Raw genomic sequence first — 115,343 nt, forward strand, 5'->3', positions numbered from 1 at the left:
AAGTGAACTCCTCCTTCTCTTTATAAGAGTCATAAGGATGATTTAGCCTGTCCTTCTTCAGCTAATCCTTATCAGCTAGTCTTTAAATAAGACTATACTCTATATTTCTATGTTACCCGTAAAAAGTCCTGCTAAAACCTTTTTAACGTAATTAAGAAAATAAATAAGGTTGCAATTCATAGTCTATCATTCGGTGCCAAGCTGCAAACAAAGGGAAAAATTGCTCACGTAATATTTCTTGTTTTTCTGGCGCGTTACCGATGGTTTGCTCCAGTCGATCAGCTTGTTCCTGCACCTTTTCAAACACATGCATAATATGAACCATTTCACTGTTTTCCTTAAACAAATGCAGTAATTGCTCGTTCACTGCTTTGATTTGTGGAAAAGAATCAATAACCTCAAAAAGAAGCGCATCACCATCGTCTTTATCTAAATCTGTGAAGCTATCTACAATATAGGTAAAGCTTTCTTCTAGTGTATTTAACACAGAACAATACTCTCTTAGGAGAATATACTGCTCCTCCTTCAACTTCATCACCTAATTTCGTTTATCATAAAAAACACCGTCGCTCATCCCAACAGCTTCATACGGATTCGCATATTGCTTACTCTTTACTTTCTGCACCTTCAATCTTTTGATATCATCCTTAATGATTTGCTGGTGCTGATCTAATAATTGTTTAATGGCGCGATCCTGCTTCAATAGCACGTCTTTCATCTTCTGAGCTTCTGTTGACTGAAAATCAACTTGTCTCATTAAAATAAATCGTTGATCAAGCAAATCATCCGTCTTCTTTATGTAAGCTTCTCGTTCATGTTCAGGTAAGCCTTGGTTTAAATGAAGCAATAACTCACGCGTACAAACGATCAAATCAGTTGTCGCTGTCATGATTGTTCACTGCTAACCATTTGGGGTTTTTTCTGCGCTAACATCATTTCTTTCCATGTATTACGAAGATCCATAATCATTGATTCCGCTTCTTTTAAGGCTGTTAGATCATTGCGTGTATTGGCTTCAACTAAGGTTCTCAACACATAATCATAGATTCGTAGCAGATCACTAGATATTTCAACCTCTTGATTGAGTGTCACCATAAATTCTTGTATGATGTTTTGCGCCTTCTGCATATTTTCATTGCGCTTTGCAACTTCACCTTGCTCCATTGCTTGCTTGGCAATGCTAATAAACTTCAAACAACCGTTGTAAAGCATCATCGTTAGTTCTGCCGGTGTGGCTGTATTAATAGAAGTTTGTTGATATTTTTGGTACGGGTTGGTTGTCATCTTTTCACTCCTTATTGCGAGCTATAACCGAATTGTGTGAGCATATAATTCATTTGCTCATTCATTTTTTGCATTTGGGTCTCCATCGCTGCAAATTGTGACCAATACCTTTGCTCTTTATCTGCTAATTTCGATTCTAGTTCAGTTATACGATTATTGATATCATCTAAATTTTTTCCAATAGTAAATTGACTATTTGTCTTCATGCCATTACCCGCTTTTAAGGTAAGCGCATCGATTGATTGTGTAACGGTATCTCGCAATCGTCTAGAAATCCCTTGTTCACCAAGTGTATCCCCATCTGCTGCAAACAAATTAAATACACCTTCTGCATCATTTTCCAATGCTTCCTTCAGCTTATCTTCATTGATTTCAAGCTTACCACCTTCTAAATAATTTTTCGTTGTGGTAATACCAATAGCTGACAGCTGGTTATATTCACTCGTAGCACCTTCTAGCGGTGTATAAAAGTTCATCCGCATATTACTTAGTAAACTACTTAATTGTTGATCTGAACGAAGTAAACCGCTTTTCGCTTTTTCTTCCCAAAGCTCAATATCCTTCTCAGACATCGCCTCACGTTGCTCACTTGTTAACGGTGCATAATCACGATATTTTTCTTCAGATAACTGTCCTTGTATATTATCTATTAATTCATTGTATTTTTCTACGAATTCTTTGATTTTTTCTACGGCTTGATCGGTGTCGTTATTGATTGAGATTGTAACAGGCGAATCGCCATTAACAGCATCAAATGTATCCTTCAAAGTAAAAGAAACACCGTTTACTGTAAACGTATTAGAGGTTCTCTCCGTTTCTAAACCATTTAAAGTAAACTTCGCATTTTCTCCACCTTTTTCATTATTGCTATCAAGTTTTAGAACATTATTTAAAAACGGACTACCATTAAAAGAAATCTCTTTCCCATCGCCACTTTGATTAAAATCACCTGTTGACGTTCGGGCAATCGTTACTTTATCAGAATGTTGGTCATAAAACATATTGACACCTAAGGACGATTTATTCACTTTATCGATCACTGTCGTTAAAGAATCACGGGCATCGAAAGTAAATGTTTGGCTCACTTCACCTGTTTCATTGTATGTAGACATACTGAATTCAAAGTATTGGTGGTCATAACTCACTTCCGCTTTTGCACCTGCTTGTAGGTCAGAGCCGAAAGTGATTTTGCCTGTTTCTTTATCTAAATAAAATTGATCTTCTGCTAGATTATTCATATCCGTACCAGCAGTAAATGTTTTCGTTTCTTTTATTGGGTCACCATTCGTGTCTTTAATGATGTTACCAGCTGCATCTTTTTTGTCCCATGTAAAAGTAATGCTATCCTCAAATTCTGTGATCCCTATTTGTGAAAGTTGCACTTCTTTTGTTGCAGAGCCAACAGAAATTGTATCTTTTTGAACCATACTGTATTCCACTTCAATTTTACTGTCGGCGGGAATTTGTTGGCTGAAAGTCATTTTGCCTGTTTTCTCATCTACAAACACTTGCTTTTGACTAGCATCTAAGTCATCTAGGCTCGTCACCACTTGGTAGTTGTCTGTACCAACTGTAACACTATCCATTTGTTCTATATTATGCTTACCAAGCTTTTGTAATGAAAATTCGGTTCCTGCTTTCTTTACTGTGATTTCTTCGTTTATACTTTGTTCGGTACTCTTCCAATCAAATGAACTATTTTCAAAAATGTCCTTTTGGCTATATAGACTTTTCGTTGTATCTAGTTTTTCACCTGTACTAGTTATTCTTCCCGCACTCGCATTCGTAGCAGAAGTCGCCAATCTACTCACGGCAGACAGTGTATAAGATCCGTTCCCTGCTGTCGAATCTGCCGTTGCTGTGACTTTGTTGCTATTAGAAGAAGTCGTAATTTTTGATAAAAATGAAGATTGCAAGCGCATATTTAAAGTCATATCGCGGAATGATGCTAGTTTTAAGTTAATATCTCTATATGAATCGCGCTGCCATTCGAGCGTTTGTTTCTTTTGTGACAATTTATCAATCGGCACTCTCTGTACTCTCATTAAATCATTAATTAAGGATTCTGTATCTAAACCAGATGCTAAACCACCTATTCGAAAATTCGCCATGACCATCCGTCCCCTTTTCTCTCTATCTATTTATTATATCGACTATAGTCCTATCGTTTACAGTAAAAATATGACTAATTGCCACTGTTCACGAATAAAAAGCCACTAGCATCAGCCAGTAGCTTCTAGACTTTTTGATCCACCATAAGCCCTTGAAATTCTGTCATTTCTGCAATCATATCAAGGAAATCCTTCGGTGGTATTTCACGAACGACTTCTTTAGTATCCGCATCAACAACTTCTACATAATAGCGATCGAGCTTTTCATGTAATTGGAACTGTACCGAAGTATAATGCGTCTGCAAATGACTATTTGCCTGCTCCACCTTTGATTGCAAGAAGTCTTTTTGTACGTCATGAGCAGACACCTTTGCTTTATCTTTTATTGTAAAATTTCTTTCAGGTTGACTTTTTTCTTTCTGCTGAATAACAAAAGGCGAGTCCACCATCATTCTCATATTCGACTCTACTCTCATCCCTATTCGCCCCTTACCGAAATCACCTATTTTCTCTTTATATCGGAAACAACCATAAGGCTCTCTATCAATCTAAAGTTCGGTTTTTATTAGAGAAAAAACAGCGACCTTTTTCTTATACACAAGGTCTTTTTACCTAAAAAGACAAAAAGAAGCCCCAGACAAAGCTGAGACTTCTTAGATGAAAATACCAATAAGCGACGAATTAACCTAATAATTGAAGAACCGCTTGTGGTTTTTGATTTGCTTGCGCAAGCATCGCTTGAGAAGCTTGAGAAAGAATGTTCGTACGAGTCATCTCCATTACTTCTTGCGCCATATCAACGTCACGGATACGTGATTCAGCTGCTTGAAGGTTTTCAGATGAGTTGTTTAAGTTAGAGATTGTGTGCTCTAGGCGGTTTTGACTAGCACCTAGTTTAGAACGCTCTGCAGATACTTTATCAATTGCTTCTTGGAATTTAGTAACCGCTGCAGCTGCATCTTCGTGAGTTAATACACTTAGTGCAGATTCTTGAATTGTTGAGCTTGTCCCGTCAGTTACACCTAATTTAGAATCAGTTGTATCAGCAGTAGTGATTCCTAAAGCAGATGCTCTCATATCAGAAATATTGATGCTCATGCTTTGGTTTTCGTTTGCACCAATTTGGAAAGTAATGCTAGAACCTGCTCCAGCAGCTTTTCCTTCTGCTCCAGCTGTATTAACAACATCAGTGCCACCAACTACAGTTGCTGCTGTTGCAGACTCTTGGCCAGCATTTTGTGTTAATAATATTTTTGTATTATCATCAGGATCAATTGCAGCAGTATATTTTGCGCTTAATTCTGCATCTCCATTAATTTTACCTACAATTGCAGCTAAATCATCAGCAGCCTCAATAGTAACGTCAGTACCATCAATCGTTAGAGTGGAGTCAGCACCAGTAGCTGCAACAAATGATGTTGTTCCAGCAACAGCTGCTACTGCTTCTGAACCATCTTTCCCACCATCGATTAATTTTTGTGTATTGAATTCTGTTGTATTACCGATACGGTTGATTTCTGAAGTTAATTGGTTGATTTCTTTTTGGATTTCTTCACGGTCAGATCCAACGTTTGAGTCATTGGCTGCTTGTGTAGCAAGCTCACGCATACGTTGAAGAATGTTTTGTGATTCTTGTAGCGCTCCTTCAGCAGTTTGGATCATTGAGATACCATCTTGAGAGTTACGGCTAGCTTGGTCTAAACCGCGGATTTGTGCGCGCATTTTTTCAGAGATTGCAAGACCTGCTGCGTCATCTCCTGCACGGTTAATACGAAGACCTGAAGATAATTTCTCCATCGCTTTAGCGTTTGCATTGTTGTTTACGCCTAATTGACGATACGTATTTAATGCTGAAATATTATTGTTGATAATCATTTGAATTCCTCCATGAGTTATATTTTTCCACATCCTTGTGGATTGAAGTAAAGCTTGTCGCTTTATTCTTATTTATTATCGGAGTGCTATAAAGTTTGTTTAATACTTTTTTATAAAAAATTAATAATTAAAAAAATACTTGTCTCTATTGCCTTCTCATTACTCCAACATGAATTCTTGTTTCCTTTGTTTATCTTCAGACAAATATAAAAAAAATAAACCGATATCTCCAACCGGTTTATTTCTCAGTATTATGTTTCAATAGTGCCATTAAATCAACAGGGTTTTGCGCGGCTTCGTTGTTTTCTGTCTGAATTTGTAGGTAAACTTCTTTTCTGTAGATGTCGATGTCTTTTGGTGCTTGGATGCCAAGTTTGATTTGGTCTCCTTCGACAGCGACGATCGTGATTTCGATGTTTTCATTAATGATAATCGATTCGTTTTTGCGACGGGTTAGTACGAGCATGAGGCATCCTCCTCCTTCAGCTGGAATAACGGATGCTTTGTCTTGTAGCGCGCATCATTTAAGACAAGCTGTTTCCCCATTCGTTTTTTCATATTAATCACCAATGGACCTTGCAAATTCGCCGTTGATGACTTAAACGGTTCCTTCAATGTGAGAATAACAAAAGTAGCTACGTCTTCCGGTTGTTCAATTTGCAGCGCATGTTGCGATGCTTCATTGAGCTGAAATTCGTAATCAGCAAAAAAGGCATACGGGTCGACAACGACAAACGCTAACTCTGCCGTATTGATTGATTGTAAAATAAAATAAGGGAGTTCTTCTAAAAAGGGAAGAAGCACATATTGCTGTTCTTCTGGAAACCCTGGCAAGCCTACCGGAAAATGAAGGTGTTGCTCTGCTGACACTTCCACTGTCCCTTGATATTTTGTCTCAATTTTCATCGTAACACTTCCTTAAATAAGCTGATCCACTTGAAAATCTCTTAGTTCAAAGTTAATCGCTTCTTTTTGCTGCAAATAAATTTGTGCTTGCCAGTTTTCATGAACGATTTGTGGTCGATTGATACTTACATCAATGGCTGGCGTTTGCGGGGTTACGTTCACATCGACGCTCCCTGGATCATAATCGATTTGTACCCAGAAATGGTTTTTCGGTAAATAGCCGATCCCTGGTGTCTTTTGGTTGGGCTCACTATTTTGTTTCGCAATTTGTGGAATGGCACCTGCTCCGTTTTCAATTTTCATCATCGCATCACCTTCACGAACCCGCCTAGAGATCCCTGTAATTGCCGTCATCTTTGCCTGTTCAGCCGCTTCTGCGACTCGCCTGCCTGCCCCTTTATTATCCAGATCAGCTCGCGCCTCTGATTGATCAATAAAAAGCCGGGATGCTTCATGACTAATTGTAAGCTTTGCTGGTGGCTGATGCATCGAAACGTCTGCTTGCGACTGTTTGATTTTCATCACAGGTTGATAATAATTGATACCAAGTTGCGCCTGTTTTGTCGTTATTTCTAAATAAGGTGTATGCATAGATTCACCGCTCTTTACATGACGAGCGGCCCATCTCTAGAGATGAACCGTCGTCAGCGTTTTTTATCGTAAAAAGTCCATTAATGTTGGTTGAATAATGCTTGCTCCTACTGCTAAAGAAGCACGGTGGAGGGCTTCTTGGGATGTTAATTCAATAATGACCTTCTCTGCATCGATATCTTCATTATTAGACATCATGGTTTTGGCAAGTATCTCTTGATTCCCTAAACGACTTTCAACCATCTCTACTCGATTAGATTTAGCACCGATATCTGCCATTTCAGAGATTACATTATTATGGTGATGATCAATCATATCCAGCTCCCCAGATAAATCATCCGCTGTTGTATCAGGTGAATTCAACTTATCAATTAAGTTGCCAATATCTTTAAATAAATCTAATGAAAAGACATTTTGCGGCTTACTATTCACATCGAGATGAATGCCTGCAGAAACTTCAATTTTTACGCCTTCAGCATTGCTAGCAACCGCCCCTTTTTCTTTCGCTACAAAAGAATCTGGTAACGGGAATCCGATTTCAGTACCATCTTGAGCTTTAAATGCATTCGAAGCTTCATTCCAAACAAGCTGACTACCCTTCTCATCGAAAAGTACATAATTCTTGGCATTATTCGCATCAATTGTGCTAATATCAACATTTTGATCAATTTTCTTTAAATCCACTGGCTTATTCGTTGTATCTGAGCCGTTAAAAATATACTTATTATTCACTTTAGTATTGGCAATCGTTTCCAATTGATTTCGTAGCTGTTCAATTTCACTAGCCACGTTCTTACGTTGACCTGCATCATATGAATCACTGGAAGCCTGTACCGTAAGATCACGGATACGTTGGATAATTTTATTCGTTTCATCCAGTGCCGATTCCGTATTATCCATCCAGTTATATACTTCACCTAAATTGCGTTGATATTGGGATACAGCCGTTACTTGGGAACGGTAATTGACCCCTTTCATCGCTGCTACAGGATCATCAGACGGGCGATTCACTTTTTTGCCGGTATATAACTGCTCTTCTAACTTACCAAGCTTTTGATAGTTGTTTTGAATATGTTTTAGTGAATTTTGTGAAAGCATGGATTGTGTTACGCGCATCAGTCATTACCTCCTTATCTTCCAACTCTGCCCATACCATTAATGATGGTATCAAGCATTTCGTCTATTGCAGTGATTTGTCTAGCCGCTGCACTATAAGCATGTTGAAACATGATCATATTGGACATTTCTTCATCAAGAGAGACCGAACTTACAGAAGAACGGTTAAATTGGACCGTGTCGGCTAGCGTAGCAGCATTTTCCGTCATTCGATTTGCCTCTTGTGTAGTTACTCCTAACTCACCAATCATCCCTTGGTAGAAGCTCATCATATTTGTATCTGATCCATTAAAATCGAGCATCATGTCTTTTACATTTGCCAGAGCAACTGCATTAGAACCGTCGCCAACAAAACTTTCACTCGAAGGATTTTGTCCAATACCTGTTAACTCAAATGACCAAGTAGAACCAGATTGTAAATTAGAGATTGTACTAGTATCGATTTTAAGGCCAAAGAGATTCATATTTTCTTTCACTGCTTGATTTTGATGGTCAGCTATTGGGTTGCCGTCTAAATCATAAGCGGAGTACTTCCATGAACCATTATCATAAGTCAACTCAATTTTTGCCTCACTAATCGTGATCGGCGGGGTATCATATGTTTGAATACCACTGAACGCACCCAGAATCGTTGGGTTACCAGTCGATGGGTTGTCCGCATGTTTCGTAATAGAACCCGTAAATAACTCACTACTTGAGGAAGCGGCAATATGATTTAAATTATTCATGATTGAATCAGACACTTTTATACTGGCTGCTGCCCCTGCTACATTATCGCCAATTTCAAAGAAGTCCACACCGTTCTTAACGCCGCTCTCAATTTCAGATAAACTCCAGCCACTTTGATGGACAGCATTAAAGGCCGTGGCAAAGCGGAAAGCCATTAAGTCCAGATTCGCAAGCATATCAGAATAAACACCTGTTTCCTTCCCAGTGGCATCTATTTTGCCGTACATATCTATATTCGCAAGTAAGCTCCCTTTCGAAGTAAAATCTGATGCAGCCATCGATTTATTACCGATTTGCAGACTAGCAACAGCTTGTGTTTCAGGGTCTTTTTTGACACTCAATGATTGGACGATATCATTTTTCCCATCGAGTAAAGTACCGACACTTTTACCATTCCCATCGACTAATTCAATCGAATATTTCCCGGCAGCTTGACTACTTGCATTCCCACCACTTGATGTAGCACTCACTTTAATGTTGACTAAGCCTGAGAGTTGATCAACAAGTACATCCCTTTTATCATATAAATCATTCGGCAAATAGCCATGTGGTTCTACGCTGGCAATTTGCTCATTGATCTGGTTAATTTGTGTGAGGATTGAATTAATTGTTTTCACATTCATATCAATTTGCTCACCGACATCTGCTTTCTGAGCGCTCAGTTGTCCTGCCAAATAATTAAAAGTGTCACTCACGGCAATCCCACGCTGACGAACAACCGAACGAGCACCTGAATCTTCAGGGTTAGTTGATAAGTCTTGCAAAGCATTCCAAAATTGATCTAATGTATTCGCAAGGCCAGTATCTGACGGCTCATTCATGACACTTTCAATTCGGGAAAGCTCACTGCTTCTCGTATTCCAATAACCGAATTTATTGTGCTCATTACGGTACTGTACATCCAAATAGTCTTCGCGTATGCGTTGAACCGATCCTGCCTGAACACCCGTTCCAATTTGTCCTGGCATGTATGGCGCATTCATTCCAACAGACGGAAAAGCATTTGTTTGTGTAAAGTTCACCCTTTGTCTCGTATATCCTACAGTATTCGCATTGGCAATATTATGCCCGGTTGTATAGAGTGCACTTTGTTGTGTATGTATGGCTCTCTTCGCCGTTTCTAACCCCATAAAAGTAGATTTCATAACGTTTCCTCTCTTTTCTCTATCCTACACTTTAGACTGGAACATTCCTGTTGCAGCTTGAGATTTCGCTTTTTGCGGATGAATATAATTCATATTTTGCGCAGCTGCTTTCGGATTGACGAGATTCATAGATAAATTCACATATTGTAAGGAGTGATAAATCAGTTGTTGATTCAATTGATTTTTCTCTTTTAATTTGTCAATAACGGATGATAACTGATCTCTTTTTTCAAGTAAAGCTTGTTGTTCATGTTGTTCCAGTACTAATATACAGTCTGCTATTGTTGGCTTATCGATACTAGGTACAAGACTTGCTGCAATCTGGATACGCGCTTGTTCAAGCTTCTTTATTGTTGCGACATGGGTTTGTTCATCTTTTAGCATCTGATCTAATGCAGCCATATCACCCTTTTTAATCATATCTGTCTTCTGGCCTGCAAGCTCATAAAGGCTTTGATGATAAGATATTAAGCGTTCCATCGCAGTGAGAAGTGCTTCTGCAGACATACCACACCCTCCTTAAGAGCGTTTTTGTTGAAAATGTTGAACTAGGCTTTTCGCCAATTCATTCGCATCAACATGATACGTACCATTTTCCACTTGCATTTTTAATTGCTCCACCTTCGCTTGGCGAGCAGGATCTGATTGTGATGTTTTTTGCATTTCTAATGCTTTTGAAGAAATTTCGAGTTTATCTGCTTGATTCGTTTTCGCTTGTTCTACTTGCTTTGTCATATTCGCTTGGCGTTGGTAGGGATTGACCTGGTTTGCCGCGTTAAAATGATTAACCTTCATTATAAATCCCCCGCTTTCTTCGTCCCTTTTATTACTCCTATTATCGGTATAAATAGAATGAGTTTAAAGTGATATTACACTTTTAGTAAATTTTACATACATACTATCGTTCCGAAAGTAAACATTAGTTCTTTAGACTTCCTTCTTTAAGACTGTTTACCTCTATAAGAATAGTAGGTTCTCTCTCTTTCTTTTATCCGATCCTGCTCTCGTTCAAATTGCTCTAATTCTTTTTGTAATGCTTTGCGACAAGACTCACAAATTCTTCCTTCTTGAATTAATGTACCACACTGATCGCAAGGATAGCCTAGCTGGGGAAATTGCGCCACCTTTAATCGACCTGATCGAACAAACTTCTGCAGGAGCCACTCCTCTACTCCTGTTGCTTCTGTTATTCTTTGCATAGTAGCAGCACGATTTTCTCTTTTCCTTAGAAAGGCATATACGACTTCGTATGCTTCTTCTTCTTTTTTAAAACACGCTTGGCAAATGGTGCTGACTTGATTTTTCATAAATAAGGCATTACATCTAGGGCAGTTTGCGATCTCCGCCATTCTTTTCACCTCTACTGATAGCTTCTATTCTATATATCGTCAGCATCGGCTAACTTTTTTAACTTCTTGCAATCGTCAATGATCGAACCTCACTTGCTCCTGCCTCTTTTAGCAATTTAGCTGCATGATAAAGAGTCGTACCTGTTGTATAAATATCGTCGACGATTAACACTTTCTTCCCGCTTATTTCTTGTTGTCCCGTGAATCGAAAAACTTGTGGTGTCTCTAATCTTTCCTTTCTTGTTTTCTTCGATTGTTTTTCTGTATGCATACGGGTGAGGAGAATGGTGGGCTTTTTGCCTAATGCGGTGATCAGTGCTTCTGATTGATTGAACCCTCTTTCATAGCGTCTTTCTTCACTCAGCGGAATCGGTGTAATAAGATCAAAGCTTATTTGTTTTAATTTGGATTTTAGCAAATCAGCAATTGCAACTGCGAGGATATAATCGCCACGATACTTATATTGAGCGAGCACTTGCTGACAAAAAGGGTTGTATGCTAATACAGAAATATTCTCGTCCAGACAACCGCTATATATTGGATCCGCCTGCCACTTCTTACAGTCGAGACAGATTTCAGCCGTTTCCATCCACCGGTGGCAAGTTGGGCAAGTGGGACCTTTGATAAATGTCCATTTTGCTATACAGTCTTCACAACAAAATGACTGCGCAGCTTTTTGAAACAATGCTTGAAATCCACCAGGAAGTTGCATTTCCTTTTGACAATAGAGACAGCTATTCATGAAGTAAGCCCCTTTGTTTTGCTTCTTTATTCATTTGCAGTATTTGCTTTTTAGCCCGTACCATTGCAGTTGTTTTACCATAATGAAAAAAAACAACATCTCCTGTTGGTGCCTCAACACTTCTCCCAACCCTTCCAGCTATTTGAACAAGCGCACTTTCTGTGAAAATACGCTCTTCTGCTCCTAATACAGCAACATCTATATGAGGAAAAGTCACTCCTCTTTCTAAAATCGTCGTTGTGAGTAAAATAAGCGTCTCTTGCTTTCTCATTTTCTGGACTTTTTCTTTTCGTAAAGGATCTTCCGCATGCACTGCCTCCACTTTAGGATGAAGTTTTTGTATGAGAGGTAGCATATCATCTATTAGCTTAATTTTAGGAATAAACAGCAAAACCTGTTTCTCTTTTTCAATGCGTTGCTGTAACCATTTTTTTAACACAAAAGGGAGACGGGCGTTTTTTAGGGGGATTGTCCATTGTCCAATCCATTTAAATTGAGGAATCGGTAAAGGAAAGCGATGGAAACGAGCAGGGATGGTCATATATGCTCTTTTATTTTGCCGACATTCTTTTTGCCACTTCCTTGAAGGAGTAGCTGTTAAATAAATCGTGGCAGCTGCAGACTTTTTCGCTTGCTGAACAGCATACTGGAGTGTGGCATCCATTGTGTAAGGAAAGGCATCCACTTCATCAACAATGACTGTATCAAAAGCACGATAAAAGCGGAATAACTGATGTGTTGTACTGATGACTAGATTGGCAAAAAGGTGCCGGTCTTCACTTCCACCATACAGTGCGGCAACCGTGGTGTGGGGAAACACTTTTTTCAGACGGGGTGCGAGTTCTAAGACGACATCTGTTCTTGGAGTAGCAAGGCACACGCGCTGACCTTGCTTTAGTGCATGAGCGATTCCTGCAAAAAGCACTTCGGTTTTACCTGCGCCACATACCGCCCAAACCAGGTACTCTTTTTTGTTATCAATGGCTGCGACAACTGCCGTGGATGCTTGTTGCTGTCCTGTAGAAAGCGTCCCATCCCATTTTAACGGTTGGTCGACTATTAGGGTGCTCGGGCTTGGTCCATTCCAACTAAAAAGTGGAGTACAAGCCGACACTCTCCCCATCATCAAGCAATTGCGACAATAATGGCATTGCTCATTTCCACAACGAGCACATGGATATGTCGCTAAATGATGACTACTGCCACAGCGAGCACATTTGATTTTTCTACCTTCTTTTATGAAGGGTCGACGAAGCGTGATATAACCTTCGTTCACATGGGTGAATAATTCCTCTACAGGGTGAGAAATTTCATCTAGCAGTAATTGTTTACCAAATAGGAATGTCTGAATTTGTGGATTGAAGCGGTATGTAGGGTTGTGATTATGGTGAGGGATGTTCGGAAGTTCTGTAATAGTGTAAGAAGCTGAGTCGTGGTGAAATACGGGGATGAGTAGGTGATCTTTCATGAGTATTCGCATATAGACTCCTTTCGTGGCTAAAAAAAAGGAGTTATTTCAGCAGTGGTTCGTTTTGTCTGCGATAATAACTCCTTAGTAGATGTATTATTTTTTTACCCAGCCAAGACCCATTGAGCCTTCGCCAAGATGTGTACCAATAACTGCACCAAAATAGCTTATACCAAAAGTGACATTCGGTAATTGTGCTTCTAGCTCTTCCTTCCATTTCTGCGCTTCCTCTAAACGGTTTGCATGAATAATAGAGGCTTCATAAGCTTCTCCACTCGCTGCATCTTCCGCTAACAAATCAACGATTCGTTTCATTGCTTTTTTACGCGTACGGATTTTTTCGAATGGCACGATGAGCTTATTTTCAAAATGAAGCAATGGTTTCACTTGGAGAAGACTTCCTAAGATTGCTTGCGCACTTGATAAGCGGCCACCTCTTTGTAGATGTGACAGATCATCAACCATAAAATAAGCACGAATGGATTGTTTCATTTCATTCAGTTTGTCCATAATTTCTGCTGGCGACTTCCCGTCAGCTGCCATTTCGGCTGCTTTGACGACATAGAAACCTTGTACACGTGCGCTAATTTCTGAGTCAAAAGGATAGACGGTAATGCCTTCAACCATATTACCGGCAGAGACTGCCCCTTGATAGGTGCCACTAATCCCGCTTGATAAGTGGATGGAGATGATGGCATCATAGTCTTGCTTCAACGTTTCAAACAATGTGACAAAATCACCTACGGATGGCTGTGATGTTTTCGGCAAATCCTTATGTTTGACTTCCTCATAAAAACTTTCTGCAGTGATTTCTATTTCTTCTTTATATGATTCATTGCCAAATATCACACTCAGCGGGATCATGTGAATATTTAGCTTTTCTCTCAATTCTTGTGTGATATAAGATGTACTATCCGTTACTACGGCCGTTTTCATAAATAGAGTGACTCCTTCACTTTTTTCTCTACTATATGTTCTGTTACCATTCTATATGAAAGTTAATAAAAATGCATTAAGTTTAGAGAGGTTTAAGGGGAAATCTTTTACTTTTTGATGGGCTTTTGGGGTGGTTGGTTTGATTCATACTCGAAGTCTGGGGTTTTAACTTTTGCGGTGATGTAAGAGCGCAGGCTTTGATTGTATATTGTATGGTAGCTCCTTCTCCGGTCATGAGTCAACTCTTCCTCCATGATCCAGTTATGAAACACCTAGAGTAAATTAGGATTTAGACATTTTATTTGATAATCCCCCTTTTATGTGTGTCGCAACTCTCAGCTCAGGTTCCTTTTCTTGGGGACTTGGCGATATTTATATCGAATATCTTAGACTCGAGAGGGATCGGAGAAATTAATGCGGTTCCTTCTTTTAAGTTACTTATCTTCTCCTTTCTTCTTTTATTAGTCGGGATTCTCGCTTTTACGCTACTTATCTTTCACTCTCTTTTTTATTAGTCGCGATTCTCATCTTTGCGCTACTTATCTTCTACTCTCTTCTTTTTTTAGTCGCGATTCTCACTTTTTCCCTACTTATCTTTCACTTTCTTCTTTTTTTAGTCGCGATTCTTGCCTTTGCCCTACTTATCTTTCACTTTCTTCTTTTATTAGTCGCGATTCTCGCCTTTACCCTACTTATCTTCTCCTCTCTTCTTTTTTTAGTCGCGATTCTCACTTTTTCCCTACTTATCTTTCACTTTCTTCTTTTTTTAGTCGCGATTCTTGCCTTTGCCCTACTTATCTTCTCCTCTCTTCTTTTTTTAGTCGCGATTCTCACTTTTTCCCTACTTATCTTTCACTCCTTTCTTTTTTTAGTCGCGATTCTTGCCTTTGCCCTACTTATCTTCTCCTCTCTTCTTTTTTCAGTCGCGATTCTTGCCTTTGCCCTACTTATCTTTCACTTTCTTCTTTTATTAGTCGCAATTCTCATCTTTGCCCTACTTATCTTCTCCTCTCTTCTTTTTTTAGTCGCGATTCTCACTTTTTCCCTACTTATCTTTCACTTTCTTCTTTTATTAGTCGCGATTCTTGCCTTTGCCCTACTTATCTTTCACTCTTTTCTTTTATTAGTGGCGATTCTCACTTTTTCCCTACTTATCTCTCACTCTCTTCTTTTACTAGTCGCGAACCTTTTGCGCTCTCGTCCTCATTTTTCTTAGTCGCAATTCCTTCTTTCACACTACTCATATGTTCTACTCCTCCCCTATTATCTACGAAACTTCTACATTGCTCATTTTTCTTATAATTATGTCTCTCCCTTCATGAAATGTACTTCTTCCCTTCCCTTGACCCACCGTTCTATCTTCGAACCGATCCGCACTTTCAACAAAAAAACACCCCAATGCGGAGTGTTTCTTCATATGTATGAAAGGCTGGGATTAGCGAACTTCTACCCAACCGTTTTTGATGGCTACGACAACCGCTTGTGTACGGTCATTGACGTTCATTTTTTGCAGGATGTTACTTACATGGTTTTTGACTGTTTTTTCACTAATATATAATGCTTCACCGATGCCGCGGTTACTTTTTCCGTCTGCAAGAAGTTGGAGCACTTCACACTCGCGTCGAGTAAGTAAATGTAGCGGACGACGGATTTCGATTTGTCCATAAGCGCCTGTTGTGCCAGTTCCTTCTGAAGCAAGGCGACGGTATTCATTGACAAGATTGTGCGTTACTTTCGGATGAAGGTAAGAACCACCCTCTGCAACTACTTTTACTGCCTCAACTAATGCATCTGCATCCATTTCTTTAAGTAGGTAACCACTTGCTCCGGTTTTTAAAGCGTGCGTTACATAGTTTTCATCATCATGGATTGAAAGAATGATTACTTTAGAATCTGGATATTTCTCTACTAATTGACGCGTTGCTTCCACGCCATTAATATTCGGCATGTTAATATCCATGATAACTACGTCTGGTTGATTTTCTTCAACGAGTCTGATCGCTTCGTCGCCATCGTCACCTTCTGCTACCACGTTAAATGTTTTTTCAAAATCAAGAATACGTTTTACGCCCTCTCGGAAAAGTTGATGGTCGTCAATAATTACTATTTTAGTATTCAAGTTCTTCCCCTCCCAATCTTCAACTGTTTTATATCTATCATGATGTTTGACCAGTTTCAACATCAATTAAATATTATTTCATATAAGGTACTTGAATAATAATAATTGTGCCTTTACCAATATTGGAATCTATCGAAAGCTGGCCCTCCAGAAGTTCAACTCTTTCTCTCATGCCGATAATACCAAAGGATTGTGCTTTTTTCTTATTAATATCAAACCCTTTACCATTATCTCTAATTACGACTGCTATTCTTTCATTATTAATTTCAGTTTTAACAATAATCTCTTCTGCATCAGCATGCTTCATCGCATTCTGCACAGCTTCTTGAATGAGTCGGAATAGCGCCACTTCATATTGACTTGGTAAACGAACTTCTTTACCAACATTCATGAAAGTGATTTTGGTCGAATTATGATATTCTTCGATTGTTTGTAGATACTTCTTTAATGTAGGAACAAGACCTAAGTCATCTAAAGCCATTGGTCTCAGGTCATAAATAATTCTACGGACCTCATATAAAGCACTTCTGACCATTTTCTTTAAATTCCTTATTTCCTCCATGGCTTCATCTGTGCCACGCTCTTTATAAACACGTTCAATCAAATCAGAGCGCATCATCACATTCGCCATCATTTGCGCCGGGCCGTCATGTATTTCACGTGAGAGCCTTTTACGCTCCTCTTCTTGCGCCTCAATAATTTGTAGGCCAAACTCTTGTTTCATCTTCGCATCTTCAAGCATCTCACCCATTTGTTTGATGTCACTCATCAAGTAGTTCATGACAACAGTAATTTGGGAAATTAAATGCTCGGCACGCTCAATCGTATCACTAACGCCCACTAATCTTCTTTCAATGTCGTCTCTCCGGTCACGTAGCTGCTTTTCCATTTGCCGATTCATCGATAGATCCATTTGTAATTGATGGGCTTTTTCATATGCATCACGTACTTGCGCTTCAGTATAATCTTTGAAATGCATACTGACTTCAGATAATCGTTTACGCGCAAAACGTGTTTGACTTTCTAAACGGTCGCCTTCATCAATGACTTTAATAACCATTACCTTTACATCTTTCAGTTCTTCGGTTAAGGTCTCATAATCTTTTCGACATTGCTCACCAATCCGGAAAATTTCATTCTTACTCGTACCGACCGTTTCTATCATTTTTTCTAAAATTAAATCGAGCGACTTCGTATCAAATTTTTTTATACTCATTCGCGATTCCTCCAAGGGTATACCCTGTTGTTGCTATTCCTTATTTTACCTTGAAAAGCGGTATTCGACCATGTGTAGCGGCAGAAAATAATACCATTTGACACAAAATTCGATAAATAGTCGCACGCTTGAAAATTTTTTATATGTCATATATCCTAATTTTATGTTAAAAAAAGAGGATTATTGGCAATATCTATAGTTATCCTCAGATATAAACTTATTATATCACTTCAACGATTCGACAATATTAAAGTTTGTTTACAATCTATTAATATTTATGTTTTCCGAAGATTGTCGAATTATAATAGGAAGAGACTTGCAGGAAGGAGCGATATTTTTGCTTCCACAATATCATACCGTTAAAGGGTACGGGGAACATGAAATTATTATACAAAAATCTAGATTTATTGCATATATTGACCGAGCAGAAACAGAAGAAGAAGCGCAAGAATTTATTCAGAAAATAAAGAAGCAAAACTGGAATGCCACTCATAATTGTTCTGCCTATTTAATTGGTGAGCATGATTTAATTCAGAAAGCTAACGATGATGGTGAACCGAGTGGTACAGCTGGTGTACCGATGCTTGAAGTGTTAAAAAAGAGACAATTAAAGGATACTGTTGTGGTAGTCACCCGCTATTTTGGTGGCATTAAACTTGGTGCCGGCGGTTTAATTCGCGCTTACGGTAAAGCTACATCCGAAGGTTTACTTGCTACAGGTATAGTTGAAAGAAAGCTAATGCGCATCATGCATACAAAAGTTGATTATACCTTTCTTGGAAAACTAGAAAATGAATTACGCGCTTCCATTTATCCAATAAAAGAAATCCATTATGCCGATCTTGTTGAAATTGAAACTTATGTAAAAGATGAAGAAACAGCTAACTTCAATGCCTGGATGATCGAATTAACAAATGGACAAGCAGAAATAACTGAAGGTGACGTGTTATATTTAGAATCGACAATTTCTGAGTAAATATTTTACGTATATGCAAATCCATTGTAAAATAAACATTAACTATGTAAAGAATCGATTAAATTTTTACTAATAAAGGAGCAATCATATGTCTTATGATGGTCGTAATGCCCAAAAGGTGAGGAGACGTAAAGTGAAGCGCAGAAGACGTGTTTTCGCATTTATCCTTCTTCCTCTACTAGTCCTTGCCCTAAGTGCCACTGCCTACGGTGCCTATCTCTATAATAAAGCAGAGACAGCGATGAACAGCACATATAATCCACTAGAAAGAGAAACCAAGCGAGATGTAGCTGTACAACCTGATGTTGATAACTTTTCACTACTCATTATCGGAGTTGATGATAGTAGTAAACGGGGCTTTAGTAATTCAGCGCGTTCAGATGCATTAATGGTCGCAACATTTAATAAGGAATCAAAATCTATTAAACTATTAAGCATCCCTCGTGATTCTTATGTTCAGATTCCTAAGCTTGGTTATCAAGACAAAATCACCCATGCTCACGCTCACGGCGGACCACTCACTTCTATTGAAACGGTTGAGCAGCTACTCGATATTCCCATTGATTTTTACTTAAAGTTAAATTTTGATGCATTCATTGAGATTATTGATGCTCTAGGTGGAGTAGAAGTAGAAGTACCTTATGCCTTATCTGAGCAAGACTCAAATGACAACGCAGGGGCTATTCAATTAGAAGAAGGCTTGCAAACATTAAATGGGGAAGAAGCATTAGCGCTAGCACGTACGAGAAAGCAAGATAATGATATTATGCGCGGGCAAAGACAACAAGAAATCGTTAAAGCGATGATGAAAAAAGCCGTATCAGTAGATGCTATTTCGAAATACGGGGATGTCATCGAAGCAGTCGGAAACAATATGGAAACAGACCTTTCCTTCGACCAAATGAAATCACTTATTAGTTATGCGACTTCTAGTGGCATGACTCCAGATATTGAAATGCTCAATCTCAAAGGTCAAGATATGTACTTACCAAACTCTAATGGTAATCGTGTGTATTATTATCAAATAGATGATACTGGATTACAGGAAGTTATTTCAGAACTACAAAGCCATCTTGATTTAGGGACTACGAACCTCGGACAAAATGAATCTACTGATCCGACAAATGGCGAGAGTTCAACAGACGGCGAAATTTCTACAGAATCAAGTGAAGCTGGTTACAATAGCGGATATTAATAGAATTATGCTTTATAAGAACCCCCAAACAAAAAACTGTTTGGGGGTTTTTATTCAGACACACCTTACTCATACTGTTCTGTTGTACGTGTATGTTCTCTTTTGGGTGGGCTCATTCTCTCTTATTTTCTAGCTAGTGGTATGGGCATATCTCGTTTGTCCAGACTTCTTTCTATTTTTTTCTCTTCAATTAAAGGGGCACCTTATAAAGCTATTGATAGCCTTTTTATAAGAATGTACGGGAATTTATACATGCATTCCGTTTCTTGTTACTTTACACTTATACATGGCTTTCCCGCACTTCTCAGCCTTCTCCTTTTGGCTTTTGCACTTATACACGGCTTGTGCGCAGTTCCCTGGCTTTTCTCTCTCTGTTTTGCGCATATACTCGGCTTCCGCGCAATTCCGTGATCTTTCTCTCTTACTTTTGCGCGTATATGCCATTTGCGCGCAGTTCTCCGGCTTTTCCCTCTCATTTTTGCGCGTATACACCGCTTGCGCGCAATTCTGTGATCTTTCTCTCTTACTTTTGCGCGTATATGCCATTTGCGCGCAGTTCCCCGGCTTTTCCCTCTTGCTTTTGCGCGTATACACGGCTTGCGCGCAATTCCGTGATTTTTCTCCCTTGCTTCTGCGCGTATATGCCATTTGCGCGCAGTTCCCTGGCTTCTTCCTCTCATTTTTGCGCGTATACACCGCTTGCGCGCAATTCCGTGATCTTTCTCGCTTACTTTTGCGCGTATATGCCATTTGTGCGCAGTTCCCTGGCTTTTCCCTCTCATTTTTGCGCGTATACACCGCTTGCGCGCAATTCTGTGATCTTTCTCTCTTACTTTTGCGCGTATATGCCATTTGCGCGCAGTTCTCCGACTTTTCCCTCTTGCTTTTGCGCGTATACACGGCTTGCGCGCAATTCCGTGATCTTTCTCCCTTACTTTTGCGCGTATATGCCATTTGTGCGCAGTTCCCTGGCTTTTTCCTCTCATTTTTGCGCGTATACACGGCTTGCGCGCAATTCCGTGATTTTTCTCCCTTACTTTTGCGCGTATATGCCATTTGCGCGCAGTTCTCCGACTTTTCCCTCTTGCTTTTGCGCGTATACACCGCTTGCGCGCAATTCTGTGATTTTTCTCCCTTACTTTTGCGCGTATATGCCATTTGTGCGCAGTTCCCTGGCTTTTTCCTCTCATTTTTGCGCGTATACTCGGCTTGCGCGCAATTCCGTGATTTTTCTCCCTTACTTTTGCGCGTATATGCCATTTGTGCGCAGTTCCCTGGCTTTTTCCTCTCATTTTTGCGCGTATACACGGTTTGCGCGCAATTCCGTGATTTTTCTCCCTTACTTTTGCGCGTATATGCCATTTGTGCGCAGTTCCCTGGCTTTTTCCTCTCATTTTTGCGCGTATACACCGCTTGCGCGCAATTCCGTAATCTTTCTCTCATACTTTTGCGCGTATACTCGATTTACGCGCAGTACTCAGGCTCTTCCTTCTTCTTTTTGCGCGCATATACTATTTACGCGCAGTTCTCTCCTATTCTCTTTCACTTTTACACAAATAGGATCCACGGCTTGTGCGCAGTTCCCATTCTACCTTCTATTCGGCATCATCCTTCTAACAGCTCTCGCCACTTTTGTAGTTAACCAATGGCTCTAGATAAAGCATTACTCTACCAATTTTCCCTTATCAACCTTATCAACCTCTTAATCTACAAAAAAAGCTAACCAAATTGGTTAGCTTTTGTATCAGTTGCCTTTTCCTTTGAGTCTTTTCAATAAGGGCTGGTAGTCTTTGCCGAGTAGACCGATTAGTTCGGCAAATAATTCGAGCATGACAAGGACAACGGCTATTAGTAAGATGGCTCCCCATACTTTTGCTTGAGAGAAGATAATGGCAATCATGCCAAAAGTAGCTGCCATCGCATAAATTAATAAGACTGTTTGGCGATGGGTAAAGCCTGCATTCAATAAGCAATGATGGAGATGTGATTTATCTGGTGCTGATATCGGTTGTTTGTTTAAAATCCTTCTAAATATCGCAAAAATCGTATCTGATAATGGGACACCTAAAATTAAAATAGGGATAATAAACGAAATCACTGTTACATTTTTAAAGCCGAGCAATGACAAGACAGCAATCATATATCCTAAAAAGAGAGCACCTGTATCACCCATAAATATTTTCGCTGGATGAAAGTTAAAGACAAGAAACCCGAGTGTAGCTACCATTAACAAAGAAGCCATGGCAATTACATACGTATTCCCCATGAATACAGCCATCCCAGCAATCGTAAATAGCGCAATCGATGATACTCCAGCTGCTAATCCGTCAAGACCATCAATTAGGTTAATTGCATTCGTCACACCAACAATCCATAAGATTGTAATAGGGATGGCAAAATAACCAAAGTCGATTCGATTATCGCCAAAGAATGGGTTGTTAATAAATTCAACTTCCACATTTCCCCAAAAAACTACGATTAATGCAGCAGCAATTTGCCCTAGCAATTTATATTTAGCAGGTAATTGATATTTATCATCTAACATACCGATTACAACGATGATAAATGCACCGACCATGATTGGGATATGCACTTCTTTATTTGGTGAGAAGATTAGCACACCGAGCATGAAGCTTAAATAAATTGCTAAACCACCTAAACGAGGCATCACTTTTTCATGGACTTTTCGATTATTTGGTTTGTCTGTTGCTCCTATCTTAAAGGCCAGTCGTTTTACCAGCGGTGTTAAAAGAACGGAGCATATAAAACATAATATTAAGGTCAAATAAATCATAAAGACCCTCCTTATGGATAGCATGCCCCTCTTTCACACTTGGAACCAGGCATAATTTACAAATTCGTACAAATGTATATCGAACCTATTATATCATAGTTGTACCATTTAAAAAGGTACTTTTTTTGACAAAATCCGCAAGATTTATGTCCAATTTTTGTAGGCGTCCATCACATTTTCCCGAAAATGCTCCACGCTAAACCACCTTGATGCATGTTTATAGAGATTTTCACCGATTTTTTTTAAGGACCCTACATAATGGGCATTTATCGCCTCTTCAATTGCCAGAGCTAATGCGTCCACATCTTTCACTGGAACAAGCCAGCCATAATCTTTCGATGGAATCAATTCACAGACTCCACCAACATCGGTTGAAATCACCGGCTTTTTCGCTCTTGCTGCCTCTAATAAGACAATTGGAAAATTCTCACTTAATGATGATAATAGATGAAGATCTGAAATTTGTAATAAGGCATCAATATCCTGTCTATATCCTAGAAATTTTATTTGTTTAGCTAATCCTTTGTTGTTCACAAAAGCTTTTAATTCTTGTTCTAAAAAGCCATCTCCTATTAAAAGGAGTTTGACCTGAGGTGCTTTAGCCATGACACGTCTGATGGCTTCTAAGGCAATCCGATGGCCCTTTACAGGTGTAAGTCTCGCCACCATAGCAATCACAAAATCATTCGCCTCAAGCCCTAACCCTTTGCGTTCAAGCGTACAAGACTGCATCTGTCTATTAAAATCTATGCCATTGAAAATAGTCTTCACTTTACTCCCATCCACACCATGTGAGAGCAAGAGCTCTTTAGAACGATTAGAAATGGCGAAATAATAATCAGGGTGCTTCAAAAGCCATAAATGCAACTTAGTAAAGGCTTTTCCTTTCAAGCCCCGATTAAGAAAATCATCATAGGGATTGCTATGTAATGTTGTCACCCATTTACATTCTCGGTAGGTTTTTTTTAGCAAATAACCGTAAAGATTTGCTCGCGCACCATGTGTATGAATCATGGTCATTTGTTCTGCTTCAATATATTTCTTTAAACGCTGAATGACTGATAGATCATATCTTTTTTTCGTAGCGAAAAGCTTTACGCGAATCCCTCGCTCTAGTGCCTTCTGATAAATCGGCCCAGGTTCAAAAATCCCTAGCGTAAAAACAGTAGGGTCACTATTCTCTAATAAATCAAGAATATGTGTCATGCCCCCACCTATATCATTCCCTGCATTTAAATGGAGTACTTTCATCGTTGATATTCCATCCTTCTTCATAGTATCAGACGGAACAGCTTAGAAAATAGTTGCAGATTCTAGGGATTTTACATCAATCTCGCTTTCTGGATTGCCGTACTTGCTTCACAAATTGAGGTAAAACGAGCACCCTTCTCCAACGAGAGGGCTGCTTCAATAGGCGGTAAAACCACTCTAACTTAAGGTTTTGCCAAAATTCAGGCGCTCGTTTCATTTCACCAGATATAATGTCAATCGTGCCACCGACCCCCATGAATAACCCTTTAGAGAAGCGATGATAATTAGTGGTAATCCATTCTTCCTGACGTGGAAAGCCTAAAGCAACCAAGACGATATCTGGCGCTTTAGCTGCTACTTCTTCAGCCACTTGCCCATCTTCCCAATCAAAATAACCATTATGTCTACCGACAAGGTTAATTCCCGGATAATCTTTTTCTATATTTTCAGCTGCTCTTTTATTTACTTGTTCCCTTCCTCCGAGAAGATATACATGCCAGCCTTTTTTATTTCCTTCTTCTAATAAGGACATTGTTAAATCAAAGCCTGTTACACGCTCTTTTATCGGCTTTTGAAGCATATTAGCAGCAAGTAGAATCCCATTACCATCAGGCACCACGTAATGAGCAGACTGAATGATCTTTTGATAATCTTTATTCTCTTTGGCATACATAACGATTTCCGGGTTCGCTGTCACAACAAATGTTTTTTCTTGTTTATCTATATGGTTGGTTAAAATGGATTCCATTTCTGCAAAGCTTGTATTAATAAAGGGAACCCCAAGTATATTTACGTAATCATGACTCATTTTATAACCTCAATCTTTATCTTAATAGTCGGTGTTTTAGTTTATACCGTTCTGATTATACTAATAATAAAAAGCACTTTTCCTTAAAGGAGATTCATGATGAAAAAACAGCTTATCCAAGCTGCGGGACTCATAACAGGTATTGCAATCATTAGTAAGGTTCTGGGTTTTGTAAGAGAATTGCTTATGGCCTCTTATTTCGGTACTTCAACAGTGGCTGATGCTTACTTTGTAGCATCCATTATCCCTGTTTTATTATTCTCAGCAGTTGGCATGTCCATTACAACAGGTATCATCCCTCTATATGCTGAATTAAAAAAACAGCATTCACTAGAAGCACGAAACGTAGTAGGGGTACTTACGACTTTATTCCTCATTCTTGCATTAGCGATTACTGTCATCGCAATTCTATTCACCCCTATCATTACCCAATGGATGGCACCAGGGTTTACCGAAGAACAGTGGTATGTAACAAATGTATTAACGATTATCATGCTACCAAGCTTCTGCTTCTACGTTTTATCTGCCGTTTCAACTGGCATTTTAGAATACGAAAAGGAATTCGCACCACCAGCAATGGGAGCCATCCCGCAAAATATCCTGATTATCATTAGTATTGTCGTACTCTCACAGTTCTATGGGATATACGGTGTAGCCATTGCCACTTTGTTAGGAGCCATTAGTCAATTTCTTGTACAATACCCATTTATAAAGAAGTATAAAGTAATTCGACTTAATTTTCATTTTAAAACCTATTCTCTATTCATTAAAAGAACCTTTTTTTCTTTTATGCCATTAATTATTACGTCCATTGCTTTTCAGTTTAATACAGTCATTGATCGCTTTTTTGCATCTGGATTGATAGATGGTAGTGTTTCAGCGTTAAACTATGCAAACAAGCTGATGTTTCTGCCATTAAGTATCATTCTCCTATCCTTTATCACCGTGTTGTTTCCATCCATTATTGATACGGCGGCAGAGAATAAGAAAGAGCTTATACCACTGATCATTAGCGGTATGACGATTATTAGCTTAGTAGGCATACCTATTAGTGCGGTCATGTTAATAGAAAGCCGGACATTAATTGAAGTAGCTTATGAGAGAGGCGCATTCAATACGAACGCTACTACTATAACGAGCATTGCCTTTTTCTTTTATTCCATCGGTATGATCGCAATCGCATTAAAGGAATTTTTAAATCGTTCATTTATTGCCTTACAAAATGAGAAAATGACCATGATAGCTGCAATCGTCTCTATTATCGTCAATATCATTTTTAGTTTGATTTTAACACCTTTAATGGGCATTGGTGGTGTAGCCTTGGCTACTTCTATCAGCATGGTCTCACAGACGGCTGTTTTGCTATATTTTTTACGGAAGGAATTAGACATACCGAGAAAAGAGATGAAGGATTTATTATTTTCTCAAGGGAAAGTACTCACGATGTTCTTACTCGTAACTGGCGTTCTTTTCGGCTTACATAAGCTCTATCATTCCTACTTACCAGCACTGCTGTCGATATCAGTGACAACCTTCATCGCCGTCATTTTCACTATACTAGTCGCTACATTATTGAGAATATCCGAAATGGAAAAGTTGACTGAATGGGCAAGGACACTCAAGAGAAAATTCTAACATAATCAATCAAACGTTTGTTTAAAAATTGCGTTCATTCGAAATGTGCAGCTTGAGAATTCTTAGTTCATAGAATTCTCAAGCTGCACGTATTGGATTCCACAGGCTAGCCAAGCCATTAGTACAGCTAAATAAATACTCACACCAGGCGCTGTTAATACATGACCAGCGATAAAAGCGATACCAAGACCTAGAGCTATTCCAGTGAGTACTAAAATGACCTCTAAGTCCATCATTCGTTTCATATTTTGAAATGCTTTTTTAATCAATTGCCAAAGCATATAGACAAAGGGCAGCAAATATAAGCTAAACCCTATCATTCCTAATGAATAGAATAAATCTAAAAAATCCATCTCAATCGTTTTAGCTTCATCCGTAAAGTTGCCACCATAACCCATGCCAAAAAGCTTTTGCATCCAAGGCGCCTCTTGAAAATAAGCTTGATACTCTTCCCAGTAAGTTTCCCTGCCGCTATAGACAATGTTATCCTTTTGTTCACTTGTTATCACTTGTGTTTTCCCTTCTTCTTTTGAAACACCAAGCCAATCAAGCTGTAGCTCCATGTTATGGGCAACTGGAGTATATGGTGTCATAAGAATAAAAACAACAAACAAAATGCCAAGTGTAACTAATTTAGTTCTTTGTATGTATTCTCTTTTTACCAAACGAAGAACAATAGAGGTACCAATGCTGATAAGCAATGTAATCAAAATCGCCCCATAACCCACTTTCGTCCCTAAAGCCAGCAACCCATACATAACCGTGAGTAATCCTACCATTAACCACCACGAACGTTTTAAAGCAAAATATAGTACAACCGGTAACCCCATAGCCAAAATGGCGCCAATCTCATTGCCAGCATAAAACCAGCCAACATGACCACTCTTCCAATAATCATAACTAGGAAACGCAGTATCAGAAAGCCCCGCCACCGTCATCATCGCCCCAGTCAAAATCACAGCTATCATCAAATAATAGAGCGGAGAAATCCTAAACCCTCTGCGAAAAACCACTAGAAAGAATAGAAAACAGACAACAAAATAAACATTTTTCAATAACCATTTCAGCTCAGTTCCCCACATAAAAACAGGTTTCATCGTAAACTGAACCCCAATCGAAATCACAATAAACAAGCCAAATAACAACAGATAGCCTAAAATCACGGGTTTTCTTACATATGATGTAAATAATAAGTAAACACATATAAATAATAAGAAACAAAAACGCATCGCTAAACCAAGCGTAAATGCCTGATCATTCAAACGAATAGACAAAGATGTAAGCACATCAATAATTGGCTGTAATAACAAAAAAAGCATACTCAGCCACAACACCTTATTTCTCTTTTCAGTCTTCAGCATAAATAAACAACCTCACTGGTGGAATTTGTATGGTTTTAGTATGTGAGGAAATTGGGAATTTACTATAAGAGGTGCAAAATATGTTCATTAGATTTTCCCGTACTATTTTAGAAAAGAGAAACATGTAAACACAAAAAACCGAGGGTATTCCCCTCGGTATAGTCATTATTTAAATTGCTGTAGTAAATCATAAGAAGAAGTATAAACTTTTGCTTGTTTTGCATTTGTAAAGGTTAAATAGTCACCGTAAATCCAACCTTGTTTACCATTAACTGAAATGCGATACCAAGTTGTATCATATGGATAACTGCCATTAGTTTTTACATCCGTGTTATATCCTAATACAATCACTTCAGTTGAAACTTTTAATGTGCCAATGACATTACTATTATTATTCACATAAGGGAACGATCTCCAATTCGCATTGGTGTTGATTGTTGCCTTCGTACCAGCCGGCATGTTTTTAACAACATCTGATGGATATGGCTTGCCTGCTGGAATATCCCTACTCCAATTACCTGATGGTGCAGGACCATTGCTCGTTACAACATTTGTAGACGAGTAGTACTTAGCATCATACGGCTGTAAATCTTCCATTAATCGAGCAATTTTATTTTGCCAATCTTTATCCGTTGCATATTTTACATTCATGCCAATTAAGTCTGGTCCATTGTACCATTTACCATTAGGAGTTAAATAATCGGATTTCACTTGGTACGCTACATTACTAATACTATCTTCTACACTATCAAAATAGTAACCGCAAGTGAATGGACAAACATCATACGCCCCGTATCCATATAAGTTATTTTTATAATCGAACAAGTTGGATTGCTTTCCCCAACCAGTCTCTAAAATTGTATGCGCTACTAAGTAAGTTGCGTTTACCCCATATTTATTTTGAACATTAATAAATTCTTGGGCATAATCCTTTAACTTACTATCCCCATGACCTTTGCGATCAAATAAAGCTTTGATTTCCTGTACAGTCAGCTTTGCAGGTTTTCTTAAGTCAAGATTGAGATAACCTGGTTTTTCTGTACTGAGGTCATCTTTGTGGATGTAGCCTGTTACCCAATTTCCGTTTACAGAAACAGTAGCCCTGTACCATTCTGAAGTAAATGGATAAACTTTTAGTAAATCACCTTGTTTGTATTTTTTAATTGCACTAGAAGATTTTGACGCAATGTTATATACGTTCAAAGTGTCTGGCACTGCATATAATCGTACATCCTTCGAGGATTGCGAAGCATTTTCTACATGACTAGCTGCAATATAACCTGTTTGTTTTTTCCCATTCACATAGACTGTTGCCTTATACCAACCACTAATAAAGGATTCATATTTCAATATGCTACCGATCTTATATGATTTCCATGTACCGGAAGTTACATTCGCCATTTTATAAATAGGAGTAGATGATTTCAATGCCACCCCTTGATAAGTAGCAGGGTTTTTTACAGGGATTTCCACATCAGAGGCATGGATATATCCTGTTTGTGGCTTGCCACCAATATAAACAGTAGCCTTATACCACCCTGTAATAAATGTCTCAAATTTTAATAATGTTCCTTTAGCATATGACTTATGGGAACCAGAGCTTCTAGAAGCACTTTTATACACATTAACAGAATCTTTCGATGCTACGCCATGTAATGTTTCTGGATTAGTTGTAGGTAAGGAAACATCTGAAGACTTTATGTACCCAGTGGTTGCTTTACCATTAATATAGACCGTGGCAGAATACCATCCAGAAATAAAACTTTGGAACTTCAAGATACTACCTTGTGAATAGGTTTTTAAAGTTTTAGAACTTGTAGTTACTTGTTGATAAACTTTTGTTGGTGATTGTAAACCTACACCCTGATAAGTATTTGGCTGAGAAGTAATATTTTCTACATCACCTTTGTATATATAACCCGTTTGCCATTTTCCATTTACAGAAACGGTAGCCTCATACCAACTTGAAGTTAGGGTAGTATACTTCAAGACGCTTCCAGTATTATATGATCTTAGTACACTTGCATTTTTTGATGCCTTAGAATAAACCTTTGTAGTTGTAGTTGCTACTCCTCGAAGTGTTTTCTTATCTTGAATGTTCTCTACGTCTGTCTTTTTAATGAAACCGTCGCGCCACTTTCCATTTACTGATACAACCGCTTTATACCAATCGTTATTATAAGCTTCATATTTCAGGATTGACCCTTGAGCATAATTTTTTAAAGGCTTGGCACTTTGATTAGCGCTATCATAAATTACAGTCGGGCTTTTAAGTGCAGCACCATAGAGTGTTTGACTGACAGTTGCAGCAAATGTAGACATTCTTGCTTTAGGCTCTACAACCTCTTCTTTTTCTTCTTGGCTAACTTCCAATTCTCCATCGAGATCTTCACTTGGTGTACTTTCTTCCATCTCAATAGAATCAGTTTCTTCTAAAGAGGAAGCGTTGTCCTCAGGTTCCTCTACTGTTAAATCCTCACTTTTATCTAAGTTTTCTTGTGAGTTGTTTTGAGGAACCTCATGGTCTTCAGCCACATCGATTTCTTCCGTTTCGCCCGGCTCATTCTTTGCCTCTTCATCATGATTGTTTAAATCAAATAGCCTTGCTTCGCGGAATTCATTCGCTTCCGCTTTTTCTACAATTCTACTATTCTCTATATAACCTTGTTTTGTTTCTGTTTCATCCTCAAAAGAATATTCTACAAAGGAAAAATATTGTCCCCAGTTTAATACCAATACTTCAGAATCATCTTTTATAGTAAATAAAACTTCTGATTCACTATTTTCTTCTTCGTAGACAGAAATATCACCATCAATTTCTTCAGCAAATACCATTGCCTCATATGTTTCAGGTAGAGATTCCGCTTTAACAAACGAAATATTCTGTGGTATACTCTGTAAAATTAATAGCAAGACTAAAAAACTAACAAATATTTTTTTCACTACTTTTCCCCCATGTAAATCTATACTTTATCTTAGGGATACATGTAGCGGTCCTTACATAACTATCAGATTTACACTTGAAGCAAATATTTAATTTTTCAAAAAACCGGTAGCTATCATAAGAGATTTCCTCTACACGCCCACCTAATACTAAATAAAACTCTACACCTCCTAAACTCACAAAATTCACTTTACCAAAGCCATTGACTAGTAACCAGCATTACTTTTAATATCGACAATTTGTCTTATATTTTTACAATTTTTTATAGATTGCAGTTCTTTTAACCTGGTCATACAGTGTTTGAATATGAAATAATAGGGAAATAAATTATAATATGGTTAAAATCACAGTGCTAAGGAGTACAAATAAAATGACAAGTATAAATAGAGCACATGCAAGAGAACTTCTAAACAGTAATAAAATTAGCATCGTTAACTATTCTAATAAACTAATGAGCAAATTCTTTAAAAAACAAGAAAAACTAATTACAGTTATTACTGCTGCATATAATGCAGAAAAATCACTAGAAAAAACGATACTTTCTGTTGTAAATCAATCTTTAGATTCAAAACATATAGAATATATAATAGTAGATGATTGTTCTACAGATAATACAAGAAATATTGCCCTGAGCTATGCTGAAAAACATAAAAATATAACTGTCGTAACACTATCAACTAATACTGGATCACCAGGAACACCCAGAAATATAGGACTTGAATTATCTAATAGTAAATATGTAACATTCTTAGATTCTGATGATTGGTTTGATACAAACGGATTAGAAAATTTATTAAACATTTTAGAAGAAACGAATGATGATTATGTTGTAGGTAAAACGATAAAGGTGAAAGATAAGTCTCTAAGTATTATTGGAGAATACGCATCTGTGAAGGAGAGAAGGTCAATATCTCCATTCGATATACCTCACTTTTTCTATCATATGGGCCCAACTGCTAGAATGATGAAATTGAGTATTATTAATCAAAATGATATTGGATTCCCGGATGGAAAGTTTGGGGAAGATAAACAATTTTTCTTTGATTTTTTAACAGAATGTAATAATGTATCAACAACTACAAGGCCAATTTATTATGTAAATAGAATGGAAGAAAATAATCAATCTCTTACTAAAACTACTGAAATTCTTGATAAAAGAAAAGCCGATTTAAATGTAATCGAATTCCTTAAGCAAAAGAAATTACCATTAGAATACGAAAAAATTGCCCTAAATCGGATTTATGAGTATGACTTTATGAGAATATTCGAAAGCACTGAATTTCTTAAAGCAAAAGATAAGACACCATTTATTAATATTCTAAAAGATATGTATGAAACTACTTTTAACCTAGAGTATAACTTCATAGATAACTTTGAAAATCCTCTATTCAAAACCGCATTCAAATTATATACGGATAATAGAATAGGAGAATTCATTCAACTTTTTGAATGGAATAAGAGAGATACAAATAAAAAATACCTAATTAAAGATGGACTCCCTTACTATGAAGTACCGTTCTTAGAAGAACCATTTAATCTCATTAGAATACCTATGTTTTCCCGGGCCCTTGATTCATATATTGTTAACAATAAATATCACCAAACCTTTGAAATATACGGCGACAATTTAAAAAATGTTCAATCGATATTAATAAGAGACAGAAGTAATGTAGAAAATGATTTGATTGTATCAATAGAATGGATTGATAACAATATTGGGAAGTTCATTGTACCATTAGAAGATTTGAAAAAAATGGATAACTCACTATTTACAGTCTTTATCAGATATAATGATTATCAGATTATTAATATTAAAAGAATTTTACACAACCAAGTAACATATCAAGATAAAACAATTAAATTTTATTCTACTATTGCTAATAATCTTGGACTTTCAATAAAGGCAAAATAATATATCCTTATTTAAACAAAAAAAGCTGAAAAAATTCAGCTTTTTTTGAATACCTTTTCTACTACTTTGCGACTTGATTCACCATTTTCTAAATAACAAAACCTTTGATAAAAAGAGTTATATTGTATATTACTATCCACTTGATTGAAATGCTGAATTTGCTTTATTACTTCTTCTGTTGTTTTTACTAATGGACCAGGTGCTTCTCTTTCAAAATCAAAATAGAATCCTCTTAAGTTATCCCTATAACTATCAATATCATACACATAAAAAAGCATCGGACGCTTTAAATTAGCATAGTCAAAAAATACTGAGGAGTAATCAGTGATTAATATATCAGAAATTAAATATAATTCTCTAATGTCCTCATGCTTAGACACATCTCGAGCAAACCCTTCGTATGCGCTTATATCCATGCTCTCAGCTACTAGATAGTGCATTCGCATAAGAATAATATATTCATCCCCTAATATTTCTTTCATCTTCTGCAAATCCAGTTTAAGATTGAACTTATACTTTCCAACTTCGTAATACTCATTATCTCTCCATGTAGGTGCATATAGTATTACCTTTTTGTCTTGAGGAATATTTAATTGCAATTTTAAATGTTGGATGGTTGATTCGTTATTATGTGTATATAAATAATCATTTCTTGGATATCCAGTTTCCAGCATTTGTTTACTAAAATCAAAAGCACGTTCAAATATTTCTGAAGAATACTGGTTAGGCGAGACTAAAAAGTCCCACCTCTTTGACTCATTTAAAAAATTTCTTTTATATTTTTCTGTTGTCGTACCTGGCATATGCACTTCATCCATATCTGCTGCTAATTTCTTTAATGGTGTCCCATGCCATGTTTGTAAATAGACAGTATGTTTCGGTTTTGGAATCCATCCTGGCGTTCTACTATTGAAGACCCAGTACTTGGCCCTTGCCATTGCAATTAGCCACTTGATTGAAAACCGATTCAATGTTTTTAAACCTTTTTCTGAAAATGCTGTATGATATCTCGGATCTACACTCCAATACATATCATAATCTGGATAATTCTTTTGTAAATACTCAAATATCGCTCTTGGGTTACAACTGTATTGTTTTCCAAGGTAACTTTCAAATATAATTAACTTCTTTTTGGCTGGTAACAGACCTATTAATTGAAAAATCACTTTATATAGTAGCTTAATATAACGTGATCTTTTTACCCTCGTTAAAAACCTTTTGATCATTTTATTAAACCTTTCATTTTACGAAGAATTTATTCACTATCCGATTAGCAGCATTACCATCTTCTAGACCACAAAACTTCTCTCTAAATAATTGATACTTTTGAGCATAATTTTCTTCAATTGCTGGTAACTTGTGTAACACCTGTATTATATCATCTGTATTAAATACAAATGGGCCTGGTGCTTCATTTTCGAAATCCATATAAAAGCCTCTAATATCATTTTTATATTCTTCCAAATCATACGTGAAAAACAATAAAGGTTTTCCTGTGTTAGCAAAATCAAACATAACAGAGGAATAATCTGTCATTAGTACATCACTAATTAGATATAAATCACTAATATCAGAATAGTTGGATACATTATAAACAAAATCGCTTAACTCATCATCTATAACCAAACGGTTACTGATGACAACATGCATTCTTACTAGGAGAATAAATTCATCTCCTAATTCCTCTTTCATCCTCTGTAAATCCATCTTAAGGTTAAACTGAAATTTATTCTTTCCTTTAGTATCATTATCTCGAAAGGTCGGCGCATACAAAATAATTTTTTTACCTTCAGGTAGATTTAATTTCTTTTTTACTTCAGGGATGATTTCAAATTGCTCTGGCTTATAAAAAATATCATTTCTTGGATAACCAACCTCTAATACTTCACCTTTATATCTAAATGCACTTCGAAACGCTTCTGTAGCATACTTACTAGGTGAAACAAGATAATCCCAATTTTTAGTAGCATGATGTACACGCTCGAGATATGTTTCATCCCTACCTTGTATGTTTTCTATATCAAATAACATTTTCTTTAAAGGTGTACCATGCCATGTTTGAATATATGTCGTACGTTTACTTTTTTCAATATAAGTTGGGAAATTTTGGTTGTTAATCCAATAACCAGCTCTCGCTAAATAATAATAATATCTAGGACTAAGTCTTTTTACTTTCCTAGTTGTTTTATCTTTGAAACGTATATTGTTATTTATAATCCATACTTTTTTATAATCTAACTGACGTTCTACAATTTCTTCATATATATTTCTTGGGCTATCTGCAAACTGCTTACCTACTCCACTTTCAAAAACAATAAGTTTTTTATCTTTCGGAATGATGACTCTAGCCATTTTATAAAATAGCTTCATTGCCGGAAAGTAGTATCGACTTTTTCTAAATCTATTTCCTAATCCCATTACTAGATCATTTTCTATTAATTGCATATAAAAACTCTTACCTGGATAAGAAGAAATCGCTTGATAAATCCTTTGACTGGATTGTCTATCTCTAAATGTCATAAATTTATTAGCTTTTTTGATATTTTCCTCGGAAGATTTAAATCCATTTTCAATATAAAATCCAATTCTCGATAATACACCATCAACATCTGAAAAAATGTCTCCAGGCAAGTCATTATCTAGGTCTAGATGAGAAGGGCGTTTGCCAATAAACCTCTCTCGGTCAAATTGATAATAGACAATTGGTTTATGCAAAAAGCTAAAGTCAAAGCCCACACTCGAATAATCAGTAACCATAAGTGCACTTTCTTTTAATAAATGTTGTACATCAACTTCACCTTGACTAATAACTTTCACAGGAGAATCTGAGAAATAGTTCGTAAATTTTTGCATATTAGGATGCAAACAAAATATTAATTCAACATTACCCTGTTCAGCTAGCTTGTGTAAGTGAGGATGATTGACCAATTCCTTGTACCGGGCAAAGTACTCACTCTCGATAAAACTTTCATCATTCGTAATCCAGTCTCTCCATGTAGGAATAATTAAGATTTGTTCTTTTTTCAAAACATCATCACTCAAAAGGCTATCGAATCTGGATAATCCAGTAACAAAAACATCCTTGGGATTATATCCAAAATCATTAACAATCATTTCTTTTTCAAACTCAGAACTAACAATGAACATATCCGTTTCGAAACCTTGTGATGATTTACCATAGTTAGCAATCATATTTTTTGTTCCCATAACCCCGTGTTGAAGAAAAACTTTAATCCCTTTTGCAGCATTTTTAAATCTTTTAGAGCGAATAGGGAATAAATAATCAGGATGATGTGAACCAATAATCCTTCTAGCAGTTAAAGCCTTAATTATATGATCTTTAGATTTAAAATCAATAATATTTCCTAGCTGTTCAATATTTTTTCTTTCAGGAGAATCTGATTCAATAACATAATAAACATTTTTTTCAGGATGATTCTCTCTCATATATTTAAAGAAATGATATCCTGTATCTTGCGCTTTGTACGGCCTTTCACCCACTAACCATATATCCTTTTGCCTATTTAATAATCGATGGAGCCAGGCAAACTTTAATTTCTTCTGTAAGAACTTAAAAGTATCAAAGTCGAAACTAAAGACCTCTAAAGATAAATTTGATCCTTTAAATGTATAGTAAGGTGTTACAATGGCTACTTCTTGTCCATTTATACCGTAACTTTCCTTGACAAAATGTCTAGCTCTAAAAGTTGGTCTACCTATGCGAATGTATTTTTCCTCAAGTTGATCGCTTAATTGTATAACCAAATAAAAGTCATAAATATCTTCTTCAAGTATCGAACCTTTATTAACTGTATTTAGGTTTATTTTAGAGGAATAGTAATAACGATTTAGACCGTATTTTTCTGATGTTTGGTCTTTGTTGAAAGAAAGGTTTATTCCTAATTCAATTTCATCACTTGTATTCCTTGATTTTAAGACGATTTTCGATGTAATGATTTTAGAACCCTTTGTGAATATCTTTCCTTCGATATTAAAAGAATTCTCACCTGTTTTCATTCGATCTATTTGTGATTTAACTTTGACAAGTGGGGGTTTATTCAACAAGAAAGACAAGTTTCCTTTATCCGTTAAATAACAAACTCCACTATTCTGATTATGATATACGTATTGAAATCCATGATTTTCTGTGTAAGCAAATCTTCCGAGGCGGATCGGATAAACAGCGTATAATTTCCCATCCTCTTCTACGAATTCTGCTTTTAATTCTAATTTTTGGACTTGGTTCTCAGTTAAGTCTTCTGTAGAAACCATAACTTTTAAGAACCAATCAAAATTTTCATCTATACTATTAGATAAATCTTTGACCAATTTAGCTAGGCCAACTTCAAATGAAAAAGAACCATCGTTGGTTTCATCGTTAGTAAACGCCCACTCTTCTTCGGATAGACGAGCTTTTAATAGCAAACTAACTACTCTATACTTAGAATGTAATAACTTACCTTTAATTGACAATTCCTCTTCAGTTTGCATCATTATTAAACGTTCTTTTAATTTTGGCTTTTGCTTCTTTTTTCGTTTGTTAAATAAGAACATGTGTAATCACCCAGACATTCATAATCAATGTTAATATTTTATCATAATAAAGCTTTTTTTATTATTTGTACATCTAATCCATTATACTTCCCTTAACCATATTATCGTATCACTTATATATGTGAAATAATTAAATAAACTCTTAACATATATGTAACTTTTCTTACAATTTCTAGAATGGCGTTTAAAGTAAGTATATTTAGTGGTAATATAATTAAGATTATTAAGATTTTTGAGGAAGAAAAATATGCTATTTCAACCATTGATCTTACTTGAAATCAGACCATAACTACCTTAATATATATATTATGACTATTATTGACTGACTTTTGGACGATATTAAAATAGATATACTAAGACGTTTTAGCTTCAGAGGAGGTTTTTCGTATGAAAAAGGTATTAACATATGGCACTTTTGATTTATTGCACTGGGGCCATATTAATCTATTAAAAAGAGCAAAGGACCTTGGAGATCATTTAACAGTTGCTATTTCTTCTGACGAATTTAACAAAATTAAAGGTAAAGAAGCTTACCACAGTTTTGAAAACAGAAAAATGATTCTAGAATCTATTCGTTATGTAGATAAGGTCATTGCTGAAGATAACTGGGATCAAAAAGTTCAAGATGTAATTAATAACGATATTGATGTTTTTGTTATGGGCGATGATTGGGAAGGAAAATTTGATTTCTTGGAAGAATATTGTGAAGTAGTATACTTGCCTCGAACAGTAGGTATTTCTACATCTAAAATTAAAAACGATCTTTTCGAAGTACAAAATGGCTAGAGAAATTGCTATAAATATCTACTTATTCTTTTTTGGAATGGTCTTTAAATTTTTTAATATTCTTTTTCCAACTAAGGATAAAGTTGTTCATGTAGTTTCTTTTTCTGAGAATAGCATAAATATATATAAAGAATGGAAGCGACAAGAGCAATCTTGTCGCACTATTTTTTTATTGACGAAAAGTTCATTAACATCTGAATTCAATGCTATTAAACAAGATGATGATCAAATTTTACAATTCACCCCATCATCACCCATCGCCTTTTTAGAAGGCTTGTTTCATCTGGCAACGACAAAAATTGTTTTAGTCGATAATTACTATGGTTTTTTAGCAAATATTCGATTTAAAACAGAGGTGAAGTGTTACCAACTTTGGCATGCGAATGGAGCGATTAAACGTTTCGGATTGAAGGATCCTTCAAATAAAAAAAGAAGTAAACAAGCATTAATACGTTTTCAAAAAGTATATAAACAATTCCACCAAGTCATTGTTGGATCGGATAAAATGAAGGAAATTTTTAAAGAAGCGTTTAACCTAAACGAAAATCACTTCCTACCTATTGGGATACCAAGAACAGATGTGTTTTTTCACGAAGAAAGTATTTATAAGAAAAAAGAGCGATTACTGCAACAATATCCTGAACTGCGTACCAAGAAATTAATACTATATGCCCCTACATTTAGGGATGAGAACTTAGAGACTTATGAGCTCAAAATTGACTTAGAACTATTGTACCAAGATTTAAGAGATTCCGATTACCTCATACTTTTAAAGCTTCATCCAGCAATCAGAAATACAGTAACTGTCGATGATAGTATGAAAGATTTTGTTTATGATTTCTCTCACTTTGCTAACACCAATGAATTACTTTTCTTAACAGATATTTTAGTAACAGATTATTCTTCTATTCCTTTTGAATTTTCATTATTGAATAAACCTATGATTTTTTATCCATATGATTTAAATCATTATAAAGAAAGTAGAGGTTTTTGGACCGAATATAAAGAACTTGTACCCGGTCCCGTTGTTTATTCCACTAATGAGCTAATTGAAGTCATTCGTCAGCAATGTTTTGATTACCATTTAATAAATACATTTAATCATGAGTGGAATACTAATAATGACGGTAAAGCGAGTTATCGATTCGTGAAATATTTACAAGCAGACTTACATTCTGAACATAAAAAAGTAGAGCGTAACCAATAGTTACGCTCTTCCTTTATACTTATTTTAATTAAAGTATTGATTCAAACCGTTATAAATTCCTTTAGCTGCTTTTTTCTGATAAGCTGCTTTCGTAACAACATCATATTCTTCAGGGTTTGAAAGAAATCCTAACTCTACTAAGACTGCCACATTTTGATTCTCACGAATGACATGGAAGTTCCCATTATTTTTAACCCCACGATCTCGTAACCCTGTTTCAGCGACAACGCCATCTTGAATCAATTGGGCTAGCTCTCGTTCATTCTCATTAGAAGGTAAATAATAGGTTTCAATTCCATTAGGACTAGGGTCTGGATTTGAATTATAGTGAATGCTAATGAAAGCATCTGCACTATATTGATGGCTAATTTCTACACGTTCAGCTAATGTTAAATATACATCAGTAGACCGAGTCATGATTACCTCAGCTCCTGCGGCATTTAAATAAGAACGCAGATAATTAGCGGTGTTAAGATTCAAGTCCTTTTCTATGCCCATTGCCCCTGGGTCATGACCACCATGTCCAGGATCAAGCACAATAACTTTTCCTTGTAATCCTTTTTCCATCGTATTCGTTTTAATATAACCAGTATGTGCTTTTCCATTTACAATCACAGTCACTTCATACCAATTCGATGTAAAGGTTTTATATTTAATTTTGGAACCTTTACTATAAGTTTTCAAGACACTAGACGTATTAGAGGCCTTTGTATAAACTGTCACTTTTGATTGTGCTGTACCTGTTAATGTTTGTTGTGGGTTTTTACTATTTTCAACATCTTTTTTATTGATATAACCTGTTGTTGCTTTTCCATTTACATAAACAGTTGCTTCGTACCAGTTGTCAGTATACGAACGATACTTAAGGATGGACCCAGAGCCATAGCTTTTCAGCACATTAGCTGAAGTTGATTCGTCTGCATATACCTTTGTTGGCGAGGCCAAAGCCACTCCTCTATAATCAGTTCTAGCTGCATCCTCGTCAATAGTTGCACTTTTTTGAATATAGCCTGTTGTTGCTTTTCCATTTACATAGACAGTTGCTTCATACCAATTCTTCGTGAAGGTTTTATATTTAAGGGTACTACCTTCATTATAGCTTTTTAGGATACTTGAGCTTGTTGAAGTACTGCTATATACATTGACACGTTTTTTAGCAATGCCACTGAGTGTCTCTTGCTTCGCATCACTATTGATTACATCACTTTTATGAATATAACCCGTAGTCGCTTTTCCATTCACATAGACAGTCGCTTCATACCAATTCTCAGTATGTGTTCTGTATTTTACACTTGTACCTTCATTATAGCTTTTCAACACATTAGATGATTTTGATAATCCGCTATACACATTGAGTTTTTCATTTTTCACCACACCATTTAACGTAGATTGTGGTGTGTTTTCTGGAATCACATCATCTTCATGAATGAAGCCATATTGCCATTTACCATTTACATAAACTCTCGCTTCATTCCATTGAGCAGAATATGTTTGGTACACAACCGTATGCCCTTCCTTATAACTCTTTAAGACATTCGAGTTTTTAGACGGTGTAGCATAAACATGTAGATTCTCGTTATAAACGATTCCTCTCGAACTCTCTTGCTTTTCAACAAGTAAGTCAACATCATCACTATTGATGTAACCAGCTACTGCCTTACCATTAACATAAACAGTTGCTTGTAACCATTGATTATTTGACTTTTCAAATTTAAGAATTTTACCTTGAGAGTAGCTCTTTAACACTGTAGAATTTCGACTGGATTCTGTGTAAACATTTGTGGGGTTTTTAAGTGCGACACCTTGTACAGTAACTAAAGCTTTACTCATAAGCATTCTTGATTTTACAGGTTGCTCATCACTTACTTCCTGTTCATCTGGTACCGCTTGTTGTTCTTCTTCTTTTAATTCATCTGTTTGACTTTCTTCTTCAGTGAGTTCATCCTCTTCAGTAAGATTTTCTTGTCCTTCTGTTGAGTCGATAGAAGTATTCTCCTCACTTACCGCCTCTTCCTCATTAGGAGCATTCTCTTGCGGTTCTTCTGTCAAAGGGGTCTCAATCGTTTCTTCCTGTTTCTCATCACTTAGCTCTTCTTCATCAGGTTTATCTTGAACAATCGCATATTGATCGATTTCTTCATTAAGGACGTAACCAAGTACTTCATTATCTTCTTCGTCCTTTGTTTGAATATAAGAGTACTCGTCCCCTAATTCTACGATATCAAATACTGAATCTTTAATTAAATGAAATAAAATCTCGCTTTCTTGTGAATCTTCAAGATATACAGCAACTTGTTGTTCTTCATTTACAACATATGTAATTGGTTCTTGTTCAACACTTTTATTATTTATCTCATTCGCATATCCTATATTCGAAGTTAAACCGAATACTAATAAAGCAATAAGAAACATGGAAATATGTTTCTTTAGTTTAGTCATTTTCTCCTCCTCTTCTAAAGTTATGATACTTTATAACTAATTTTCCAGTAGTGCTAAATTCTACATACCCCACCATTCATATTAACATATTAAAATATGACAGTATTTATTATTTTTTTTACATTCACTTTACGAATGAGAAGAACTTTTGTCTAATACTGTCTATTTTACATTTATTTTATATCCACCGAACTAATAATTTGGTATTCTATAACATATATCGATTAAATTAACATTTATATGGAGGAAAAGAAATGCGTAGCCAACCTAAGAAAAAGAAGCCGTTATGGTTAAAAATAACTGGTTCTATTGTTCTGTTAATAGTCATTGCAGTTGGCATCTATGGGTTTATGGTCTATCGTTCTGTTTCAGGGGCTGTAGAAACGATGCATCAACCAATCAAGTATAAAACAGAGAAAAGAGAGCAGGAGCTTACACTGACTGAGAAAGAGCCATTTTCTGTTTTAATGCTCGGAGTAGATGAAAGAAGCGGAGACAAAGGGCGTTCAGATACAATCATTGTTATCACTGTTAATCCAAATGACCAATCAATGAAAATGTTAAGCATCCCAAGAGATACACGTACAGAAATTGTCGGTAAGGGCTTTGATGATAAGATTAATCATGCTTATGCATTCGGCAATGAGGAAATGGCGATGGCCACGGTGGAAAACTTCCTTGATATCCCAATTGATTATTATATTAAGGTAAATATGGAAGGGTTTAAAGATATTGTTGATGCGGTTGGAGGCATTACAGTTAACAGTTCCCTCGCATTTGCACAAGGGAATTCTTCCTTTACAGAAGGGACAAACACCTTAAATGGCGACGAAGCATTATCCTATGTCAGGATGAGAAAAGAAGATCCAAACGGTGACTTCGGTCGTCAAGACCGTCAGCGTCAAGTGATTCAAGGAGTCATTAAAAAAGGGATGAGCATTAACACACTCACAAACTATGATGACATCTTAGATGCGTTAGGAAAAAATGTTAGAACGAACTTGTCTTTCAACGAAATGCGTGATATCCAAAAAAATTATAAAAATGCAGTCGGAAAAATTGACCAACTAACCATATCCGGAAATGGTCAGCGTATCAATGATATTTGGTATTTAATCGTTTCGAATGAAGAGCAATTAAAAGTACAAGAAGAATTGAAATCACACTTAGATATATAAGAAAAAAAGGTCTTATTCTATCAACCTATTCGGTTAAGAATAAGACCTTTTTTTAACTTCTTTTAATCAACTGAAGTGAGCTTATTGTTCCATCTTCTACTCCTTGAAATAAGTAATCAAATTCTTCTCCATGATATAAGAAAGATTTCGTCTCTTCTAACTCCATATCTGGTTCTCCTAATTGATTAAATAAGGTATCTGTAGATGGACCATTCATATCAATAATCACACTATTGATTACTTCATCTTTGTAAATAAATTCTGTATGTTCAAGAGGTTCCTCCATCACTTGCCCTTTCCCTAAAGTATTCATAACAGTTTCTAGAGGGATATCAGGACCGACAATGCCATTTAATTTGTTCTCAATCTCTTGGTCAACAACTGTATTATTTAATCTTGCCAAAACCGTTGTACTAACCCAGCCTTCCTCATTATCATTTAGTTGGATTTTAGCCCATCCGTCTTCTTCTTCTAATACTTCATATGGAAAACCAAAAACAGCAAAGTCTATAGCTTCACTCTCCATTGTTGGTTCTTGTCTTATATTAGCACTTGAGACCGTTACATACCTAATATCTAATGATTCATCCTTTAAACCTTCTTCTATAACTTTGGGTTCTTCTGATCCTGCAGATGATTCAGTTTGGTTGTTCTTCACAGTCGGAGTCGCTGAGTGATAATTATTTATTAAAACTAGCGTGCTAACGGATAATAATATTAAGAGTGCACTTAATCCTAAAACAAATTTCCATTTTTTACGACTAGGTTTTGTACGTTTTTTTACTCTTGAACTTCGCTGAATATCACTAGAACCAATGTTAGCATTATCGGGTTCAATGTTGTCAGTATAATTATTCAACTGACTACGCCTATCTAAAATATCCTGTCTAAATTTCTTCTGTTCCTCTTTGGTTAGTGATTTAAAATCCTTTAGGAACTTTTCATACTTTGGAATAATTTCATCGATAGTCCCGTAATCTCTCACTTCTCCCGCCTCTAGCCATAATGCTTTATCACAGAATTTCTTTACCTGTGCAATACTATGACTAATAAAGAAGATGGTTTTACCTTTTTGTTTAAATTCATTCATCTTATCTAAACATTTATCAGTAAAGGTTTGGTCACCAACCGAGAGGGCTTCATCAATGACAATAATATCAGGATCAATATTTACAGAAATGGCAAAGCCTAATCGTGACTTCATACCACTAGAATAGTTTTTAACTGGTTGGTCGATAAACTTACCAATATCAGCAAAGTCAATAATCTCAGGCATCAGCTGCTTAATTTCTCTCTTATTAAACCCTAACATGAGACATTTTAATTCAATATTCTCTCGACCTGTTAATTGATTGTTAAGCCCTGATGCAATAGCAATAAGCGATGCACTACCATTAATCGTTATATTACCAGTGGTAGGAGGTACTACTCCTGTAATAAGATTGGACAGTGTAGATTTTCCAGCACCATTAATACCAATCACACCAATGACATCACCTTGGTAAGCAGTGAAGTTGATATGTTGCAATCCGTAGAAATCTTCACCGTATCCTTTAGGTACGAATATATCTAATAGTTTTTCTTTATTGTTTTGATACATTTTAAAACGCTTCGTTACATTTTCAAAATGAACTGATTCAATGGCCATATCTTTTTCCCCATTATTTATTAAATTAGTCCTTTTTACTATACCAAATTTTGCAAAGAAAAAAAGGCTAAAAATCAATTTAGCCTCACACTTCATAAACATTTATTTAATTTGTAACAAGTCCTGCTTGCTTCTTCATTGCCTTTTCTTTAAAGGCACGCTTCTCGGAAGCATTCATCGCTTTATATTCCTTTAAGAAAGCCTGATATTTTGGCATGACTTCTTTAATCGGACCAAACTCTCTCACTTCACCATACTCCAGCCAAAGTGCTTTCTCACAGAAACGATTCATTTGACCAATCGAGTGACTAATAAAGAAAATTGTTTTTCCTTTTGCTTTAAACTCATTCATCTTATCTAAGCATTTATCGGCAAATGTCTGATCACCGACTGAAAGTGCTTCATCAATCACTAATATATCCGGATCAATATTTACAGAAATAGCAAAGCCTAAACGTGATTTCATCCCACTGGAATAGCTTTTGACCGGTTGATCAATAAATTTACCTATATCAGCAAAATCAATAATTTCCGGCTCTAACTCTTTAATCTGCGCTTTACTAAAACCGAGCATCAGACATTTTAATTCAATATTTTCGCGCCCAGTCAATTGATTATTCAAACCTGAATTGACAGCAATTAATGCCGTCTTCCCATTGATGGTTACCTCCCCTGTAGTAGGTGGGATAATGCCGGCAAGGATATTGGACAGCGTAGATTTACCAGAACCATTCACTCCAATAAATCCAACAACGTCACCTTTTTCAGCTGTAAAACTAACATTTTGCAACGCGTAAAAATCTTCACCATAACTTTTCGGTAATAAAATATCTAATAACTTTTCCTTATTACCATCATACATTTTATATTTTTTTGTAATATTGTTTAAAACAACTGAATGTTCCATAATTCACATCCATCTTATAGAAAGTCTACGAAGCGATCTCTAAATTTCACATGTAAAATCGAACCAACGACAAATAATAGTATAGTAATTCCCCAGAAATAAAGGCTATATTCCCAATTCACAAATGGATACCAATTTAGACCTAAGATTGTCGCACGATATCCTTCTGCTAAGTAATAAATCGGGTTCAGCTGCATTAATGTTGGCACAATCTCAGGCTCAAGTTCATATGGTGGCCATAAAAATGGTGATACATAGATGAGAATCCTCACTACTGATTGAATAGCCATTTGAAAATCACGTACGATTGTTGAAATAGTAGAGGTGATTAGTGATAGCGCAACCAAGAATATTAAGGTCGCTAACATCATATATGGTAATTGTATATAATATACAGAAATTGGATAACCCATAAATTGGAACATAATGAGTACAATAACTAGTAACATTAAATGTTGATAAAGCTTTGCAAAAATCACATAGGTAGGTATGACACTCATTGGGAAACTCATTTTGGATACCATCTTAATTCTCGAATAAACCGATTTCGAGCCCATTGTGATCGATTGATTAATAAAGAACCAAACGACTATGCCTGATAACATCCATGAAAAATAAGGAATAGCTCCTCCATCACCCATTTGTACATCAGGTCTACCAACTGCTTTAAATATCCCATAGCCAAACACAAACCAATAAATCGCAATTTGAATCATAGGGTTTATAATTTCCCATAGAATCCCTAAATAGTTGTTTCTGTTCGCACTTTTCATTTCATAAACAGAAAGGCGTCTAACTAAATAAAAACTTTTTATTTGTTCTTTTAAAACTGTCACTACAGAACGCATGCGTTTTTCCTTTCCGTGCCTTTAATTTTCTTTTAACAATGAATTACTCTCCCCGAGAAAATATTTTATCATTGAATGATGAAATTGTCATTTTCTGTTGCGACAGAGCAAAAATAAAAAGGGAATTAAAAGATGAATAATTCCCTTACATTGCCGATAATAATATTATAATGATTTCCCTAGTACTTTACCATAAAATTGGTTTAATGCTTCTTGATTATACTGTTCGTCATGAAATGTATTTCTCTCAGGTAAACATTTTTGTCGGTAACGCTCAACAAATTGAATTAACTTTTCAGCCAATGCTTCTTGATTGTTCTCTACTAACTCACCATAGCCTTCTTTAAGGACACTTCTAACACCTGTTACATCTGTTGCTATAATCGGTTTACCTATAATCAATGTTTCGAGTAGCACGAGTCCTTGACCCTCATAATTTGAAGAAAGAACAAAACAATCACACTGATTAATAAGAACAAAGGGATTAGATAATTGTCCCACCAATATAATGCGATCATTCATTTTTAGCTTCTTAATAAGAGATTGCAATGATTCTTTTAGTGGTCCTTCCCCAACGATATAAAGCTTAATATGCTGATCATATTGGTATAAAGCCCAAAATGCATGAATTAATTTTTCGTGACCCTTTTCAGGTGAAAGTCTACCAACAGTGACAAAGTTTACATCTACCTCTTCAGGAGCTATGACTCCTTGAATAGTTAACTTAACAGACTCTGCTAATTGGTCCGTAACAAGATAATTATTCCCGTTCACTTCGATATAATCATACTGATTCATCAGTGTCTTCACACGGTTACTATCAACAAGATTATTAACATATGTCATTTTTTTGTGACTATCTGGTACTAACTGCTCTAAGTTTTTCATATTCGTTTCGTGTGTCGATTCTGCTACTGAGATGATTCTATCATAATATTTATAAATAGAAAAAATCACTTTTAGATTCTTTTTATGTTTAAATTTGCCTTTGATTTTCTTATTAAATTCTTCCATCATATCATTATGAAGATAAATAGATTTATTCTTTATTCGCGAAAAGGCAAATAGGAGACTCCAAAAATCATTATAACCACCAAAATTTATTGCATGATCAAATTTCACGTCTCCAACTAACCGGCGAAACTCATTATAATATAAATGTGCCGGTAGTACCTTTTCTACAATTTGTCCACTGACACCACGATTCAGGATCCATTGATGTTTATAGCTATCAAGAACTGTTCTACCGAGAACCCCCGGTCGGTAAATAAAATGAACATTAGGATTAGCTCTTTTAATATTTACCCATTTTTCTTCAGAACCTTTCGGATTCTCTATGACAACCACTTCGTATTTATCATAATCAATCGCATCTAATAAGGTTAAAGCAGACATCGTTATACCATTATTATAGAAAGCTCCGCAATACATAATAATTTTCTCTTTTTTTGTATCCGTTTTGATTAAATGCTTTTGTTCATTGTCTACTAAGATTGATAACAGTCTTGAAGCAGCCTGGCCATCATCATTATAACAAAACTGTTCTTGATATTCTTTGTACTTCTCATTATATTTCTCTTGCTCTAAGTCGATATTTTTAATATGCACAATCACTTCTTCTAGCTTTTGAGTGAGTAGTCCAGGTAATTGATCAATCGGGAGGTAGAATCCTCTTTCATGACTATATTGTTCAATATCATCTCCATAGAAAATGACTGAACGCCCTGTCGGTAAGAAGTCAAAAAAGATGCTAGAATAATCAGTTATTAAAATATCGACTGCTGAAAGCAATAAATTTGTGTCCATGCCATTTGGTACACATAGCTCTTGTTTTTGGTTTTCCTCAAAGTACTTAAAGGTAAAATAATGAGACTTCAATAATACAGTATAGTCACTGCCTAATTCCCTCTTTAAATGGAGGACATCCTGAAGTAGTTGCTCACTCATATCTGCCTCATTTCCTACCGTCCCCCGCCACGTTGGGGCATATAAGATCACCTTAGTTCCACTCGTTACCCCTAACTGAGATAATATATCCTTACTTGAAGCAGCTAACGTTCGATCGACACGAGGATAACCAATATCAGCAACCCATCCTGGAAAAATTTCGTAAATATCATGTGAAGACAATAGTTTTTCATATGTAAATTGATTAGGACTAACCAATATATCCGTTTGTAATAAATTCCGCTGGATATTCATATGATCAGTCATGCCCGCTTGTTTAATATCTCTTCCTAACGTCTTAAGGGGTGTCCCATGCCATGTATTCACATATACCTGACCTTCTCGTTTAATGAAATAATAAGGAAAGGACGTATTATTAATTAGATATTTAGCAGTAGCTAAGTATCTTAAATAAAGATCATCATCTACTGCTACAAATTTTATATTTTTTCTTTTTGGTAATGTGTCTACAAAAGAATCGTTTTCATTCACAACTATAATATGAAGAAACTGATCGAAATCAGTTCTTTTTTCAAACGCTAAAAAAATAGCTAATGGATTACACGTAAAACTTTTACCATGATATGCCTCATACAAAATCACTCGATCTTCCACTTTTAAATGATTCACATAATAATTATACTTCGCGCGAATCTTAAACCGTTCATTCTTAATATAATCACGTATAGGTTGTTTAATAAAAGGAACTTTGCGACTGAAGTATTTAATGACACTCTTGGCCAAGTATAGTGCTCCTCTCGGTTTTAAAGTACAAACTTTAATGTAAAAATATTCTAATTCTATAATAACATTAATTCTTTTCCAAAAGTAACATTTATAGTCTCAGATAATAACATATTCAGGAGAGTTAGTTGTTCTGGCACACAATTTCTTGATACTTCATTATGATGGGTTATTTTCTCGTCTTTCAAAATAACCTTTTCTACCTTATCGTTTAATTCCATGATTTTCTTATAGTTAAACTTAACATTTTCATTTCCTATTACAAATTTAGTTTGTTTACTTTCTAATAGAAAACTATTTATATCTTCAATTAGGTCTACTTTTCTTAATCCTACTAAAAAATGCTCATCATTATTATCATTATATTCCTCTAAGCTAATTATAGGGTCAACAGCAACCACTTTATAATCGTTTTTACTACCATGATAAAGTGCTCCTGTCCCCCCTTTAGAGACGCCATATAATAAGATATCTTCTTTCTCTATATTATATTGAGATGACACTATTTCTATTGCAGCCTTCACGTCATCTTCCATATTTGGATAGTTATATGTATTAATGTAATGAGATCCGTGTGATAGATTAAGATCCATTATTCTCATAATAATTACGTCCTTAACTAAACTTCTAGCTATGGATTTAAAAAACGGTGTAAAGCACCTATCTGCTGTTAAGCTACTATCATAATCCTCAGGTCTGGGCATACAGGAAAAAATGACTAATAATTTTTTTCTTTGCAAAATGGTTTCCTTATTCTCTATCTGTTCATCAATCGAATAAAAAAGCTCTCCCTGTTTTATTAGATCTTTTCTTACCCATAATTTTTCAAATAATCCCCTTTTACAAAACCTAGAATTATTTTTATCATGATAGTACAAAATATAATCTTTAGATATTATCTCTTTATACATTTTATAAGCATTTTCATATTCTCTTGCAAGATTTAAAAGGCTCTTATTCTGAAATGTATTTATAAATAGCTTATCCTTTGTGTAATCGGGTTTAAAATCTAAAATATTTGTTTCAGAAACGGTAAACTCATGTCCCATAACTTAACCTCTTCTTTAATTTAATAAGACCTTCCCTCTATGATAAATTATAGTAGAATCTTTATAATTTATACTAAAGGTATTCGATTCATCTGAAATTGGGACTTTTCTTTCATTGAAGTTTGAAATCCACAAATTCAAGATAACACTATATTCTCCTTCTCCGGATTTTATACACTTCAACAAACTTTCTAAATTAATCCTTATAGTAAAATATGAGTTTAGTAATAACACACTTGATTTTTCTACATTAAGAATATCATTTTGGTTTGAAATAATCTCGAAATTTACAGGTTCTTCTGATATGGTGAAAATATCCATCTCTTCGGATTGTAGCTCACCTTCTAACAATAAGTCCTTGTCATTATTAGAAACTCTTAAGATGTTTGCCTTTACCTGATCAACTTTAATAAGTATTGATAAACTATTAAATTTACTAGTAATATATGGTTTGCTTTTAAGTAGATAACCGTCTTGGAAATAACTAAAATAATTAAAATTATAATTGTCTTTAAGTATCAATAAATCCTGTTCTATAGAAAAACCCTCTTTATCTATTACTTCTGCAAAAACATCCCAAATATTTTCACCGTCTTTTGATATTGGCAATTTACTTATGTTAATAAAAAAAGTATTGGTTGTGTTGTCAATACTTACAAACTCAATTGCGGATTCATATCTAAAATCATTATGATTTTTTCTTTTTTTCACAATTATTTTTATGTTATATTCATCGACATTCTTGTTAAAATCAACAATTAGTAAATTTTCATCAAAAGATATATAGTTTACATCGTTTAATATTTTGTTTCCTATCATATTTACTCCTTCACAATTATTAGAACGTCTTAGTAGTTTCACTAATTCTAAGATTATGCTCCTCATTCTCAGAAAAGATTTCATCAATCAACTTTTCCCATAATTGTCCAATATTCTCGATTTCATACCTTTTTACATTTTTCATTGCCTTGACTGAAAATGCTCTTCTTTTTTCTTTATTTTCTATCAACTCAATCATACCGTTTGCCAACTTCTCTGTATTTCCATTTTCGATTAGTAATCCATCAACATTATGAGATATTATCTCACTAGGGCCTTTAGGACAATCAAAGCTTACAACAGGCACACCGCATTGCATTGCTTCAATTATAACCATACCAAACCCTTCAAAACGTGAACTTAATGCATAAATAGATGAATTAGCCAATTCTATCTCAATATTTTGTGTTGGTCCCATTAAGAAGACGTGATTATATAGTTTTTTTTCAGTTATTAAATCTTCGAGCTTTTGTTTATCCCTTCCACTACCAAATATTTTTAACTGCCAATCAGGGTGAATCTGATTAACAACACTAAAAGACTCTATTAATAAGTCAAATCCCTTTTGTTCTACAAGCCTACCAGCTGCAATTATAACCTTTGATTCAACATTCGATGTTACTCCTTGCAAAGCAGGGATAGAATTTGTTAACTTCTCAACCTTGACTTTTCCCTTTTTCAATAGCTTTTTATAATCATCTGTATCTTCATCCGTTAATGTAGCTAAAAAATCTAAGTGTATATAATTTTTTAAAAGTGATTTTTTCATTCTTGGTGGATATATTGAAAAATTCAAATGTTCTTGACCAATTATCTTAACACCTTTATTGGCATACTTTGCTGTAAAAATATTAAAGCTAGGACGTGTTGATACAATAATACCTTCTTGTATCGTTTTAATATAATTAAACATTTTAATATCCGTTAACAAAGAAAAAAAGTGGTAACCCTCATCATCCGAATGTATTAACCTACTTTTTCGATTCATCAAGTAATTAGAAACCTTATTTTTAAATCCTTTTTGATTTTTATCCCGATTAACCACATCATGTAATACGGTTACTTTAATTCGAGGGTCAATATCGAAAAAAGCCTTCTGTCTATGCCTAAAAACACTTATAATTTCAACATCATACCCTGTCTTTGCTAAATAATTTGTTACATTAAGCACAGTCCTGACTGTACCTCCCATTCCATACACATCAAAAATCAAAAAATTTATTTTCACTTTTCCTCACCCACTCTTAAATACAGTATTAATTACTCTTTTAGATGCCTCACCATCATCTAAATGACAGAATTTTTCCTGAAATCTCTTGTACCTGCTTGCATATCTATTTTTCACCTGATCTATATTTCGTATTTCTTGAAATAATCGAGCCTCACTAGTAATAATTGGTCCAGGCGCTTCTTCTTTAAAATTCAAATAAAATCCCCTAAGCTCTGAACTATACCTCTTATAATCATAGGCATAAAATAAAATTGGTCTATTTAAATTAGCATAGTCAAACATTACTGATGAATAATCCGTTATTAAAATATCGCTAATAAGATATAATTCTTGTATATCGTCATAATTCGATACATTCAAAACAACATTATTATTAACATTTATTTTAAGCCTATTAGCATCTCTATAATGGAGCCTTAAAAGAAGTACGTAATCTTCTCCGAACTCCGATTTAAATCTCTCAATATCAAATTTAACATTAAAGTTTTCTTCTGGCCTTCCATTATGAAATTCATAATCACGCCATGTTGGTGCATATAAAATAACCTTCTTTGATATAGGTATACCTAACCTATTCTTTAATTCAGTAATAACATCTTCCTTATAATTGTAGAAGATATCATTTCTCGGATAACCTATATCTAACATTTTACCTTCGTATTTAAAAGCCCTTTTTAATATCTCAGATGTGTAATCGTTAGGACCAATTAGATAATCCCATCGCTTATTCCTTCTCATAAGAGCTGGTGACGTATTCTCTTTATAGGAAGGCGATGATATATCTATATCAAACCCTAATTTTTTCAGAGGTGTACCATGCCAAGTTTGTATATGAACAGCACCTTTCCGTTTATTATAAAAATCAGGAAAGTTACCATTGTTTACAAAATATTTTGCTCTTGCCATATAATAATAATATTTTAAAGATTTAGGTTTGACTATTTGTGGATTTCCTTCTATTTTCTTATACTGATTATTTAAGACCCAAACAAAATTCATGTCTATATCATGTTCTTTCATATATTTATATATGGCTTTTGGATTACATGAATATGATTTGCCATGAAAACTTTGAAAGATAATAGTATTTTCCTTAATTGGCAATAACTTATTAAACATTCTATAGCTATTTTCAATAAGTTTAGTCTCTAACTTTTTTAAAAAGAGAGGCTTTTCTGACTTATCATCTTTATATTTATATATTTTAAGAGGGTCTACAACCATTTGGAATGTCGAGTGATGATTACAGAATAAGACCTTACATTCAATAGCATTCGTAGTAATTACTTCAATAGTATTATCTGGGCTAATAAAACTATCATTAAATTTCATTTCGGTTTTAAACGCAAATTCTAAAGGTGTCTTTTCAGTCTTCTCAAAAGTCCATTCAACAGGGCATTCAAAAACTCTTCCGAAATCACCTTTAAACTTCAACTGGCCTTGACATATATCACTAACATCTTTGTTTGGTGGTTGAATATTTAATTTACCTTCAAATCTAATACCATCTTTTAAAATACTTACACTATCTATTTTCTTAAGGTGAATTACATCTCTTATGAGTATTGAGAACTCATTATTAATTGTATAATAGGGCTTGATTGCCATTAAATTACCTGAATTGTTTGGTTGTAAGATTTGAGGAAGGTTGATTATTTTTTGTTTATTTACAATACCATCAGACCTATTAGTTAACCTGTACTTTATTCCTGATAAGATAAGATAAACATCGAAAATACCGTATAAATCTTCCTCAAAGTTTAGGTTTATATCATCTACATCTAACACAAAATGAAAAGTATGATTATTATTAATTAAAACTGGGTATTGAATAAAACACGCAGGCTTTTCTCTTTTCACAAAAAATATTTGGGGGTTTTTCATCATGTGAATAAGTTCACTTGATGTATTCAACAATTTACCTTTTAATTCTATTTGGTTTCCAATTGGATAAATTTCACTAACTTCTACCTGAATATCATCATTTAATACTTCCATATTTATACCAAAATCAGGACTTTTGGCCTTTAAACTAATCTCCTGAATTTTGTTCTCTAAATAAAATGAAGCTTTTTCATTAAAGATTTCATGATGTTTTATAGGGATGTACCTAATTGTTTCATCATCAGAAACTTTAAGATACATGGGAATTGGTATTCCTTTTTTTACATTATTGACTACTCTTTTTAGATCGAACTTAAATGAAGTTTTTTTAAATGAAGTACTTGTGAGTACCCCATCTTCCTTATCTAATAACAATTCTCCTAATACTTCAAAATTTAATCCATCCTTCATAAAGATATCTTTCGAAATATTTAGATTTTCTAATTTTATATATGATAAAGAGAAGGTACCTTCAATAAACGCAGTTCCATTTTTACTAAGAATAATATTATTCACAAGAAACTCAGGGTTACTTTCCTCAATCTTAATAGACAAATTACCTTTTACGGTAGAGTAAAAAATGGTTTCTCTATTAATATCGCTATTATATATAGGATATTTATTATACTCGTTATTAATATTTTTAATTCTAACATTAGTAATTTTTTTGTTTGTTTTTTTTAGATAATATGCATCCCAAACTTCGTTAAATGTAGCAAATAAACTTTGTATTTCATCGAGTGACAACTTGACAAAAAAAACATTAACATTTCCTACCATTTTATGTTTTAATGTGAATTCTTTTCTTTCCTTTGTATATCGGTTGACTAGCAATAAACAACTATTACTTTTCACACTTTCTTCAAAACCCTCTTCTTTTAATAAGACTTCCACTTCATTATTAGAATAAGATATATCGTACAAATTACATTTTTCTCTTTGCCTTTCTTTCCATAACAAACTTAATAAATTCAACGTTAATCCCCCGATCAAACAAAAAAGTTACTATATTTTACAATTTTATTCCCATACATGAGAAGACCCCTCTTCATGGATTGAAGATGGGGTAACCTATCTTTTATATAATATGTATAACAATTATAATAGTAAAACTTCCTTAAAAGTTTATAAACCGTATTTATCATTTCATTTTAAGAAAGCCCCAGCTAGTATAGATGATACGAATACAATAACGATCAGTTCCGATATTATATCAATTTACAATCTTCTTATTAATTATTAATTGTTCCATATACTCCATTATATCTTTCCTTAAATTTTCTTCCTTTAACGCAAAATTGATTGTTGTTTTGATAAAGCCTAATTTCTCACCAACATCATACCTCGTCCCATCGAAATCGTAGGCATATACACTCTGAAACTCGTTTAATTTTTGAATAGCATCTGTTAATTGCACTTCTCCGCCAGAACCTTTTTCTTGTCTCTCTAGTAATTCAAAAATATCAGGTGTTAAAATATATCGACCCATAATTGCTAAATTAGACGGGGCTAGGCCTTTAACTGGTTTTTCTATAAAATTATTCACTTTATACCTTCTACCTTCACGATTTAAAGGGTCTATTATACCGTACCTATCTGTTTCATTTTCAGGTACCTGTTGAACTCCGATCACTGAGCTTTGTAAAATTTCATATTGATAAATTAACTGTTTAATGCAAGGTGTTTCACTTTCAACAATATCATCACCTAATAAAACTGCAAAAGGCTCCTCACCGATAAAATTACGTGCACACCAAACAGCATGACCCAAACCTTTTGGTTCTTTTTGCCTAATATAATGTATATTTGCAAGGTTTGATGCATATTGCACTTTATTCAGTAAATCTATCTTCCCTTTTTCCAACAAATTAGACTCTAGTTCTGGAGCATGGTCAAAATGATCTTCGATAGCCCTTTTCCCTTTGCCGGTTATGATTAAGATATCCTCTATTCCCGCAGCTACTGCTTCTTCAATTATGTATTGAATTGTTGGTTTGTCAACAATTGGAAGCATCTCCTTAGGCATAGCCTTTGTAGCAGGTAAAAAACGTGTTCCAAGTCCGGCAGCAGGAATGATGGCTTTTCTTACTTTTTTCATATAAACACATCCTCCCATAACATTATTTCGAAATAATTATAAATACCTATATAAAAATACAATCAAATTACATTATAACATTTATTTTACATTTTTCTACCTAATTTTTCATACTGATAATAATGTCTTATAATATCATAAAATATAAGGTTTTCAAATAATATTTACTAAATTTTCTGTTACATATATAGAAGTGTTAAACAAAGAAGATGGCTAAATTTATTTAGCCATCTTTTGTAAAATTTTTTTACTTATTTTCTTTGTATCTGCTTTATCAGGCTCTAAGGATAAGGAGTATTCTATTAATTTCTTCGCCCAATTTAACTTATTTCTCCTTAAACAATGTGAAGCTAACTCATTAATATATATATATGAGTGTAAGTTCTTTTTTCTATCAATTATAGGAATTGGTTCTCCATCGAATACACTTTGTACTGTTTTCTTTAATAATCCAATTGATAACAAATAAGGTGCTGTCGAGTGACCAGAATAAGGTGTTTTTATGAATTGTCCATTAGGAAAGGATTTTTTTACATTAGTCTCTATATATTTATTATCTAACTGGTCCTTTGGATCATAAATAATTATTGGCTTAATCGACTCATTTCTAGGTAAAAAAGATTGATGGGTGAAAACTGTCTTTTTTCTAGGCTTTCCATTATAATTTGGATGCACCGATAATCTAGGAGACAAGGATAAAATGCTAGCATTTAGTTCTGATGCATAATATAGTGCAGCATAAGCACCTAAACTAAATCCATATGCAAATGTTTTATCATACCCTTTCAAAATATCCCTTACAGCAAGATGATACTTTTCTATCTGTAAATCTTGATAATAGTTATCTTTTGTTCTCCTTCTTAAAGCAATAATATCTAAATCAAATTTTTGTATAAAATTAAAGGAAAATGGATTTCTATCCCAAGTTATATTTATAGAATCGAATGTTAAACAAATTTCTTTAGTTTGTTTTGTCATCTTATAATATTCAATTCTGCTTTCTCCATTATCTAACAAATTAACTTTTAGATAGGGTTTATCATATTTATAAATGGACTCTCCTTCATTTGCTGTTAGAAAATCTTTCATTATACTCTCAGCTTGTTTACTATCTCCCAATATTTGGTTTGTAACGCTACCTATTAATAAAACTTCATTATAAAGATTTATTTTCTTTTTTACTTCTTCGAACCTATTAATAGTTTCTTTCCAGTTCATTTTTAAAAATGATGTTTTTACGAAGTATAATGCAATTTTTTCATTGCTCGGATAATATTCATATGCCTGATTAGCCATCTTATATGCAGTATCTATATTATCGTCTATTGCAATATCGAGATAGTTAACATAATCTTCTTCTATTAACTTGACATTGTTTGCTATTAATTTTTGATAGCAATTCATACTCCACTCTTTCTCGTTTAATAAATAACCAAGCTTCGCCTCTAATGTAAGTATTTCATCTGAAGGGTTCGTAGCATTCTTACTAATTATTATCTTAGCCTCATTATATTTTTTTAATTCTATTAGACTGTTAATATACCATATAAGGATATTACTTAATTTTAGTTTAACTTTACTTATTTGCACCTTTGTTCTCAAATATATACTTGGCTGTAAAAAATATTTTTTTAAACTAAGTACCTTAAATTGTTTATTACTTTTAAACTTATATAAACCTAACTGAAGAAATATCTCATTATCTTTTGATTCTATTTTCTTAAGTTCGTCTAGCAATTGTTCTTCCTTCATTAAAAATGCATCTATTCGATCACTCAATATATTATAGACATTTTGCCATTCTTCCATCTCCACATATTTTGACACATTCTGATAAAAACTCTCGAGCTGTAATTGTTTCAAAAACTTATCCTCCAAAATGATTATATTCAATACATGATTATATCAAACAAACTTAGCAATGAGACTTAAATCGAAAAAGTGAGAAAATTATTACAGGTATCTTGTTTTTAAAAAAAAAACGGTCAATTTTCGGTTTTTTTATGTCAAATTTATTGGAATCACTGATGTTTCCCATACTTTTTTTGTTTTGCTCATTTCCTATCCCATATCTTAAACTACCTCTACCTAGGAAAAAACCGGTAAGCGCGCTTCCTTTAAGGATGATAGAGAGTGCAGGAGTTTGAGGTTGTGCTTAAGTCGTATGAGCCAATGATTTTTAAGATTATGAGGAGTTTGGGGATTTATCGGGAGAAAGAGGAATATTATCAGGTAGGTGTGATTGCTTTGTGGGAGGCTTGGGAGCGATATGATGAAGGGTTGGGAAAGCCTTTTATTAGTTATGCTTATGCTTGTGTGAGGGGGAAATTGTTGAATGAGTTGAAGCGGTCGATTAACTACGCAGAGCGGTGGGTAGTGGCTGAGGAAGAGTTTTGGTTATTGGTGGTTGGTGATGAAACGAGTGATGATTCTACTGTAGAGCTTGAGTTTTTGCGGGTTTGTCGAGGATGTTTGACGGAGAAGCAGTTTAAGTGGGTATGGTATACACTCATGTATGATCACTCGATTCGAGAGATTGCCATTAAAGAGGGGGTGTCTATTTCTGCTGTGAAGCAGTGGCGGGAAGGGGCACGGAAATCCTTAAGGAAGAAGATGGGGCGAGAAGGAACGCGCCATTAAGTGTGAACGGGAGCATTCCTTTCTTCATTAATTAATTGGATTGTCTCTTCTAGAGTGATAGGTTCTTTGGTATTCGGGTTCATATATTTGGGATAAAGTAAATAGGCGGCAGCGAATACTTCTACAAGTGTGCGTTGCCTTCTTCTTCTGGCTACCATTTGACGATCATCTGTTAAGCCCCAGTTGGAGTAAAAAGGGGCTCCGACTGTTGTAACGGGAATGCCTCGCATGAGTGCTTCGAAACCGGATAAAGAAGTAATGGTATAAACATGGTCAACGGTTTTAAGTGAATCATGCAAGCTAATTGGTTCGCTGACAATCTGTGCTAGATGCGTGACGTCTTTTGGATTGGATTGCAGCGGTCTTTTACCAGATAATACGTCAGGATGCGGCTTATATATAATTTGCGCATGAGGATTTTCCTCCCTAGCTAAGCGGACCAAGTCATTGTTCGTCCAACGTGTAGCTGCTCCCATCATAATCGAAGCGTCATCTTCTACTTGTCCAATGACTAATATCCGCTTGTTCGCTTTCCTGCCGTAGACTACATTCACATCTTTAGTTGAAAGATGGTTATATTTACTTAAGCCGTTTTCTTTTATTTCTTCTATGATGCGCGCTGCACGATCTAAGATATCTTGGTCAAAATGATGATGATTCAGTAAATGCTCTAAGTCACTTGGTTGTGTACTATCATAATAAATACCTGTCTTGTCTATGCATAAGGAGTATGGCAATGTATGCAGCGCCCCTAAACCAACAGAGCGGACAAAGCCGTCCTCCACACGATATATGGGAACTTGATAGGCTTCGGCTATATCTTCTAGCTGTACATGTTGTTTAGATCCCCATATTAAGAACACTTTTTCCCTTTTTACACGGAGCAACCTGTGTAAAAAAACAGTAGTAAAAGTATGGGGGATAAAAATAATCTCATATTCACGAAAAAATTCCTTCACACACTCTTGTTTCCAATGGGAAAAGTAAAATGCTAATGCGATCGGTTTTGTTCCACTATTCCTTTTCACTTGGCGAACGCTTTGTGTATATTTTCGTAGCTCTTTTACTTTCCTAACACCTTTCTTTGCTAATACTCGCCATTTGTTCACTGTAGGACACCTTCTACGATGTAGGATTTAAGCATATCCTTGTCTTTACTGTTGCCTGAGTATAGGATTTGTTCCTCGGCTATTTTTTCTCCTGTTTGTTGAACGATCCAGAAGAGTAATAATTCACGATCGCTTGGTTTTCTGCCGAGTTGATTGACTAACTCACGATACAAACCTTGTGGGTAAGATTCTAGCTTCACACCTCGTTCTATCAATGTACGCATATAATCTGAGCCATGGGGATAGCGATGAATAAGGCCCGGCTCATTACATAATAATAATTCCACCTGTGATAAGTTCACCTGCTCATGCAATTCGGGATGAATGGCACTAAACATAACGAATGAACGGTTCCGATCAACCAATGAAAAGGTTGGTTTTGTGACAAAGATGAGGGTATCAAATTTTTGGCAGAAATGATGCACCGCCTCTTGTGATGTCGCTTCTAGTATAATACCTATCTTTTTTGGAGTGGTCAGCAGTTGTTGAAACTGGCCTTCTGATTGAATCAATTGATTGACAACCACTTTTTCACTATAAGTAGAGGCGTTTAGTTGATCGAAATCAAAATTGACTGCCAAAGAAAGATAAGGCACCTCTATTGGTTCTATTTGTTTCTCCCGTAAAAGCCGTTTCGCCTTATAGGGGTGACCGCAATGATTAAGGATAGCTGCAAACTGCATGATATCTTCTTTAGAAAAATCTACATCCAACATTTTTAATGTCTCTTCTGTTGCTTGTAATAACCTATCTGATGGGCCTTCAATCTTCCATAGTAATCTGATTAAAGCAAGCATTTGTCGCTTAGATTTTTTTTCTACTTTTAATAAGGAGATAAGTGCTCCTTCATAATTCCCAAGACCGGCATGAGCAATGCCTTTTTCGCAATATAGAGAGTCAGGTAAGCTGTTCTGTCGCTGCTTTTCTTCTATTAGCCGCAGGGATTTTTCGTATTGTCTCGCATCATTTAGGAGTTCAATATACACTTGCTCTCTTCTAGGTTGATAAACTAAACTTAATGCTTGTTTATATAATTGTTCAGCTTCAGAAAAGGCAAGTGCTTGTCTTTTCTTATCACCCTCTAGCTCCATACTCTCTGCACGTTGTCTAATTAAGATTTTCATTGCTTCTTCAAGTTGAATATGTTCACCGGTATCTGGGTTCATATACCGCGGATACACAAGATAGCTAATCGCAAATAACTCGTCAATCGTACGCTTCCGTTGCCTTCTAGCGTTTGGCTGCCTATCTGTTGTTAAGCCCCAGCCTGCATAAAATGGCGATCCGTAACAAGTAACTGGTATACCGCGAATAAGGGCCTCGAAGCCAACGAGAGAAGTCATCGTGTATACATGATCAATCGTCTGGAGCGCATCAACGATACCAAGCGGTTCAGTTACAACTTTCGCCACATCGGTCACATCCATTGGATTAGAAAATGCTTTGCGATATCCGCCAAGAACATCGGGATGTGGCTTATAAATGATTTCACATTCTGGATGCTCTTTTGCAGCTGCACGAACGAGATCATTATTGGTCATTTTCGCTTCTAGTCCATATTGGATGGATGCGTCATCTTCTACTTGCCCTATAACTAAAATTCTCTTTGACTTTTTCTCACCATAAATCTTATTGATATCAGTTTGCGCCGTATGGTTATATTTTGATACGCCCTGTTGAATAAGCTGTAGCCGACATTCTCTTGCACGCTGCAACATTTCTCCTGATACCTCGTAAGTATTTAATAATTCTTCTAAATCTGATGGTTGCCGAGCATTGAAATAAAGGGTCTTTGAATCAACAGCAATGGATAGAGGAAACGTATGGGCTGCACCTAAGCCTACTGAGCGGACAAAACCATCTTCCACACGAAGGACTTTAATACCTTTTTTAGCTGCATAAGCAGTTAGCCCTTCAGGTTCTTTGAATCCCCAGACGATAAATACTACCTGAGAAGCCTTTTTGATGAAAGGTTGCAATCTTTTTAAATCCCCTTGGCCAAAAACAAACGCGGTGCGATATTCTGAGAAAAATTTGCTGCTATGTTCCCTTTTCCAAGGATTAAAGCCGAACATAAAGGCGACAGGCACTGCCTCAGTTTTGCTCCAATTCTCTCCCATTTCAATAAATGGCTTTTGTTCGTTCCCTTTTTTCAGTGAAAGTTGTTTTAAACCTTTTTTTATTGTCTTTTTCCAACCCATACGTACAATACCTCCTTCCTTTATACATGTACGAAATGTGTTTTCAATCCTTTGACCCAATCCATTTCCTTTAGAGATACGGATGGGACTCCTCCAATGACCTCAGAAATAAATGGCAGCCCCCGCTTAGCACTACCTTCTAGTCGTGGGATAAGATGAAAATGAAGATGCCGTACAAGCTCATTCATTGAAGTCATATATAAACGTTCACTGCCAATTATTTCTTTCAATGCGCTTTCAACCACTTTGACGATATGAAAAAAATCATGCTGTTCTGCCTCGTTTAAATCGTGCCACTGTTCAATATGTCTCTTCGTTTCCAAGTGTAAATAGCCTAATGCAGTCCTTGATTCAACCGCAACAAGCATCCACCGATCATTACTGTAAATTACTTCACGCTTATGAGTGAACTGTTTTTCACAAATTTCACAGCTATTCAAGAGAAACACTCCTTACTGTCTGACCGCCTGTTGGTTAAGAAAATCCTTTACAAGTGCCGCGTAATCAAAACTTTGACGAAGAATGGATTCAATAATCTCCCGCACTGCGCCATTACCGCCCATCCGTTCCGCAACGATTTCCGCTTCTTGCTTCACTTCCTCCATCGCGTTTGCTGGACATGCAGCTAACCCGACCATATTCATTGCTTCTATATCATTCAGATCATCACCGATATAACACATTTGATTCACATCAATATCTAATTCACCCGCTAATTGTAAAAGGGCGGATACTTTATCTTTCACACCTTGCTGCACATGGTTGATGTTCAGTTCCGCAGCTCGTTTCTCAACTGCCGCAGATCGTCTGCCTGTTATAATCGCGACCTCTATCCCAACAAACTTCGCTAGGCTAATTCCCATGCCATCATGTACATGAAATGCCTTTACTTCTTCACCACTGCTTGATAACAAGAGTTTGCCATCGGTTAACACACCATCAACATCTAACACGATTAAGCGAATATTTTTCATCAGTGTGCCTCCTACAACCCAAGATGCATAAGGTCATGAATATGAATCATACCAGTGGGTTCATGTTTGTCATTGACAATCGGCAGCACATTTACTTTATGCTGCTCCATTAATGTCTTCGCTTCAGAAGCAAGGTGATTTTCTGATAGAAAATAGGGTTGTGGATTACAATATTGAAGGACTTGTTCTTCAAGTATTGTATTCGTCATCGCAAATGCTCTTCGAATATCACCATCTGTTAAAATACCGAATAATTCATTTTTCTCTGTGACTACACTGATCGCGCCCATTCCTTGTAAAGTCATAGAGAATAGTGCCTCTTGAACGGTTGCATGTGTAGCAATAATCGGGTTTTTGCGGGTATTAGCGACCACATCAGCTGTTTTAAGTAATAATCTTCTACCTAATGAGCCTGCCGGATGAAAGACTGCAAAATCTTCTGGCTGAAAGTTTCTTGCTTCTAGTAAGGCAATGGCTAAGGCATCTCCTAAAGCTAAAGTAACCGTCGTGCTTGTTGTAGGAGCTAAACCATGTGGGCAGGCTTCTTCTACATTGCCTATACAAAGGACGATCTCTGACTTTCTAGCCAATGTTGATAATGGGTTTTTCACAATACTAATCAATTTCGCACCGATTCTTTTTATGGATGGAATGAGCTGTAATACTTCTTCCGATTCCCCACTATTTGATATCGCTATCACTACATCCTTTGCCGTAACCATCCCTAAATCTCCATGTAAGCCTTCCGATGGATGAAGGAAAATAGAAGGTGTACCTGTACTCGCCATGGTAGCATTGATTTTTCTGGCAATTATGCCTGATTTGCCTATGCCTGTAATAACCACTCTTCCTTCACATTGGAGAATCATGGCAATCGCCTCATTGATATGTGGACCGACTTGATCTTTTAACTGCATAATAGCTGTTGCTTCTTTTTCCAATACAGAAATCACGTGATTAGTATAATCCAGCTGGTTCGTTTTCATATTCAGCATGCTCATTCCCTCCTGCATAGGATGATGCTTTTAATAAACAATCCATGGCTACAATCGGTTTTAATATTTGTTCTACATCACTTAATTTCACCATATTCGGTCCATCAGATAACGCTTTTTCAGGGTTAGGGTGAACCTCCATAAAAATAGCGTCGACGCCAACTGCTGCTGCGGCACGAGATAAGTAAGGAACAAATTCACGCTTCCCTCCTGTACTTGTACCATTGCCTCCTGGGATTTGCACACTATGTGTGGCATCAAATACAACTGGTGCCATTTCTCTCATCATTGGTAATGAACGCATATCAACAACTAAATTGTTATAGCCAAATGTTGAGCCTCTTTCTGTAAGTAATATTCGCTCATTCCCTGCTTCCTTTAACTTTGTCACAACATTGTTCATGTCAGTAGGAGAGAGGAATTGACCCTTTTTCACATTGATGACTTTTCCTGTTTTCGCTGCAGCAGTAAGCAAGTCTGTTTGTCTACAAAGAAAGGCTGGGATTTGGATAATATCCAGTACTTGACTAGCCAAAGCCGCTTGGCTAGGCTCATGAATATCTGATAACACAGGAATGCGGAAGGCATCCTTCACATTTGCTAGCATGTTTAATCCCGCTTGAAGTCCAGGCCCTCTTTCGGAAAATATAGATGATCGATTCGCTTTATCAAATGACCCTTTGAAGATAAATGGAATGCCTAAATGAGAGGTAATTTCTTTTAATCTTGCCGCTGTCTCCATCACTACTTCTTTGCTTTCTAACATGCATGGTCCGGCAATCAATACAAAAGGACGCTCACCGCCAAATACGATTTCATCATTTAATCTGACTGTTTTAGACATACTGTTTTCCCCCTAGAATCTCTTCTATTTTTTGAATATCTTCCTTTGTGTCTACACCGTGGAACGGGTCATCTGTTGCAATCATTTTAATCAGGATATTATTTTCTATCAGTCTTAGTTGCTCAAGCATTTCTGCTTGTTCAAGCGGTGTTTGTGGGAGCATAACGAATCTCATTAATATTTCACGTGGATAACCATAGACACCAATATGTTTAAAATAATCGGTTTTCTCGCCTCTTTGAAAAGGAATCGGTGCTCTCGAAAAGTAGAGTGCCTCATTTTGCTCATTTGTAACAACTTTTACCACATTTGGGTCCGTGATATCTTCAGGGCGATTAATTTTTTTCATAGCGGTGATTACAGCCCTATTTTGCTGTTTTCGAGAGGTACGAACCATCTCATTAATTAGTGTAGGCTGGATGAGGGGCTCATCTCCTTGAATATTAATGAAAAAGTCACCTTCTATATTGGATGCTACTTCAGCCATACGGTCAGAGCCCGTTTCATGGGCGGCGCTTGTTAATATCGCCTCACCCCCGATTGATTCTACTACTCTCTTAATTTCTTCATGATCAGTAGCGACAATGACGCGTTCTAATTCTTCCGATTGGCACACTTGGCGATATACCCGTTCAATCATTGGTACACCAGCAATAAGTGCAAGTGGTTTACCTGGGAATCTAGTCGATGCGTACCTTGCGGGAATGATTCCAATCGCTTTCATCCAATACACCTCTCTCATAATCTTCTAATCTATTCGCTAAATTCTTTGCTGTTTGTTTATTAGGTCGATTGAGCACACCTTCCGTTTGGTAATGAAATCGTAAATAATAGAGAAATTTTTCAATTTTATCTATAGATAAAGGCGTCGATAATGACTTTTGCAAACTTTGATATAAAAGATCTGGATGCGGACATCTTTCCACTAGTGGGTCAATATTGTATAAGGCATCTCCTAATGTAATCACCTTTTTGTAATGAGCAAGCGCTTCTATTCCGACTGTTGAATTGACCGTCACCACAGCTAAGCTAGCCTTCAAAAGCTTGTCCATCCGATATTTTTGCACAAATTGTACATTTGTATATTTGTTTTTTAATGATTGATAGTTTTGTCTTGATAAGTCTTCAGGATGTTCCTTTACAATGACTTTGATTTGCCTATGATACGTCTGGTTATATTGTTCCACCGCTTTTAAAGTAATTTCTAGTAATTGCTCCATTGATTGAATATGTGGTGAATGATAAAAAATTTGCGTATCACGAGACACTTGAAACGGGAGAAAGATATATTCACCCCGCAAGTCAACCTCATCTTCCTTTCTTCGGCTATACCATTTCTTATGAACGAAATATTTGAGTCCTTGCCAGAAATTAATATGAGCAAAATAGTTTGGGTGGATACACAAAAGTGACCCTGCCATTGATAATAGTTTTGCTGAAGCAACCTTCACTAGATTTTCCCTTTTTAGTTGCTTCAGTGATTCTTCCTCCGGGCGAAACATAAATTTCATCAGACGCGGACGGTCGACCTCCATATCCTGATAGAAGGAGAAGTCTCTCGGGACGCTTGAACAGGCATTAATCCCATTCGGGTCACACGTAATCGTATACGGCCTGAACAACCCATCTTCAAAGAAATACGTCCGCAAACCCTTCTTCTTTGCTAAATAACGGCATATTTGGTCAATCCAGTGATAGCCATTAAACAAGCAAATTACTTCGATGTTGTACTTATCAAGCAGGTGATCTAGTGCTGCCATGTACCGCTTATACATCCTAAGCTCACTTAGCGGAATTTCCTTTTGCAGTACCCTTTTTGTAAAAGTAATATTATATATCTGTAGATCCATTAACTCCTTGTCACTAATCGGGTATTCCTCTTTCGCCACATGATTAGGTAAAAAAACGGTCGGAATGGTCGTTTTCATTAGTAACTCATTTAATTCAAGCTGGATTAAATGAACTTGATGACCTTTTCGCTCCAACTCAGCCCCAATATCATGAAAAAGCCTCTTATTGCGGTTGCCTCGAATAAACATGAAATGAGCCATTAGCACCCTCCAAATTCATCGGCTGTATTTAACGCTTTATTTGCCTAGAGTGTATCATGACAATCGCCGAAAAATGATGGATTTACCGATTATTTACAAACCATTTAATATATATTTACATTTGTTAGAAAATTTTCATAATAGTTAATGGAGGGTTTACAATTTAGGGGAAGTCTTTTCAATAGAGGAGCTAGCTTTAGATTTTCTTTTACAATAATCTCCGCTTCGATGATACGTTATTGAATACTTAGTTTAGTTAAACAAATTGTTTTAAGTGTAAACCTCAAACTAATGGTGTAGATTTTGATATTTCCTACTCTAAGAAAGCAATCATTCTTGGTGTATATTCTATAGATAAACACAAACTTCATCTGTGTTTTTTGTAACTTGTGTAGTTAGGAAGAATGTACTCCTTCTTATAGTTGTAATCTCGATTCGCTCACACCACTCGCCGGTTTTTTCTCTTCTTATGTTCGTATTCCCAGTTTGCCAACACCACTTGCCGATTGTTCCTCTTCTTATGTTCGATTTTCGGTTTGCTAACACTTCTATGGATTTTCACACTTCATGTATCTGAATATTATTTTTTCCCCTTCTTCGTTACTTCTAAGTGTAATCAACTTGCACACAATTCTTTGCTACGTTCTTGGATTTCCCCCACACCATCTACTTCCCTTAAATCTGATTGACCTACTATTAAACATCCTTCCAATTTAGCAACCCCCTCTCCTCATAAAGTTAATAGCACTCACACAGTTTTACTCATGCAACTATTTTCACCCGAAACCCTTCAGATATCGGAGTCATTCAGCAAAAAAAGGCATTCAATCAAACGTTTGATTGAATGCCTTTTTCATTTATTCAGCTTTCTTCCATTCTCCTATTCTACGAGGATCTGCAGCTCCATCTAATGTACGGTCATTTAGTTGTAGGGATAAGGCATTGACACTGCCGAAGTAAGTGGCGTTGTCATTGATTTTCACTTTATAGCCTTTACTTTGTAGTTCGTTATAGGTTTCCCGTTTGAAGCCTGGTTCAATTTCAATTTTATCGTCTTCTAAATAGAAGCGTGGTCGCTCCACAGCTTGTTGTAAACTATAACCATACACAAGATGATAGAGAATGGATTCGGTGACCACTGAAGGAATTCTTCTTCCTCCAGGTGAGCCTATGCCGATAACTTCTTTATCATTTGCTAGAATCGTTGGCGAGATAAAGCTTCTTGGCCGTTTACCTGGTTCAAACACATTCGGACTTTTTTCATTTTCACTGTAATTCGTGAGTGCGTTATTCAGGAAGAACCCTTCCTCCATATACTCTCCTGTTCCAAAGAAGTTCCCTAATGAATTCGTTGTTGATACCATCATACCGTTATCATCTACGACAACAAAATGAGTGGTATGCCCATAATCTTTACGCTCTGCCTCTGAATCATTTAATCGGGCACTTTTGAAAATATCCTTATGCTCCTCCACCAACTCATCAGTAAACTCTTTACTCATTGATTTTTCCAAATCAAGATCGGTATAATCCATATCCCCTATTTGTGATAATCTCTGCTCGTAGGCAATTTTACTAATTTCTCCGAAAGAGGCGACAAATGAAGGTTCATCTTCCCATTCTTGTTCTTCTAATACTTTCTCTGCCATCTGCAATGATTGAATGACGGTCAGCCCTGAGTATGGGGGGGCAGATGAAAAAACATCATAGCCCATAAACTCTCCCTGCACTGCTTTCATTTTTTGTGAAGTATACTTACTAAAATCACTGCGGTCAAAAGAGTCATGTTGCTCAGCGAATGATTCTGCCATCTCACCTCGGTAAAATGCTGCCGCACCGCCATCACGGATGTTTTTAAGCGTCTGAGCAAGAGCTGGTTGTACGAGACGATCACCTGGTTCTATCGGCTCCCCATCAATAATAAAAGGTGAATCTTCATCCTCGTCTATCCGATTTTTTAGCGCTACCTTAAAGCGATACGATAAATCCTCATCTACCTCGAAGCCGTCTGCAGCTAGTGGGATCACTTTATCCATAATCTTCTTAAACGACATACTTCCTTCAGCCTCATGAATATCTTCCATTCCCTTTACAAATCCAGGAATGCCTGAATCTGATTCTACTTCCTCCGAAGAGAGCGGAGCCATTTCTCTATATTGCTGAACGAATGGCTTTGCGCCTTCTTGATATACAAGTGTCTCCCCGCCACCGCCAAGGCCTGAGCCATATGGTTCGACAACGGCTAATGCATAAGACACAGCAACAGCTGCATCAACTGCATTACCCCCTTCGTTTAATACTTCCATTCCTACCTTTACAGCTAACGGGTGGCTTGCACTTACCCCGTATTCACCGCTCTCTGTTCCTATCATCGGGAGGCTCACCTCTTCTTCACCCTTTCCATCAAATACCCGCAGAAGAACAATCACAATGAGAATAACGACCAGCAATCCTAGCAGTATAAGTTTTTTCTTCATTGTTCCTCCTTCTTTAATCTTGGTTTTCTTGCACCTTCACCTTCAATAACTCGATTTGTATTTCTTGTTCCTCTTTTTCTGTTAGCGTATCTGTTTGACTGAAGCCAACGATAAAAAGGAATAAACTGGCTACAAATAAATAAGGCAATAAACGTGTGAAGAACTTCTTCATTCTTCTCCCTCCCTTTGTTTAACCGTAAACGTTAATTTATCATCAACTGTCGCGTGATCCACATCCAAGTCTCTCGTTAATTGTCGGATAATTGACTGCTGTGAGAGCTTGTCCCAGTTTGATAGAGGGGCCGGTGTAGCTTCTCGTATTTTCATAGGGGTAATTTCGAAATTCGTTTCCCCTGTAGGCATGAGATGAAATTGTACGAGTGCTGTTTCTCTCGTTCTTGACCAGCCTTGGTCGAAAATAAAGTTACCCAAGCTATAAAAAATAACTGTGTCATCATAGACCTCAATCGACTCTAATACATGGGGGTGGTGTCCAATAACTAAATCGGCTCCAGCATCTGCTAACGCTCTTCCCAACTCTTTTTGTCGATCACTCGCTCGACTATTATATTCACGTCCCCAATGGGCATGGACAATCACGTAATCTGCTTTTTTCTTTGCCTCTGCGGTTAATGGGATAAAAGTGGCTGGATCAAAATCTAATATGCCGGCTTGTTTTTCTCCTGCCTTCGTTTCTTCAGAACTTATGTCGGAAAAACTAAGTGTGGCAATCGTTAATCCATTGATTTCCTGATAAGAAATACGATTACTAGCATCGGTACTATTTGTCCCAGCGCCAACGGCATCGATTCCTTGTTCATGAAAGGTATCAAGGGTATCAATCATTCCCTGTTCTCCGTAATCCATCATATGGTTATTCGCCATGGCCATCGTTTTAAATCCAGCATCCTTCATCGCCGCAACCGATTCACGATTGGCTTGCAATGTAATCTCTTTGTTTTCCATCGGTTCGAGCTCTCTGTCGCTTGCTACATTTTCAAAATTCCCTGTCGCATAATCCGCTTGATTAAACAAAGGCTGAACATAACGGAATAAATAGTCATAGCCATAACGGTTTGTTACTTCTTCCACATGTCTCCCTACCATCACATCTCCAACAGCCACGCCCGTTACTTGCGCATTCTCTTCTGGCTCAGCATCTGCATCCGTACGAATATCAAAACTATAGATAATAGCAAATGCGACTATTAACACCGGAAAAAGAATCATGATATGCACAGGAATACGCCTTTTCTGCTTCTTTAAGAAACGAAGAAGTTGTTCATGAAAATTAAGCTTCCTAGGTTTCTTTTTATGTTCCATTGTGGTCTTCTCTCTCCTTTAAAATAGGTAATACACGTACATAATGCCAAATGTGGCAGCGGATAAAAGCAGTGTGCTACCTAATGTAATGGTAACTCCTTGTTTTTGAATCGTATTTGCAATCAATCCTGGTACAATAACCCCCAGCCCTCTAAATTCATTAATCTCAAACGGTAATATCGGGTAAAAATAATCTAATATCAATTTGAGACATATCCCGGTAATCAGCATCGCAGCAAACTTGCGACGTCCGTATAAAATAACGACCTTTGATACACCGTATTTTACAATCACATAAGTTAATAAACTGACGAGCAAAATAATTAAAACAAAGATTGGCTGGTCTAATACAAGAGCCAGATAACCTGGCACGACTAACCCAGCAGGCATAATCCCAAATTTCTCAGCAAATAAGAGACTGAGTAGGACGCCTAGAATAAGAGATATGTATAAATCATCACCAAACATGGAAAACGCTCCTTAACTGACTAATTGTTTTATTTTCAAATGTTGAATTTCTTCTATTAACGGTTCTGCAGCACCATGTATATTGCCGACTCCATAAATGGTAGAACCTTTCATTTCTCCTTTTAAATGCTCGAGAATTTCTCCCGTATCCGACCCTTCTAAGTTTTCTAATGAATGGGCAGGTATAAGTCCTAGTTCGTATGCTTTCACAATCGGTTCCGCCGATTCCCCAATCACAACAAGTGTTTTCATTGGGATAAATGGTAAAACATCTCTTGCAAATTGTTCCGTACGATCAACGCGGTCTGCACGGCAATTCATGATAACAATGGGTTCCTTTGTCGGATATCCAACTTCTTCTACGCGCTTCCAAATATTCAAAGTTGAAGACGCATCATTTGCCGCAAAACCATTAACAAAATAGGATGGTTCTTTCGAATGTCCAATTGGCGAAATTCTCATCGCTCCTGGATCTGGTGGCGCATTGAGCATCCCTTGTCTTGCCGTTTTTTCATCAATACCAATCGCTTCTGCTACAGCCAGTGCTAAAGAGGCATTATCAGGGAAAACCATGTAATCGAACTGTTTTAGAAATGTTTCTGAAATCTTACTATTATCTGCAACAATCACGGTCGTGTTACGTTCCGCAGCTACTTTTTCATAATAATCACGATATGCATCATCGGTAATAATTAGATAACCATTATGTGGGATAGTCGCTGTAAAAGCCTCCGCAACTTCATCTAATGTTGGTCCCATGACATCCATATGATCCTCTAATACATTAACGATAACGCCGATGTTCGCTTGTAGTAATTCTTCTTGGAAAGTGATTTGGTAATCGGGGTTAACCGCCATACATTCACTGACCAATGCTTCCGCCCCACGCTCAACCGTCTCTTTAATCACTTCCTTCTGTTCACCAATGTTAGGCCCTTGAGGCTTTCTTACGATTGGTTTCTCTTCTGGATCATTCCAATAAATCATCCTCGCATCCGTTCCGGTTGTTTTTCCTACTGTCTTATAACCAGCTTCGAATAATATCCCGGTAATAAGCCTTGTGACTGTTGATTTCCCGCGGATTCCATTAATATTTACTCGTATCTTTAACGCATCTAGCCTCTTACGATGTTTTCTCTTCTCCATAATTCCTGCCGTTAATAAAATGAGACAGCAAACAACAATAATCCACATATGCCCGCCTCCTCTTTTCCTTTTTTTTCATTGTCAAATTGGCACGATTAATATATTAATATATAAATATTTCATAACCATCACATGGAAATAAACTTTTTTTACCGATAGATGACAACCAGATTTGACTTAAAACAACAATTTCGGAGGGATAAATCACTATTAATAAACAATTTTTTCTAGTTGTTCAAACCGTTTTTCTTATAAAACATTTTTTATGTCCGTAGGTAGGTATTTCATTTATAAAAATTAGATGACAGGTGAAATCAATGCTGACATAAGATAGAAAAAAACTTCTCAAAGAGGAAATATCCAGAAGGGTGTCGAAAAAAAGTTGAACAAGGATGTGAAATGTATGAATGAAAAATTATGGGAACAAATCGAAATGGATACACTAACTTCACGCCTTCTTGCTATTGGAAACCTACAAAATAATCCAATGGGCGTATCCATTCAATCATTCGGACAAACGATGGCTTACACTGTTAAAAGTATTCCGGGGCCAGCTTTTAATGTGATCAAAGGGCTTTGTGGAGAAGACGAGTTATTGCTTGATGAAATAATTGATTTTTATGATGAAAAACATATTCCTGCTCGCTTCGAAATTGCACCGAGTCATCATTCCCAATCATTATTAAAGGCATTGCATAAACGTGGTTTTTATCAGATAGACTTTCATACCACTTTATATAAGCAGTTACCAGATACCATAAAACCTGTTAATAACGCAATAGAAATTCGCGCCTTACATCAAGATGAATTCCAAACTTTTGCTGACATATACACACAAGGCTTTCAAATGCCTTCTTTCTTACTTGAAGGCGTAGCACAAAACAATGCTGTCCTTTATTCGTTACCAGAATGGACTTTTTACTTAGCGTTAGTGGATCATGAACCGGCTGGTGTCGGCGTACTTTTTTGTAATGAAAAAGGGGGGAACCTCGCCGCTGCCTCTACCTTACCTACTTTTCGTCAAAAAGGTGTGCAGTCTGCACTTATTCAACAAAGATTTCAACATGCGCAGGAAATCGGCTGCAAATGGATAGTTGGGCAGGCCTCCTATGGTTCAGGTAGTCAGAGGAATATGGAGCGAGCAGGAATGAGGGTTGCCTATACAAAGGCGATATGGGTGAGGGATGAATCGTTATGAGGAGTAAAAAAATAGAGCCCCTTTTAAAAAGAGCTCTAATAATTGTACCTTATCTAGATGTATATCCAGCGTCCGCATGAATAGTGGTACCTGTAATATAAGATGATGCATCTGATGCTAACCATAGACTTGCTTGAGCAATCTCTCTTGGTTGACCAAAGCGATTCAACAAGCTTAGTTGTGGAGCATATTCTTCTTCCGTAAATCCAAACTGATCAAGCGCACCTCTAAGCATTGGTGTATCAATTGCACCAGGAGCTACTGAATTCACACGTATATTTTTTGGACCATATTCCATTGCAGCTACTTTAGTCATTCCAACTACTCCGTGCTTGGCTGCTACATAAGCAATATTTTGCGGTTGTGGACGGAATCCGCTTACAGATGAGATATTAACAATCGAACCACCGTTTCCTTGTTTTTCTAATTGTTGGAGCTCATATTTCATACAAAGAGCCGTACCTGTTAAGTCTACAGACATTAAACGGTGCCAATAATCTTCATCGAACTCAGCGGCTAATTTATCATCTGGTGTTAGCGCAGCATTATTTACAGCTACATCTAATTTACCATATGTGTCTACAGCAAATTGCACCATGTTTTGTACTTCCTTTGATTTCGAGATATCTACTTTTACAAAAGCGGCCTCTCCGCCACTAGCTTTGATTTCTTCTACTACTGCTTGGCCTTTTTCCTCATTAAAATCAGCTACGACTACTTTCGCTTTTGCCTCTGCAAAAAGTTTAGCCGTCGCTTCCCCCATACCCATTGCTGCGCCTGTAATGATAGCGACTTTACCTTCTAATACTGGAAATGTCATTGTTCTTTCCTCCCTTTCCTTTGTTCAGTTTCTATTAAATCTCATCATTTTTAGTGTCTCAATATACAAACTGGGTCATTTTGTTCAGTAATGTGCAACCGATTTTATTTTGTTCAGTAAAATTGCAAAATATGTAGGAATTCAACATAATAAGAGAAGAGGTGATTCTCTTGGAGCATGATTTTTTAGATAAACGCGTACAACGGTCACGCGCAGCTATTAAAACAAAATTTATTGAATTATTATACAAAAAGCCTTTCGCCCAAATAACTATATCTGAGATTGCAAGAGAGACAAATTATAATCGTGGAACATTTTACGCCAATTTTCATTCGATGGACGAGTTACTAAAAGAGGTCATTGATGAGACATTACATGAGATGATTAAACAAATTGGTATTCCTTATCAAGCTTATGAACAAGTTTATTTACGAGAACTTCCGATTGAGGAGATTACTTTATTCAATTATTTCAAAGAACATGCATCTCTATATCAATTATTATTAAGTGACCATATTCGTGTCGATTTCCGCTATCAAATGGCACAAGCAATTGAACAACTCTTTTTAGATGAATACGACTATGTGTTGCCTAAGGATAGTTCAGTTGACGCTAAATGGTTATATATTTATCGAGCCAATGGCATTGCTGGTCTCATTATTCGCTGGATTGAAGAGGACTTCCCACATACACCCACATATATGGCGGAACAAATTGTTGAACTTATGGTCGTTTCGACTGAATCATTTTTTGTAAAAGGAAAGGGGCATCCTCATGATTAAAGTGTTATTCGTTTGTTTAGGTAATATTTGTCGTTCACCAATGGCAGAGGCGATATTTAGACATAAGGTGGAACAAGTTGGACTAGAGAAGGAAATATTCGTAGATTCAGCAGCGACGAGCTCTTGGCACATTGACGCGCCTCCACATAAAGGGACACTCGCGATTTTAAAAGACTATCGTATTTCCTCTAAAGGATTAAAAGGACGTCAATTACAGAAAGAAGACTTCGAAGCATTTGATTATATTGTGGCAATGGATGAATCGAATATAAAAGATATATACCGTATACTTGGTCAACCTCAGCATCCAAAAATATTCCGTTTATTAGATTTAACTGAAGATGCAAAAGATGTGCCGGACCCTTACTATACCGGGAATTTCCAGGAAACATATGATTTAGTGAGCGCTGGTTGTGAAGCCTTGATGAAGAAAATAAAGGAAGAACGAAGATGATGAGTTATAGACCAAACTGTTTGAGATGATGGTCTAGATGCTTGTATATACCCTTTCCCCATTGCTCAGCGGTTAGCTTACCAAAAAAAGAATGGGGATGGGTTGTACACTTTTCTGGTCCATCAGCATGGAATTGCAACAATTTTTGTTTCAACTTTTCCTTCTCTTTGCTAAAGTCCCTATCATCGACAATTAAAATGGTCGGAATCGTAGACATATTTTTAGGTAAAGTCTTTTCGTTATAAAAAATCGGTTTGGCGAAGTTTCCTACAAAGATTCCCAACCAACTCCTTTTAGGAGAAGATTCCCCCATCGCAATATCTTGAAAGGCTGAGCAATGAGCCAGCATTTGGGCGACATTCATCTTCCCCCATTGCCGTTTTGAATTGGAGCTCAAATGATCTATACGTGTTATGATTTCCTCTAAATATACCTGATCATAGATACTTTTCAATTCCCCTCCACCCCTCTTCAAGCTCAATTTATTATTCAATCTATAGCTTTCAACAAAAGAATTATTAACTCCTTCTAATATAAAAAAGAGCCAAAAAAAAGAACAAATCCTCTATAGATCTGTTCGTTCTTCAGCTACAATATTTGTCTTGGTTATTACTTCTCGTTTTCGGCAATCCAAGCAAGAATGGCTTCAATAACTTTCTTCAAGCTCATTCCTCTTTCTGTTAAGGCATATTCAACTTTTTTCGAAGAATCTTCTAAAAATGTTTTACTAACAAGTTCTTCCTTAATGAGTTCATTCAACCGTTCTGTAAGTAATCGGTCAGAAATACCATTAATTTCATCTGCTAATTCAGAAAATCTCTTCGGTCCGTCCATTAAGGAATAGATGACCATGCCCATCCATCTACGACCTATAAATTCAATCGCTTCATGGTAGTTGCTACAGATATGCTTAGAATCCGTTTTCAATTTATGGTTACAATCCATTCTTTATAGCTCCTTTACCTGTCCTCATTAAATAGTACCATATATTCATTAGTTGACAACATAACTTACGAATGGTAAGTTTATAAACGAAATAAACTTACTAAACATAAGTAAAGGTGGAGAAATAAATGTCAGAATTAGTTACTCTTATGAATGAACGCAAGTCTGTGAGGGTATTCGACCCTTCTTTTAAAATAAATCAAGAAAGTTTAGAAGAACTATTAGCACATGCTATTTCAGCTCCTTCTTCTAGTAATTTACAATCATGGAGATTTATCGCTATCCAAGATGAAGCAATGAAAAAGGCATTACCTGTATTTGGCAACAACCAAAAGATTGTAGAAAATGCTTCTGCTGTTATTGCCGTACTTGGTGATACGGAGGCTTATAAAAATGTTGAGGAAATCTATACTCAAAATGTCGAAGCTGGTTACATGGATCAATCCATTGCTGACCGTACCATCAGCAATACACACCAATTTTATCCTGGCCAACCGAAAGAAGGACTTATGAACATCGCAAGCTATGATGCTGGTCTGATTTCAATGCAATTGCTTCTGCTCGCAAAAGAACGTGAGCTAGATACAATCGTAATGGGAGGCTTCGATAAAGCTGCCTTCGCCAAACAATTTGAGCTAGAAGAAAACATATTCCCCATTACATTAATCGCTATCGGCAAAAGCGCTGCACCTGCCTTTAATACAACTAGACTACCTCTTGAGCGCGTAGTGAAGTTTTATTAATCGTATGGAAATGACACCGACTATCAATGAGAACCATTGAAAAGTAAGTTATGTGTGAACAAAGACTTTTTGGTCTTTGTTCTTTTTTATGGTGCGGTATATGACCTTTATGGATTGAAATTGGAATCGATAAGAGTTCAGATTGGAGTTTGATTTTGTTTAGATGAGGACAGATGATGTTTTAAATTTTAATAATCTTGGATTTGATTAAAATGAAAAAGCAGCAATATAGGGAAGGGTTTGGATTATTTTTTTGTTAGATTAGGTTGGAAACACGTTAATTAACTGGAGACATCGGTAAATTTGATTCGTTTAACCCGGTATCGCGTCAAGCTTTCAAATGCGGATTTCAGTTTGAACGGTTTCAACCCACATCGATTCAAAGTTTAACAATAAAAGACAGGCCCCTGTTAGTGATGAAGTAGTGGAATCAGTTAAGAATGGATCAACTCAGCTATTCCTCAGCTACTGCCGTCATATCAGCCTTTGCTGCTTCCATTATGGCTTCTAACTCAGCGATTTTTTTCTGATTCTCCTCAATGGTTGGATCGTAATTTTGGATCAGTTCATTTGTGTACGCTTCTAATTCAGCTACACGTTTTGCCACTTCTGACTGCGTTTTCTGTTTTATTTGTTGATCTGCTGCCGCTAGTTTTTGTGGGATTTCTTCTTTTAATTTAGCAATTTGTTTATTTTTTTCTTCGTTTACAGCCGTTTCTATCTCGGCAATGGACGCTGCTTTTTTTGCAGAGAACCAATTCGTTAGCATTGATTCCATATCTTCACCTGCAGAAACAAATCGAAAACTAACAGAAAGAAGGAAACCTGCGAAAAGGCAACTAAACAATATTTTGATATATTTCCTTTTTTTATGACTCATTTTGTTTTCCTCCCTTTACGAGATTTCCAGGGCCAAGCAAGCTGGCCCTGAAACGAATTAATCATTGACAATATTGTTGACAACGTCATCTAAACTCATCTTTGCATCTGCCTCTAATTCAGCAGCTTTCGCTGTTATAGCAGCCTCTTGTTCTGCGACTAAATTAGCTAGGATGGCATCTAATGCCTCTCGAATTTCTTCAGCCTTCCAATTCGCCTGATTACGAAGATTTCGGCTACTAATTTCAACTTGAGATTCCACTTTTGTAACAATTTCCTGTTTCGCTGCTACAATCTCTTGCTCAAGTTCTGTTACTGCATCAGCTTTCGCTTGATTTAATTCCGCTGTGACTTGCTCTAAAGCCGACTGGCCCTTCTCACTAGCAAAAGCTTGGAAACCAGCCGTTGCTTCCTCCTGCATTAAATCGCCTTTTGCCTTAATATGAAAATAGCCTTCTAAAAATAGTTGATAGAATTGATAATCCATATTTTCCAAGATCAACAATTTCTCACCATCTAGGGATGCAATATGTTCATATTTGGCCTGGTCAATAGCTAAAGTAGAACCTTCAATTTCACGCAATGTTTTCTCGTCAATTTGACTGGCTGCTAATTCCTTTAATGTTTCATTTTCTGCTCTGAGCTCTGTTAATAACTGTTCAAAATTGGCATCCGATTCACTCAGAACCTCAGCACTTGTTTGGTTAAATAAGTTATCATACCAAGTTTTCAAAGCCTGTCCCGCATCTGTATTCGCTAACGAAAAGCCTGCTCCGGTTAGCAATCCGACTGTAACTGCACCAGCTATGATTTTCTTTTTCATCTTCCCGACCCCTTTGTCGAAATTTATTTTTCTAACGTTTCTTCTAAAAATAATAGTATTTCTTGATCCATCTCAGATTTAAGTTCATCCTTCTTTTCACCTTCATACGTATCAAATGAGTCGCTTAGTTCTTTTTTTATGTTTTGAATATCTACTTTGTATAAAGTTAAGTATTGGTTAATCTCTTTTTTCGCTTCTTCACTTGAAACTACTACGTTTTTTTCCATTGCTTTTTCATAGGTTAGTTGTGCATCTAGCTTTTGCTGTTTCATTTGTTCAGACCAAGATTCATAGGCGGTTGCCAGCTCATTGTTGGTCTGTTCCTCACTTATCTCGAATAATGCATTACTCCACTTTCCTAGAGATTCGCTCGAAAATGCTTGAACGAAGACACCTGTTAGACCAATCATGAGACAAATAATGATTGTGATGGTCGTTACCTTTTTCACTCTCATACTGTCCTTTCTTGCTCACATTTATTTTTCATAGGGGAATCAACCATAGATGTGTGTTCATTTTTAGGACAAAGTAAAGCTAGTATTCAACTGCTGTGACTTTTATCCTAGAATCATCACTTTCCCCCTTTCATTTGTCATTTGTTCTTTCATATGTTCTATATTGTTCTTGATAAAAAACACTACACGTAGTATAAATGAGACGCATCATAATGAAAAACGTAATAGTTTACCAAAAATTCAGAATATATTATTGATATCTATGTTTTTCTCATTCTTCCTATTATTTACACTCATTCACACTTGAATAATAGAGAAGAAGTGCTTCCACTCCTTTTCTAGCAAGACTTTTAAATCCAATTACCTATATGTACAACAAGAAAAATAAGGAAAAATATTCAAACTTCCACATCCATTTAATAGGTCACTTGTTCTACCAAATACTTATCTCTCATTCCAATTTACTAGGTAGTTTTAGTATCAAAAAAAGACCTGCAAAAGTGACGATGCAGGCCTGTAGTTCAGCAGTCATAGGTAGAATAGATCTAGTTCCAACTGTTTATTAATTGCTCTAGCTCCTTTTGGCTCCCTACACCTGCTATATCTTTTTCATACCAATTGTTTACTTCATCTCTCGTTACTTTCGTTTCACTTCCATTTACATGAAAACTTATCCATTCCACGTTTCGCACTAAGGAAAAAAGAACAGTCGCTTGTTTTTTCATTAATGCCTCTCCATCATTGACTTCATGATAAAATACTTCTAAACCATACGGTTCTTGCTCTGTCTTTAATTCAAAATAATCTATTGAGTCCGCTGTCTCATTCAGTATATTTCCAACGGCACTATTGTCACCAATATAGGCACCCTTATATCGGAATAATTCTTCTTCTTCTGCACCTTGGCAACCAAAGAGAAGAAAGAATGGCAAGAGTAAAATAAAAAAGTTCTTTCTCGATAACATTTAACCACCTCCTGGCCGATTTGAATCAACCCATCTCACAAACACAATAACATATTTTGTTAAATTTTCTAACAATAATCATGCAAATTCTCCTCAATTGTAATAGTATAGATTAAATACACAAATGTTGAAGGGAGATGATGTGATGAAAACGCACTCGTTACGATCAGAAAATCAGCATTTATTTTTATTTGAGGAAATAACAATTGAACAGCTTCACAAATTGTATGATACAGGTGAGTATACAGTTGAAGAAGTCATTCGATCTTTTCTTGAGCGCATTGAACAATATGAATCGACATATAATGCTTTTACATTTATGAACGAACAGGCGCTTACTGATGCGAAAACCATCGATGCGAAACGAATGCGTGGGGAAAAGGTGGGCCCATTAGCAGGTATCCCCGTAGTTGTGAAAGAAGCTGTCGATATGGTTGGTTTTCCATCTACATTTGGCTGGGCTCCACTCGCTAAACATACAGGTGGAATAGAATTATTACCACAGAAAGATGCCACCATTATCTCTAGATTAAAAGCAGCTGATGCCATCATACTCGGCAAAACAAATATCCCTGCCTTTAGTTGTGCATACCATGCTAATACTAGTTGGAAAGGTCCTACATACAACGCGGTAAATAGAAAATTAACACCTGGTGGTAGTAGTAGTGGCACGGCTACTGCCGTATCTGGTAACTTTACCGTTCTTGGAGTAGCAGAAGAAACAGCGGGTTCCATACAAGTACCAGCAGCAGCGCAAGGAATTGTTGGTATTAAACCTTCATTCGGACTCATTCCTACTACAGGTGTGACTCCGCTTGCTGGCAGTACAAGAGATGTACTAGGGCCACATGCCAGAACGGTGCGGGATGCAGCGATTATGCTTGATGTTATCGCAGGCTATTCACCTGATGATGCTAAAACCATTTCTAGTACGATTCCAGAGAAGGGCTATACATCTTTCCTTTCATCACATGCTCTGAAAGGGAAAAAGATTGGTTTATACGGCCCTAGTTGGAGAGAAACGAAAATGACGGCAGAAACGGAAGCACTTTATAAAAAAAGTATTTCAATATTGCAATCACTGGGTGCAGAGGTGATTGAGGATCCTTTTCATGTAAAGCCACTGGCTCCATATATGAAAACTATTGATACAATGATTGGAAGAGAATCCTTTTTTTACGACCTTAATCAATACTTCAAAAACCTTGATCCTTCGTTAAATATGGAGAAAGTTTTCTTAAAAGCGGGAGCAATACCTTGGGAAGAAGACCAGCCCTTAGCTTCCTTTGTCCGACCACTTGAAGCCGACAAAGCTTTCGAAAATGCTGAACGCTTACCTGATTTAACACGCTTTAAAGAAACGAAGAACGAACTGTTACGCACCATTACCTACATTATGGCTGAGCAACAATTAGATGCTTTTGTTTACCCAACCATGCTAGAAGATGTACCAACTTTAGATCGTGAGGATGTTGCGACTTCTACCATATCCGAAATTAATATTAGTGGATTGCCACTCATAACAATACCAGCAGGGTTTTATAGTAACGGCTCCCCCTTTAACCTCGCTTTTTTTAGTACAATGTGGAGCGAAGGTGACATACTTGGTATGGCCTATGCCTATGAAAAAGCTGCCGGTGGCCGTATAGCTCCGCAATTAGTGAAAAAGGAGTAGCCCTTCAATCGAATGGGCTCTTTTTTTGTTAAATAGCTATTAGCATCATCGTAATCGTATAAACGATTAAGCTAAACGATACTGTCAGCCAAAAAGTATTCTTCTCTGTTTCTTTTTCATCACGGATTTTCTTCAAAAGGGAAACCAAATTTAAGCAAAAAACAATACATAGGACTGGCATCAAATAGAAGCCGATGAAACTGAAAGTTAGCATTGAATCACTCCTTATATTCATGCTCCATAAAAAAAGATGCTCTTAAAGAACATCATCTTGATTGTACTAACTCATTAACACTTGATAAATGATATACCCTATGATGGCAAGAACAATAACCATTCCCCCAACAGTTGGCGCACCGTAAAAAGTTCTATTCCAGTCATCATCTGTCTTCATTTTGCTCTCTTCGTCTTTTTTCTTTTTCAAACCATCACCTCAAGTTTACTTCGCATGATATAATCGTTGAGATAGAAAATAAGCGATACAGCCGGCAAGTAATGCAAATAAATAAGGGAACGGGTTAGCAATGGCCCCAAATGCTACTGTTTGACTTTGCGTTGTACCAAATGTAATCTCGGGTGTATATATAAGTGTCAAGATTAGACCGGATCCGATTTCAAATACATAAATAAGAACGATAAAACTTAGTAAGAATATTATAAATTTTTTCATCAGATGTCCTCTTCCTTGATATCGTTACCTATATTTTACCATAAACAGAAAATAGGAGTTGAGTAAATCTTGAGTGCAATTATATTATTTTTATTAGCCGGAATTGCAGAAATTGGTGGCGGTTATTTAATTTGGCTATGGCTAAGAGAGGGGAAACCTTTTTATTGGGGAATTGGTGGTGGTGTTGCCTTAGCCTTATACGGCGTGATTGCTACCTTTCAAGCCTTCCCATCTTTCGGACGTGTGTATGCTGCCTATGGTGGTGTATTCATTATTTTGTCTGTCCTTTGGGGCTGGGGCATTGATAAAAAAGCACCTGATATGTATGACTGGATTGGAGCTGCCATCTGCTTGGTTGGTGTTGGCGTGATGTTACTTGCGCCTCGTCATTAAGCATGCGATTAATGCTGTATTGGTGCTCAGTTTAATTGTAATGTAAAAGTCTTTCTAGGTAAAAGCGAATGATGTTTGCATAATGGGTGATTGGAGCAAGTGCGGACTTTTTAAATTTGCCCACACTTCTTGTGATTTTCGATTTCATGCTGATTTTTGAACCGTCTTTGTGTGTGGGTTTCTCAATTTGAACCTTCTTGTAACTATACGGACCCACGATTTTTACTTTTCCGCCAATAATAAACGATAGAATATAAAATAAGCCCTGTTGCTGCGCCTACACTATCAATTAATACATCCCTTACTTCACCCGAACGCCCTGGAATAAAAAGCTGATGAAATTCATCAGTCGCCGCATAAACTGTTGTGAGAATCCAGGATATAAGCAGCTTTTGACGAGTAAGTATTTTCCCTTGTCTTATGGCAAAAAGAATAAATATCCCTAAAATAAAATAAGCAAAAAAATGCGCGTTTTTGCGAATAAAAGTCTCTAAAGTATGTAAGTTTTCAATTGAAAATGGAACCCAAGCAGCGATAACTTCTGTAATCCCACCACTTAATTGACTTGATTGTGTCCCTGGTTGATGAGATAAAATAAAGATCATTGCCATCCACAAAATACTAGGGAGCCAATATAATTGTTTTTTCATAAGCATGTCGTCCTTTATATGTCATAACTCTATTATACCTTAGTAGATGACATCCTTCACGGTTATTACGCACAGATATGGCAAGTTACGGTTTTCTAAAACATTTGTTCACATTTGTGATTTGTCAGTACAACTGGTATTTTTCTAATCTTTTGTGTACATTTCTCATTCTGCTAACACTTCTAACAGCTCCCCTCCCTCTTGTGCTCGTGACCCATACGCTAACAGCTACGCCATCCTTCTTAGTTGCAACCCTAATCTCTCCCACTTTATTCAGGAGAGGCTAAACTATTAGACTCCCCATCAAAAAAACCCCACGGGCAATGATGGCCGTGGAGTGATCTAATTTCACCTATTCGTCATAGGCGTTTAATGCATTGATACCGTGTGCTAGCGCGGAACCTGCTTTTAAAGCAGTTGCGACAAAGATGCTTTCGACAAGTTCTTCTTTTGTAATACCGAGTCTTTTCGCATTCTTTGTGTGTATGTCAATACAGTAGGCGCAACCTGTAATATGGGCAACGGCGACAGCAATAAGCTCTTTATCTTTTTTATTGATGGCCCCGTCTTTCATAGCTGCTTCATCAAAACCAAAGAAACCTTTTACCGCATCTGGAGCATAGTCTTTCAACTCAGTCATTCTCTTCATATTAGCCGCTTGGTAGAGGTTATCTGCTTCTACTTCCTCATAAGCATTTAACGCATGAGTGCCATGTGCGAAGGCAGAGCCTGCTTTAAGAGCGGTTGCTACTAAGACTGCTTCTGTAATTTCCTCTTTTGAAACCCCCAATTTCTTCGCGTTACCTACATGGATTTCAATGCAATACGGACACCCCGTAACATGAGCACAGGCGACAGCAATAATTTCTTTCGTTCTTTCCGTAATAGCGCCATCCGCTAATGCTGCCTTATCAAAGGCAAAAAAGGTTTTATTGGCTTCCGCTGCTGACTTTCCTAATTCTCCAATTCTACTAATCTTTGATTTTTGATACAAACTGTCATTTGCCAACATATTCCCCTCCGATTCATTTTATTTCCCCAGAAATATTCTTGAAAAAAGGAAGAGAATCCTTTATTTTCGACAAATTCCTTTTAAATCGATCAAAACTCCCAGCGTTGAGTGAGCATTTTTCTACGTGTGTAAAATTCCACACCATCACTACCATTTGCGTGAAGATCACCATAGAATGAATTTTTCCAACCTGAGAATGGGAAGAAGGCCATTGGTGCTGGTACCCCAATATTTACCCCTAGCATACCCACTTGGATACGTTCTCTGAACTGACGGACATCGCTGCCGCTCTTCGTAAACAAGCAAGCACCGTTTCCGAATTCTGATTGGTTCGTTAGATCAATCGCTTCTTGGAGAGATGATACACGGATAATTGATAAAACAGGTGCGAAGATTTCGTCCTTCCAAATCTTCATTTCCGGTGTTACTTTATCAAAAATGGTTGGCCCGATAAAATAACCATCTTCATGGTAAGCTTCATCCTTGCGTCCATCACGTACTAAAACGGCACCTTCTTCTTCCCCTGATTCAATATAACTAGCTGTACGTGCTTTATGCTCTGGGCGAATCACTGGACCTAAGAATACATTTTCGTCCATACCATTACCGATTGTAATTTGATCAGCAGCGGTATTTAATTTTTGTAATAAGGGCTCAATCACATCATCTACTGCCACGACAACTGAACATGCCATACAACGCTCTCCTGCAGAGCCATATGCTGCACCAATAATTTCTTTAACAGCAGCGTCTAAATCAGCTGTTGGCATAACAATAGAATGGTTTTTCGCTCCCGCCAACGCCTGTACTCGCTTGCCGTGAGAGGAAGCTGTTTTGTATACATATTCAGCAACAGGTTGGGATCCAACGAACGAAATAGCTGGAACGTCCTTATGTTCCAATAAACCATTCACGACATCATGAGCACCGTGAACGATATTCAATACGCCGTCTGGCAATCCTGCTTCTTTAAATAATTCTGCTAAGCGATTAGCAAGTAAAGGTGTTCTTTCTGATGGCTTCAATACAAATGAGTTACCACAAGCAATGGCTAATGGGAACATCCAGCATGGGACCATCATCGGGAAATTAAAAGGTGTAATACCGCCCACTACCCCGACAGGATAGCGATACATACCCGATTCGATATTTGTGGCGATATCAGGTAATTGTTTACCCATCATTAACGACGGTGCACCTGCAGCAAATTCTACACACTCAATCCCACGTTGTACTTCACCATATGCTTCTTTAAAGCTTTTACCATTTTCTTCGGTTACAAGCTGTGCCAACTCATCCCAGTGGTCGACCAGTAGTTGTTGATATTTAAAAAGTACGCGTGCCCTTTTTGGTACTGGCGTTTGACTCCACGTTTTGAATGCCTCGCTTGCTGCTTTTACTGCTTCATTGACATCATCAATAGTTGAAATCGGTACTTGCGCTAACTCTTCACCAGTTGCTGGATTAGGAACCGGTTGATAGTTTTCCGTTTTTGCCTCTACCCATTGTCCGTTAATAAAATTCTTTAATATAGATGTTGTAGTTGTTGTCATTAGTCATACTCCTCTCAAATTTTAAAATATAGAATACAAGACTACTGCTAGTAACATAGCAATTGTTGGAATAACTACACTGAGCCAGAATATTGGCCAGTACGCACGTTTATGTGTTTCTCCACAAATCGCTCGCACTGTTGTAACAACATAACCGTTATGTGGCATAGAATCTAGACCACCTGAAGCCAATGTCGCTACACGGTGCATGGCTCCTGGATCGACACCTTGAGCTAAATAGATCGGCGCTAAAATAGGTAGGGCAATACCTAAACCACCTGAGGCTGATCCTGTAATTCCACAAATTAATGTGACCGCCACCGCCAAACCTAATATAGGTGGACCTGGCAAACTTACAAGTCCATCGACTACAGAATCGAATGCAGACACTTGAGCAGCTACACTACCGAAGCCAACGACCGCACAAGTATTCGCAACGGCAACAAGTGCATCTTGTGCTCCTTTTGCTAACGCATTCCAAAATTGTGCTAAAAACTTGTACATTGTCAGACATGCAAGGACAATACCAGCCGTTAATGAAATAAGGGCTGCTGCAGTAGAAGAAGCAAACTGTGCAATAATATTTAGCATAACAATAACACAGACTAATGGCAAAATTGAGAAAACAATATGAGGTAATGTTTTTTCCTCTACCAAGAGTTCTCCTTCTGTTTTCTCCGCCAAACCTGCAGATACTTCTTCTTTTGCCCTATTTCCTGGCAATGAGAAAGTTTCCCCTCTTTTAACAGCATTTTGAACGAATTTGCTTAATAACAGGCCTCCCGTAATCATTACAAGAAGTGCCATGAGTACCCCGACCCAACCGCCAGCCGTGGGAGTTGTACCGAAAAACTCAGTTGGGATTAAGTTTTGAATTTCTGGACTACCTGGTGCGGTCATCGTAAATGAAATCGATCCAAACACAAGAGCAGCAGGGATAAATCGATGTGGAAGATTCGCCGCTCTAAATAATGAAACAGCAATAGGATAAACAGCAAAACCGACCACAAATAAACTTACTCCACCATAAGTCATGATTGCGGCTGCAGCCACTACGGCAAATACAGCCCTTTTCGCGCCTAATGTTCTCTTAATCCATTGGGCAATGCTCTCAGCGGCACCTGTCTCATGCATTATCTTCCCAAAAATCGCTCCTAGTAAGAAAATTAAGAACCAAGAGGCAAAATAATTTGTGAAGCCGTCCATATAATAACCTGCCAGTGCCGTCTCTAAATTTAAGCCACCTGTTATGGCAACAACAATCGAGCTTAGAATGGCAGCAATAATGATATTAATGCCTCTTAATGTTAAAAACATCAGTAGGACTAAACCTAATATTAACCCTAGCATTCCTAACATTTAAACGCCCTCCCCCGGACTATTACTTCACTTGTTCCTTTTGAGCAAATTGATAATGATAGCAAGCAAGATATAAATCTTCTAACTCAGGAACTGTTGGCACTCTTGGGTTATTCCCAGGACTACCGCTTGCCATGGCATCATGCGTCATTTTACTAATCGATTGTTTAAATAGACTCTCATCTATTCCCCATCCAGACAGATTAGGAATATTTAAGTTCACACATAACGTTTTAACGGATTCTACTGCCAAATCAGCTGCTTGCTCATTTGTTAGAGGCTCACTTCCTTTAGTAAAGATTCTTCCTAAATCGGCTAGCCGATCGACACAAGATTCTCTACTAAACTCTAGAACAGCCGGCAATAGCATAGCATTGGAGTAGCCATGGGGCACATGGAAAAGGGCACCTATCGGTCTTGACATCCCGTGCACAAGACAAACACTTGCGTTAGAAAATGCCATCCCTGCTTGCATTGAACCTAATGCCATTGCCTCTCTTGCCTCTAAATCCTCACCATCTGTAAAAGCTGTCTCGATATTCTCGACAATTAATTTCATAGCTGATAAAGCCATCATATCTGTCATTGGGTGTGCTTTTCTCGATATGTACGCTTCTATCGCGTGACTGAGCGCATCGACCCCGGTAGCTGCAGTGACATGTTGGGGAGATGACATCGAAAGCACTGGATCCACAATAGCTACAGTCGGCATAAAGACTGGTTGTTTAATCATCATTTTGACATCATTAGTCGTATTCGTAATGATGGTTGCATCTGTTGCTTCAGATCCAGTTCCAGCAGTTGTTGGAATAGAAATATGATCGATAGCCGCACTACTTGCTAATTTATCTGCGCCCATATAGTCACCAATATATCCACCGTTAGTAGCTAATACAGCTACCGCTTTGGCTGTGTCAATGCAACTTCCACCTCCAAGCGAAATAATTAAATCACAGGCTTCCTTTTGAAAAAGAGATAATGCCTCTGCCACAAACTTATCAGTTGGTTCAGTAGATACACCTAAATAAAGAATAGTTTCAACATTAGATTTTGCTAAGTTGGCTTTCGCTTTTTTCGTCCACCCTAGGCCATCAATAATTTGGTCACTAATAATAAGGGCTTTCTTTCCTCTTAAACTGGCTTCCTCGCCAAGCTTTTCAAAAGAACCTTTCCCATATAAGACCGTTTGTGGTGTTCTAAAAATCTGCGTACTCATTTTTCTCCCTCCTCTATACATTTATTTATATGCAATTGATGTGCCAAAAAGAAAACCCTTACATTCAAAAGATTGTAAGGGTTGTAGTGTAGTAGAATCACTACATGTGTAGATTTTATGTAGTGAAATATCTACACTCATTCATATTTGATACTTTCTCAACTTTTGATATAATGTGGTTCGATGAATACCTAAACGTTCCGCTGCTTTTTTCTTATTGCCACCAACTTGACGCAAAGTATCTATAATAAGGTCTCTTTCCCGTTTTCTCCCCATATCTTTCGCTTCTTCTATTAAAGAAGGTTCCTTTGTGATAGATTTTGGTTGTTCTTCTAAATAAGTATGTATATGGGTAATGTCAATCACGGATTGTTCGACGAGGGTAACTAACCTTTCTATGACATTAACAAGTTCACGAATATTCCCCGGCCAATCCCGTTGTACAAGTATTCCAATTGCTTCAGGTGTGTAGATCTTCTCTTTGATTTGATATTGCTTGCAGATTTTTTTCGTATATTCATTTAATAATAACGGAATGTCTGTTTTCCTCTCTTTCAAGGAAGGAAGAAGAATTTCGATGATATTTAGACGATAATATAAATCCTCACGGAAGCTCCCCTCTTGAATACATTTTTTCAAGTTACGATTAGTTGCGGCAATGATCCGCGCACGAATCGGGTATTTCTTGTTACCACCAATTCTCTCCGCTTCTTTTTCTTGCAAGACTCGTAATAGTTTCGTTTGCATGACTAAAGGTAATTCGCCAATCTCATCTAAAAAGAGCGTTCCATACTGCGCCAATTCAAATTTACCTAATTTCCCACCTTTCTTTGCTCCAGTAAAAGCACCTTCTTCATAGCCAAATAGCTCTGATTCAAACAGACTTTCTGGGATTGCCCCGCAATTCACACTAATAAAAGGACCCTCGGCAAACGGACTCAATACATGCATGCTTTTCGCAACCATTTCTTTTCCTGTTCCGCTTTCTCCCGTAATCAGTGTGGTAGCCATTGTACGCGCAGCACGCCTTGTTAATCGTTTAATCTCTTTAATTTCCCTACTTTCACCAACAATATCGTCTAATGTAACATGGCGATCGTTTTTAAGTTGTTCGACAAAGGGCGGACGATTATTACTGTTTTCATGTTGATTCTTTTGTAATGATTGATAGATTTTGTATACTTCTGTCACACCCTCAAAAATAAGCATGCCAATGGCACCAATCACTTTCCCATCTTGCCATAGTGGAATACGGTGAACGATCATATCTTGGCCATTTATTCTTTGGACTACCCCACGTTCTGGTGTAGCTGTTTTAACCGTTTGATGAAGATTCGTATTTTCAATCACTTCAGTCACATGACGGCCAATCGCATCCTCTCTCTTCACACCAACAAACTGACTATAAGCTTCATTAAATTCCTGCACGACCCCATACTGATCAACAACAGCGATCCCTTCGTAGGCTCGTTCTAAAATAACCTTCAATACTTCTGTGGCATTCTCTTGCTGTTCAAGGCGATGAATCCATTTTTTATATCCATCCATCATCTCTCTTGTATGAATCATTCCGACAACACAATCATTTTCATCTACTACTGGCAGTTCCTCATAAGGAAAGGAAGCTGCATAGAGGATGGAATCATCCAACCGGACATAGGCAAAATTCCTCGTTGGCACCGGATGAATGTTGATATCTCTATCTTGACCTTTAAGTAGATAAGAAAATAATTTTTTCATAGATACGATGCCAACTAGCTTCTTATGATCATCAATGACTGGTAAGCTACTTACTTGATATCGATTCATCTTTTCACCAGCTTGTCCTAATGTTTCTCCTAAAGAAATACAAGGTGGATCAGGCGACATCCAATACCTTACTTTCAAGAATTCCTCTCTTTCTAGCTTTTCCCTTGTCTTTGAACGGTCTTCAATAAACATGAAAGGCACCTCCTGCAAGAAATGAAACGAAATATTCAAAAAATATATTGGAATTTATTCTCCTCTTCAACTATTATAAACTTATTCACTCAAACGTGATGAAGGATTCACCATATTTTTTTACATAGAAGGAGGATGTATATGTTAGAAAAGCTTTATTCATTACTAAAAGAACATTATAACGAGATGGTTGAAATCAGAAGACATTTGCACCAGCACCCTGAACTTTCTTTTCAAGAAGTAGAAACACCCAAGTTCATTGCTAACTATCACCAAAAGCTTGGACATGAAGTCCGAACTGGTGTAGGAGAGCGTGGTGTTGTCGCTAAATTACATGGAGCAAAGCCCGGAAAAACCATCGCTTTAAGAGCGGATTTCGATGCATTACCCATTCATGAGGAAAATGATTTTCCTTATAAGTCTAAAAAACCCGGTGTCATGCATGCTTGCGGTCACGATACACACACAGCGACATTACTTGTTTTAGCAAAAGTACTCAATAAACTTCAAAATGAAATTGAGGGCACAATTGTCTTCATTCATCAACATGCGGAAGAATATATGCCGGGTGGTGCGATTGCGATGATTGAAGATGGTTGCTTGGAAGGGGTCGATGTTATTTTCGGTCAACATATTTCATCCGGTGAACCATTAGGTGAAATCGGCTATCGTTCTGGACCACTCATGGCAGCAGCTGACCGCTTCCATATTAAACTCCAGGGAAGAGGTGGACATGGCGCCCATCCTCACGAAGCCAATGACAGTATCGTTCTCGGCGCTCAACTCATTGTTAATCTCCAACAAATCGTTAGCCGCCGTATTGATCCACTCGAATCTGCTGTTCTTTCTATTGGTGAATTCGATGCCAAAAATGCATTCAATGTCATAGCTGATTCTGTCACACTTACAGGAACGGTTCGAACCTTTAACGAAAACATAAGGAATAAGATGGAAAGAGAAATCGAGCGAGTAATTGAAGGAACCTGCTTAACTGCAGCTGCAAGTTATGATTATAACTATGTTCATGGCTACCCAGCTCTTGTCAACCATGCAGCTGAAACAAAGTTTGTTGCTCAATTAGCTAGTGAGGTTCCTGGTGTAACTGCGGCTGTTGAAATTGCCCCTCGTATGGGTGGTGAAGACTTCGCTTACTATTTACAAAAAGTACCTGGCACCTTCTTCAATACCGGTGCAGCTATTGTTGGAAGAACACCATACCCTCATCATCACCCTAAATTTGATATTGATGAAAGAGGCATGCTCATTGCAGCAAATATGCTCGCCACAGCAACAGTAAAGTATATGGAACAGCAAGGTGTAGTGGATACCACAGTCATTGAGACGCTTTAATCTGTTCTGAGGCACTTTGTTTTAGAATCATAATTGATGTGATCCACTCTAAGAGGGTGTAGGGTTTACTGAGGGCGGCGAAGGCTTCTTTTTATACACTTGTGGCAGCAATCTCTTACCACTTTATGTGCGTTGTCATAAGTCGCCTTCTACAAAACGAGGAATACCCATATGCAATAAGATCGTATTACGCGCAGTTGGCTCTGGGTTTTCTTTTGCTTTTGCGCGTACCTCTCTTTTACGCGCAATTGACTCTAAGTTTTTCTTTGCTTTTGCGCGTATTCCCCTTTTATGCGCAGTTGGCTCTGGGTTTTCCTTTGCTTTTGCGCGTATTCCCCTTTTACACGCAGTTGACTCTGCGTTTTCCTTTCCTTTTGCGCGTATCTCCCTTTTACGCGCAGTTGGCTCTAAGTTTTCCTTTGCTTTTGCGCGTATCTCCCTTTTGCGCGCACTTGGCTCTAAGTTTTCCTTTGCTTTTGCGCGTATTCCCCTTTTATGCGCAGTTGGCTCTGGGTTTTCCTTTGCTTTTGCGCGTATTCCCCTTTTACACGCAGTTGACTCTGCGTTTTCCTTTGCTTTTGCGCGTATTTCCCTTTTACGCGCAGTTGGCTCTAAGTTTTCCTTTGCTTTTGCGCGCATTTCTCTTTTACGCGCAGTTGGCTCTAAGTTTCCCTTTGCTTTTGCGCGTATCTCCTTTTTACGCGCAGTTGGCTCTAAGTTTTCCTTTGTTTTTGCGCGTATTTCCCTTTTACGCGCAGTTGCCACTGGGTTTTCCTTTGCTTTTGCGCGTATTTCTCTTTTACGCGCAGTTGACTCTAAGTTTTTCTTTGCTTTTGCGCGTATTTCCCTTTTACGCGCAGTTGGCTCTAAGTTTTCTTTTGTTTTTGCGCGTATCTCCCTTGCGCGCAGTTGCCACTGGGTCTTTCTTTGCTTTTGCGCGTATCTCCCTTTTACGCGCAGTTGGCTCTAAGTTTTCCTTTGTTTTTGCGCGTATTTCCCTTTTGCGCACACCGCATTCGTTTTTCCCTCCTGTCTGAGTGCCGTGATTACTTATTTTTCTATACTAACCCTTGATTCCAAGCCTAGTACAACGTTCCTTCCTTTTAGCAACTCTTAATCACCCGGACAACCTCCCCTAACATACTAAATTACAATATTTACCACAAATAGGTTTCTGCCGAGAAAAAAGAGACAGCCTCAAGGGACTGCCTCCTACCTTCATTATTTTTCCGTTAATTCGATTCTCCCATTACTTGTCTTCAACTTCACTTCTACAGACCCGTCACCAATGATTCGATTTCCTTCATTCGATCCAAGGATATGCACCGAACCATTGCTTGTGTTAGCTGTGATAGTTGTATTGTTAACTGCTTCTTCTACCTCAACAATAATCGCACCATTGGAAGTGGCTAAGTCTAACGGGGAGTAAATAGTTGGGAGTGACATCTGGATAGCTCCATTACTCGTTTGAGCTTTTATTTCACCTTGTATATCATTTGCAATGATTGCACCATTACTCGTTTTTGCATGTATATAATCACTATCAAGTTGCTTTAATCGTAGCTTTCCATTCTTCGTATCTAATATGACTTGATTGGCATTCAACTCCGATACATCTATGACACCATTGCTGCTTTCGACACTTATTTCTTCATATGCTTCTCTTGGTAAATAAACTTCTATTTGTTTATTAAACTCTTCTAAATCAAAACTAAATAAGCGAAACGTTCTTTTATCCGTTTGATGCTCTACTTTCAAAGTATCTCCTGCAACGGATACTTTGAAATCCTCATGTTCTTTTCCTTTCATTTCACCACTTAATCTAACCTCTGCCTCGCCATCGGTTGGAGCGAGGATAACTTGGGCATTATCTGTTTTAACCTCTACATTGTTAAAGGCTTCTTCAATTGTTTTCGTCTCCGAAACATTTTCTGCTTGCAATTGCCCATAGGTAAACGCAAACCCTACTCCACCAACGCAAACGAGCAATCCACCAATTAATAATAACTTCTTAATCACCCTTCATACCTCCTTTAACAATCGAGACGTTATAAGAAAGATAACGAATAAAAATTTTCTTCATGAATTTAGTAACATACATCATAGCGACCAATAATAATAACCCCAACCCACAAAAAAGAATAGCAGCAAATAAGTTCACTAATTCAAATGATGAGGTTATAAAAATGTCGATGAGCACTAATAAGGGTGAAATAATACCTGCAAAACTTACAATCCAACCGGAAAAGATTATACTAACGATGGCAAGGAAGGGACCGAGGACAATGATTAGATTAAATAGACCTAATCCAATGACAGCCAATGTCGCCTGCAAAATATTTTGGATGCCACCATCACCTTTTGCTTGCTCGATATGGTAACTCGCCTTAACCTCCTTAGCAATGCCTCTCGGTGAACCGAGATCTTTAGCAATTTCCTCCTCTGTTTTCCCCTCTTCTAAACCAAATTCAAAATGGGCTTCATAATCTTGAAGTAATTCCATTCTTTCTTGTTTATCAATATCTTTTAATTCCGCTTCTAAGGTGATGAGAAATTCCTGTTTATTCATCTTTAACACCTTCTTTTATTAAATGATTAACCCCGTTTGTAAATTCGTACCACTCTGCTAACAACGCCTGTAAATAGATGCGTCCTTTATCTGTTAACTGATAATATTTTCTTGGGGGGCCTTCTTTAGATTCCTGTAAATAAGTTGTAAAATACTCTTCCTTCGTTAACCTGCGCAATAATGGATAAACCGTACCTTCAGATATTTGAATTTGGTCAGATATCTTCTGTACTAGCTCATATCCATAATGATCCTGCTTATCAAGCAAAACTAAGACGCATAACTCGAGCACACCCTTCTTAAACTGGACGTTCATTTTCTTCCTCCTTCCACTACTATATATTATATAGTACTAAACAATATGTGTTATTAATTTCTGTAATCATACTATAGCAGGTAGTATTATACATTGCAAGGTACTGAATGAAATTTTCCAAAAAAAAGAAGCCCATAGACTTCATTTTTAGCTTTAGACTCTTAAAGGAACATCTTTACTAATCGTTGTGTTCATTTTCTTTTGCTTTATCTCTTTATTCCTCATTTTTGCTTCTATATAGGTAAAAAGCACTTCCAATAACCAACAAATCAACCAATAGATCAGAGCAGCGACTAAGTACATTTCCAAAAAGTGATAACCATCATTAGCAATGATTTTTGCCAGCGCCATCACTTCTACAACTTTTACCGCAAATGCTAGTGAGGTCGCCTTTATTAAACCAATAAATGTATTTCCCAAGTTTGGTAAGGCCACTAAGAAAGCTTGCGGTAGGACAATTCTTTTTAATGCTTGAAAAGTAGTCATTCCCACAGAATGGGCCGCTTCCATTTGCCCGATTTGTACAGCATTTAAGGATGCCCGCATAATTTCTGCTTGATAAGCTGATACATTAATTGTGAATGCAATAAAAGCATAAAGCAGTGGTGAAATATGATCAGCATTATAGGCTGTACCGAAAGATTGATTCATTTTTTCTAATAGAACAGGCACACCGTAGAAGAATACATATAATTGTACCAATAATGGCGTACCCCTAATAAATGATATATAAATAATGAAAAGGCGATTAAGGATAGGGACGCGATAAATTCGGCAAAGAGCAATTAGCAGACCGAATATCAATCCAAACACCATTGCAACAACAGCAATTGCTAAGGTGATTGGCACCCCTTTTAAAACCTCGGGAATCTGCTCAATAGCAAATTCAAAATTGATGATAGGCATTAAGTGTTCATTCCTTCATTATGATTTGGATAAACTGACCTTTCCTTTCTTTAAAACCTTTTCTAATGTACTAATGACCATTTCTATTAAAATACAAGTGCCCCAGTATATAAGAGAAATGACGACATAAATCTCAAACATACCTATACCATGGTTATTACCTAATATAATCCTTACTTGACCCATAATATCGATAATACCAATCGTGAATGCTAAGGAAGTATCTTTTAATAGTTCGATAATGTTATTACCTAAATTCGGTAAAGATAAAACGAAGGCTTGAGGCAACACCACTCTCCATAATGCTTGTGTATAGGTCATCCCTACACTATATGCTGCTTCAAATTGATCCTCACCAACTGCCAAATAGGCAGAACGCACAACTTCTGAAAGATAAGCAGCATTATGCAGGGAGAGACTAATTAAAACAAAAATCATCCGATCCATACTATTAATATCAATATGAAAAGCTAATAACAGCTGTGGTAACCCAAAATAAACAAGAAATAATTGCACTAATAAAGGTGTCGATCGACAGAATGAGAGATAAAATGTTGCGATTTGATAAATTACTTTGAATCTCTTAATACGGATAATCGCTATAGCTACGCCTAAGACTAATGAACAAACTAAGGAAATGAGTAACATAAATAAGGTGATTGGTAGCTTATCTAATACTTGTATAAACAAACTAAACCAATCATTCACCACCGACATCCAACCTTCTCCCCTTTCTAATAACAAAGAATAATCCGTAATTCGACGTGATTACGGATTAAATTTATAGTTTTCCTCATTGATATAATCTAGGTTCTCAAAGAAATTGACTTCAAACCATTTTTCAGCCAAATCTGGTAAGGTACCATCCTCAATCAGCTCTTTCGTCACATCATCGAACTCTTTAGCTAATTCTGTGTGTTCTTTATTAAAAACGGTATAAACAGGCTCTTTTGACACAATCCCGGCCACTTTCAAATTTAAATCCAACTCTTTTTGGACAGCATTGAAAGTTGTTACATTAATAAACATGGCATCATCCTTACCATCATTAACCCGCTCTAGGTTATCTGCATTAGAAGGAAATTCAATACTCTCAATATCAATTTGCTCATCAGGATTGTTTTTGTTATAACTATTTAATATTGTTCTTAAACCACCACTAGGAGACATCGGTGCTAATTTTTTACCTACCATATCTTCTAATGTTTTGATATCATCACGATTTGGTTGTGTTACGAGAGAAGTGAGTGAATAACCAAATTCCTGTTCAGGATAAAGGAACTTTTCTTCTCTTTCAGGGTTTTTAAAAAACCAATTAATCGCAAAATCATATTTGCCTGTATCCACGCCAACTAAATTTGCTTCCTCTTCTCCCCAAACATATTCAAAATGGTAGTCTTCTAATTTCTTTTCTACTTCTTTCAAATAATCCATATCGTAACCAATTGGCTCATTATTATCATCCGCATATAGGAATGGTGGATTCACCTCGTCACTTATGGCGACAGTAATAACTTTCTTACCATCTTCAGTTGTCCCATTACTTGAAGACGAGCACCCAGCAATGAATAAAACGCTTATTATAAGTAAAAATGTAATTTTTAACCCTTTCATATTAGTCCTCCATTCTCTTAGATAGTAAAGTCTGGTTCCTTCATTATTCTTTTTAAGAACTTTCTTGTTCTCTCTTGTTTCGGGTGAATAAGAATGTCGTCAGGTGGCCCTTGTTCAATAATCTGACCATCATCCATAAATACCACTCTATTCGAAACCTCACGAGCAAAATCTATCTCATGGGTGACAATCATCATCGTAACCCCGCCACTAGCAATTTCTCGAATAATTTCTAGCACTTCTCCTACCATTTCCGGGTCAAGTGCTGAAGTTGGTTCGTCAAACAATATAACGTCCGGATTTAGTGCTAACGCCCGGGCAATCCCCACTCTTTGTTTTTGACCTCCAGATAGTTGTTGCGGATACGCATTGATTTTATCTGCTAAACCTACCTTAGTTAGAATGTCTATCCCGATTTCTCTCGCCATTTTTTTCGATTTCTTTTGTGCAACGATTAAACCTTCTGTGACGTTTTCTAGAACCGTTTTATTCTCAAAAAGATTATAGTGTTGAAAAACCATCGCCGTCCTTCTTCTTAATTGGAGAATGTCTTTCTTTACTGGTTTTTTTGTTTGTATCGTTAAATCATGGATTGATATTGTTCCTTCGTCTGGTTTTTCCAAATAGTTCACACATCTAAGGAGCGTTGTTTTTCCTGAACCGCTCGGACCAATAATTGTAACAACATCCCCTTTTGATACTTCTAAATCAATACCTTTTAATACATGGTTATTTTTAAACTTTTTATGAATATGCTTCAGTAAGATCATTTAAACCTCACTTTCCTGCATTACTGCATTGGTGTTAGAATTTTATAAAAAAAGATTAACAAAACAATTTCTATATGTAAAGTCGGAATTTTATTATTTTTTAAATATTTCAACAAACCAGTATCCTCTCCTTGACGAACATGAACCACTTGTTTAACATTTAAACCAACAAAGGAAGTAGGGATTAGATAGTTCATTAGAGGAGGAAGAGACATTGGTTTCACAATTATTCTTGAAGACGGAAGAGCAGAGAAAATGGTTACATGCATTACAAACAAAAAAAGCGACGTTTCTTAGTCGTTCACAAGAGATAGATGAAGAGGCGAAATTCCCTCATGAGAATATTCGTGAATTAGTGGAATTAGGTTATACAAAAGTGACATTACCTAAAAGATATGGCGGTGAGGGGCTTGGTGTGTATGACATGGTTCTTTTCCAAGAAACCCTTTCTTCCTACGATAGTGCCACTGCCTTAAGTATCGGATGGCATGTTGGTGGATTAGGTGAAATCTATGAAAAGCAATTATGGACAGAGAAACAACTTGCCTCTTTTGCAAATGATGTACAAAAAGGCGCACTTGTGAATCGGTCTGTGAGCGAAGCACAAACGGGTAGCCCGACAAGAGGTGGCAGACCCGGAACTACCGCTGTGCGCAAAAATGGATCGTGGGTTATTAATGGTCGTAAAAATTTTACAACAATGTCGCCTGCTTTAACCTATTTTCTCACTTCTGCCTGGATAGAGGAGAAACAAACGATTGGCTTTTTCTTAATTCATAAAGATACGCCAGGATTATCTATTGACGAAACATGGGACGTCGTGGCTATGAGAGGAACAGGAAGTCATGATCTCGTATTAGATCAAGTAGTCATTCCTGAAGAGGCACTCGTTGAAACAATTGCTGACAGGGGAAAATCTTTAAACGGATGGGTACTACATATCCCCGCCTGCTATCTCGGAATTGCTCAAGCAGCTAGAGATTATGCCGTACAATTTGCCTTAGAGCATAAACCAAATAGTATAAAAGGGTCTATTAGTGAATTACCGAATGTACAAACACTTCTCGGTGAAATCGATGCCGCTTTGCTTGCTGCAAGACATCTACTCTATCACGTGGCCGAAGTATACGATGATATAAATAGAAGAAAATATATTGAAAACGAACTAGCTGTTGCTAAATACCAAGTAACACATGCAGCACTTAACGTTGTCGATAAAGCGATGCGTGTCGCAGGAGCAAAAAGCTTACAACGTAATAATCCACTTCAAAGATATTACCGAGACGTCCGTGCTGGTCTTCATAATCCGCCAATGGACAATATCACCATTCAAAAACTTGCTGAATCAGCGATTGCTCAGTATAAATAAGGGCAAGCTAAAATCAGACACGCGGGAATTCCAAAATGAGATTTCTCCGTGTCTTTTTTTGTGGCGTTAGGGGAGAGCTTTGTAAGGAGTTGAGTATTTTAAAACTGTGGGGATTAGTAGGGAAATTGAGGACTTCGACTCAGCGCATCTTTGTCACTTGTAATGTTTTGTCATCACGAATTTGGCAATCTATCTTACCGCTTGCTTTTACTAATGACTATTTTAGGTCCGTCCCCACATCTTTTTGCTTTTTATTTGGGATGTGTTCGGATTTCGTTTTTGGCAACACACCTACTTGCTTTTCATCCCAGTTATGTTCGTATTCCCATTTTGGCAACACACCTACTTGCTTTTCATACAAGTTGTGTTCGTATTCCTAATTTGACAACTCATCTCACTGCTTTTCGTCCGAGTTATGTTCGTATTCCCATTTTGACAACTCACCTCACTGCTTTCCATTCTAGTTGTGTCCGTATCTCCAATTTGACAACTCATCTCACTGCTCTCCATCCTAGTTGTGTTCGTATCTCCCATTTGACAACTCATCTACCTGCTTTTCATCCTAGTTGTGTTCGTATTGAACCTTTTACATTTCCCAAGGCTTCTTTTTATCTTTTTTTTACCTAATTACCTTCACTATCCCTATTTTCCTTCAATCCAGTGGTCTCATTTCACTTAGCCTCACACCATTGTGTCTATATTTGAATAGAAACAGAGATAATAAGCTTAATATTGTGGTCCCGATTAAGAAGGGCAAATAAGTGTTCCATTCAGTTATCACACCTGCTAAGAAAGTAGCGAGCATTCCGGTAAGACTTGTCAGAACATATACTGCGCTTCTGACGCGAGCGATTAAATGATCGGGTGTAATTCCTTGTTGGACAGAGATTTGGACAACAAATCCCATTGAAAGCGCACCATCGAATAGAACCATCCCCAAACACATCAAATAAAAATGACTAGTGGTCAAAAGTATAATCCCAACCCCTGAGATAGCCATGAGGAGACCTAGGAAAGGTAGCCAATTCATTTGATTAAACCGCAGCATGAGAAAAACACCTAGCAGATTACCAATACCGGCGCATGACAGTAACAGTCCAATTTGTGTTTCTGAAAAAGCTAGTGTTAAATCTGCATGAATGATGACACTGAGAATGATAAAAGTGGTACTAAAGGAGAGCACAATCGCCGTTAGAGTGATTAACTTTTGTGAAGCATTAATAAAAAGGTGGCCCATTCCTGCTTTCGATTCTTCGATAAAAGCCCTTACACTTTTTACTAAAGTTTGTTGTTTTTTCACCGTTGGTTGATGATTGTATTTTGTGAAAATTAGCAGAAGCATGGCTGCGAGATAGAGCGTGCCACAAATGATGAGCGTAGTCGAGCCACCATATGTTGCAAAGAGATAGCCACCTAAGGCTGGGCCAATGAATGTAACAATGGCATCCGCTGCCTCAAGTAAATTATTCGCACTTAAAAGCCTTTCCCTCGAAACAATGCGGGGAATCATTGCTTGTTGGGCAATTTGAATAACAAGACCAACAAAACCGAGTAAAAATATTATGATAGTAATCAACCATAGATCCCCTATATCTCTAGCGAAAATATAAGAAAGAAAAAATAACAAACAGCCGTATACGAAATTGGCAACCCAAGCTACAGTCACCACATTGATTCTTTCAATAAACGTTCCTACTGGAATGGCAAAGAGAATCGATGCCGCCTTTTGCACCATTAATACAGCCGTCGTTACAATAGGAGACCCAGACATACCGAGAACAATGAGGGGAAGGATAAGTTCATAAAAACGATCACTTAATAGACGCGATAAGTAATGACTCCACACTTTGATAAATTCTCCGTTTATCATCGACCCTACCTCATTCCCCTTCTATATCGTTTTCGTATATTTTACCCATGCCAATACATTCAATAGAATTGTCACGATTAAAAGCACACTTGAAGCAAGGACAACCGAACTTGTTATATCCATCAAGGCACTAAAATCTTCTATTTCTATAAGAAATTTTTGCACCATTAATTGAAATAAAATAGCCGTACTACAACAGATGAAACTTAAAAATGAATACGTCATCCACCGTTTGGCATTTTCTTGTTCTCGACCAAGATTAAGCAACGGTAAGATCCAAGCAACTATGCCTAAAACCAGACTCCCTATATTTAACCAACCCATAATAACCACCTTTTGCTCACCATTTATTCTCCACCCTCTCAGCAAAACCAAGAAAGTCTTTCAGTACAATGGTTGTTCCATCATCTAATACCGCTTTACCAGTGAAATGACCAAATACTTGATGCTGATCACTAGAAATAACTATGACCGAGGTGTAATCTTTACGATCTAAAATGGGGATGAAGTCCATTTCGAACCTTCCATCGCTTGAAGTGAATCGCCAAGGTGAGAGATAGTCAAAGATTCCATTATTCTGTGGGATATGGAAAGTAACCTCTTCCAGTTTATGGGCCACTCCATCATAGAAGAGCATATTTTCACTGGCAAGTGAAGTATCGCCAAAACCATAGCCGATATTAAAGCCGAATGTTTTCCCCTCGACAACGCCAGATGCTGGTCCCCAATACCACGTATTTTTATATGTCCATACCCCCCTGCCCCAGTCTAATGTAGCAAAGCTATTCTTTTCCTGAAATTGATATTCTGTTTGCCCATAGTGGACACTGCCCTTTGCACGCATCCCATTGATCTTTTGATTATAGTAAAACGCTTGTCGATCTTCCTTAAATGGAATAGCCATTACAATAGAATCTTTAGCCACATTAACTAAATCAATGTCACAGGCAAAGTCAGTTTTACCATCGAAATTTTTCATATGACAACATAATTTCCTACCATTCTTTATATGCGAAAAAGACATCTTAATTCGCTTATCTTCGTAAACAATATCGCCTTCCTTTGAAGTCGACGGTAAGTTCAACTTCCCAAATGTAAGAGGCTTCATAATGCTTGTCGTTCGATAGGAAGCACGCTTAAAATCAAGAAAAGACACACTCAATAAAGCCATGTAGGAATTGTCGGCAATGGTCAGAGCCACACCAAAATCATCATTACAAACTAAATAATAATCCCATTCCTTTATTCTCCACGCTTGAGCCTTGATGGCCTTTCGATCATATGTAAGCAGGAGTTGTTTTGCATACCCTGATTGAACAAGTTCCCCTTTATCATTTAATAGATGGCCCGCTTCCGTCATTTCTCTCTGCACAACATAACCTCCCTAAGTGAATTCATATTGGTCAGGTTGAAGATGAGACATATCTGCTTCCAATAGGATGTTTTTCTGACCATTTACAATTTCAATTACTGAAAGACAAGTATCATGAATGTACGGGGCATCCCAAAGTTTTTCCATAGGTATTTGTTTCAAGTAGGCAAGAAGCGTTTTGATTACGACCGTATGTGTAACAAGCAAAACATTTCCATTCTTATGGTTTGTCATCACTCTTTTTAGCACTTTTACTGCTCGATCCTGTACTTGCTGAAAACTTTCTCGTTCTGTTGGATGATAGAGATGAGGCGCACACCAAAAGGCATGGAATTCATCTGCGTATTTTTTTTCTACATCTGATTGTTGCTGCCCTTCCCAACTTCCCATATAAATCTCTTGTAAATCCTCATCAGTAAAAACCTTAATTGGGCGATTGCCTTTAATCAGGCTCGCCGTCATCATCGTTCTTCCACTTGGACTGGCATAAATCGCATCAAACGGGACTTTGCTTAAATGTTCTCCTAATAATTTGGCGTTCTCACTCCCAATTGTTGTTAGGTCAGAATCTAATCTTCCCTGTAGCCTTCTTTCTCTATTCCATTCTGTCTGACCATGTCTTGTCATGTATATTTTCACCATTCACCCTTCTTTCTGTACAAAAACTAAAATCGAAAGCTTATCTGTTGAAAGGAATGTATACCTGTCCCAAATTGATCCAATTGATGACTCTTTAAATACTGAACTGCATCATAAGCTTCCTGCAAAACAGTCGGTGCTAATCCTAATGTATGATGTGATCCGAACACTTTTGCTACATTGGGAATCATCGCTATTTTTTCAATTGATCGCACGAGATCAGATGGACTCGTAGAAGGATAAAAAGCGAATATAGGCTCGGTATCATACAATAAATCGCCTGTAAATAGGTAGTTATGTGTTTCATCATAAATAGTAATATGCCCCGGTGAGTGTCCTGGCGTATGATAGATTTTAAGTTTTCGATTCCCTAATTGCAGCACATCACCATCCGCTAGTAAAGCGGTCGGCTCTCCTGTAAAAGGCTGATATGTTTCAGGATTAAATGTTTTCGGTTTGGGGATTGTAATATCTCTTTGTATATCAGTGCGGATTTGTTGGAGCGTAAGACCACTAATACCATTAACTAACCAGTCTTTATCTAGCTCATGAACGTAAATCGTATCGTACAATCCATGTCCACCAATATGATCGACATGAACATGCGTTGTTATGACCTCAATAGGTAAGGAAGTTAATTGATCGGTTATACGTTTAATGTTATCTATTCCAAGACCTGTATCAATGAGTACCGCTTTTTCTTCACCAATGAGCAAAAACGAATGTACTTTTTCCCAGTGGCCATATTCACTAATCGCATACGTTTTACTATCAATTAATTGCACAGTAAACCAAGAATCTTTAATTAACACAAGCTTCACCTGCATTTCGAAAATTGAATTAGAAGAGCATTGGGAGTAGTCGATTGATTATAATGTTCTTTATTAAGTATAGCAATTGCCAATGTATGTGAATAGGTAGCATTTTCAAAAAGAGATAAGTGTTAGCCATAATTGTTGTATGGCGTATGCCATTCAATTATTGAGGCATAGGTCCTCTTACCGTTTTTTTCTTTTTAGAATAAATTAGATTACTCATAATAAATACTTCCCCATAAGAGCCAGATTTTTACTTTTTAATCTGTCTTCCTAAAGGGGAGCATATTAACTTAACGTGAAGGAGGGGGGTTTACAGTCAGCTTCTTATGCTATCAATTTTTCTATATCAATTGGGAAATCTCTTAGGAGTTACACAATATTTGTTACTTAGATGGATATCCTGATACTAGAGATGTTATCAGAAAAATTTATTCTGTTCTGTATATATCCAGTGTTTTCTAGAATTATCCACTTTATAAGAAATGCACAAGCGGTATTTTTTGCGAGAGGGATAAACTATATAATGTTTATTTTTTTATACTTCTAATGACAGTGAACAACTTTTGTCTTTGTCTTTTTCTTTTTTTCCGTAATTTATGATAATCAAGTGCTAATAACCTGGAGTCAGTATGTTTATTTGTCGTCTACTTTCTGTTTATCGATAGCAAAAATTCTTCCACTTCGTTTGTCAGGTTCTTTTATAGCCCACTTTCGATTTTTCCAAGCTTTTTTACCTACCTTTATTCCTGATTCCTCACTTTCTTTCCGTTCTTCCAAACCAATTTACCAGCTCCGCTAACGAGCTTTGCTCTGTGACCATCTGGGTCAACTAATTTAGCAGATTGTTATTTGCCTATATGTATCCATTTGGCGTAAGAATATCATCTTCATCACCAGCGCATCTGGATCAAGGGAGAAAAAACACCATGAGTTGGATGATAATCTTGCTATTAAATAATAGTGATCCGTTTTCGTCATCAAACTGATATCCAGCATATCGGTAAAGTAAGGAAATCTCATTAGATTGCTAAAAAAAGGGACCAAAAAAGCTCACATAACGGCTTTTCTTGGTCCCTCGATATTTATCCTTTTACCATTCTTATAATATGGTCAAGGTCTGGTTTCGTCAGCGATGCATCTAAAGTTTGGTTTAATACATTAGAAATCGATTCAAACAACTGACTTCCTTCTTTGGTAAGAGTAATATAACTAGCTCTTTTATCGTCTTCACAAATTGATCTCCATACAAGTTGTTTGTTTTGGTAATTCTCCATGCGTGTAACTAATCGAGACAAAGCGCTATGACTAAGTCCGATTTTGGGTTGTAAATCCGTTAACCTTAATTTAAATTTATCTGCTTGTGATAAATGATACAAGAGATAAAATTCATTAAGGTTTAAATGGTATTGCTGTTGTATAACGTTATCTATCGCGTTATATAAACGGTTATAAAATTTTGAGTAGTTTACCCAAAAGTCGACTAATCGTTCAGGCGTTTCCAATGCAATCCCCTACCTCGAAAAACTATATTACGCATCTAATAAGCATATTATATCGTTAAACACACTACAATCAAAGTTCTATGCTCATTAAGCCAATTAAGTTGACAGGAAACAAAGATTGAATTATTATTTGCATGCGCAAACAAATAAAATGCGAGGTGATTCATCATGCTCTTCAATCATCAAAGTTCCTATCAAGATAATTAATTAACTTTCGAGTTCTATATTCCATGGGAAACTCATTCATTTTGGACATAAAAATTAAAATTTAGGGGGATGTTTTTCGTGCGTTACTTAGCATATATTTTAGCCGTATTGGCAGGAACAGCACTTAGCTTCGAAAGCGCAATATACGGTCAACTTGGAGAAGCAATAGGAAAGCTAGAGACCAGTTTTTATAACTTCTTTATGGGCACTCTTATCATGGGAATAATATGGTTATTTTTTGGTAAGGGGAAACTTTCCTATACGATGGAAGCACCAAAATGGTCACTTTCTGGAGGAATTTTAGGAGTCATATATTTAACAGCTATCGTTATAAGTGTTCCTTTTGTTGGTGTTGGGATAACGATGGTTACAGTAATTATTGGTCAACTGATTATGAGTATGATCATTGAACACTTTGGTTGGCTTGGTATTAAACAAACTAAAATCAATAAAGAAAAAGTATTTGCAGTAATTTCTATGATTATTGCCCTTATATTAATTAACTAGGAGGTCTCCTTATGGATAGTTTAATGATTCTATTTACCTTATTAGGTGGTATCGCATTAAGTGCACAGTCATCCGTCCACGCAACCTTCAGCCGGAAAGCTGGAACTATCGAAACAACTTTTTTAACCATGTTAACTGGTTTAGTCTTTCTGACAATTATTATTATATTTTTCGGTCAAGGCAATGTACTTGGAATCCTTTCAGCACCTGTATGGCAGTTAAGCGCTGCACTTTTAGGTACGGCGTTCTTACTTCTCTCTGTCATAGCTGTTCCAAAAATCGGGGTTATAGCAGCCAATGTTGCCATTATCAGCGGACAACTGGCAAGTAGTATGATTATTGATCACTTTGGTTGGTTTGATAGTTTAATCATACCTTTAGACTGGAAACGACTTGTTGCACTAATATTTATGATTATTGCTGTTTATTTCATCTACAAAGGAAATAAACGCTCTAACGCTGAAACCATTTCTTGAAGTTACCATAAACATAGAAACGCTACAAACCCAAAAAGAGTTTGTGGCGTTTTTATAATGGATATTCCATTAATTAAATTCCCCAATATTTATACATATATTATAAGGATAATTGTTAGCTCTAACCAAAATCAGGAAGATAAATCATCGCTTCTTCCCCTAAACGCTTTAGTCAAGCCAAATAAATGGAATGATAAGTCAATTAAATTTTAAAGCCTTATTACATTTAAGATATCATCATGTTCTTTTTAAACTAGTGAAATCTAGCATTTTATCTCATCCTACTATAACCGCTCTCGACTCCAAGTTGTTCCTGTTTTGATTATCTTAGCTGGAGAGCCCGCAATGGTTGTATGTGCTTCGGAGAAAGGTTTAGTAACAACTGATCTTGCTCCGATGATCGTATCGTCCGGAATCACCGCGCCTTTGGAAATCAAGCAACTAGCAGCAACCCAAACATGATTACCAATGACCACATCCTTTGCACCGTTCAATCTTTCATTTGTTTCAAGGTCAAGAACGGAATGAGCATCTGTTGTTCTCACGGCTATATCATAAGAAAACATACAGTCCGCTCCAATGGTAATATTCTTTCCTTCTTGTGATAGTAGATAGACATTCTTAAAGGTCGTTCGGTCACCAACTTTAATCGATTGTTTTTTGCCTTTTAATAAAATATGACCAATCAAGTCGGTATCTTCCCCTATCATAATTTCATTATTTGAACCTCGTATGTGAATTAATATATTGGATAGTTTTGTCCCTTTTCCAATATGGATTTTATTATTTGAACCAGTGATTTTTAATTCAGCATTTTTAAAAATAAACGATTCTTCATCGTATATTAGTTGATTGTTTTTTCCAAATACTTTCGTCGTTAGTCCTTTAATTTCTTCTTGAAGTATCATGAAAATGGACCTCCTTACAATTATTGCTCGTATTATAACATCACTGAGGTATTGTAAAGGAGGAATTTACAGAAACTGAAAGCAACTGTTACATATGATTTAATTGTTATCTTATTTTTGCATTTACATCGTACCCGATATATAATGTATCGTGTACGATGTAAATGAGGAGGTGGTCAAAGTAAAAGCACAGACATTAGAAAATCAATTATGTTTCGCTATTTATAAAGCAACAAATCAATATACTAAGTTATACCGGAAAGCACTGGAACCGTTTGACCTCACTTACCCTCAATATATTGTCTTACTGGCTCTGTGGGAAAATGATCATATGATTATTAAACAATTAAGTGAAAAGTTATCGTTAGGGATTGGTACTTTAAACCCCATTATTTCTAAACTAGTAGAAAAAGATTATGTAATGAAAACACCCTCACCTATGGACAAAAGATCTGTAGTCATTTCATTGACCACAAAAGGTAGAAACTCCGAAAGTACGATATCAGAAATGATTTCAACTAAAGCTACAAAATGGGATTCATTCGCTATATTTGATGATCAATTCAAATTAAAATTACAAGAATTGAATACACTGTTATCTCAATTAAATGAAGGGGAGGAGAAAAAATGAATTTATATGATATAAACGTAAAACTCGAAAACGGTACCAATTATCAATTGGAGCAATATGAAGGCAAGGTATTACTAATTGTCAATACCGCAACAAAATGTGGCTTGGCCCCACAATTTGCAGAACTTGAGAACCTATATCAAAAATATAAAGATGCGGGACTGGTTATATTAGGATTTCCTTCGGATCAATTTAAACAAGAGCTCGACTCTGCTGAGGAAGCGAGTGAAGCTTGTCGGATGACCTATGGTGTTTCATTCCCTATGCATGAAATCATTAAAGTGAATGGAAAAGAAGCACACCCTTTATTCAATTATTTAACGACAGAAGCAAAAGGTTTTCTAAGCAAAAGCATTAAATGGAACTTTACTAAGTTTCTCATTAATCAAAATGGAAATGTGGTAGAGCGCTTCGGTCCTACAGATAAACCAAGTGATTTTGAGGGAAAAATAAAACAACTACTATCAAATTAAGAAATATGTCACTTCGCCTTCCCCATGGTAGATAACTATGATTATTACCGTTCACTTTAGGGTATTACAATTAATACCATCATTTTATTTATCAAGGGGAGGCTCATTCATGAATCAGTCAAAGAAACTAGGTATCGTCTACCTTATTACTTTCGCTATAATGATTTTCTTAAATTATTGGTCAGCTACAAATGTTGGCAATGTTGCTGATGCTAACCAACCTTTAATACAACCTGCTGGTTTTGCATTTTCCATTTGGGGGTTCATTTATTTACTTTTATTTATTTGGATTATCAGAGCTTTTTTTGTGAGAGGTGATGCTGTTTATGTAAAAACTAGCTACCTACCAGCTCTTAACTTTTTATTAAATGGCTGTTGGATTCTAGCTTTTACTGCTCAAGCACTACTAACATCAGTAATCATCATTTTTGCTTTACTTGTCACCTTAATTCTAATCTACGGTAGAATAAACGATACAACTCATACTTTCTTTGAAAAACTGCCATTTTCCATTTATATTGGTTGGGTTTCTGTAGCAAGTATTTTAAATGTATTTGTTTGGTTTGTAGGGATGGAACAGACTGTTTTTCTCGGATTGAATGAAGTGACTTGGACCTTTATTATGTTAGCAGTTGCTACAATATTAGCGATTGTTTTCTCTATTCGATTTAAAGACTTTATTTATACACTTGTTTTCATCTGGGCATACATTGGTATATATGCTAAAACACCTAATGATGCTGTGAAAAGCTTTGTGATGATCCTCATCCTTTTATTAATCGTTATTTTTATCTATACGCTCTACAAATTTTTCAAAAAGTAAATACAACTTAAGAGGCAAATTATGAAGAAGATAATCAAATCAAAAGTATTCCTTATCCTATCAGCTCTAGTAGTTACAGCAATCGGTGGATTTTTCATCTGGACTCAGCTCACTTATCATTCAGTGGGTGAGCCAACGATCCCCGTAGACAACCAAATAAGCGTTGAAGATGATTGGCTTTTATTCGGTGACCCTAATAGTCAAATAGGTATTATTCTTTATCCGGGTGCAAAAGTAGAACCCGATGCTTATGCTTATATCGGTCAAGAATTAGCTAAAGAAAATCTATTCATCGCTATACCACATGTAACACTAAACATCGCCATACTTGATGTTTCTAAAGCTAACGAAATCATTAGTACGTATAAAGATGTAAATTGGTTTGTTGGAGGCCATTCAATGGGCGGTGCAGCAGCAGCCATGTACGCCGATAAAAACATAGATCAAGTACATGGTTTAATACTACTGGGTGCCTATGCCTCTGATAATGATACACTGACAAATTCGAAACTACCTGTCTTATCCATAAGTGGCTCAAATGATGGCCTAAGTACGCCCGCTAAAGTTGAAGAGAAGAAGGTTTTTCTTCCAGATGAAGCAGACTTCGTAGAAATCGAAGGAGGAAACCATGCCTATTTTGGTGTATACGGAGAACAATCTGGTGACAACCCAGCCGACATTTCTATTAAGAAACAACAAGAAACGATCATCGATACCATTACTCATTGGATAAAAGAACAAAAACAATAATTAAGAAGGGCTATCTACTATAGATAGCCCTCCTGTTATTCTCCTCTAATTCCTTCTACTTCAATCTCTGTAATATGATAAGATGAATGAAATGCCAGAGGTAACCAGTCTTCAACTAAATGAATTTTCTTCATGCCTGGAGTTGGCATAAGCAGTTGAATTTTTGATAATAGTTTTGTTTCATCCATTTCATAGGAGACAATATAAAATTGATCAAACGTTTGTTTAAGAGAATCGAATTCACCGAAGCTTAATTGTTCAAAATTCTGAGAAGTGACGTCTTCTAACATTAACTGTTCTCCTACTTCATTCATTTGTTCTAATTGCTGCCAATCAATATGACGATTAATCTTGGAGAGTTCAACTAAATAGTGCTCCTCTTTTCGACTCGGTGATGATTGTGGTGAAGGTCCTCCACTTTTAATGATAAATAAAGAGTTTGTTGCCTTATTTTCGAATTTAAGATAACCCCATGCATAACCGGCTTTAGAAAATTCAAATTGAATCCCAAGCTTGCGACATTCTTGTGCTACGGCATCTTCAATATGATTGCCTTTTACCCATGCATAACCTGTACTAATAAGCATTTCACGTTTCTTCTGTTCACGCTCATGAATGTAATGCCTATATCCTTTTAATATACCATCAACAATCGCCTGACTTAATTCAGGTGAAAATTTATAATTCATCAAGTGATTATTTCCTCCTAAGTTTTCTTTTTCACATATTCAACCTTTTTTGGAAAGGAAGATCATTGCTTGTTTTGGAAAAAAACCATTTTTATTACCATGCCCTTTTGTCTATTAATTCTTTTTCGTTCTCCCATACCATACGCAATAGGAGCTTCTTTATTCTTTTCTATATTCTATTATTTATGGTCTTCTAGTAAAGAGAAATGATAAAAGCATTCGCCTAATGAAGAAACGAATGCTATCTTTCTTTAGCCATTTTGAATAGAAACCGAAGTTTTTTCTCTCTTTATTTTCCAGTTGAGTGATAAAACTTTTTCTATCTCGTTTAATTGCTCCTCACTTACCTTTATATTAGTTACTCCGTTTTCTACGAGCGTGTAATCTTGGTCTTTCTCTAATCCGAACTTCATACTTAACATGCGTTGCAAGCCAGGGAAGGTAAGGAATTTGATGCGGTAACCATTGTTAATCATTGAAACAAAGTTTGCCTCATCTTTTTGAGCCAGATGAGCTAATTGTTCAAATTCGAACTGCTCGTTGTACTTTCTCCACTCTGTCGCTTCGTTTGACAAAGATTTTCTTATAATTTCTTCGTCCGTTACACCTTTATTACGTAACAGCTCAATCATATATGCTTCCATTAAAGTTAATTGTTGTTTCAACATTCATCAGCTCCGAGGTTTTCTTTCATTTTACCACGGGATTGGCTTATTAAAGTACTCATTCATTACTTGAAACCAAATATAGTAACCAATATTATTCGGATGCACCCCATCTGCCAATGTGTCTTTTAACTCAAATGAACCGTCCGCCATTCTTTTTGCCATCGGTCGATAAATATCTATATATGGCCACTCGTTTTCTTTAATATACTGTTCTGTTGCTTTTAAATAGTCTTGATAAGAATGATTGCGCTTATTATTAATTTTTCCGTTATAAAGAACAGTTGTCGGATTGGGAGAAAGAAATAGAATTTTCGTATCAGGAGAGGCCTTTTTAATTTTATCAACGGTTTTATTAATCGCTTGCTCCGTTTCTTTTATGCTTTGATGATATTGATAACTATTAACGACACCTGTTTCAATCATTACCAAATCAGGCTCTGATTTTACCAACTTTTCAACCGTTCCATCCTTAAGTAGCATATTTAAGGTGTAACCGCTTTTAGCAAAGTTATGAAATGACAGCTTTTTTTTATGTGGCAAATGGCGTTCTCGCACTTCCTTTTCTAATAAACGAAACCAAGAAAACATCGGATGAGATGCCCCTTTCCCACGAGCAACACTACTGCCAATAACGGCTACCTTTGCACCGTTCTTACTGTAGCTTTCAGAGACAATATAATCATAAATTGTTGTCTGGTCGCTAAATGAATGGATTGTTTTAGCCGACACAGCAGAGCCAGAAAACAATAAAATACTCGTAAACACTAAAATCATCGTTTTTTTCATTTTATTCGCTTCCTTTCATACTCTCTGCTTACCCTTTTCACCGGTACTTAATCTAGGTCATTTTGACTTCTCTCTCCCATGGGAATCTGATAAAATAAGGAAGCACAGTTTTTCTTGAAAGGAGGAAACTAGATGGTCTCTTCTAAGGATGTTGCCAAACATGCTGGCGTTTCTCAAACGACCGTATCACGTGTACTTAATACTCCAAACCTAGTCAAAAAACCAACAGTAGATAAAGTGATGGCTGCGATTGAAGAACTTCATTACATTCCGAATGCCCATGCCCGTTCTCTTGTACAAAATAAAACAAACACGATTGCGTTACTTTCTGGACCCCTTCATAATCCTTTTTTTGTCGATACAACAGCTGCAATTGTTAATTACGCTAATAGCAAAGGTTATCGTGTGCATGTTCAATTTGTGAATGATGAGAAATTAAATGAGGCATATACTTCAGTAGTTGAAAATAAGGTAGATGGAGTCGTGATGTCCTGTATCTTACTTGATGATCCTATTTTCGAGAAGTTTGAGAAAATGGATATACCATTTATTACATATAATCGAAAACATATTAATAATAAACATTTTGTTGAAATCGATAATTTTCAGGCTGGCATACTTTCAGCTCATCATATGCTAGAGTTAGGTCATAAACAAATTGCTTGGATTGGAGGTCCCTCTACCGTTAGTACATTTAAAAATAGATACGATGGCTTCGTTGAAGGGATGAACACTCAATACCTTGCATCGCAATATGTGATTCAAACGAATACATCAAAACAAGCGGTAAAAGAAGCATTTGAAAAACTGATGCAATTACCGACTCCACCGACAGCTATTTGTGCTGCCACAGATGCAATCGCTCTACAAACAATTGATGAAGCAACAAAGGCCGGTTATCGTGTCCCAGGCGATATTAGCGTAGTCGGTATCGATAATGTTGACTTAAGTAAACACGGTAGTATCGAGTTAACAACCGTCGGAAGTATCTCTGAGCAAAATTTAGGTTTTCTAGCCATCAATGAACTGATTGAAATGATTGAAAATAAAAAAAACAGTTGCGTAAAAATCACTGAATCTGTTAAAGTATTTAATAGGAAAACAACAAAGGCATATCAATAGTTTTTATTTATGCAAAAATGAATACGTAACCATTTTGGAAGCATAATCCCTTACCCTCTTCCATATGAGCTTGAACGACTCATGTGGAATCGCTTTACACAAAAATGGTTACGTATTCATAATTTAATATTCTAACTTGTAAGGGTTTACAATTAAGGAGGAGAAAAACCGTCATGAAATGGAAAAACAGAAAATACGGCGAAGAATCACCGTATATCCCAGCAGGACCTTTTAAGGTTCGCTTACCTTTTATCCATTACCGTTTTGAATGGCCCGATTATGTGCAAGGACTATTAATGTGTGCTGTTGATTTATCAGCCATCCCACTTTTAATGGAATTACTCGGTATGCCTTTTGAAGTAGCACTCGCTATTGTTGTTTTAAATGGACTTTTTTACTTATTACATCATTTACTAGGTGATCCGGCTGTACCTGGTTGGATTACACCAGCCATTCCTTTAATCATGCTGTACTGTCAGCAATTCCCTGAAGGACCTGAACGTGTTCACTCACTGATCGCCTTCCAATTAACACTCGGTATTCTATCATTATTACTCGGTGCTACTGGGTTGGCATCAAAGGTTGTTCGCTTTATTCCGCCCGCATTAAAAGCTGGTGTTATCCTAGGAGCTGGTTTAGCAGCTGTCATCTCTGTTTTCCAAGTTGGTGGCCGTTTTGAATTGTTCCCTTGGACCATCTCAATTGCTATTGGAATTGGGTTTTATCTTTTATTTTCAAAACATTTTATTCAATTCCAAAACCGCAATGCCTTTTGGAAAACCATTGCTAAACTAGGTATTTTCCCTGTGATACTTGTAGCCGTATTTATTGCCCCATTATTTGGGGAAGCAAAGTGGCCAACAATTGAATGGGGATTCTCATCTCCAGATTTTATTACATTGTGGAATGAGTACACGGTATTCGGATTAGGCTTACCCCCATTCATGATGTTTATTACAGCCATCCCTACTGTTCTCGCTGCTTATATTGTTCTTTTCGGTGATGTATTACAAGTAAAAGCATTAGTGGAAGATGGTCAATCTATCCGCCCTGATGAAAAGGTTGATTACAACCCTAACCGATCTCACTGGATTTTCGGTATTCGTAATGGTGCCATGAGTATTATTGGACCTGATGTCACGATGGCAGGACCCGTATGGAGTGCGATGCAGGTGGTAATGGTTGAGCGTTTCAAAAAAGGAAGAAAAGCTATGGACTCGATTTTCGGTGGTATGGGTTCATTCCGCTGGGGAACGAATACCGGCTTATGGTTACTTCCAATCGTAAGTTTCGTTGAGCCTATACTAGGTGTTGCGATGGCATTAACTCTTCTCATTCAAGGATATGTAAGTGTGAAAGTTGGTATTTTAGAAGCACGAAGTCAAAAAGATCTTGGTGTAGCTGGGATTGTCGCAGCTGTTCTATGTATTAAAGGCGCTGCTTGGGCGTTTGCGGTAGGTATTATTCTTTGTCTATTATTATACGGAAAAGATTTCTTTAAAGGAGAAATAGACAAAACGTTTAATAAAGATAGTGAAGATCTCAAAAATCAAGAAAAGCAGGTGAGTTAATATGAAGAAACAATTATATATCAATGGTGAATGGAGAGACTCAGCAAACTATGCTGAACTCCTCTCTCCCTATA

At 36.8% G+C, this 115,343-nt stretch carries 111 protein-coding genes and 2 pseudogenes (1 of these 113 cut by a window edge); 25 read left to right on the forward strand and 88 right to left on the reverse strand.

What is annotated here, in order from left to right; all coding sequences use genetic code 11:
• Window positions 1–151: 151 nt before the first annotated feature.
• From MKY26_RS14415 to MKY26_RS14505, 19 genes are all read right to left on the reverse strand, one after another.
• On the reverse strand, window positions 152–529 hold the full coding sequence (locus MKY26_RS14415) for a hypothetical protein (RefSeq protein WP_180316929.1): 378 nt from the start codon (window positions 527–529) through the stop codon (window positions 152–154).
• Between the two features lie 9 nt (window positions 530–538).
• The gene (locus tag MKY26_RS14420) at window positions 539–889 is read right to left on the reverse strand and encodes a hypothetical protein (protein WP_251162128.1); all 351 of its coding nucleotides are present in this window, start codon (window positions 887–889) and stop codon (window positions 539–541) included.
• A complete protein-coding gene (fliS, locus tag MKY26_RS14425) occupies window positions 886–1,284 on the reverse strand; it encodes a flagellar export chaperone FliS (RefSeq protein ID WP_341097906.1) in 399 nt (132 codons plus the stop codon). The genes MKY26_RS14420 and fliS overlap by 4 nt, the downstream gene beginning before the upstream one ends.
• A gap of 11 nt (window positions 1,285–1,295) precedes the next feature.
• Complete coding sequence (gene fliD / locus MKY26_RS14430; RefSeq protein WP_341097909.1) at window positions 1,296–3,395, reverse strand: flagellar filament capping protein FliD; 2,100 nt, start codon at window positions 3,393–3,395, stop codon at window positions 1,296–1,298.
• A gap of 125 nt (window positions 3,396–3,520) precedes the next feature.
• Window positions 3,521–3,871 carry a flagellar protein FlaG gene (locus tag MKY26_RS14435; RefSeq protein ID WP_095371833.1) on the reverse strand — a complete coding sequence of 117 codons (351 nt, stop codon included), beginning with the start codon at window positions 3,869–3,871 and terminating at the stop codon, window positions 3,521–3,523.
• A 205-nt stretch (window positions 3,872–4,076) separates the two neighbouring features.
• Window positions 4,077–5,270, reverse strand: a complete 1,194-nt coding sequence (locus tag MKY26_RS14440) for a flagellin N-terminal helical domain-containing protein (RefSeq protein ID WP_307319400.1) — start codon at window positions 5,268–5,270, stop codon at window positions 4,077–4,079.
• A 238-nt stretch (window positions 5,271–5,508) separates the two neighbouring features.
• Window positions 5,509–5,736 carry a carbon storage regulator CsrA gene (gene csrA, locus MKY26_RS14445; RefSeq protein WP_251162132.1) on the reverse strand — a complete coding sequence of 76 codons (228 nt, stop codon included), beginning with the start codon at window positions 5,734–5,736 and terminating at the stop codon, window positions 5,509–5,511.
• Window positions 5,724–6,176 (reverse strand): flagellar assembly protein FliW, encoded by a 453-nt coding sequence (gene fliW / locus MKY26_RS14450; protein WP_251162133.1) that lies wholly within the window; start codon window positions 6,174–6,176, stop codon window positions 5,724–5,726. Before fliW ends, csrA begins: the two co-directional genes overlap by 13 nt.
• Window positions 6,177–6,188: 12 nt before the next feature.
• Complete coding sequence (locus tag MKY26_RS14455; RefSeq protein WP_341097912.1) at window positions 6,189–6,767, reverse strand: DUF6470 family protein; 579 nt, start codon at window positions 6,765–6,767, stop codon at window positions 6,189–6,191.
• A gap of 63 nt (window positions 6,768–6,830) precedes the next feature.
• Window positions 6,831–7,883 (reverse strand): flagellar hook-associated protein FlgL, encoded by a 1,053-nt coding sequence (flgL, locus tag MKY26_RS14460; RefSeq protein WP_341097914.1) that lies wholly within the window; start codon window positions 7,881–7,883, stop codon window positions 6,831–6,833.
• Window positions 7,884–7,897: 14 nt separating this feature from the next.
• A complete protein-coding gene (gene flgK / locus MKY26_RS14465; RefSeq protein WP_341097915.1) occupies window positions 7,898–9,757 on the reverse strand; it encodes a flagellar hook-associated protein FlgK in 1,860 nt (619 codons plus the stop codon).
• A 24-nt stretch (window positions 9,758–9,781) separates the two neighbouring features.
• On the reverse strand, window positions 9,782–10,264 hold the full coding sequence (locus MKY26_RS14470) for a flagellar protein FlgN (protein WP_341097916.1): 483 nt from the start codon (window positions 10,262–10,264) through the stop codon (window positions 9,782–9,784).
• A gap of 12 nt (window positions 10,265–10,276) precedes the next feature.
• Entirely contained in the window at window positions 10,277–10,552 is a 276-nt protein-coding gene (gene flgM, locus MKY26_RS14475) for a flagellar biosynthesis anti-sigma factor FlgM (RefSeq protein WP_095371825.1), read from the reverse strand.
• 146 nt (window positions 10,553–10,698) lie between these two features.
• Window positions 10,699–11,106, reverse strand: a complete 408-nt coding sequence (locus tag MKY26_RS14480; RefSeq protein WP_095371824.1) for a TIGR03826 family flagellar region protein — start codon at window positions 11,104–11,106, stop codon at window positions 10,699–10,701.
• 58 nt (window positions 11,107–11,164) lie between these two features.
• Window positions 11,165–11,848 carry a ComF family protein gene (locus MKY26_RS14485; RefSeq protein ID WP_341097918.1) on the reverse strand — a complete coding sequence of 228 codons (684 nt, stop codon included), beginning with the start codon at window positions 11,846–11,848 and terminating at the stop codon, window positions 11,165–11,167.
• Entirely contained in the window at window positions 11,841–13,328 is a 1,488-nt protein-coding gene (locus MKY26_RS14490; protein ID WP_341097920.1) for a DEAD/DEAH box helicase, read from the reverse strand. Before MKY26_RS14490 ends, MKY26_RS14485 begins: the two co-directional genes overlap by 8 nt.
• 84 nt (window positions 13,329–13,412) lie before the next feature.
• Window positions 13,413–14,252, reverse strand: coding sequence for a DegV family protein (locus MKY26_RS14495; RefSeq protein ID WP_095371821.1), 840 nt, complete (start codon window positions 14,250–14,252; stop codon window positions 13,413–13,415).
• Window positions 14,253–15,687: 1,435 nt separating this feature from the next.
• Window positions 15,688–16,371, reverse strand: a complete 684-nt coding sequence (locus tag MKY26_RS14500) for a response regulator (protein ID WP_224937162.1) — start codon at window positions 16,369–16,371, stop codon at window positions 15,688–15,690.
• A gap of 73 nt (window positions 16,372–16,444) precedes the next feature.
• Complete coding sequence (locus MKY26_RS14505) at window positions 16,445–17,587, reverse strand: sensor histidine kinase (RefSeq protein WP_095371820.1); 1,143 nt, start codon at window positions 17,585–17,587, stop codon at window positions 16,445–16,447.
• A 337-nt stretch (window positions 17,588–17,924) separates the two neighbouring features.
• Between MKY26_RS14505 and MKY26_RS14510 the strand changes: the two genes are divergently transcribed.
• Entirely contained in the window at window positions 17,925–18,563 is a 639-nt protein-coding gene (locus MKY26_RS14510) for a YigZ family protein (RefSeq protein WP_328198159.1), read from the forward strand.
• Window positions 18,564–18,651: 88 nt separating this feature from the next.
• A complete protein-coding gene (locus tag MKY26_RS14515) occupies window positions 18,652–19,758 on the forward strand; it encodes an LCP family protein (protein ID WP_307319510.1) in 1,107 nt (368 codons plus the stop codon).
• 246 nt (window positions 19,759–20,004) lie between these two features.
• Here MKY26_RS14515 and MKY26_RS14520 read toward each other — a convergent pair whose 3' ends face one another.
• The 4 genes from MKY26_RS14520 to MKY26_RS14535 form a co-directional block, all read right to left on the reverse strand.
• Window positions 20,005–21,201, reverse strand: a complete 1,197-nt coding sequence (locus MKY26_RS14520) for a hypothetical protein (protein ID WP_341097922.1) — start codon at window positions 21,199–21,201, stop codon at window positions 20,005–20,007.
• Between the two features lie 301 nt (window positions 21,202–21,502).
• Window positions 21,503–22,552, reverse strand: a complete 1,050-nt coding sequence (locus MKY26_RS14525; protein ID WP_307319514.1) for an MraY family glycosyltransferase — start codon at window positions 22,550–22,552, stop codon at window positions 21,503–21,505.
• 144 nt (window positions 22,553–22,696) lie between these two features.
• Window positions 22,697–23,803, reverse strand: coding sequence for a glycosyltransferase (locus MKY26_RS14530; protein ID WP_341097926.1), 1,107 nt, complete (start codon window positions 23,801–23,803; stop codon window positions 22,697–22,699).
• 76 nt (window positions 23,804–23,879) lie between these two features.
• Window positions 23,880–24,611: a WecB/TagA/CpsF family glycosyltransferase gene (locus MKY26_RS14535; RefSeq protein ID WP_095371816.1), complete on the reverse strand. Its 732-nt coding sequence runs from the start codon at window positions 24,609–24,611 to the stop codon at window positions 23,880–23,882.
• Window positions 24,612–24,707: 96 nt separating this feature from the next.
• On the opposite strand from MKY26_RS14535, the gene murJ reads away from it, so the two are divergent.
• Window positions 24,708–26,246, forward strand: coding sequence for a murein biosynthesis integral membrane protein MurJ (murJ, locus tag MKY26_RS14540; RefSeq protein ID WP_341097928.1), 1,539 nt, complete (start codon window positions 24,708–24,710; stop codon window positions 26,244–26,246).
• A 62-nt stretch (window positions 26,247–26,308) separates the two neighbouring features.
• Here the strand turns inward: murJ and MKY26_RS14545 are convergent, their stop codons facing one another.
• On the reverse strand, window positions 26,309–27,607 hold the full coding sequence (locus MKY26_RS14545; RefSeq protein ID WP_341097929.1) for an O-antigen ligase family protein: 1,299 nt from the start codon (window positions 27,605–27,607) through the stop codon (window positions 26,309–26,311).
• A gap of 165 nt (window positions 27,608–27,772) precedes the next feature.
• Window positions 27,773–30,550 (reverse strand): glucosaminidase domain-containing protein, encoded by a 2,778-nt coding sequence (locus MKY26_RS14550; protein WP_341097930.1) that lies wholly within the window; start codon window positions 30,548–30,550, stop codon window positions 27,773–27,775.
• A 371-nt stretch (window positions 30,551–30,921) separates the two neighbouring features.
• Here MKY26_RS14550 and MKY26_RS14555 point away from each other — a divergent pair, with 371 nt between their 5' ends.
• Window positions 30,922–32,463, forward strand: coding sequence for a glycosyltransferase family 2 protein (locus tag MKY26_RS14555; protein ID WP_341052228.1), 1,542 nt, complete (start codon window positions 30,922–30,924; stop codon window positions 32,461–32,463).
• Between the two features lie 35 nt (window positions 32,464–32,498).
• Here MKY26_RS14555 and MKY26_RS14560 read toward each other — a convergent pair.
• Together MKY26_RS14560 and MKY26_RS14565 are read right to left on the reverse strand one after the other, a co-directional pair.
• Window positions 32,499–33,683, reverse strand: a pseudogene (locus MKY26_RS14560) (CDP-glycerol glycerophosphotransferase family protein); the annotation flags it as partial.
• A gap of 19 nt (window positions 33,684–33,702) precedes the next feature.
• A complete protein-coding gene (locus tag MKY26_RS14565) occupies window positions 33,703–37,017 on the reverse strand; it encodes a CDP-glycerol glycerophosphotransferase family protein (protein ID WP_341097933.1) in 3,315 nt (1,104 codons plus the stop codon).
• Between the two features lie 387 nt (window positions 37,018–37,404).
• On the opposite strand from MKY26_RS14565, the gene tagD reads away from it, so the two are divergent.
• Together tagD and MKY26_RS14575 are read left to right on the forward strand one after the other, a co-directional pair.
• On the forward strand, window positions 37,405–37,803 hold the full coding sequence (tagD, locus tag MKY26_RS14570; RefSeq protein ID WP_307315881.1) for a glycerol-3-phosphate cytidylyltransferase: 399 nt from the start codon (window positions 37,405–37,407) through the stop codon (window positions 37,801–37,803).
• On the forward strand, window positions 37,796–39,010 hold the full coding sequence (locus tag MKY26_RS14575; RefSeq protein ID WP_341097935.1) for a CDP-glycerol glycerophosphotransferase family protein: 1,215 nt from the start codon (window positions 37,796–37,798) through the stop codon (window positions 39,008–39,010). The genes tagD and MKY26_RS14575 overlap by 8 nt, the downstream gene beginning before the upstream one ends.
• A gap of 24 nt (window positions 39,011–39,034) precedes the next feature.
• Here the strand turns inward: MKY26_RS14575 and MKY26_RS14580 are convergent, their stop codons facing one another.
• On the reverse strand, window positions 39,035–41,449 hold the full coding sequence (locus MKY26_RS14580) for an N-acetylmuramoyl-L-alanine amidase (RefSeq protein ID WP_341097937.1): 2,415 nt from the start codon (window positions 41,447–41,449) through the stop codon (window positions 39,035–39,037).
• A 254-nt stretch (window positions 41,450–41,703) separates the two neighbouring features.
• Between MKY26_RS14580 and tagU the strand changes: the two genes are divergently transcribed.
• Complete coding sequence (tagU, locus tag MKY26_RS14585) at window positions 41,704–42,627, forward strand: polyisoprenyl-teichoic acid--peptidoglycan teichoic acid transferase TagU (RefSeq protein ID WP_341097940.1); 924 nt, start codon at window positions 41,704–41,706, stop codon at window positions 42,625–42,627.
• 52 nt (window positions 42,628–42,679) lie between these two features.
• Here the strand turns inward: tagU and tagH (MKY26_RS14590) are convergent, their stop codons facing one another.
• The 10 genes and pseudogenes from tagH (MKY26_RS14590) to MKY26_RS14635 all read right to left on the reverse strand — a co-directional run bounded on the left by tagH (MKY26_RS14590) (window position 42,680) and on the right by MKY26_RS14635 (window position 57,665).
• Window positions 42,680–44,275, reverse strand: coding sequence for a teichoic acids export ABC transporter ATP-binding subunit TagH (gene tagH, locus MKY26_RS14590; RefSeq protein ID WP_341097942.1), 1,596 nt, complete (start codon window positions 44,273–44,275; stop codon window positions 42,680–42,682).
• A gap of 121 nt (window positions 44,276–44,396) precedes the next feature.
• Window positions 44,397–45,182, reverse strand: a pseudogene (gene tagH, locus MKY26_RS14595) (teichoic acids export ABC transporter ATP-binding subunit TagH); the annotation flags it as partial.
• 14 nt (window positions 45,183–45,196) lie between these two features.
• Window positions 45,197–46,030 carry an ABC transporter permease gene (locus MKY26_RS14600; protein WP_307315892.1) on the reverse strand — a complete coding sequence of 278 codons (834 nt, stop codon included), beginning with the start codon at window positions 46,028–46,030 and terminating at the stop codon, window positions 45,197–45,199.
• Window positions 46,031–46,195: 165 nt separating this feature from the next.
• Window positions 46,196–48,721 (reverse strand): glycosyltransferase, encoded by a 2,526-nt coding sequence (locus tag MKY26_RS14605; RefSeq protein WP_341097944.1) that lies wholly within the window; start codon window positions 48,719–48,721, stop codon window positions 46,196–46,198.
• A gap of 56 nt (window positions 48,722–48,777) precedes the next feature.
• Window positions 48,778–49,770, reverse strand: a complete 993-nt coding sequence (locus MKY26_RS14610; protein WP_341097948.1) for an XcbB/CpsF family capsular polysaccharide biosynthesis protein — start codon at window positions 49,768–49,770, stop codon at window positions 48,778–48,780.
• A 15-nt stretch (window positions 49,771–49,785) separates the two neighbouring features.
• Window positions 49,786–50,589 carry a hypothetical protein gene (locus tag MKY26_RS14615; RefSeq protein WP_341097950.1) on the reverse strand — a complete coding sequence of 268 codons (804 nt, stop codon included), beginning with the start codon at window positions 50,587–50,589 and terminating at the stop codon, window positions 49,786–49,788.
• 19 nt (window positions 50,590–50,608) lie between these two features.
• On the reverse strand, window positions 50,609–51,817 hold the full coding sequence (locus MKY26_RS14620; protein ID WP_289434678.1) for a glycosyltransferase family 4 protein: 1,209 nt from the start codon (window positions 51,815–51,817) through the stop codon (window positions 50,609–50,611).
• Between the two features lie 6 nt (window positions 51,818–51,823).
• Window positions 51,824–54,679 carry a CDP-glycerol glycerophosphotransferase family protein gene (locus MKY26_RS14625; RefSeq protein WP_341097954.1) on the reverse strand — a complete coding sequence of 952 codons (2,856 nt, stop codon included), beginning with the start codon at window positions 54,677–54,679 and terminating at the stop codon, window positions 51,824–51,826.
• A 238-nt stretch (window positions 54,680–54,917) separates the two neighbouring features.
• Entirely contained in the window at window positions 54,918–55,802 is an 885-nt protein-coding gene (gene galU, locus MKY26_RS14630; RefSeq protein WP_289434680.1) for a UTP--glucose-1-phosphate uridylyltransferase GalU, read from the reverse strand.
• Between the two features lie 219 nt (window positions 55,803–56,021).
• The gene (locus MKY26_RS14635) at window positions 56,022–57,665 is read right to left on the reverse strand and encodes a hypothetical protein (protein ID WP_341097956.1); all 1,644 of its coding nucleotides are present in this window, start codon (window positions 57,663–57,665) and stop codon (window positions 56,022–56,024) included.
• Window positions 57,666–57,935: 270 nt separating this feature from the next.
• On the opposite strand from MKY26_RS14635, the gene MKY26_RS14640 reads away from it, so the two are divergent.
• Entirely contained in the window at window positions 57,936–58,442 is a 507-nt protein-coding gene (locus tag MKY26_RS14640) for a sigma-70 family RNA polymerase sigma factor (RefSeq protein ID WP_251162162.1), read from the forward strand.
• Here the strand turns inward: MKY26_RS14640 and MKY26_RS14645 are convergent.
• The 13 genes from MKY26_RS14645 to pgsB form a co-directional block, all read right to left on the reverse strand.
• Complete coding sequence (locus tag MKY26_RS14645; RefSeq protein ID WP_224937186.1) at window positions 58,439–59,551, reverse strand: capsular polysaccharide export protein, LipB/KpsS family; 1,113 nt, start codon at window positions 59,549–59,551, stop codon at window positions 58,439–58,441. The genes MKY26_RS14640 and MKY26_RS14645 overlap by 4 nt on opposite strands.
• Window positions 59,548–61,752, reverse strand: a complete 2,205-nt coding sequence (locus MKY26_RS14650; RefSeq protein ID WP_341097959.1) for a capsular polysaccharide export protein, LipB/KpsS family — start codon at window positions 61,750–61,752, stop codon at window positions 59,548–59,550. The genes MKY26_RS14645 and MKY26_RS14650 overlap by 4 nt, the downstream gene beginning before the upstream one ends.
• A gap of 20 nt (window positions 61,753–61,772) precedes the next feature.
• Window positions 61,773–62,192, reverse strand: a complete 420-nt coding sequence (locus MKY26_RS14655) for an HIT family protein (protein WP_224937188.1) — start codon at window positions 62,190–62,192, stop codon at window positions 61,773–61,775.
• A 12-nt stretch (window positions 62,193–62,204) separates the two neighbouring features.
• A complete protein-coding gene (locus tag MKY26_RS14660) occupies window positions 62,205–62,726 on the reverse strand; it encodes a KdsC family phosphatase (RefSeq protein ID WP_251162164.1) in 522 nt (173 codons plus the stop codon).
• Between the two features lie 11 nt (window positions 62,727–62,737).
• Complete coding sequence (locus MKY26_RS14665) at window positions 62,738–63,721, reverse strand: KpsF/GutQ family sugar-phosphate isomerase (RefSeq protein ID WP_341097966.1); 984 nt, start codon at window positions 63,719–63,721, stop codon at window positions 62,738–62,740.
• Complete coding sequence (kdsA, locus tag MKY26_RS14670) at window positions 63,684–64,565, reverse strand: 3-deoxy-8-phosphooctulonate synthase (RefSeq protein WP_224937191.1); 882 nt, start codon at window positions 64,563–64,565, stop codon at window positions 63,684–63,686. The genes MKY26_RS14665 and kdsA overlap by 38 nt, the downstream gene beginning before the upstream one ends.
• Window positions 64,558–65,289, reverse strand: coding sequence for a 3-deoxy-manno-octulosonate cytidylyltransferase (gene kdsB, locus MKY26_RS14675; protein WP_095371787.1), 732 nt, complete (start codon window positions 65,287–65,289; stop codon window positions 64,558–64,560). Before kdsB ends, kdsA begins: the two co-directional genes overlap by 8 nt.
• The gene (locus tag MKY26_RS14680) at window positions 65,246–66,616 is read right to left on the reverse strand and encodes a capsular polysaccharide export protein, LipB/KpsS family (RefSeq protein WP_341097968.1); all 1,371 of its coding nucleotides are present in this window, start codon (window positions 66,614–66,616) and stop codon (window positions 65,246–65,248) included. Before MKY26_RS14680 ends, kdsB begins: the two co-directional genes overlap by 44 nt.
• Window positions 66,617–67,473: 857 nt before the next feature.
• Complete coding sequence (locus tag MKY26_RS14685; protein WP_341097969.1) at window positions 67,474–69,093, reverse strand: gamma-glutamyltransferase family protein; 1,620 nt, start codon at window positions 69,091–69,093, stop codon at window positions 67,474–67,476.
• A gap of 13 nt (window positions 69,094–69,106) precedes the next feature.
• Window positions 69,107–69,265: a hypothetical protein gene (locus MKY26_RS14690; protein WP_157733881.1), complete on the reverse strand. Its 159-nt coding sequence runs from the start codon at window positions 69,263–69,265 to the stop codon at window positions 69,107–69,109.
• Window positions 69,262–70,416, reverse strand: coding sequence for a CapA family protein (locus tag MKY26_RS14695; protein ID WP_307315929.1), 1,155 nt, complete (start codon window positions 70,414–70,416; stop codon window positions 69,262–69,264). The genes MKY26_RS14690 and MKY26_RS14695 overlap by 4 nt, the downstream gene beginning before the upstream one ends.
• A gap of 18 nt (window positions 70,417–70,434) precedes the next feature.
• Entirely contained in the window at window positions 70,435–70,884 is a 450-nt protein-coding gene (gene pgsC, locus MKY26_RS14700) for a poly-gamma-glutamate biosynthesis protein PgsC (protein ID WP_095371783.1), read from the reverse strand.
• Between the two features lie 12 nt (window positions 70,885–70,896).
• A complete protein-coding gene (pgsB, locus tag MKY26_RS14705) occupies window positions 70,897–72,078 on the reverse strand; it encodes a poly-gamma-glutamate synthase PgsB (RefSeq protein ID WP_095371782.1) in 1,182 nt (393 codons plus the stop codon).
• Window positions 72,079–72,433: 355 nt separating this feature from the next.
• On the opposite strand from pgsB, the gene MKY26_RS14710 reads away from it, so the two are divergent.
• Complete coding sequence (locus tag MKY26_RS14710) at window positions 72,434–73,228, forward strand: GNAT family N-acetyltransferase (protein WP_340976576.1); 795 nt, start codon at window positions 72,434–72,436, stop codon at window positions 73,226–73,228.
• Window positions 73,229–73,277: 49 nt separating this feature from the next.
• On the opposite strand, the gene MKY26_RS14715 is transcribed toward MKY26_RS14710, so the two are convergent.
• Window positions 73,278–74,048 (reverse strand): SDR family NAD(P)-dependent oxidoreductase, encoded by a 771-nt coding sequence (locus MKY26_RS14715; RefSeq protein ID WP_095371780.1) that lies wholly within the window; start codon window positions 74,046–74,048, stop codon window positions 73,278–73,280.
• 170 nt (window positions 74,049–74,218) lie between these two features.
• Here MKY26_RS14715 and MKY26_RS14720 point away from each other — a divergent pair, with 170 nt between their 5' ends.
• Both MKY26_RS14720 and MKY26_RS14725 read left to right on the forward strand, forming a co-directional pair.
• Entirely contained in the window at window positions 74,219–74,830 is a 612-nt protein-coding gene (locus MKY26_RS14720; protein WP_340976577.1) for a TetR/AcrR family transcriptional regulator, read from the forward strand.
• Complete coding sequence (locus tag MKY26_RS14725; RefSeq protein ID WP_307315938.1) at window positions 74,823–75,284, forward strand: low molecular weight protein-tyrosine-phosphatase; 462 nt, start codon at window positions 74,823–74,825, stop codon at window positions 75,282–75,284. Before MKY26_RS14720 ends, MKY26_RS14725 begins: the two co-directional genes overlap by 8 nt.
• Window positions 75,285–75,288: 4 nt before the next feature.
• Here MKY26_RS14725 and MKY26_RS14730 read toward each other — a convergent pair whose 3' ends face one another.
• Together MKY26_RS14730 and MKY26_RS14735 are read right to left on the reverse strand one after the other, a co-directional pair.
• Window positions 75,289–75,738 (reverse strand): DUF1569 domain-containing protein, encoded by a 450-nt coding sequence (locus tag MKY26_RS14730; protein WP_340976579.1) that lies wholly within the window; start codon window positions 75,736–75,738, stop codon window positions 75,289–75,291.
• Window positions 75,739–75,893: 155 nt separating this feature from the next.
• Window positions 75,894–76,229 (reverse strand): winged helix-turn-helix transcriptional regulator, encoded by a 336-nt coding sequence (locus MKY26_RS14735; RefSeq protein ID WP_095371776.1) that lies wholly within the window; start codon window positions 76,227–76,229, stop codon window positions 75,894–75,896.
• A gap of 128 nt (window positions 76,230–76,357) precedes the next feature.
• On the opposite strand from MKY26_RS14735, the gene MKY26_RS14740 reads away from it, so the two are divergent.
• Window positions 76,358–76,972 carry a nitroreductase family protein gene (locus MKY26_RS14740; protein ID WP_095371775.1) on the forward strand — a complete coding sequence of 205 codons (615 nt, stop codon included), beginning with the start codon at window positions 76,358–76,360 and terminating at the stop codon, window positions 76,970–76,972.
• Window positions 76,973–77,426: 454 nt separating this feature from the next.
• Here the strand turns inward: MKY26_RS14740 and MKY26_RS14745 are convergent, their stop codons facing one another.
• The 4 genes from MKY26_RS14745 to MKY26_RS14760 form a co-directional block, all read right to left on the reverse strand.
• A complete protein-coding gene (locus MKY26_RS14745) occupies window positions 77,427–77,852 on the reverse strand; it encodes a hypothetical protein (protein WP_340976582.1) in 426 nt (141 codons plus the stop codon).
• 57 nt (window positions 77,853–77,909) lie between these two features.
• Window positions 77,910–78,674 carry a hypothetical protein gene (locus MKY26_RS14750; RefSeq protein WP_095371773.1) on the reverse strand — a complete coding sequence of 255 codons (765 nt, stop codon included), beginning with the start codon at window positions 78,672–78,674 and terminating at the stop codon, window positions 77,910–77,912.
• Between the two features lie 23 nt (window positions 78,675–78,697).
• Window positions 78,698–79,129 carry a hypothetical protein gene (locus MKY26_RS14755; RefSeq protein WP_341097979.1) on the reverse strand — a complete coding sequence of 144 codons (432 nt, stop codon included), beginning with the start codon at window positions 79,127–79,129 and terminating at the stop codon, window positions 78,698–78,700.
• Window positions 79,130–79,674: 545 nt separating this feature from the next.
• Window positions 79,675–80,094 carry a DUF4825 domain-containing protein gene (locus tag MKY26_RS14760; RefSeq protein ID WP_095371771.1) on the reverse strand — a complete coding sequence of 140 codons (420 nt, stop codon included), beginning with the start codon at window positions 80,092–80,094 and terminating at the stop codon, window positions 79,675–79,677.
• Between the two features lie 145 nt (window positions 80,095–80,239).
• Here MKY26_RS14760 and MKY26_RS14765 point away from each other — a divergent pair, with 145 nt between their 5' ends.
• Window positions 80,240–81,769 (forward strand): amidase, encoded by a 1,530-nt coding sequence (locus tag MKY26_RS14765; RefSeq protein WP_322909732.1) that lies wholly within the window; start codon window positions 80,240–80,242, stop codon window positions 81,767–81,769.
• A 28-nt stretch (window positions 81,770–81,797) separates the two neighbouring features.
• Here the strand turns inward: MKY26_RS14765 and MKY26_RS14770 are convergent, their stop codons facing one another.
• From MKY26_RS14770 to MKY26_RS14780, 3 genes are all read right to left on the reverse strand, one after another.
• The gene (locus tag MKY26_RS14770) at window positions 81,798–81,983 is read right to left on the reverse strand and encodes a hypothetical protein (RefSeq protein ID WP_095371769.1); all 186 of its coding nucleotides are present in this window, start codon (window positions 81,981–81,983) and stop codon (window positions 81,798–81,800) included.
• Between the two features lie 66 nt (window positions 81,984–82,049).
• Window positions 82,050–82,193, reverse strand: a complete 144-nt coding sequence (locus tag MKY26_RS14775; protein WP_157733880.1) for a hypothetical protein — start codon at window positions 82,191–82,193, stop codon at window positions 82,050–82,052.
• A gap of 15 nt (window positions 82,194–82,208) precedes the next feature.
• Window positions 82,209–82,439: a hypothetical protein gene (locus MKY26_RS14780; protein WP_341097982.1), complete on the reverse strand. Its 231-nt coding sequence runs from the start codon at window positions 82,437–82,439 to the stop codon at window positions 82,209–82,211.
• Window positions 82,440–82,505: 66 nt separating this feature from the next.
• Here MKY26_RS14780 and MKY26_RS14785 point away from each other — a divergent pair, with 66 nt between their 5' ends.
• Window positions 82,506–82,832 carry a YnfA family protein gene (locus tag MKY26_RS14785; protein WP_095371767.1) on the forward strand — a complete coding sequence of 109 codons (327 nt, stop codon included), beginning with the start codon at window positions 82,506–82,508 and terminating at the stop codon, window positions 82,830–82,832.
• Between the two features lie 203 nt (window positions 82,833–83,035).
• Here the strand turns inward: MKY26_RS14785 and MKY26_RS14790 are convergent, their stop codons facing one another.
• From MKY26_RS14790 to MKY26_RS14815, 6 genes are all read right to left on the reverse strand, one after another.
• Window positions 83,036–83,482 carry a VanZ family protein gene (locus MKY26_RS14790; protein ID WP_095371766.1) on the reverse strand — a complete coding sequence of 149 codons (447 nt, stop codon included), beginning with the start codon at window positions 83,480–83,482 and terminating at the stop codon, window positions 83,036–83,038.
• A 352-nt stretch (window positions 83,483–83,834) separates the two neighbouring features.
• Window positions 83,835–84,494, reverse strand: coding sequence for a carboxymuconolactone decarboxylase family protein (locus MKY26_RS14795; protein ID WP_095371765.1), 660 nt, complete (start codon window positions 84,492–84,494; stop codon window positions 83,835–83,837).
• Between the two features lie 89 nt (window positions 84,495–84,583).
• Window positions 84,584–86,047 carry a CoA-acylating methylmalonate-semialdehyde dehydrogenase gene (locus MKY26_RS14800; RefSeq protein WP_341097983.1) on the reverse strand — a complete coding sequence of 488 codons (1,464 nt, stop codon included), beginning with the start codon at window positions 86,045–86,047 and terminating at the stop codon, window positions 84,584–84,586.
• Between the two features lie 21 nt (window positions 86,048–86,068).
• The gene (locus MKY26_RS14805) at window positions 86,069–87,406 is read right to left on the reverse strand and encodes a GntP family permease (protein ID WP_328198191.1); all 1,338 of its coding nucleotides are present in this window, start codon (window positions 87,404–87,406) and stop codon (window positions 86,069–86,071) included.
• A 22-nt stretch (window positions 87,407–87,428) separates the two neighbouring features.
• Window positions 87,429–88,622: an iron-containing alcohol dehydrogenase gene (locus MKY26_RS14810; RefSeq protein WP_307315970.1), complete on the reverse strand. Its 1,194-nt coding sequence runs from the start codon at window positions 88,620–88,622 to the stop codon at window positions 87,429–87,431.
• A gap of 141 nt (window positions 88,623–88,763) precedes the next feature.
• Entirely contained in the window at window positions 88,764–90,563 is a 1,800-nt protein-coding gene (locus MKY26_RS14815) for a sigma-54-dependent Fis family transcriptional regulator (protein ID WP_307315973.1), read from the reverse strand.
• A 141-nt stretch (window positions 90,564–90,704) separates the two neighbouring features.
• On the opposite strand from MKY26_RS14815, the gene MKY26_RS14820 reads away from it, so the two are divergent.
• Complete coding sequence (locus MKY26_RS14820) at window positions 90,705–91,913, forward strand: M20 family metallopeptidase (RefSeq protein ID WP_341097985.1); 1,209 nt, start codon at window positions 90,705–90,707, stop codon at window positions 91,911–91,913.
• A 135-nt stretch (window positions 91,914–92,048) separates the two neighbouring features.
• On the opposite strand, the gene MKY26_RS14825 is transcribed toward MKY26_RS14820, so the two are convergent.
• The 9 genes from MKY26_RS14825 to MKY26_RS14865 form a co-directional block, all read right to left on the reverse strand.
• The gene (locus MKY26_RS14825; RefSeq protein WP_341097987.1) at window positions 92,049–92,678 is read right to left on the reverse strand and encodes a hypothetical protein; all 630 of its coding nucleotides are present in this window, start codon (window positions 92,676–92,678) and stop codon (window positions 92,049–92,051) included.
• A gap of 85 nt (window positions 92,679–92,763) precedes the next feature.
• Window positions 92,764–92,922 carry a hypothetical protein gene (locus tag MKY26_RS14830; RefSeq protein WP_341097988.1) on the reverse strand — a complete coding sequence of 53 codons (159 nt, stop codon included), beginning with the start codon at window positions 92,920–92,922 and terminating at the stop codon, window positions 92,764–92,766.
• 212 nt (window positions 92,923–93,134) lie between these two features.
• Window positions 93,135–93,932 carry a DUF4097 family beta strand repeat-containing protein gene (locus tag MKY26_RS14835; RefSeq protein WP_341097989.1) on the reverse strand — a complete coding sequence of 266 codons (798 nt, stop codon included), beginning with the start codon at window positions 93,930–93,932 and terminating at the stop codon, window positions 93,135–93,137.
• Complete coding sequence (locus MKY26_RS14840) at window positions 93,925–94,482, reverse strand: HAAS signaling domain-containing protein (RefSeq protein ID WP_322909738.1); 558 nt, start codon at window positions 94,480–94,482, stop codon at window positions 93,925–93,927. Before MKY26_RS14840 ends, MKY26_RS14835 begins: the two co-directional genes overlap by 8 nt.
• On the reverse strand, window positions 94,475–94,798 hold the full coding sequence (locus tag MKY26_RS14845; RefSeq protein ID WP_095371757.1) for a PadR family transcriptional regulator: 324 nt from the start codon (window positions 94,796–94,798) through the stop codon (window positions 94,475–94,477). The genes MKY26_RS14840 and MKY26_RS14845 overlap by 8 nt, the downstream gene beginning before the upstream one ends.
• Before the next feature lie 153 nt (window positions 94,799–94,951).
• Complete coding sequence (locus MKY26_RS14850) at window positions 94,952–95,704, reverse strand: amino acid ABC transporter permease (RefSeq protein ID WP_095371756.1); 753 nt, start codon at window positions 95,702–95,704, stop codon at window positions 94,952–94,954.
• 18 nt (window positions 95,705–95,722) lie between these two features.
• Window positions 95,723–96,421, reverse strand: a complete 699-nt coding sequence (locus tag MKY26_RS14855; protein ID WP_340976609.1) for an amino acid ABC transporter permease — start codon at window positions 96,419–96,421, stop codon at window positions 95,723–95,725.
• 51 nt (window positions 96,422–96,472) lie between these two features.
• Window positions 96,473–97,318 (reverse strand): transporter substrate-binding domain-containing protein, encoded by an 846-nt coding sequence (locus tag MKY26_RS14860; protein ID WP_095371754.1) that lies wholly within the window; start codon window positions 97,316–97,318, stop codon window positions 96,473–96,475.
• A gap of 17 nt (window positions 97,319–97,335) precedes the next feature.
• Window positions 97,336–98,088 carry an amino acid ABC transporter ATP-binding protein gene (locus MKY26_RS14865; protein ID WP_095371753.1) on the reverse strand — a complete coding sequence of 251 codons (753 nt, stop codon included), beginning with the start codon at window positions 98,086–98,088 and terminating at the stop codon, window positions 97,336–97,338.
• Window positions 98,089–98,302: 214 nt separating this feature from the next.
• Between MKY26_RS14865 and MKY26_RS14870 the strand changes: the two genes are divergently transcribed.
• The gene (locus MKY26_RS14870; protein ID WP_341097995.1) at window positions 98,303–99,457 is read left to right on the forward strand and encodes an acyl-CoA dehydrogenase family protein; all 1,155 of its coding nucleotides are present in this window, start codon (window positions 98,303–98,305) and stop codon (window positions 99,455–99,457) included.
• 217 nt (window positions 99,458–99,674) lie between these two features.
• Here the strand turns inward: MKY26_RS14870 and MKY26_RS14875 are convergent, their stop codons facing one another.
• The 8 genes from MKY26_RS14875 to MKY26_RS14910 form a co-directional block, all read right to left on the reverse strand.
• Window positions 99,675–99,818: a hypothetical protein gene (locus tag MKY26_RS14875; RefSeq protein ID WP_341097996.1), complete on the reverse strand. Its 144-nt coding sequence runs from the start codon at window positions 99,816–99,818 to the stop codon at window positions 99,675–99,677.
• Window positions 99,819–100,109: 291 nt separating this feature from the next.
• Window positions 100,110–101,327, reverse strand: coding sequence for an MFS transporter (locus tag MKY26_RS14880; RefSeq protein ID WP_307315991.1), 1,218 nt, complete (start codon window positions 101,325–101,327; stop codon window positions 100,110–100,112).
• 21 nt (window positions 101,328–101,348) lie between these two features.
• Entirely contained in the window at window positions 101,349–101,651 is a 303-nt protein-coding gene (locus MKY26_RS14885) for a hypothetical protein (protein ID WP_322909742.1), read from the reverse strand.
• 16 nt (window positions 101,652–101,667) lie between these two features.
• On the reverse strand, window positions 101,668–102,699 hold the full coding sequence (locus MKY26_RS14890; protein WP_341097998.1) for a DUF2804 domain-containing protein: 1,032 nt from the start codon (window positions 102,697–102,699) through the stop codon (window positions 101,668–101,670).
• Between the two features lie 12 nt (window positions 102,700–102,711).
• Window positions 102,712–103,341, reverse strand: coding sequence for a histidine phosphatase family protein (locus tag MKY26_RS14895; protein WP_341097999.1), 630 nt, complete (start codon window positions 103,339–103,341; stop codon window positions 102,712–102,714).
• 23 nt (window positions 103,342–103,364) lie between these two features.
• On the reverse strand, window positions 103,365–104,165 hold the full coding sequence (locus MKY26_RS14900) for an MBL fold metallo-hydrolase (RefSeq protein ID WP_322909745.1): 801 nt from the start codon (window positions 104,163–104,165) through the stop codon (window positions 103,365–103,367).
• Between the two features lie 624 nt (window positions 104,166–104,789).
• Window positions 104,790–104,933: a hypothetical protein gene (locus tag MKY26_RS14905; RefSeq protein WP_157733878.1), complete on the reverse strand. Its 144-nt coding sequence runs from the start codon at window positions 104,931–104,933 to the stop codon at window positions 104,790–104,792.
• Between the two features lie 305 nt (window positions 104,934–105,238).
• Window positions 105,239–105,658, reverse strand: a complete 420-nt coding sequence (locus MKY26_RS14910) for a MarR family winged helix-turn-helix transcriptional regulator (protein WP_157733877.1) — start codon at window positions 105,656–105,658, stop codon at window positions 105,239–105,241.
• A 276-nt stretch (window positions 105,659–105,934) separates the two neighbouring features.
• Between MKY26_RS14910 and MKY26_RS14915 the strand changes: the two genes are divergently transcribed.
• A complete protein-coding gene (locus MKY26_RS14915) occupies window positions 105,935–106,372 on the forward strand; it encodes a DMT family transporter (protein WP_412728600.1) in 438 nt (145 codons plus the stop codon).
• 11 nt (window positions 106,373–106,383) lie between these two features.
• Entirely contained in the window at window positions 106,384–106,848 is a 465-nt protein-coding gene (locus MKY26_RS14920; RefSeq protein ID WP_095371744.1) for a DMT family transporter, read from the forward strand.
• A gap of 284 nt (window positions 106,849–107,132) precedes the next feature.
• On the opposite strand, the gene MKY26_RS14925 is transcribed toward MKY26_RS14920, so the two are convergent.
• Window positions 107,133–107,756 (reverse strand): acyltransferase, encoded by a 624-nt coding sequence (locus MKY26_RS14925; RefSeq protein ID WP_095371743.1) that lies wholly within the window; start codon window positions 107,754–107,756, stop codon window positions 107,133–107,135.
• Between the two features lie 172 nt (window positions 107,757–107,928).
• Between MKY26_RS14925 and MKY26_RS14930 the strand changes: the two genes are divergently transcribed.
• The 4 genes from MKY26_RS14930 to MKY26_RS14945 all read left to right on the forward strand — a co-directional run bounded on the left by MKY26_RS14930 (window position 107,929) and on the right by MKY26_RS14945 (window position 110,433).
• Window positions 107,929–108,387, forward strand: coding sequence for a MarR family winged helix-turn-helix transcriptional regulator (locus MKY26_RS14930; protein ID WP_157733876.1), 459 nt, complete (start codon window positions 107,929–107,931; stop codon window positions 108,385–108,387).
• Window positions 108,384–108,860 (forward strand): glutathione peroxidase, encoded by a 477-nt coding sequence (locus tag MKY26_RS14935; RefSeq protein WP_341098002.1) that lies wholly within the window; start codon window positions 108,384–108,386, stop codon window positions 108,858–108,860. Before MKY26_RS14930 ends, MKY26_RS14935 begins: the two co-directional genes overlap by 4 nt.
• Window positions 108,861–108,969: 109 nt before the next feature.
• A complete protein-coding gene (locus tag MKY26_RS14940) occupies window positions 108,970–109,683 on the forward strand; it encodes a tryptophan-rich sensory protein (RefSeq protein ID WP_095371740.1) in 714 nt (237 codons plus the stop codon).
• 21 nt (window positions 109,684–109,704) lie between these two features.
• Window positions 109,705–110,433: an alpha/beta family hydrolase gene (locus MKY26_RS14945; RefSeq protein ID WP_322909747.1), complete on the forward strand. Its 729-nt coding sequence runs from the start codon at window positions 109,705–109,707 to the stop codon at window positions 110,431–110,433.
• Window positions 110,434–110,468: 35 nt separating this feature from the next.
• Here MKY26_RS14945 and MKY26_RS14950 read toward each other — a convergent pair whose 3' ends face one another.
• From MKY26_RS14950 to MKY26_RS14960, 3 genes are all read right to left on the reverse strand, one after another.
• Entirely contained in the window at window positions 110,469–111,122 is a 654-nt protein-coding gene (locus tag MKY26_RS14950) for a spr1630 family ClpXP-sensitive toxin (protein WP_307316013.1), read from the reverse strand.
• Between the two features lie 251 nt (window positions 111,123–111,373).
• Window positions 111,374–111,790: a hypothetical protein gene (locus tag MKY26_RS14955; protein ID WP_307316017.1), complete on the reverse strand. Its 417-nt coding sequence runs from the start codon at window positions 111,788–111,790 to the stop codon at window positions 111,374–111,376.
• A gap of 27 nt (window positions 111,791–111,817) precedes the next feature.
• Window positions 111,818–112,576, reverse strand: coding sequence for an SGNH/GDSL hydrolase family protein (locus MKY26_RS14960; protein WP_341098006.1), 759 nt, complete (start codon window positions 112,574–112,576; stop codon window positions 111,818–111,820).
• Window positions 112,577–112,708: 132 nt separating this feature from the next.
• Here MKY26_RS14960 and MKY26_RS14965 point away from each other — a divergent pair, with 132 nt between their 5' ends.
• The 3 genes from MKY26_RS14965 to MKY26_RS14975 all read left to right on the forward strand — a co-directional run.
• On the forward strand, window positions 112,709–113,698 hold the full coding sequence (locus MKY26_RS14965) for a LacI family DNA-binding transcriptional regulator (protein WP_095371735.1): 990 nt from the start codon (window positions 112,709–112,711) through the stop codon (window positions 113,696–113,698).
• 173 nt (window positions 113,699–113,871) lie between these two features.
• Window positions 113,872–115,269: a hypothetical protein gene (locus tag MKY26_RS14970; RefSeq protein ID WP_307316023.1), complete on the forward strand. Its 1,398-nt coding sequence runs from the start codon at window positions 113,872–113,874 to the stop codon at window positions 115,267–115,269.
• Between the two features lies 1 nt (window position 115,270).
• A protein-coding gene (locus MKY26_RS14975; protein ID WP_340976627.1) for an aldehyde dehydrogenase family protein crosses the window boundary here: on the forward strand, window positions 115,271–115,343 show its 5' end (the start). 1,349 nt of this gene lie beyond the right edge of the window; 73 of the gene's 1,422 nt are visible here — the first part of the coding sequence; its start codon is at window positions 115,271–115,273; its stop codon lies beyond the right edge, outside the window.

This window comes from Cytobacillus sp. FSL R7-0680, from assembly GCF_038009245.1.
GTDB lineage: Bacteria > Bacillota > Bacilli > Bacillales > Cytobacillaceae > Cytobacillus > Cytobacillus kochii.

What these genes read in the sequence shown, in the direction of transcription:
- MKY26_RS14795 (WP_095371765.1), bottom strand. Translation starts at nt 84,494, where the DNA reads ATGTTGGCAAATGACAGTTTGTATCAAAAATCAAAGATTAGTAGAATT.
- MKY26_RS14960 (WP_341098006.1), bottom strand. Translation starts at nt 112,576, where the DNA reads ATGAAAAAAACGATGATTTTAGTGTTTACGAGTATTTTATTGTTTTCT.
- MKY26_RS14865 (WP_095371753.1), bottom strand. Translation starts at nt 98,088, where the DNA reads ATGATCTTACTGAAGCATATTCATAAAAAGTTTAAAAATAACCATGTA.
- MKY26_RS14615 (WP_341097950.1), bottom strand. Translation starts at nt 50,589, where the DNA reads ATGATAGGAAACAAAATATTAAACGATGTAAACTATATATCTTTTGAT.
- MKY26_RS14470 (WP_341097916.1), bottom strand. Translation starts at nt 10,264, where the DNA reads ATGTCTGCAGAAGCACTTCTCACTGCGATGGAACGCTTAATATCTTAT.
- MKY26_RS14920 (WP_095371744.1), top strand. Translation starts at nt 106,384, where the DNA reads ATGGATAGTTTAATGATTCTATTTACCTTATTAGGTGGTATCGCATTA.
- MKY26_RS14845 (WP_095371757.1), bottom strand. Translation starts at nt 94,798, where the DNA reads ATGAACGTCCAGTTTAAGAAGGGTGTGCTCGAGTTATGCGTCTTAGTT.
- fliD (WP_341097909.1), bottom strand. Translation starts at nt 3,395, where the DNA reads ATGGCGAATTTTCGAATAGGTGGTTTAGCATCTGGTTTAGATACAGAA.
- MKY26_RS14520 (WP_341097922.1), bottom strand. Translation starts at nt 21,201, where the DNA reads ATGAGAGAAAGATTACGGAATTGCGCGCAAGCGGTGTATACGCGCAAA.
- MKY26_RS14900 (WP_322909745.1), bottom strand. Translation starts at nt 104,165, where the DNA reads ATGCAGGTGAAGCTTGTGTTAATTAAAGATTCTTGGTTTACTGTGCAA.
- MKY26_RS14955 (WP_307316017.1), bottom strand. Translation starts at nt 111,790, where the DNA reads ATGTTGAAACAACAATTAACTTTAATGGAAGCATATATGATTGAGCTG.
- galU (WP_289434680.1), bottom strand. Translation starts at nt 55,802, where the DNA reads ATGAAAAAAGTAAGAAAAGCCATCATTCCTGCTGCCGGACTTGGAACA.
- MKY26_RS14915 (WP_412728600.1), top strand. Translation starts at nt 105,935, where the DNA reads ATGTTTTTCGTGCGTTACTTAGCATATATTTTAGCCGTATTGGCAGGA.
- MKY26_RS14690 (WP_157733881.1), bottom strand. Translation starts at nt 69,265, where the DNA reads ATGAAGAAGTTCTTCACACGTTTATTGCCTTATTTATTTGTAGCCAGT.
- MKY26_RS14750 (WP_095371773.1), bottom strand. Translation starts at nt 78,674, where the DNA reads ATGAAAAAGAAAATCATAGCTGGTGCAGTTACAGTCGGATTGCTAACC.
- murJ (WP_341097928.1), top strand. Translation starts at nt 24,708, where the DNA reads ATGATGAAAAAACAGCTTATCCAAGCTGCGGGACTCATAACAGGTATT.
- fliS (WP_341097906.1), bottom strand. Translation starts at nt 1,284, where the DNA reads ATGACAACCAACCCGTACCAAAAATATCAACAAACTTCTATTAATACA.
- flgM (WP_095371825.1), bottom strand. Translation starts at nt 10,552, where the DNA reads ATGAAGGTTAATCATTTTAACGCGGCAAACCAGGTCAATCCCTACCAA.
- MKY26_RS14680 (WP_341097968.1), bottom strand. Translation starts at nt 66,616, where the DNA reads ATGGCTCATTTCATGTTTATTCGAGGCAACCGCAATAAGAGGCTTTTT.
- MKY26_RS14885 (WP_322909742.1), bottom strand. Translation starts at nt 101,651, where the DNA reads ATGGGTTGGTTAAATATAGGGAGTCTGGTTTTAGGCATAGTTGCTTGG.
- pgsC (WP_095371783.1), bottom strand. Translation starts at nt 70,884, where the DNA reads ATGTTTGGTGATGATTTATACATATCTCTTATTCTAGGCGTCCTACTC.
- MKY26_RS14780 (WP_341097982.1), bottom strand. Translation starts at nt 82,439, where the DNA reads ATGAAAAAATTTATAATATTCTTACTAAGTTTTATCGTTCTTATTTAT.
- MKY26_RS14695 (WP_307315929.1), bottom strand. Translation starts at nt 70,416, where the DNA reads ATGGAACATAAAAAGAAACCTAGGAAGCTTAATTTTCATGAACAACTT.
- MKY26_RS14940 (WP_095371740.1), top strand. Translation starts at nt 108,970, where the DNA reads ATGAATCAGTCAAAGAAACTAGGTATCGTCTACCTTATTACTTTCGCT.
- MKY26_RS14895 (WP_341097999.1), bottom strand. Translation starts at nt 103,341, where the DNA reads ATGGTGAAAATATACATGACAAGACATGGTCAGACAGAATGGAATAGA.
- MKY26_RS14535 (WP_095371816.1), bottom strand. Translation starts at nt 24,611, where the DNA reads ATGAGTCATGATTACGTAAATATACTTGGGGTTCCCTTTATTAATACA.
- csrA (WP_251162132.1), bottom strand. Translation starts at nt 5,736, where the DNA reads ATGCTCGTACTAACCCGTCGCAAAAACGAATCGATTATCATTAATGAA.
- MKY26_RS14760 (WP_095371771.1), bottom strand. Translation starts at nt 80,094, where the DNA reads ATGTTATCGAGAAAGAACTTTTTTATTTTACTCTTGCCATTCTTTCTT.
- MKY26_RS14810 (WP_307315970.1), bottom strand. Translation starts at nt 88,622, where the DNA reads ATGAGTACGCAGATTTTTAGAACACCACAAACGGTCTTATATGGGAAA.
- MKY26_RS14575 (WP_341097935.1), top strand. Translation starts at nt 37,796, where the DNA reads ATGGCTAGAGAAATTGCTATAAATATCTACTTATTCTTTTTTGGAATG.
- kdsA (WP_224937191.1), bottom strand. Translation starts at nt 64,565, where the DNA reads ATGTCTAAAACAGTCAGATTAAATGATGAAATCGTATTTGGCGGTGAG.
- MKY26_RS14660 (WP_251162164.1), bottom strand. Translation starts at nt 62,726, where the DNA reads ATGAAAAATATTCGCTTAATCGTGTTAGATGTTGATGGTGTGTTAACC.
- tagH (WP_341097942.1), bottom strand. Translation starts at nt 44,275, where the DNA reads ATGGCCATTGAATCAGTTCATTTTGAAAATGTAACGAAGCGTTTTAAA.
- MKY26_RS14945 (WP_322909747.1), top strand. Translation starts at nt 109,705, where the DNA reads ATGAAGAAGATAATCAAATCAAAAGTATTCCTTATCCTATCAGCTCTA.
- MKY26_RS14525 (WP_307319514.1), bottom strand. Translation starts at nt 22,552, where the DNA reads ATGATTTATTTGACCTTAATATTATGTTTTATATGCTCCGTTCTTTTA.
- MKY26_RS14850 (WP_095371756.1), bottom strand. Translation starts at nt 95,704, where the DNA reads ATGCCTATCATCAATTTTGAATTTGCTATTGAGCAGATTCCCGAGGTT.
- MKY26_RS14770 (WP_095371769.1), bottom strand. Translation starts at nt 81,983, where the DNA reads ATGCTAACTTTCAGTTTCATCGGCTTCTATTTGATGCCAGTCCTATGT.
- MKY26_RS14755 (WP_341097979.1), bottom strand. Translation starts at nt 79,129, where the DNA reads ATGAGAGTGAAAAAGGTAACGACCATCACAATCATTATTTGTCTCATG.
- MKY26_RS14505 (WP_095371820.1), bottom strand. Translation starts at nt 17,587, where the DNA reads ATGAGTATAAAAAAATTTGATACGAAGTCGCTCGATTTAATTTTAGAA.
- MKY26_RS14855 (WP_340976609.1), bottom strand. Translation starts at nt 96,421, where the DNA reads ATGTCGGTGGTGAATGATTGGTTTAGTTTGTTTATACAAGTATTAGAT.
- MKY26_RS14880 (WP_307315991.1), bottom strand. Translation starts at nt 101,327, where the DNA reads ATGATAAACGGAGAATTTATCAAAGTGTGGAGTCATTACTTATCGCGT.
- flgL (WP_341097914.1), bottom strand. Translation starts at nt 7,883, where the DNA reads ATGCGCGTAACACAATCCATGCTTTCACAAAATTCACTAAAACATATT.
- MKY26_RS14530 (WP_341097926.1), bottom strand. Translation starts at nt 23,803, where the DNA reads ATGAAAGTACTCCATTTAAATGCAGGGAATGATATAGGTGGGGGCATG.
- MKY26_RS14515 (WP_307319510.1), top strand. Translation starts at nt 18,652, where the DNA reads ATGTCTTATGATGGTCGTAATGCCCAAAAGGTGAGGAGACGTAAAGTG.
- MKY26_RS14790 (WP_095371766.1), bottom strand. Translation starts at nt 83,482, where the DNA reads ATGAAAAAACAATTATATTGGCTCCCTAGTATTTTGTGGATGGCAATG.
- MKY26_RS14610 (WP_341097948.1), bottom strand. Translation starts at nt 49,770, where the DNA reads ATGGGACATGAGTTTACCGTTTCTGAAACAAATATTTTAGATTTTAAA.
- MKY26_RS14740 (WP_095371775.1), top strand. Translation starts at nt 76,358, where the DNA reads ATGTCAGAATTAGTTACTCTTATGAATGAACGCAAGTCTGTGAGGGTA.
- MKY26_RS14665 (WP_341097966.1), bottom strand. Translation starts at nt 63,721, where the DNA reads ATGCTGAATATGAAAACGAACCAGCTGGATTATACTAATCACGTGATT.
- fliW (WP_251162133.1), bottom strand. Translation starts at nt 6,176, where the DNA reads ATGAAAATTGAGACAAAATATCAAGGGACAGTGGAAGTGTCAGCAGAG.
- MKY26_RS14555 (WP_341052228.1), top strand. Translation starts at nt 30,922, where the DNA reads ATGACAAGTATAAATAGAGCACATGCAAGAGAACTTCTAAACAGTAAT.
- MKY26_RS14805 (WP_328198191.1), bottom strand. Translation starts at nt 87,406, where the DNA reads ATGTTAGGAATGCTAGGGTTAATATTAGGTTTAGTCCTACTGATGTTT.
- MKY26_RS14435 (WP_095371833.1), bottom strand. Translation starts at nt 3,871, where the DNA reads ATGAGAGTAGAGTCGAATATGAGAATGATGGTGGACTCGCCTTTTGTT.
- MKY26_RS14565 (WP_341097933.1), bottom strand. Translation starts at nt 37,017, where the DNA reads ATGTTCTTATTTAACAAACGAAAAAAGAAGCAAAAGCCAAAATTAAAA.
- pgsB (WP_095371782.1), bottom strand. Translation starts at nt 72,078, where the DNA reads ATGTGGATTATTGTTGTTTGCTGTCTCATTTTATTAACGGCAGGAATT.
- MKY26_RS14820 (WP_341097985.1), top strand. Translation starts at nt 90,705, where the DNA reads ATGTTAGAAAAGCTTTATTCATTACTAAAAGAACATTATAACGAGATG.
- MKY26_RS14745 (WP_340976582.1), bottom strand. Translation starts at nt 77,852, where the DNA reads ATGAGTCATAAAAAAAGGAAATATATCAAAATATTGTTTAGTTGCCTT.
- MKY26_RS14600 (WP_307315892.1), bottom strand. Translation starts at nt 46,030, where the DNA reads ATGCGTTCTGTAGTGACAGTTTTAAAAGAACAAATAAAAAGTTTTTAT.
- MKY26_RS14950 (WP_307316013.1), bottom strand. Translation starts at nt 111,122, where the DNA reads ATGAATTATAAATTTTCACCTGAATTAAGTCAGGCGATTGTTGATGGT.
- MKY26_RS14580 (WP_341097937.1), bottom strand. Translation starts at nt 41,449, where the DNA reads ATGACTAAACTAAAGAAACATATTTCCATGTTTCTTATTGCTTTATTA.
- MKY26_RS14455 (WP_341097912.1), bottom strand. Translation starts at nt 6,767, where the DNA reads ATGCATACACCTTATTTAGAAATAACGACAAAACAGGCGCAACTTGGT.
- MKY26_RS14840 (WP_322909738.1), bottom strand. Translation starts at nt 94,482, where the DNA reads ATGAATAAACAGGAATTTCTCATCACCTTAGAAGCGGAATTAAAAGAT.
- MKY26_RS14735 (WP_095371776.1), bottom strand. Translation starts at nt 76,229, where the DNA reads ATGGATTGTAACCATAAATTGAAAACGGATTCTAAGCATATCTGTAGC.
- MKY26_RS14800 (WP_341097983.1), bottom strand. Translation starts at nt 86,047, where the DNA reads ATGACAACAACTACAACATCTATATTAAAGAATTTTATTAACGGACAA.
- MKY26_RS14935 (WP_341098002.1), top strand. Translation starts at nt 108,384, where the DNA reads ATGAATTTATATGATATAAACGTAAAACTCGAAAACGGTACCAATTAT.
- MKY26_RS14420 (WP_251162128.1), bottom strand. Translation starts at nt 889, where the DNA reads ATGACAGCGACAACTGATTTGATCGTTTGTACGCGTGAGTTATTGCTT.
- MKY26_RS14495 (WP_095371821.1), bottom strand. Translation starts at nt 14,252, where the DNA reads ATGAAAACGGCCGTAGTAACGGATAGTACATCTTATATCACACAAGAA.
- MKY26_RS14725 (WP_307315938.1), top strand. Translation starts at nt 74,823, where the DNA reads ATGATTAAAGTGTTATTCGTTTGTTTAGGTAATATTTGTCGTTCACCA.
- tagD (WP_307315881.1), top strand. Translation starts at nt 37,405, where the DNA reads ATGAAAAAGGTATTAACATATGGCACTTTTGATTTATTGCACTGGGGC.
- MKY26_RS14765 (WP_322909732.1), top strand. Translation starts at nt 80,240, where the DNA reads ATGAAAACGCACTCGTTACGATCAGAAAATCAGCATTTATTTTTATTT.
- MKY26_RS14710 (WP_340976576.1), top strand. Translation starts at nt 72,434, where the DNA reads ATGAATGAAAAATTATGGGAACAAATCGAAATGGATACACTAACTTCA.
- MKY26_RS14545 (WP_341097929.1), bottom strand. Translation starts at nt 27,607, where the DNA reads ATGCTGAAGACTGAAAAGAGAAATAAGGTGTTGTGGCTGAGTATGCTT.
- MKY26_RS14440 (WP_307319400.1), bottom strand. Translation starts at nt 5,270, where the DNA reads ATGATTATCAACAATAATATTTCAGCATTAAATACGTATCGTCAATTA.
- MKY26_RS14490 (WP_341097920.1), bottom strand. Translation starts at nt 13,328, where the DNA reads ATGCGAATACTCATGAAAGATCACCTACTCATCCCCGTATTTCACCAC.
- MKY26_RS14970 (WP_307316023.1), top strand. Translation starts at nt 113,872, where the DNA reads ATGAAATGGAAAAACAGAAAATACGGCGAAGAATCACCGTATATCCCA.
- MKY26_RS14485 (WP_341097918.1), bottom strand. Translation starts at nt 11,848, where the DNA reads ATGAATAGCTGTCTCTATTGTCAAAAGGAAATGCAACTTCCTGGTGGA.
- MKY26_RS14965 (WP_095371735.1), top strand. Translation starts at nt 112,709, where the DNA reads ATGGTCTCTTCTAAGGATGTTGCCAAACATGCTGGCGTTTCTCAAACG.
- kdsB (WP_095371787.1), bottom strand. Translation starts at nt 65,289, where the DNA reads ATGAAAGCGATTGGAATCATTCCCGCAAGGTACGCATCGACTAGATTC.
- MKY26_RS14715 (WP_095371780.1), bottom strand. Translation starts at nt 74,048, where the DNA reads ATGACATTTCCAGTATTAGAAGGTAAAGTCGCTATCATTACAGGCGCA.
- MKY26_RS14815 (WP_307315973.1), bottom strand. Translation starts at nt 90,563, where the DNA reads ATGTTTATTGAAGACCGTTCAAAGACAAGGGAAAAGCTAGAAAGAGAG.
- flgK (WP_341097915.1), bottom strand. Translation starts at nt 9,757, where the DNA reads ATGAAATCTACTTTTATGGGGTTAGAAACGGCGAAGAGAGCCATACAT.
- MKY26_RS14925 (WP_095371743.1), bottom strand. Translation starts at nt 107,756, where the DNA reads ATGATACTTCAAGAAGAAATTAAAGGACTAACGACGAAAGTATTTGGA.
- MKY26_RS14650 (WP_341097959.1), bottom strand. Translation starts at nt 61,752, where the DNA reads ATGGGTTGGAAAAAGACAATAAAAAAAGGTTTAAAACAACTTTCACTG.
- MKY26_RS14685 (WP_341097969.1), bottom strand. Translation starts at nt 69,093, where the DNA reads ATGAAGAAAAAACTTATACTGCTAGGATTGCTGGTCGTTATTCTCATT.
- MKY26_RS14860 (WP_095371754.1), bottom strand. Translation starts at nt 97,318, where the DNA reads ATGAAAGGGTTAAAAATTACATTTTTACTTATAATAAGCGTTTTATTC.
- MKY26_RS14480 (WP_095371824.1), bottom strand. Translation starts at nt 11,106, where the DNA reads ATGGCGGAGATCGCAAACTGCCCTAGATGTAATGCCTTATTTATGAAA.
- tagU (WP_341097940.1), top strand. Translation starts at nt 41,704, where the DNA reads ATGCGTAGCCAACCTAAGAAAAAGAAGCCGTTATGGTTAAAAATAACT.